97 protein-coding genes (1 of these 97 cut by a window edge) are annotated in these 114,069 nt (G+C 72.4%); 48 read left to right on the top strand and 49 right to left on the bottom strand.

Annotated features, from left to right (window positions below; genetic code table 11):
• Window positions 1-547 precede the first annotated feature (547 nt).
• The 6 genes from egtD to ABZ883_RS01995 all read right to left on the bottom strand — a co-directional run bounded on the left by egtD (window position 548) and on the right by ABZ883_RS01995 (window position 6,500).
• Window positions 548-1,510 carry an L-histidine N(alpha)-methyltransferase gene (gene egtD / locus ABZ883_RS01970; RefSeq protein WP_360899897.1) on the bottom strand — a complete coding sequence of 321 codons (963 nt, stop codon included), beginning with the start codon at window positions 1,508-1,510 and terminating at the stop codon, window positions 548-550.
• Window positions 1,507-2,262: an ergothioneine biosynthesis protein EgtC gene (gene egtC / locus ABZ883_RS01975; RefSeq protein ID WP_360899900.1), complete on the bottom strand. Its 756-nt coding sequence runs from the start codon at window positions 2,260-2,262 to the stop codon at window positions 1,507-1,509. Before egtC ends, egtD begins: the two co-directional genes overlap by 4 nt.
• Window positions 2,263-2,290: 28 nt before the next feature.
• Window positions 2,291-3,622 carry an ergothioneine biosynthesis protein EgtB gene (gene egtB, locus ABZ883_RS01980; RefSeq protein WP_360899903.1) on the bottom strand — a complete coding sequence of 444 codons (1,332 nt, stop codon included), beginning with the start codon at window positions 3,620-3,622 and terminating at the stop codon, window positions 2,291-2,293.
• Window positions 3,619-4,896, bottom strand: a complete 1,278-nt coding sequence (gene egtA / locus ABZ883_RS01985; protein WP_360899906.1) for an ergothioneine biosynthesis glutamate--cysteine ligase EgtA — start codon at window positions 4,894-4,896, stop codon at window positions 3,619-3,621. Before egtA ends, egtB begins: the two co-directional genes overlap by 4 nt.
• A gap of 552 nt (window positions 4,897-5,448) precedes the next feature.
• Window positions 5,449-5,823, bottom strand: a complete 375-nt coding sequence (trxA, locus tag ABZ883_RS01990; RefSeq protein ID WP_319658086.1) for a thioredoxin — start codon at window positions 5,821-5,823, stop codon at window positions 5,449-5,451.
• A gap of 221 nt (window positions 5,824-6,044) precedes the next feature.
• Window positions 6,045-6,500, bottom strand: coding sequence for a universal stress protein (locus tag ABZ883_RS01995; protein ID WP_360899910.1), 456 nt, complete (start codon window positions 6,498-6,500; stop codon window positions 6,045-6,047).
• A gap of 212 nt (window positions 6,501-6,712) precedes the next feature.
• On the opposite strand from ABZ883_RS01995, the gene valS reads away from it, so the two are divergent.
• The gene (valS, locus tag ABZ883_RS02000) at window positions 6,713-9,283 is read left to right on the top strand and encodes a valine--tRNA ligase (RefSeq protein ID WP_360899913.1); all 2,571 of its coding nucleotides are present in this window, start codon (window positions 6,713-6,715) and stop codon (window positions 9,281-9,283) included.
• Between the two features lie 39 nt (window positions 9,284-9,322).
• Here the strand turns inward: valS and ABZ883_RS02005 are convergent, their stop codons facing one another.
• Complete coding sequence (locus ABZ883_RS02005) at window positions 9,323-10,561, bottom strand: citrate synthase (protein WP_360899916.1); 1,239 nt, start codon at window positions 10,559-10,561, stop codon at window positions 9,323-9,325.
• 101 nt (window positions 10,562-10,662) lie between these two features.
• On the opposite strand from ABZ883_RS02005, the gene ABZ883_RS02010 reads away from it, so the two are divergent.
• Window positions 10,663-11,817, top strand: a complete 1,155-nt coding sequence (locus tag ABZ883_RS02010; protein WP_360900215.1) for a citrate synthase/methylcitrate synthase — start codon at window positions 10,663-10,665, stop codon at window positions 11,815-11,817.
• Between the two features lie 108 nt (window positions 11,818-11,925).
• Window positions 11,926-12,351: a TOBE domain-containing protein gene (locus ABZ883_RS02015; RefSeq protein ID WP_360899919.1), complete on the top strand. Its 426-nt coding sequence runs from the start codon at window positions 11,926-11,928 to the stop codon at window positions 12,349-12,351.
• 3 nt (window positions 12,352-12,354) lie between these two features.
• Here the strand turns inward: ABZ883_RS02015 and ABZ883_RS02020 are convergent, their stop codons facing one another.
• From ABZ883_RS02020 to paaK, 3 genes are all read right to left on the bottom strand, one after another.
• Window positions 12,355-13,458: a hypothetical protein gene (locus tag ABZ883_RS02020; RefSeq protein ID WP_360899922.1), complete on the bottom strand. Its 1,104-nt coding sequence runs from the start codon at window positions 13,456-13,458 to the stop codon at window positions 12,355-12,357.
• Window positions 13,459-13,480: 22 nt separating this feature from the next.
• Window positions 13,481-14,422, bottom strand: coding sequence for a lysylphosphatidylglycerol synthase domain-containing protein (locus ABZ883_RS02025; RefSeq protein ID WP_360899925.1), 942 nt, complete (start codon window positions 14,420-14,422; stop codon window positions 13,481-13,483).
• Window positions 14,423-14,584: 162 nt separating this feature from the next.
• Complete coding sequence (gene paaK / locus ABZ883_RS02030; RefSeq protein WP_360899927.1) at window positions 14,585-15,886, bottom strand: phenylacetate--CoA ligase PaaK; 1,302 nt, start codon at window positions 15,884-15,886, stop codon at window positions 14,585-14,587.
• Window positions 15,887-16,137: 251 nt separating this feature from the next.
• Here paaK and ABZ883_RS02035 point away from each other — a divergent pair, with 251 nt between their 5' ends.
• The 3 genes from ABZ883_RS02035 (at window position 16,138) to ABZ883_RS02045 (ending at window position 18,691) form a co-directional block, all read left to right on the top strand.
• Window positions 16,138-17,091, top strand: coding sequence for an NADPH:quinone oxidoreductase family protein (locus tag ABZ883_RS02035; protein WP_360899930.1), 954 nt, complete (start codon window positions 16,138-16,140; stop codon window positions 17,089-17,091).
• A gap of 110 nt (window positions 17,092-17,201) precedes the next feature.
• A complete protein-coding gene (gene htpX / locus ABZ883_RS02040) occupies window positions 17,202-18,104 on the top strand; it encodes a zinc metalloprotease HtpX (RefSeq protein WP_360899933.1) in 903 nt (300 codons plus the stop codon).
• Complete coding sequence (locus ABZ883_RS02045) at window positions 18,104-18,691, top strand: hypothetical protein (RefSeq protein ID WP_360899936.1); 588 nt, start codon at window positions 18,104-18,106, stop codon at window positions 18,689-18,691. Before htpX ends, ABZ883_RS02045 begins: the two co-directional genes overlap by 1 nt.
• A gap of 9 nt (window positions 18,692-18,700) precedes the next feature.
• On the opposite strand, the gene ABZ883_RS02050 is transcribed toward ABZ883_RS02045, so the two are convergent.
• Window positions 18,701-19,957: a phosphodiester glycosidase family protein gene (locus ABZ883_RS02050; protein ID WP_360899939.1), complete on the bottom strand. Its 1,257-nt coding sequence runs from the start codon at window positions 19,955-19,957 to the stop codon at window positions 18,701-18,703.
• Between the two features lie 161 nt (window positions 19,958-20,118).
• A complete protein-coding gene (locus ABZ883_RS02055) occupies window positions 20,119-20,532 on the bottom strand; it encodes a PaaI family thioesterase (protein ID WP_360899942.1) in 414 nt (137 codons plus the stop codon).
• Between the two features lie 153 nt (window positions 20,533-20,685).
• Between ABZ883_RS02055 and ABZ883_RS02060 the strand changes: the two genes are divergently transcribed.
• The 3 genes from ABZ883_RS02060 to ABZ883_RS02070 are packed head-to-tail and all read left to right on the top strand — an operon-like array spanning window position 20,686 to window position 23,421.
• On the top strand, window positions 20,686-21,012 hold the full coding sequence (locus ABZ883_RS02060) for a metalloregulator ArsR/SmtB family transcription factor (protein ID WP_360899945.1): 327 nt from the start codon (window positions 20,686-20,688) through the stop codon (window positions 21,010-21,012).
• The gene (locus ABZ883_RS02065; RefSeq protein WP_360899948.1) at window positions 21,009-21,890 is read left to right on the top strand and encodes an SRPBCC family protein; all 882 of its coding nucleotides are present in this window, start codon (window positions 21,009-21,011) and stop codon (window positions 21,888-21,890) included. Before ABZ883_RS02060 ends, ABZ883_RS02065 begins: the two co-directional genes overlap by 4 nt.
• Window positions 21,891-21,894: 4 nt before the next feature.
• Window positions 21,895-23,421 (top strand): acyl-CoA synthetase, encoded by a 1,527-nt coding sequence (locus ABZ883_RS02070; RefSeq protein WP_360899951.1) that lies wholly within the window; start codon window positions 21,895-21,897, stop codon window positions 23,419-23,421.
• A gap of 132 nt (window positions 23,422-23,553) precedes the next feature.
• Here ABZ883_RS02070 and ABZ883_RS02075 read toward each other — a convergent pair whose 3' ends face one another.
• Window positions 23,554-24,420 carry a helix-turn-helix transcriptional regulator gene (locus tag ABZ883_RS02075; RefSeq protein ID WP_360899954.1) on the bottom strand — a complete coding sequence of 289 codons (867 nt, stop codon included), beginning with the start codon at window positions 24,418-24,420 and terminating at the stop codon, window positions 23,554-23,556.
• Between the two features lie 134 nt (window positions 24,421-24,554).
• Between ABZ883_RS02075 and ABZ883_RS02080 the strand changes: the two genes are divergently transcribed.
• The 3 genes from ABZ883_RS02080 to ABZ883_RS02090 are packed head-to-tail and all read left to right on the top strand — an operon-like array spanning window position 24,555 to window position 27,148.
• Window positions 24,555-24,962 carry an ATP-binding protein gene (locus ABZ883_RS02080; protein WP_360899958.1) on the top strand — a complete coding sequence of 136 codons (408 nt, stop codon included), beginning with the start codon at window positions 24,555-24,557 and terminating at the stop codon, window positions 24,960-24,962.
• 9 nt (window positions 24,963-24,971) lie between these two features.
• Entirely contained in the window at window positions 24,972-26,255 is a 1,284-nt protein-coding gene (locus tag ABZ883_RS02085) for a VWA domain-containing protein (protein ID WP_360899961.1), read from the top strand.
• Complete coding sequence (locus tag ABZ883_RS02090) at window positions 26,255-27,148, top strand: hypothetical protein (protein ID WP_360899964.1); 894 nt, start codon at window positions 26,255-26,257, stop codon at window positions 27,146-27,148. Before ABZ883_RS02085 ends, ABZ883_RS02090 begins: the two co-directional genes overlap by 1 nt.
• 78 nt (window positions 27,149-27,226) lie before the next feature.
• Here ABZ883_RS02090 and ABZ883_RS02095 read toward each other — a convergent pair whose 3' ends face one another.
• Both ABZ883_RS02095 and ABZ883_RS02100 read right to left on the bottom strand, forming a co-directional pair.
• Window positions 27,227-27,640 (bottom strand): ankyrin repeat domain-containing protein, encoded by a 414-nt coding sequence (locus tag ABZ883_RS02095; protein ID WP_360899966.1) that lies wholly within the window; start codon window positions 27,638-27,640, stop codon window positions 27,227-27,229.
• A gap of 52 nt (window positions 27,641-27,692) precedes the next feature.
• Window positions 27,693-29,045 (bottom strand): hypothetical protein, encoded by a 1,353-nt coding sequence (locus tag ABZ883_RS02100; protein ID WP_360899969.1) that lies wholly within the window; start codon window positions 29,043-29,045, stop codon window positions 27,693-27,695.
• 287 nt (window positions 29,046-29,332) lie between these two features.
• Between ABZ883_RS02100 and ABZ883_RS02105 the strand changes: the two genes are divergently transcribed.
• The 3 genes from ABZ883_RS02105 to ABZ883_RS02115 all read left to right on the top strand — a co-directional run bounded on the left by ABZ883_RS02105 (window position 29,333) and on the right by ABZ883_RS02115 (window position 33,956).
• Window positions 29,333-30,286, top strand: a complete 954-nt coding sequence (locus tag ABZ883_RS02105) for a tetratricopeptide repeat protein (RefSeq protein ID WP_360899971.1) — start codon at window positions 29,333-29,335, stop codon at window positions 30,284-30,286.
• A gap of 53 nt (window positions 30,287-30,339) precedes the next feature.
• Window positions 30,340-31,893, top strand: a complete 1,554-nt coding sequence (locus ABZ883_RS02110; protein WP_360899974.1) for an APC family permease — start codon at window positions 30,340-30,342, stop codon at window positions 31,891-31,893.
• Between the two features lie 101 nt (window positions 31,894-31,994).
• Window positions 31,995-33,956, top strand: coding sequence for a primary-amine oxidase (locus tag ABZ883_RS02115; RefSeq protein WP_360899977.1), 1,962 nt, complete (start codon window positions 31,995-31,997; stop codon window positions 33,954-33,956).
• A 48-nt stretch (window positions 33,957-34,004) separates the two neighbouring features.
• Here ABZ883_RS02115 and ABZ883_RS02120 read toward each other — a convergent pair whose 3' ends face one another.
• Window positions 34,005-35,009: an aldo/keto reductase family protein gene (locus ABZ883_RS02120; RefSeq protein WP_360899980.1), complete on the bottom strand. Its 1,005-nt coding sequence runs from the start codon at window positions 35,007-35,009 to the stop codon at window positions 34,005-34,007.
• A gap of 145 nt (window positions 35,010-35,154) precedes the next feature.
• Window positions 35,155-36,018 carry a DUF6528 family protein gene (locus tag ABZ883_RS02125; RefSeq protein WP_360899983.1) on the bottom strand — a complete coding sequence of 288 codons (864 nt, stop codon included), beginning with the start codon at window positions 36,016-36,018 and terminating at the stop codon, window positions 35,155-35,157.
• Between the two features lie 67 nt (window positions 36,019-36,085).
• Between ABZ883_RS02125 and ABZ883_RS02130 the strand changes: the two genes are divergently transcribed.
• The gene (locus ABZ883_RS02130) at window positions 36,086-36,667 is read left to right on the top strand and encodes a GNAT family N-acetyltransferase (RefSeq protein ID WP_360899986.1); all 582 of its coding nucleotides are present in this window, start codon (window positions 36,086-36,088) and stop codon (window positions 36,665-36,667) included.
• A gap of 37 nt (window positions 36,668-36,704) precedes the next feature.
• A complete protein-coding gene (locus ABZ883_RS02135) occupies window positions 36,705-39,110 on the top strand; it encodes a Tex family protein (protein ID WP_360899989.1) in 2,406 nt (801 codons plus the stop codon).
• A 67-nt stretch (window positions 39,111-39,177) separates the two neighbouring features.
• On the opposite strand, the gene ABZ883_RS02140 is transcribed toward ABZ883_RS02135, so the two are convergent.
• Window positions 39,178-40,779, bottom strand: a complete 1,602-nt coding sequence (locus tag ABZ883_RS02140) for an alpha/beta hydrolase (protein ID WP_360899992.1) — start codon at window positions 40,777-40,779, stop codon at window positions 39,178-39,180.
• Window positions 40,780-41,217: 438 nt separating this feature from the next.
• Here ABZ883_RS02140 and ABZ883_RS02145 point away from each other — a divergent pair, with 438 nt between their 5' ends.
• Window positions 41,218-43,029, top strand: coding sequence for a Xaa-Pro dipeptidyl-peptidase (locus ABZ883_RS02145; RefSeq protein ID WP_360900218.1), 1,812 nt, complete (start codon window positions 41,218-41,220; stop codon window positions 43,027-43,029).
• Between the two features lie 58 nt (window positions 43,030-43,087).
• Window positions 43,088-44,419, top strand: coding sequence for an MFS transporter (locus ABZ883_RS02150; protein ID WP_360899995.1), 1,332 nt, complete (start codon window positions 43,088-43,090; stop codon window positions 44,417-44,419).
• 201 nt (window positions 44,420-44,620) lie between these two features.
• Here ABZ883_RS02150 and ABZ883_RS02155 read toward each other — a convergent pair whose 3' ends face one another.
• On the bottom strand, window positions 44,621-45,754 hold the full coding sequence (locus ABZ883_RS02155; protein ID WP_360899998.1) for a CaiB/BaiF CoA-transferase family protein: 1,134 nt from the start codon (window positions 45,752-45,754) through the stop codon (window positions 44,621-44,623).
• 125 nt (window positions 45,755-45,879) lie between these two features.
• Between ABZ883_RS02155 and ABZ883_RS02160 the strand changes: the two genes are divergently transcribed.
• From ABZ883_RS02160 to ABZ883_RS02170, 3 genes are all read left to right on the top strand, one after another.
• Complete coding sequence (locus ABZ883_RS02160) at window positions 45,880-46,263, top strand: hypothetical protein (RefSeq protein ID WP_360900001.1); 384 nt, start codon at window positions 45,880-45,882, stop codon at window positions 46,261-46,263.
• A gap of 93 nt (window positions 46,264-46,356) precedes the next feature.
• Window positions 46,357-46,524 (top strand): hypothetical protein, encoded by a 168-nt coding sequence (locus ABZ883_RS02165; RefSeq protein WP_360900003.1) that lies wholly within the window; start codon window positions 46,357-46,359, stop codon window positions 46,522-46,524.
• Window positions 46,525-46,668: 144 nt separating this feature from the next.
• Window positions 46,669-46,863 (top strand): hypothetical protein, encoded by a 195-nt coding sequence (locus ABZ883_RS02170; protein ID WP_360900006.1) that lies wholly within the window; start codon window positions 46,669-46,671, stop codon window positions 46,861-46,863.
• Between the two features lie 182 nt (window positions 46,864-47,045).
• On the opposite strand, the gene ABZ883_RS02175 is transcribed toward ABZ883_RS02170, so the two are convergent.
• Window positions 47,046-47,546 (bottom strand): VOC family protein, encoded by a 501-nt coding sequence (locus ABZ883_RS02175; RefSeq protein ID WP_360900009.1) that lies wholly within the window; start codon window positions 47,544-47,546, stop codon window positions 47,046-47,048.
• Between the two features lie 90 nt (window positions 47,547-47,636).
• Between ABZ883_RS02175 and ABZ883_RS02180 the strand changes: the two genes are divergently transcribed.
• On the top strand, window positions 47,637-48,191 hold the full coding sequence (locus tag ABZ883_RS02180) for an MOSC domain-containing protein (protein ID WP_360900012.1): 555 nt from the start codon (window positions 47,637-47,639) through the stop codon (window positions 48,189-48,191).
• Here ABZ883_RS02180 and ABZ883_RS02185 read toward each other — a convergent pair whose 3' ends face one another.
• Window positions 48,192-49,583: a tannase/feruloyl esterase family alpha/beta hydrolase gene (locus tag ABZ883_RS02185; RefSeq protein ID WP_360900015.1), complete on the bottom strand. Its 1,392-nt coding sequence runs from the start codon at window positions 49,581-49,583 to the stop codon at window positions 48,192-48,194.
• Between the two features lie 355 nt (window positions 49,584-49,938).
• On the opposite strand from ABZ883_RS02185, the gene ABZ883_RS02190 reads away from it, so the two are divergent.
• Together ABZ883_RS02190 and ABZ883_RS02195 are read left to right on the top strand one after the other, a co-directional pair.
• On the top strand, window positions 49,939-50,958 hold the full coding sequence (locus tag ABZ883_RS02190; protein WP_360900018.1) for a 2-oxoglutarate and iron-dependent oxygenase domain-containing protein: 1,020 nt from the start codon (window positions 49,939-49,941) through the stop codon (window positions 50,956-50,958).
• Window positions 50,959-50,995: 37 nt separating this feature from the next.
• Window positions 50,996-52,090, top strand: a complete 1,095-nt coding sequence (locus ABZ883_RS02195; protein WP_360900021.1) for a PP2C family protein-serine/threonine phosphatase — start codon at window positions 50,996-50,998, stop codon at window positions 52,088-52,090.
• A gap of 25 nt (window positions 52,091-52,115) precedes the next feature.
• Here ABZ883_RS02195 and ABZ883_RS02200 read toward each other — a convergent pair whose 3' ends face one another.
• On the bottom strand, window positions 52,116-52,946 hold the full coding sequence (locus ABZ883_RS02200; protein ID WP_360900024.1) for a peptidoglycan recognition protein: 831 nt from the start codon (window positions 52,944-52,946) through the stop codon (window positions 52,116-52,118).
• A 505-nt stretch (window positions 52,947-53,451) separates the two neighbouring features.
• Between ABZ883_RS02200 and ABZ883_RS02205 the strand changes: the two genes are divergently transcribed.
• The gene (locus ABZ883_RS02205) at window positions 53,452-56,793 is read left to right on the top strand and encodes a hypothetical protein (protein WP_360900027.1); all 3,342 of its coding nucleotides are present in this window, start codon (window positions 53,452-53,454) and stop codon (window positions 56,791-56,793) included.
• On the opposite strand, the gene ABZ883_RS02210 is transcribed toward ABZ883_RS02205, so the two are convergent.
• On the bottom strand, window positions 56,784-58,022 hold the full coding sequence (locus ABZ883_RS02210) for a DUF4032 domain-containing protein (RefSeq protein WP_360900030.1): 1,239 nt from the start codon (window positions 58,020-58,022) through the stop codon (window positions 56,784-56,786). The two genes, ABZ883_RS02205 and ABZ883_RS02210, sit on opposite strands and share 10 nt — an antisense overlap.
• A gap of 68 nt (window positions 58,023-58,090) precedes the next feature.
• On the opposite strand from ABZ883_RS02210, the gene ABZ883_RS02215 reads away from it, so the two are divergent.
• Window positions 58,091-59,482, top strand: coding sequence for an FAD-dependent oxidoreductase (locus ABZ883_RS02215; protein WP_360900033.1), 1,392 nt, complete (start codon window positions 58,091-58,093; stop codon window positions 59,480-59,482).
• A gap of 62 nt (window positions 59,483-59,544) precedes the next feature.
• Here ABZ883_RS02215 and ABZ883_RS02220 read toward each other — a convergent pair whose 3' ends face one another.
• The 3 genes from ABZ883_RS02220 to ABZ883_RS02230 form a co-directional block, all read right to left on the bottom strand.
• Entirely contained in the window at window positions 59,545-60,291 is a 747-nt protein-coding gene (locus ABZ883_RS02220) for an SDR family oxidoreductase (RefSeq protein ID WP_360900036.1), read from the bottom strand.
• 210 nt (window positions 60,292-60,501) lie between these two features.
• Window positions 60,502-61,278, bottom strand: coding sequence for a hypothetical protein (locus ABZ883_RS02225; protein WP_360900221.1), 777 nt, complete (start codon window positions 61,276-61,278; stop codon window positions 60,502-60,504).
• 283 nt (window positions 61,279-61,561) lie between these two features.
• Window positions 61,562-62,161, bottom strand: coding sequence for a class I SAM-dependent methyltransferase (locus ABZ883_RS02230; RefSeq protein ID WP_360900039.1), 600 nt, complete (start codon window positions 62,159-62,161; stop codon window positions 61,562-61,564).
• Between the two features lie 62 nt (window positions 62,162-62,223).
• Here ABZ883_RS02230 and ABZ883_RS02235 point away from each other — a divergent pair, with 62 nt between their 5' ends.
• The 7 genes from ABZ883_RS02235 (at window position 62,224) to ABZ883_RS02265 (ending at window position 68,255) form a co-directional block, all read left to right on the top strand.
• Window positions 62,224-62,559: a YnfA family protein gene (locus tag ABZ883_RS02235; protein ID WP_360900042.1), complete on the top strand. Its 336-nt coding sequence runs from the start codon at window positions 62,224-62,226 to the stop codon at window positions 62,557-62,559.
• A 134-nt stretch (window positions 62,560-62,693) separates the two neighbouring features.
• Window positions 62,694-63,464 carry an MHYT domain-containing protein gene (locus ABZ883_RS02240; protein ID WP_360900045.1) on the top strand — a complete coding sequence of 257 codons (771 nt, stop codon included), beginning with the start codon at window positions 62,694-62,696 and terminating at the stop codon, window positions 63,462-63,464.
• Window positions 63,461-66,040 (top strand): nitrate- and nitrite sensing domain-containing protein, encoded by a 2,580-nt coding sequence (locus ABZ883_RS02245; RefSeq protein WP_360900048.1) that lies wholly within the window; start codon window positions 63,461-63,463, stop codon window positions 66,038-66,040. The genes ABZ883_RS02240 and ABZ883_RS02245 overlap by 4 nt, the downstream gene beginning before the upstream one ends.
• Window positions 66,037-66,459, top strand: coding sequence for a roadblock/LC7 domain-containing protein (locus ABZ883_RS02250; RefSeq protein ID WP_360900051.1), 423 nt, complete (start codon window positions 66,037-66,039; stop codon window positions 66,457-66,459). Before ABZ883_RS02245 ends, ABZ883_RS02250 begins: the two co-directional genes overlap by 4 nt.
• A 15-nt stretch (window positions 66,460-66,474) precedes the next feature.
• Window positions 66,475-66,870, top strand: a complete 396-nt coding sequence (locus ABZ883_RS02255) for a DUF742 domain-containing protein (RefSeq protein ID WP_360900054.1) — start codon at window positions 66,475-66,477, stop codon at window positions 66,868-66,870.
• Window positions 66,851-67,441 (top strand): ATP/GTP-binding protein, encoded by a 591-nt coding sequence (locus ABZ883_RS02260; protein ID WP_360900057.1) that lies wholly within the window; start codon window positions 66,851-66,853, stop codon window positions 67,439-67,441. The genes ABZ883_RS02255 and ABZ883_RS02260 overlap by 20 nt, the downstream gene beginning before the upstream one ends.
• A 145-nt stretch (window positions 67,442-67,586) precedes the next feature.
• Complete coding sequence (locus tag ABZ883_RS02265) at window positions 67,587-68,255, top strand: hypothetical protein (RefSeq protein ID WP_360900060.1); 669 nt, start codon at window positions 67,587-67,589, stop codon at window positions 68,253-68,255.
• Between the two features lie 27 nt (window positions 68,256-68,282).
• Here ABZ883_RS02265 and ABZ883_RS02270 read toward each other — a convergent pair whose 3' ends face one another.
• A complete protein-coding gene (locus tag ABZ883_RS02270) occupies window positions 68,283-68,711 on the bottom strand; it encodes a PPOX class F420-dependent oxidoreductase (RefSeq protein ID WP_360900063.1) in 429 nt (142 codons plus the stop codon).
• Window positions 68,712-69,017: 306 nt separating this feature from the next.
• Between ABZ883_RS02270 and ABZ883_RS02275 the strand changes: the two genes are divergently transcribed.
• The 5 genes from ABZ883_RS02275 to ABZ883_RS02295 all read left to right on the top strand — a co-directional run bounded on the left by ABZ883_RS02275 (window position 69,018) and on the right by ABZ883_RS02295 (window position 73,646).
• Entirely contained in the window at window positions 69,018-71,285 is a 2,268-nt protein-coding gene (locus ABZ883_RS02275; RefSeq protein WP_360900066.1) for an ATP-binding protein, read from the top strand.
• Window positions 71,282-71,692, top strand: coding sequence for a roadblock/LC7 domain-containing protein (locus ABZ883_RS02280; protein WP_360900069.1), 411 nt, complete (start codon window positions 71,282-71,284; stop codon window positions 71,690-71,692). The genes ABZ883_RS02275 and ABZ883_RS02280 overlap by 4 nt, the downstream gene beginning before the upstream one ends.
• Window positions 71,693-71,698: 6 nt before the next feature.
• Window positions 71,699-72,115 (top strand): DUF742 domain-containing protein, encoded by a 417-nt coding sequence (locus tag ABZ883_RS02285; RefSeq protein ID WP_360900072.1) that lies wholly within the window; start codon window positions 71,699-71,701, stop codon window positions 72,113-72,115.
• Between the two features lie 48 nt (window positions 72,116-72,163).
• The gene (locus ABZ883_RS02290; protein ID WP_360900075.1) at window positions 72,164-72,643 is read left to right on the top strand and encodes a macro domain-containing protein; all 480 of its coding nucleotides are present in this window, start codon (window positions 72,164-72,166) and stop codon (window positions 72,641-72,643) included.
• A 94-nt stretch (window positions 72,644-72,737) separates the two neighbouring features.
• Window positions 72,738-73,646, top strand: a complete 909-nt coding sequence (locus tag ABZ883_RS02295) for a DUF6397 family protein (protein WP_360900078.1) — start codon at window positions 72,738-72,740, stop codon at window positions 73,644-73,646.
• Between the two features lie 29 nt (window positions 73,647-73,675).
• Here ABZ883_RS02295 and ABZ883_RS02300 read toward each other — a convergent pair whose 3' ends face one another.
• From ABZ883_RS02300 to ABZ883_RS02310, 3 genes are all read right to left on the bottom strand, one after another.
• Window positions 73,676-74,194: a DNA starvation/stationary phase protection protein gene (locus tag ABZ883_RS02300; protein WP_360900081.1), complete on the bottom strand. Its 519-nt coding sequence runs from the start codon at window positions 74,192-74,194 to the stop codon at window positions 73,676-73,678.
• Between the two features lie 314 nt (window positions 74,195-74,508).
• Window positions 74,509-75,375, bottom strand: a complete 867-nt coding sequence (locus ABZ883_RS02305; RefSeq protein WP_360900084.1) for an acyl-CoA thioesterase II — start codon at window positions 75,373-75,375, stop codon at window positions 74,509-74,511.
• Window positions 75,376-75,475: 100 nt separating this feature from the next.
• Window positions 75,476-77,989 carry a DUF3516 domain-containing protein gene (locus ABZ883_RS02310; protein WP_360900087.1) on the bottom strand — a complete coding sequence of 838 codons (2,514 nt, stop codon included), beginning with the start codon at window positions 77,987-77,989 and terminating at the stop codon, window positions 75,476-75,478.
• A gap of 132 nt (window positions 77,990-78,121) precedes the next feature.
• Here ABZ883_RS02310 and ABZ883_RS02315 point away from each other — a divergent pair, with 132 nt between their 5' ends.
• Window positions 78,122-78,916 (top strand): metal-dependent hydrolase, encoded by a 795-nt coding sequence (locus ABZ883_RS02315; RefSeq protein ID WP_360900089.1) that lies wholly within the window; start codon window positions 78,122-78,124, stop codon window positions 78,914-78,916.
• Window positions 78,917-78,958: 42 nt separating this feature from the next.
• On the opposite strand, the gene ABZ883_RS02320 is transcribed toward ABZ883_RS02315, so the two are convergent.
• Window positions 78,959-80,740 carry an ABC transporter ATP-binding protein gene (locus ABZ883_RS02320; protein WP_360900092.1) on the bottom strand — a complete coding sequence of 594 codons (1,782 nt, stop codon included), beginning with the start codon at window positions 80,738-80,740 and terminating at the stop codon, window positions 78,959-78,961.
• A complete protein-coding gene (locus ABZ883_RS02325; protein WP_360900095.1) occupies window positions 80,737-82,551 on the bottom strand; it encodes an ABC transporter ATP-binding protein in 1,815 nt (604 codons plus the stop codon). The genes ABZ883_RS02320 and ABZ883_RS02325 overlap by 4 nt, the downstream gene beginning before the upstream one ends.
• Window positions 82,552-82,943: 392 nt before the next feature.
• Between ABZ883_RS02325 and ABZ883_RS02330 the strand changes: the two genes are divergently transcribed.
• A complete protein-coding gene (locus ABZ883_RS02330; protein WP_360900098.1) occupies window positions 82,944-84,644 on the top strand; it encodes a carbohydrate-binding module family 20 domain-containing protein in 1,701 nt (566 codons plus the stop codon).
• Between the two features lie 61 nt (window positions 84,645-84,705).
• Here the strand turns inward: ABZ883_RS02330 and ABZ883_RS02335 are convergent, their stop codons facing one another.
• Window positions 84,706-85,161 (bottom strand): MarR family transcriptional regulator, encoded by a 456-nt coding sequence (locus tag ABZ883_RS02335; RefSeq protein WP_360900101.1) that lies wholly within the window; start codon window positions 85,159-85,161, stop codon window positions 84,706-84,708.
• Between the two features lie 211 nt (window positions 85,162-85,372).
• Here ABZ883_RS02335 and ABZ883_RS02340 point away from each other — a divergent pair, with 211 nt between their 5' ends.
• From ABZ883_RS02340 to ABZ883_RS02355, 4 genes are all read left to right on the top strand, one after another.
• Window positions 85,373-87,103, top strand: a complete 1,731-nt coding sequence (locus tag ABZ883_RS02340) for an ABC transporter ATP-binding protein (RefSeq protein WP_360900224.1) — start codon at window positions 85,373-85,375, stop codon at window positions 87,101-87,103.
• A gap of 9 nt (window positions 87,104-87,112) precedes the next feature.
• The gene (locus tag ABZ883_RS02345) at window positions 87,113-87,760 is read left to right on the top strand and encodes a hypothetical protein (protein ID WP_360900104.1); all 648 of its coding nucleotides are present in this window, start codon (window positions 87,113-87,115) and stop codon (window positions 87,758-87,760) included.
• A 68-nt stretch (window positions 87,761-87,828) separates the two neighbouring features.
• Window positions 87,829-88,230, top strand: coding sequence for a hypothetical protein (locus tag ABZ883_RS02350; RefSeq protein WP_360900107.1), 402 nt, complete (start codon window positions 87,829-87,831; stop codon window positions 88,228-88,230).
• 45 nt (window positions 88,231-88,275) lie between these two features.
• Window positions 88,276-89,928, top strand: a complete 1,653-nt coding sequence (locus ABZ883_RS02355; RefSeq protein WP_360900110.1) for a bifunctional 3'-5' exonuclease/DNA polymerase — start codon at window positions 88,276-88,278, stop codon at window positions 89,926-89,928.
• Between the two features lie 25 nt (window positions 89,929-89,953).
• Here ABZ883_RS02355 and ABZ883_RS02360 read toward each other — a convergent pair whose 3' ends face one another.
• The 3 genes from ABZ883_RS02360 to ABZ883_RS02370 are packed head-to-tail and all read right to left on the bottom strand — an operon-like array spanning window position 89,954 to window position 92,843.
• On the bottom strand, window positions 89,954-90,601 hold the full coding sequence (locus tag ABZ883_RS02360; RefSeq protein ID WP_360900113.1) for an LUD domain-containing protein: 648 nt from the start codon (window positions 90,599-90,601) through the stop codon (window positions 89,954-89,956).
• Complete coding sequence (locus tag ABZ883_RS02365) at window positions 90,598-92,082, bottom strand: LutB/LldF family L-lactate oxidation iron-sulfur protein (RefSeq protein ID WP_360900116.1); 1,485 nt, start codon at window positions 92,080-92,082, stop codon at window positions 90,598-90,600. The genes ABZ883_RS02360 and ABZ883_RS02365 overlap by 4 nt, the downstream gene beginning before the upstream one ends.
• Window positions 92,079-92,843, bottom strand: coding sequence for a (Fe-S)-binding protein (locus ABZ883_RS02370; RefSeq protein ID WP_360900119.1), 765 nt, complete (start codon window positions 92,841-92,843; stop codon window positions 92,079-92,081). Before ABZ883_RS02370 ends, ABZ883_RS02365 begins: the two co-directional genes overlap by 4 nt.
• Before the next feature lie 192 nt (window positions 92,844-93,035).
• Here ABZ883_RS02370 and ABZ883_RS02375 point away from each other — a divergent pair, with 192 nt between their 5' ends.
• Both ABZ883_RS02375 and ABZ883_RS02380 read left to right on the top strand, forming a co-directional pair.
• Complete coding sequence (locus ABZ883_RS02375) at window positions 93,036-93,356, top strand: L-rhamnose mutarotase (protein WP_360900122.1); 321 nt, start codon at window positions 93,036-93,038, stop codon at window positions 93,354-93,356.
• Between the two features lie 198 nt (window positions 93,357-93,554).
• Window positions 93,555-94,577 carry a LacI family DNA-binding transcriptional regulator gene (locus ABZ883_RS02380; protein ID WP_360900227.1) on the top strand — a complete coding sequence of 341 codons (1,023 nt, stop codon included), beginning with the start codon at window positions 93,555-93,557 and terminating at the stop codon, window positions 94,575-94,577.
• A gap of 11 nt (window positions 94,578-94,588) precedes the next feature.
• Here ABZ883_RS02380 and ABZ883_RS02385 read toward each other — a convergent pair whose 3' ends face one another.
• Both ABZ883_RS02385 and ABZ883_RS02390 read right to left on the bottom strand, forming a co-directional pair.
• On the bottom strand, window positions 94,589-95,719 hold the full coding sequence (locus ABZ883_RS02385) for an NAD(P)-binding domain-containing protein (RefSeq protein WP_360900125.1): 1,131 nt from the start codon (window positions 95,717-95,719) through the stop codon (window positions 94,589-94,591).
• Window positions 95,720-95,730: 11 nt separating this feature from the next.
• Window positions 95,731-96,198: a hypothetical protein gene (locus tag ABZ883_RS02390; RefSeq protein WP_360900128.1), complete on the bottom strand. Its 468-nt coding sequence runs from the start codon at window positions 96,196-96,198 to the stop codon at window positions 95,731-95,733.
• Window positions 96,199-96,435: 237 nt separating this feature from the next.
• On the opposite strand from ABZ883_RS02390, the gene ABZ883_RS02395 reads away from it, so the two are divergent.
• Window positions 96,436-96,861, top strand: a complete 426-nt coding sequence (locus tag ABZ883_RS02395; protein WP_360900131.1) for a YjbQ family protein — start codon at window positions 96,436-96,438, stop codon at window positions 96,859-96,861.
• Window positions 96,862-97,180: 319 nt separating this feature from the next.
• Here ABZ883_RS02395 and ABZ883_RS02400 read toward each other — a convergent pair whose 3' ends face one another.
• From ABZ883_RS02400 to ABZ883_RS02450, 11 genes are all read right to left on the bottom strand, one after another.
• Entirely contained in the window at window positions 97,181-101,974 is a 4,794-nt protein-coding gene (locus ABZ883_RS02400) for a hypothetical protein (RefSeq protein ID WP_360900134.1), read from the bottom strand.
• A gap of 43 nt (window positions 101,975-102,017) precedes the next feature.
• On the bottom strand, window positions 102,018-105,131 hold the full coding sequence (locus tag ABZ883_RS02405; protein ID WP_360900137.1) for an ATP-binding protein: 3,114 nt from the start codon (window positions 105,129-105,131) through the stop codon (window positions 102,018-102,020).
• Window positions 105,128-105,955: a hypothetical protein gene (locus ABZ883_RS02410; protein ID WP_360900140.1), complete on the bottom strand. Its 828-nt coding sequence runs from the start codon at window positions 105,953-105,955 to the stop codon at window positions 105,128-105,130. Before ABZ883_RS02410 ends, ABZ883_RS02405 begins: the two co-directional genes overlap by 4 nt.
• A 699-nt stretch (window positions 105,956-106,654) precedes the next feature.
• Entirely contained in the window at window positions 106,655-107,884 is a 1,230-nt protein-coding gene (locus ABZ883_RS02415) for a cytochrome P450 (protein ID WP_360900143.1), read from the bottom strand.
• Entirely contained in the window at window positions 107,881-109,308 is a 1,428-nt protein-coding gene (locus ABZ883_RS02420; protein ID WP_360900146.1) for an FAD-dependent oxidoreductase, read from the bottom strand. Before ABZ883_RS02420 ends, ABZ883_RS02415 begins: the two co-directional genes overlap by 4 nt.
• Window positions 109,301-109,525, bottom strand: a complete 225-nt coding sequence (locus ABZ883_RS02425; protein ID WP_360900149.1) for a ferredoxin — start codon at window positions 109,523-109,525, stop codon at window positions 109,301-109,303. The genes ABZ883_RS02420 and ABZ883_RS02425 overlap by 8 nt, the downstream gene beginning before the upstream one ends.
• A gap of 158 nt (window positions 109,526-109,683) precedes the next feature.
• Window positions 109,684-110,355 (bottom strand): HAD family phosphatase, encoded by a 672-nt coding sequence (locus ABZ883_RS02430; RefSeq protein ID WP_360900152.1) that lies wholly within the window; start codon window positions 110,353-110,355, stop codon window positions 109,684-109,686.
• 25 nt (window positions 110,356-110,380) lie between these two features.
• The gene (locus ABZ883_RS02435) at window positions 110,381-110,866 is read right to left on the bottom strand and encodes an Lrp/AsnC family transcriptional regulator (RefSeq protein WP_360900154.1); all 486 of its coding nucleotides are present in this window, start codon (window positions 110,864-110,866) and stop codon (window positions 110,381-110,383) included.
• An 8-nt stretch (window positions 110,867-110,874) separates the two neighbouring features.
• Window positions 110,875-113,082 carry a xanthine dehydrogenase family protein molybdopterin-binding subunit gene (locus tag ABZ883_RS02440; protein WP_360900157.1) on the bottom strand — a complete coding sequence of 736 codons (2,208 nt, stop codon included), beginning with the start codon at window positions 113,080-113,082 and terminating at the stop codon, window positions 110,875-110,877.
• Window positions 113,079-114,068, bottom strand: a complete 990-nt coding sequence (locus ABZ883_RS02445) for a xanthine dehydrogenase family protein subunit M (RefSeq protein WP_360900160.1) — start codon at window positions 114,066-114,068, stop codon at window positions 113,079-113,081. Before ABZ883_RS02445 ends, ABZ883_RS02440 begins: the two co-directional genes overlap by 4 nt.
• Window positions 114,055-114,069, bottom strand: the final stretch of a protein-coding gene (locus ABZ883_RS02450; RefSeq protein WP_360900163.1) for a (2Fe-2S)-binding protein. 516 nt of this gene lie beyond the right edge of the window; the window shows 15 of its 531 coding nt (coding positions 517-531); its start codon lies beyond the right edge, outside the window — the gene reads right to left on this strand; the stop codon is at window positions 114,055-114,057. The genes ABZ883_RS02445 and ABZ883_RS02450 overlap by 14 nt, the downstream gene beginning before the upstream one ends.

A 114,069-nucleotide genomic window follows, 5' to 3' on the forward strand; every position in this document is an offset into this window, starting at 1 on the left:
TGACCAGGTGGATGGCAGGCGCATGACATGCTCGTGCGTCGACCGTTGCTGTGATTGATACGATTCAACGACTCGTTAACGTAGAGGAAATGAACCTCCGGCGCTAGTGCTGTGACCGCACAGGTTCGCCGGCTCAGTAATCGGGTTGGCCGGACGGGAACGGGCCCGGCGGCAGGGGAGCTGCCGGGCCTGAGACCAGGTGACTACGTTGCCGTACTACCGCCACCCGACACCCGCCCACTTCCGAACCGGCTGCGGGAGTGCCGCCGCAGGGCCGAACCGGCGGACTGGCCGGCAGTTGGCCTCGGAGAGCGAGAACAACAACTCCACCCATGCGGAACGCAAGTGGTGCCGTTGGCCTTCGCGTTGGCGGCCCCACCGGCTTTGTGCCACCGCGCTCCAAGCTCCGGTGCCGACGCGTGGGCCAGGCGAGCACGCTTCCCCTTCGCCGCGTGGTTGTTGAGGGCCGCGCTTGCCCGGAGACCGGCACGCGCGAGGCGGCGGCCCGATGCTCGGGGCACCGGGCCGCCGCCTCGGGGCGGGGGGATCAGGCCGGGAAGGCCAGGGACAGGGCGAAGCGCGACTCGGGGTCGGTCCACCAGTGCTGGAGGGTGAGACCCGCGGCGGCGAGTTCGGCGCGGACGCCTTCCTCGCGGAACTTGGCGGAGACCTCGGTGCGCATCTCCTCGCCGCGCGCGAAGTCGACCGTGAGGTCGAGCGCCGGGATCTTCACGGTGACGTTCCCGCGGGCCCGCAACCGCATCTCGATCCACTCGTTCTCGCGGTCCCAGAGCGCCACGTGCTCGAAGTCGGCCACGTCGAAGTCGGCGCCGAGCTCCCGGTCGACGACCGACAGCACGTTCTTGTTGAACGCCGCCGTGACGCCCTGGGAGTCGTCGTAGGCGGCCACGAGGGTCGCCTCGTCCTTGACCAGGTCCGTGCCGAGCAGCAGCGCGTCGCCGCGCGAGAGCAGGGCGCGGACGGAGCCGAGGAAGCGGCCGCGCTCGTCGGGCAGGAGGTTGCCGATGGTGCCGCCGAGGAACGCCACCAGGCGTGGCCCGGGGGACTCCGGCAGCGCGAGGCCGTGCTGGAAGTCGGCGACCAGGGCGTGCACGCTCAGGCCGGGATGGTCGGCGAGCAGGGCCTCCCCGGCGCCGCGGAGCGCCGACTCGCTGACGTCGACGGGCACGTAGGTCAGGGGTGTGCCCAGGGCGCCGATGAGCAGGCGGGTCTTCTCCGACGAGCCGGACCCCAGCTCGACCAGGGTGCGGGCCCCGCTCGCCCGGGCGATCTCGGCCGCTCTGGCGGTCAGGATCTCCCGTTCGGCACGGGTCGGGTAGTACTCGGGCAGCCGGGTGATCTCCTCGAACAGCTCGCTGCCGTGGGCGTCGTAGAACCACTTGGGCGGGAGCTGCTTGGGGCTGCGGTTCAGTCCGTAGGCCACGTCGGAGCGCAGGGCTGCCGCCGTGGCGTCCGCGGGCAGGGTGCGAGTGAGAGTGAAGGGGCTCACAGGTGCGGCTCCTTGAGGGGGATCAGCAGGACCTCGGTGGGATCGCCGTACAGCAGATGGCGGTCGGGGACCTCGGTCCAGCGGGGACTGTCGTCGTACGGTTCTGAGGCCACGACGACGCTGCGGCCGGGTTCCGCCAGATACCAGAGGGTGTCGCCCCAGGCGGTGGCGGCGATGGAACGGCCGTCGCTGAGCAGGAAGTTGAGCCGGGAATCGGGGGTCAGGGCGGCGAGCCGGCCGACGGTGCCGGCCAGTGCCTCGTCGGGGGGCGCGCCGGCCTTCAACTCGTGCAGGGTGAGGGCCCAGGCCAGCGCCGAGTCGCAGCGCGCCTCCAGGGTCAGCAACTCCTCGGCCGGCAGCGACCGGGCGGCCTCGGCCACCGACTGCGGCCAGCCGCGCAGGGCGCCGTTGTGGCTGAACAGCCAGGGGCCCGCCGTGTAGGGGGCGGCGGCGGACTCGTCGGCGGCCGACCCCTCCGTGATGTCGCGGACCGCGCCGAGCAGCGCGCCGGAGCGCGTCACCCGGCACACGTCGGCGAAGGACGGGTCGTCCCAGATCGGCCCGGACCGCCGGTAGCGCGCCGGGACCGGGTCGTCCGGCGCGTACCAGCCGAGGCCGAAGCCGTCGGCGTTGACCGTGCCGTACTTCTGCCGGCGCGGCGCCCACGACTGCCGGTACAGCGAGTGCGGGGGGTCGATCACGATGTCCCGCAGCGCCACCGGCGGCCCGATGTAGGCGAGATGGCGGCACATCAGCGGGCCGCCCCTTCGGCGGGGGACGTCATGCCGTCTCCGGACGCGCGTCGCGGGCCGTGCGGAAGCCCGAGAAGATCTGCCGCCGGATCGGGTAGTCCCAGTTGCGGAACGTGCCCCGGACGGCGACCTTGTCGACGGCGAACGAACCGCCGCGCAGCACCTTGTGGTCGGGGCCGAAGAAGACCTCCGAGTACTCCTTGTACGGGAACGGCGCGAAGCCCGGGTACGGCGTGAAGTCGCTCGCCGTCCACTCCCACACGTCGCCGATCATCTGCCGCACGCCGAGCGGCGAGGCACCGGCCGGGTAGCTGCCCACGGGGGCGGGCTGGAGGTGGCGCTGGCCCAGGTTGGCGTGCTCCGGCGACGGATCCGCGTCGCCCCACGGGTAGCGGCGCGAGCGGCCGGTCGCGGGGTCGTGCCGGGCGGCCTTCTCCCACTCGGTCTCCGTCGGCAGCCGGCGCCCGGCCCAGCGGGCGTAGGCGTCCGCCTCGTACCAGCACACGTGCAGCACGGGCTCCGCGGCCGGCACCGGCTCGGTCACCCCGAAGCGGCGGCGCAGCCACACCCCGCCCTCGCGGCGCCAGAACAGCGGCGCGGACAGGCCGTGCTCGCGCACGTGCGCCCAGCCGGCCGGGGTCCACCAGCGCTCGTCGTCGTAGCCGCCGTCCTCGATGAAGGCGGTGTAGGCGCCGTTGCTCACCGGCACCGTGTCGATGAAGAACGGCGGCACGTCCCGGGTGTGCGCGGGGCGCTCGTTGTCCAGCGCCCACGGCTCGGCGGAGGTGCCCATCGTGAAGGGGCCGCCGGGGACGAGGACTTCCGCGGGCAGCAGCGCCGCGTCCGCGGGCGCCGGGGCCGGCGGGGGAGAGGTCAGCGCGACGGGCCCGCGCCGCAGCTGGTGGGTGATGAGCATCGTCTCGTCGTGCTGCTGCTCGTGCTGGGCGATCATGCCGAAGACGAACGCCGCGTCGGTCAGCCGGGTGCCGTGCAGCGGTGCGCGCTCCAGGATCTCCAGGACCCGGCCGCGTACGTCCGAGGCGTACGCGTGCGCCTCCGCGGGCGGCAGCAGCGGCAGGGTGGGCCGTTCGGAACGCGGGTGCTCGAAGGCGTCGTAGATGGGGTCGATGTCGGGCCGCAGCGCCTCACGGCCGCCGACGTTGCGCAGCAGCCACTGCTCCTCCTGGTTGCCGATGTGGGCCAGGTCCCACACCAGCGGCGACATCAGGGGGGAGTGCTGCGCCGTGAGCTCGTGCTCGTCGACGCAGTTGGTCAGCCCGCGGGTGCGCTCACGGGCGGTGACGAGCGCGTCGATCGCCCGGCGTCGCAGCGCCTCGGTGTCGAGAGCGGGTGCGGTCACGACTGGTACTCCTTGCGTCGGAAGGCGTCGAGCAGATCGTCGGCGGGACATCGGCCGCGCAGGACGAAACGCTCGGTGAAGTCGGCCACCACGGCCTGCACGGCGTCGCTCGCCCCGAGCCGGGGCAGGGCCTCGCGGGCCGCGGCGAAGCAGGTGACGGCGGTGGCGTGGAGTTCGGGGTCGGCCAGCGCGTGGCGGGCGGCGCGCTGCCACAGCGGGTTGCGCGGCGCGGGACCGGGACCGGCCGCGTCGGCGAGCGGCTTGACCGCGCGATAGGCGATCTCGGAGGCGGCGGCGTCGTCGAAGAGCGCCGTCGCGACGGCCAGCGGCACGATCCAGCCGTCCCGGCCGGACTGCGCGTCGATCATGCGCAGTTCCAGATAGCCGCGCGGCCGCACCGGCGGGAAGAGCGTGGAGAGGTGGTAATCGAGGTCCGCGGTCGTGGGCGGCCGGTACGCGCCGCTGCGGATCCACTGCCGGAAGGTGAGATCCTCCGGCACCGTCCACGGCCCCTCGTCGCCGCGGATGCACAGCACCGGCGCGTCGAGGGCGTACGCGGTCCACGCCGCCCGTGGGTCGGGTCCCGGCGCGGGCGCCAGGGTGCGGCCCGGGTCGATCGCGCCCCACACCGCCTGCCGCGTGGACTTCCACCCGGTGGGACGGCCGCCGCTGAGCGGCGAATTGGCGAAGGCGGCGACGAGGACGGCGCCCAGCAGATGCGTCAGCAGCCAGCGTCTGCCGAGCCCGAAGGGCCCGGGTTCCGCCGTGCCCGAGTCCAGGCAGACCTGCACCGAGGCGGTGGAGCACATCATGGACCGGCCGGCGGGCCCGGTGCGGTCGAAGTAGGCCTCCATGGCCGCGTACCGGGGCTCGTCGAGCAGCCGGCGCGGCCGCCGCCACGGGTCGTGGCCGTGACCGGCCAGGGCCAGGCCGTCCTGGCGGAGCCGGTGGCGTACGGAGTCGAGATCCGCGGCCGCGGCGTTCACGCACGCGGTCAGCGAGGTGGCGGGCAGCGAGCTGAGCTCCAGCTGTCCGCCTGGCTCGGTGGTGAGCCGGGAACGGAGGAAGAGGGTCCGCAGTCCGTCCACTGCGGCGGTGAGCCGAGCGGGGTCGACCGGTCGGGCCGGATCGAGGGGGTCGTGAAGGAACCATTCCAGTTCCACGCCTATGTGGCGGGGCGGGCCGGTCTTGAAACAGATGCCCTGGATGTGGTCCTCCGCCGTCGTCTCGGTGATCGGTTCGGAAGTCCCCAGGTGGTGACTGGTGGCGGGCATGGCCTGTACCTCCCGTCGAAGGTGGTGGTGTGTACCACGCGTCTACCGCGTGTCCGTACCACCTAAGCCGTTCGGCGCACACCGCTCAAGAGCGCCCCGTCGAACGTCCGAGATACGTAAGGTTCGCCCGCGCCAGTGGGCGTTCCCGTGTCCCGGTCATCAACAAGGGTGGACCGCACCCCCGGTCCGCGCATCCGGAGCAGGCATACGTGCAGGTCACAGCGGTGTGCCCGGGATCGTGGCGATAGCCCACCGGAAGCGGGCGCCCGCGGACCCGGTCACCGGGGCGGCCCGCGTGGTCACGCGCGGTCACTCTCGGTGATCAGTGCGGTGGGCCCCGCCTGACGGGGCCGATCCCGGTTTCCCGTGGCCGGAGGGCTCTTTCCCCGGCAAGGCGGGGGCGAGAACCGGCCACGTTCCTACGAGGTACGGACGATGCGGCAGCGTGGCCGGGCCGGCGGCCGCGGGTGCGGTCGCCGACCCAAGGGGTCACGGCTGCATGGCCATGGCGCGCCCGCTGACGGGCGACCATGGCTGATGTTCAGTCGGATGTCAGGACTTCGGGGCGGATTCACCCTCGGCGATGGACTTGCGGACCTCGTCCATGTCCAGCGCGCGGGCCTGCTTGATCAGGTCCTCGAGAGCCGGGGCGGGCAGCGCGCCCGGCTGGGCGAAGACCGCCACCTTGTCGCGGATGATCATCAGGGTCGGGATCGACTGGATCTGGAACGCGGCGGCCAGCTCCTGCTGGGCCTCCGTGTCGACCTTGCCGAAGACGAGGTCGGTGTTCTCCTTCGCCGCGGCCTCGTAGACCGGGGCGAACATCCGGCACGGGCCGCACCAGGACGCCCAGAAGTCGATCAGCACGAAGTCGTTGGCGGAGACGACCTCGTCGAAGTTGTCCTTGGTCAGCTCAACAGTGGCCATGCTTCCCTTACCTGCTTCCGGGGCACCGTCCGTCGGAACCCACTGACCCTAACCGAAGCGGTGAGGCCGCTATTCCGTACGACGCGCCCGCCCCGCGGCGCGCACGGGACCGGCAGGTGCAGCGGTCCGCGCCGGCGCGCGCCGGTGGCGGTGCGTACGACGTCCGTCACCACGGGCGAACCCATGGGGCATGCGGCGGACGCGAGCGGGAAGGGCGAAATTCAGGGAACGACCGTCACCGGCCAGCGGCCGGCCTTGACCAGGCGTACCGCCACCGACCCGATGATCCGGTGCCCCGCCTTCTCGGAGGCGCCGACCACGACGGCGTCGGCCTTGAGGTCGTCCGCCGCCTTCGACAGGCCGCTGAAGGCGTCCCCCTGGAAGGTGTGGAACTCCCACCGCACGGTGAAGACCCCGCGCAGCCTCTGCACGGCCTTCTCTATCTCCGCCTTGAGCTCCTCGGCGATCCCGGCGGTGGCCTCCGCGACCGGCGCGCCGAACGCCGCGCCCGTGGCCAGGACCGGCTGGACGTAGACGATCGCCAGCAGCGACCCCTGCCGCCGGGCCAGCCCGGCCGCGTACGCGGCCGCCCGCCACGACGACTCGCTCCCGTCCACCCCGGCCACGATCACCTTCGGGCCGTCGGTGCCCCGTTCGAAGGGCCCTTTGTCGCTCACGATCCGAGCCTACTGGCGCGGCCGCCGCGCACGGCGCACAGGGCGCGCGGAGTCCCTGGTCGTGGCCAAATGTCCCCCGGCCAGGCGCGGCGACGCGGCCCGACCCGCCCGGGCTCCTGTACGCCCTGAGCCCGCGTCAACGGGCGGGGCCCGCGCGCACGGTCCCATTAATCGTTCGGCACGGCGAAGGGACGTCCCTACGATGAGCGGGCATGACGCACTCGCCCCGTCGGCATCACGACGTCCCTGCCCGGCCCTCTCTCGAAGGGCTCGAAGCGACCTGGTCGCGGCGCTGGGACGAGACGGGCGTACACCGCTTCGACCGGTCGCGGCCCCGCGAGGAGATCTTCTCCATCGACACCCCGCCGCCCACGGCCAGCGGCACCCTGCACATCGGTCATGTCTTCTCGTACACCCACACCGACACCGTCGCGCGCTACCGGCGCATGCGCGGGCAGACCGTTTTCTACCCGATGGGCTGGGACGACAACGGCCTGCCGACCGAGCGCCGCGTCCAGAACGTCCACGGCGTCGCCTGCGACCCCTCGCTCCCCTACGACCCCGGCTTCACCCCGCCGGAACGGCCCGGCGCGGGCCGGATCCCGGTCTCCCGGCGGAACTTCATCGAACTGTGCGAACGCCTCACCGCCGAGGACGAGCAGACCTTCGAGGAACTGTGGCGCGGGCTCGGCCTGTCCGTCGACTGGACACTCAGCTACCGGACCGTCGGCGACCGCGCACGCGCCGCGTCCCAGCGCGCCTTCCTGCGCAACCTCGCGCGCGGCGAGGCCTACAGCGCCGAGGCGCCCACGCTCTGGGACACCACCTTCCGCACCGCGGTCGCCCAGGCGGAACTGGAGGACCGCGAACGGCCCGGCGCCTACCACCGGCTGGCCTTCCACCGGCCGGACGGCGGCCGGGTCGTCGTCGCCACCACCCGGCCGGAACTGCTGCCGGCCTGCGTCGCGCTCGTCACCCACCCCGACGACCCGCGCTACCGCGAGCTGATCGGCACGACCGTCCGCACCCCGGTCCTCGGCGTCGAGGTCCCCGTCCACGCCCACCGGCTCGCCGACCCGGACAAGGGCACCGGCATCGCCATGATCTGCACCTTCGGCGACACCACGGACGTCACCTGGTGGCGCGAACTGCGGCTGCCCACCCGCCCGGTCCTCGGCCGCAACGGGCGCTTCCTGCCGGACCCGCCGCCCGGCCTGGACTCGGACCGGGCCCGCACGGCGTACGCGCGGCTGGCCGGTGCCAGCGCCTTCGCCGCGCGGGAACGGCTGCTGGAACTGCTGCGGGAGAGCGGGGACCTGGAGGGCGAGCCCGAACCGGTCGTCCACGCCGTCAAGTTCTACGAGAAGGGCGACCGCCCGCTGGAGATCGTCACAACCCGCCAGTGGTACCTGCGCAACGGCGGCCGCGACGAGGCCCTGCGGGCCGCCCTGCTCGAGCGCGGCCGTGAACTGAGCTGGCACCCGGAGCACATGCGCGTCCGGTACGAGAGCTGGGTCGAGGGCCTCAACGGCGACTGGCTGATCAGCCGCCAGCGCTGGTTCGGCGTCCCGGTCCCCGTCTGGTACCCGCTGGACACGGCGGGCGAGCCGGTCCACGACAAGCCCCTCGTCCCCGACGAGTCGGCGCTGCCCGTCGACCCCGGAACCGACGTCCCCGCCGGCTACCGCGAGGAACAGCGCGGCATGCCCGGAGGCTTCGCCGGCGACCCCGATGTCATGGACACCTGGGCGACCTCCTCGCTCACCCCGCAGATCGCCGCCGGATGGGGGACGGACGACGAACTGTTCGCCAAGGTCTACCCGATGGACCTGCGCCCCCAGGCCCACGAGATCATCCGCACCTGGCTGTTCGCCACCGTCCTGCGCGCCCGCACCGAGCACGGCACCCTGCCGTGGCGGCACGCCGCGATCTCCGGATGGATCCTGGACCCGGACCGCAAGAAGATGTCCAAGTCCCGCGGCAAGGCGATCACCCCGGGCGACCTGCTGGAGCAGTACGGCTCCGACGCCGTCCGCTACTGGGCGGCGAGCGCCCGCCCCGGCACGGACACCGCCTTCGACACCGGGCAGATGAAGATCGGCCGCCGCCTGGCGATCAAGATCCTCAACGTCGGCCGGTTCGTGCTCACTTCGGGGACGGACGGCTCCGGTACCGCTGACAGCACCGGCGGCGGCACGGACGCCGTCACCGCGCCGCTGGACCGCGCCCTGCTGGCCGCGCTCGCCGACACCGTCCGCGCGGTGACGGACGCCATGGAGGAGTTCGACCACGCCCGGGCCCTGGAACGCGCCGAGAGCTTCTTCTGGGACTTCTGCGACGACTACGTCGAACTCGTCAAGGCCCGCGCCTACGCGGGTGACGCCTCGGCGCTCGCCGCCCTGGAACTGGCCCTGTCCGTCCAGCTGCGGCTCTTCGCGCCGTTCCTGCCCTTCGTCACCGAGGAGGTCTGGTCCTGGTGGCAGGAGGGCTCCGTCCACCGGGCCCCCTGGCCCGACGCGGACGCGCTCGACGCGGCGGCCGCGGGCGGCGACCCCCTCGTCCTGGACACCGCGCGTGCGGCCGTCACCGCCGTCCGCCGCGCCAAGTCCGAGGCCCGGCTGTCGATGCGCGCCGATGTCGCGGGGCTGGTCGTGACCGGACCGGCCGCCGCCCTCGCCCGCTTCGCGCTCGTCGCCGACGAGGTCCGCGCGGCCGGACGCGCGGGCTCGGTGGAGCTCGCCCCGCCCTCCGGCGACGCGCTGGGGGTGGAGGTGCGCTTCTAGGGACGCGCCCAGCCCTTCCCGCCATCGGGACGTCACCCGCTACGGCAACGGCCGCGGCGGCCGAGGGCCCACGTAGTGGCCGCTGGGGCGCATGCGCAGGGGGCGTTCCTCGTACTCCTCCAGGGCGTGGGCGATCCAGCCGGCCGTGCGGGCCACCGAGAACACGGTCTCGCCGGCGTCGGGGGGCATACGGCAGGAGAGGGAGAGCACGGCCAGCGCGAGGTCGACGTTGGCGTGCAGCGGCGTGTCGCGGGACGCGGTGGCGACGACCTCGCGGGCGGCGCCGAGAGCCGGGGCGGCGTGGGGAACCGCCTGGAGCAGGCGGAAGAGCATGACCGCACGCGGGTCCTCGCGCGGGTAGAGACGGTGGCCCAGCCCCGGGACGCCCCGCCCGGCGCGCAGGTGGTCGGCGACGACGGCGGCCGCGCTGCCCCGCTCCAGCACCTCCGCGAGCATGCGGTGCGCCAGTCCGCTCGCGGCGCCGTGCAGCGGGCCGTCGAGGGCGCCGAGGCCCGCGGAGACGACGGCGTACGGGTGCGCGCGGGCGGAGGCCGCGACGCGTGCGGCGAGGGTGGAGGCGGCCAGGTCGTGGTCGATCAGCAGGACGAGGGCCGCGTCCAGCACCCGGAGCGACGCCTCGTCGGCCGGTCGCGCGGTCAACCGGGACCACAGCCGCCAGGCCGCGCGTCCCTCGCCACGATGCTCCTGCCCGGCCGCGGGGAGCGCGTCGATCAGGACGGGGATCAGCGTGCGCCCCACGCCGACCACCGCCTCGGGGGCGAGGTCGAACCGCAGCGGGTCGGCGGCCGCCATGGCGATCGCGGCCACCCGCAGCCGGTCCCCTGTTCCGCTGTGCCCGGGCAGCGCGGCCACCGCCGCGCGGGCGGCGGCCAGGGCCTCCGGCGGCGCGGTGAAGCGCGTGCCCGGGGTCATCACCCCGGTCCACAGCCAGTCCGCCGTCTCCTCGAAGCGGTGCCGGTCGGCGAGCGCGGTCGCGTCGACGCCGCGGTAGTAGCAGCGGTCGCCGTCGATGAGCGTGATGCCGGTGCGCACCACGCCGATGCCGTTCCCGGCGTCGTCGCCCGACGGCTGCTGTGCGGGGCGCCGGGTGCGGCGGACCAGCGCGTCGACCTCCCGGGCGTCGAAGGTGCTGCCCCGTCCGTCCGGTGCGCGGCGGCTGCCGAGCAGGCCGCGGCTGACGTAGGCGTACACCGTCTCGGGCTTCACGCCGAGCCGTTCGGCGGCCTGCCGGGTGGTGAGCCGTTCCTCCGTCGTCATGACTCCATCCCATCACATATTGATTCGATCAATATTGACGTGCATTGAATCAATGATGGATGGTCGAGTCACGTTCGAAGGAGGACACCACCGTGACCGTCATGCCCGTCACCCCCGACCTGCCCCGCGTGCCCCGCGGACTCAAGGGCGTCGTCGTCACCGAGACCGCGCTCGGGGACGTCCGCGGCACCGAGGGCTTCTACCACTACCGGCAGTACTCGGCCGTCGAACTCGCCCGCGGCCGCACCTTTGAGGACGTCTGGCACCTGATGCTGCTGGGCACACTCCCCGACGCCGCCGGACGGGCCGGCTTCACCGCCCGCGTCGCGCCGCTGCGCCGGCTGCCGCGCGACATCCGGGACGCGCTGCCCGCCATCGCCCGCTCCGGCGCGCTCAGCGGACCCCTCGCCGGGCTGCGCACCGCGCTCTCGCTGCTGGGCGCCGCCGCGGGATTCCGCCCGGTGTACGACATCGACGGCGAACGGCGCCTGGCCGATGCCCTCACCGCGAGCGCCGCCGTGCCGACCCTGCTCACCGCCCTGTACCGGCTCGGGCAGGGCCTGGAACCGGTCGAGCCCCGCGACGACCTGCCCTTCGCGGCCAACTACCTCCACATGCTCACCGGGGAGGAGCCCGACCCGGTCCGCGCACGGGCGATCGAGCGGTACCTGATCTCCACCGTCGACCACGGGTTCAACGCGTCCACCTTCACCGGCCGTGTCATCGCCTCCACCGGGGCCGACCTCGCCGCGTGCCTCGTCGGCGCCGTGGGCGCGCTGTCCGGCCCGCTGCACGGCGGCGCGCCGAGCCGTGCCCTCGACACGCTCGACGCGATCGGCACGCCCGACCGCATCGACCCCTGGATCCGCGAACGCGTCCTGGCGGGCGACCGCATCATGGGCTTCGGCCACCCCGTCTACCGCACGGAGGACCCCCGCTCCCGCATGCTCAAGGAGATCGCCCGCGATTTCGGCGGCCCGCTGGTGGACTTCGCGCTCCAGGTCGAGGCCCGCGTCGAGGCGATTCTCGCCGAGCTCAAGCCGGGCCGCGAGCTCCACACCAACGTCGAGTTCTACGCGGGCGTCGTCATGGAACTGTGCGGGCTGCCGCGGGAGATGTTCACCCCGACCTTCGCCTGCGCCCGCGTTGTCGGCTGGTCGGCGAACATCCTGGAGCAGGCGGAGGACAGCAAGATCATCCGTCCGGCGGCGCGCTACGTCGGCCCGGTGCCGCCGCAACCCGTTCCCGCGGTGTAGCGCGACGGCGACTCCGGACCGGGCGCGTGTCCCGGGCACACCGCCGCCCGGGGCGTGCGCGCGGGTCGTTCCCCGCGGCGGGCGCCGGGCGGGCTTACGGTGCGGCACATGGCTCTGAGCATCCGCAACCAGATCGCCGGGAAGGCCGAGTCGGTGGTCACCGGCGAGGTCATGGCCGTGGTCACCGTCCACCTCGACGGCGGCGGCCCCGCCTTCACCGCCGCCGTGACCGCCGAGGCCGTCCGTGAACTCGGCATCATCCCCGGCGGCGGGGTGACCGTACTGATCAAGGCCACCGAGATCTCCCTCGCCACCCCGCCGCTCCCCGGCGGCCTGACGATCCGCAACCGCGTCCCCGGCACCGTGACCTCGGTGACGGAGGGTCAGGCGATGGCGACGGTGCGGCTGGCGTTCGCCGGGGGCCGCGAACTCACCGCCGTGATCACTCGCGAGGCCCTCGACGAACTCCGTCTCGCCGAGGGCTCCGAGGTCGTCGCCCTGGTGAAGTCGACCGATGTCGCCCTGTCCACGTAGTGGCTACGGGAGGGTCCCCGAAGGGCCGGCGGGCCTGCGGTCGACCGGAGTGATCGGCATCACCGTCTCCTCCAGGGTGCGGCGCGGACCGGACCAGGGCGCCGGGACCGCGTCGAGGAGATGCGCGAAGCGGTAGGCGAGGTCCTCGTAGTTCACCCGCCAGCCGCGGAAGTGCGGCCAGGCCTCCTCGGGGGTGCGCTCCAGCGGATAGCCGTTCGCGGCGGCGTGCGCGACGGCCGCCGCGAAGTCCTCGTACGTGAGCCGGATCGTCGCATCCGGGGAGGGGTCCTGTTCGTACGGGATCCGCCAGATGTCGGCGATGTCGCGCAGGCACACGAACCCCGCCCGCAGGGCCAGCCGTGCCTCGGCCTGCGGGCGGCCGGGGTTGAGGGCGAGCTGCATGGCGGCGGCGTCCATCACCGCGAGGAGGGCGACCAGCCAGTTGCGATTGGACTGCGGCGAGCGGAAGCGGCTCAGCACTATGTAACTGGTGTGGCTCTCGCTCACCTCGGCCGCCCACCGCTCCCAGTTGCGGAACATGTCGGCCAGGCTGTCGGTCACACCGATCTGGGCGTAGCGCGCCAGGATCTCCGGCCCCCACGGCGGGCTGCCCGCCCGGGCCTGCAGCAGGGTCACCTCGGCCTCGCGACGGGAGTACGCGGCGTACAGCGTCGGCAGGTAACCGATCTGCAGACCGATGGTGATCGGACCGGTCGCCGCGGCGCAGAAGTCGATGACGGTCAGGTCGACATGGCGGCTGCTGGCGAAGCCGAGCGTGAACAGCGAGGAGCCGGCCTCCCGCAGCGCGTCCAAGGCGCCGAGGTCGCTCACCGCCGCCTGCAGCAACGCGTACCCGAGCCAGAACGCGACCAGCCAGCTGATCAGGTTGAACAGGATGGACACCGCCGCCACCGGGGCGAGCACACGGTCCTTGTTCTCCGGCGTGCGGCAGCGGTCGGCGACGAACTGGAACGGGAAGTGCACCATGGCGTGCACGCTCCGGGTGAAGCCGGATCTGGTCGGCCGGGGGATGACCAGCGTGCGCAGGACGGAGGAGAACGTCCCCCCGACGATCAGCGCACCGAGCAGGCCGTACAGGACACGCACTGGTCTTCCTTCCGGGAACGGATCACAGCACCCGGCGGCGGACCAGGGCCGCGAGCACCAGAACACCGGGGAGCAACGGCAACCATACGGTGACGATCCGGTACGCGAGCACCGCGGAGGTCGCCGCCACTCCGGTCGCCCCGGCCGTGACCAGTGCCAGGGCCAGCGCGACGTCCAGCGAGCCGAGTCCGCCCGGCGTCGGCAGCAGCGCGGCGGCCGCGCTCCCCGCCAGGTACGCCAGGGCGACGTGCCCGGCCGGGACCGGCGCGTGCAGGGCCCGGACGACCGCGACGAGCACCGCCGCGTGCATGACGGGAAAGGCCAGGGAGCCGGTCCACAGTGCCGCCGCGCGCGAGGAACTGCCGTGCACGGCGCGGACGTCGGAGACGACCGTGCCGAGGAAGGAGGTGACCGGGCGCCGGATCGGGCGGAGCGACAGCAGGACCACGAGCGCCGCGAACAGTGCGGCCCCGGCCGCCAGGGCGAGCCCGCGGTGCGCCTGCGGCGGGACCACCCGGTGCAGGTCGAGCGCGTGCGGGAAGACCGCCAGCAACACCGCGAGCAACGCCACTCGCACCACGCAGGCCGCCAGCGCCCGTACCGCGAGCGCTGCCGCGCAGCGGCTGGGGGACAGGCCGCAGCGCAGCAGGAACCGCAGGTTGACCGCGTTGCCGCCGACACCGGCGGGCAGGATGTGGTTGACCGCCGAGGCCGCGAACTGCGTGGCCAGCAGCCGTCCCGCCGGGAGCTGTTCGAGCACCGCGCCCTGCTGTGCGGCGGCCGAGCAGACCCAGGCCAGCAGGGTCGCCGCACCGGCGGCGAGCAGCCACTCGCCGTCCGCGGAGCCCAACCGGTCGGTGCCGGCGTCGACGGTCGGCCACTGGTGCAGCACGACGACGGCGACCAGCAGCAGCGGTGCCACGGCGAGGATCTGACGCAGTGGGACGCGCCGCAGCATGGTCATCGCCCTTCCGGTTGGCGCGGTCGCCCGCGTCGCCGTGAGGCGCCCCCCTCGCCCTGCCCCGGCCGTACCTGTGCCCGACCATACGTGGCCGGGACCCGTACTGCTCAGCGGCCGTGCCGATGACATGCGGCGCGATGACCCACCCACGCGTCGTGCCCCGCGCTACCTCGGGCGCTCGTCCACGACGCGGCGTATCTTCCCGACGGACCGCTCCAGGGTCTCGGGATCGGTGATCTCCACGGCCACCGTGACGCCGACGGCCTCCTTCACGCCGCGTCCGATGGCCTCGGCCGCCGCCTCGCGTGCCTGTGCGCCGGCATCGGGGCGGGCCTCGGCGCGCACGGTGAGTTCGTCGAGGCGTCCGGTGCGCGTCAGACGCAACTGGAAGTGGGGCGCGACTCCTTCCGTGCGCAGCACGATCTCCTCGACCTGGGTGGGGAAGAGGTTGACGCCACGCAGGATGATCATGTCGTCGCAGCGCCCGGTGATCCTCTCCATCCGCCGGAAGGCGGGCCGGGCCGTACCCGGCAGCAGCCGGGTGAGGTCGCGGGTGCGGTAGCGGATGATCGGCATGGCCTCCTTGGTGAGCGAGGTGAAGACCAGTTCGCCGCTGTCGCCGGCGGGCATCACCTCGTCGGTGACCGGGTCCACGATCTCCGGGAGGAAGTGGTCCTCCCAGATGTGCAGACCGTCCTTGGTCTCCACGCACTCCTGCGCCACGCCGGGGCCGATCACCTCCGACAGGCCGTAGATGTCCACGGCGTCGATCCCGGTGCGCTCCTCGATCTCCTCGCGCATCGCCTCCGTCCACGGCTCGGCGCCGAAGACGCCGACCCGCAGCGAGGTGGAGCGCGGGTCGACGCCCTGGCGCTCGAACTCGTCGAGCAGGGTGAGCATGTAGGACGGCGTCACCATGATGACCTCGGGGCGCAGGTCCTGGATGAGCCGCACCTGCCGCGAGGTCATGCCGCCGGAGGCCGGGACGACGGTGCACCCGAGCCGCTCCGCCCCGTAGTGCGCCCCCAGGCCGCCGGTGAACAGGCCGTACCCGTAGGCGATGTGCACCTTGTCGCCCGGCCGGGCGCCGGCGGCCCGCAGGGACCGGGCCACCACGTCGGACCAGGTCTCCAGATCCCGCTCGGTGTACCCGACGACGGTCGGCAGCCCCGTCGTGCCGCTGGACGCGTGGATGCGGCGGATGCGCGACTCGGGCACCGCGAACATGCCGTACGGGTACTGGTCGCGCAGGTCGGCCTTCGTGGTGAAGGGGAAGCGCTCCAGGTCCGCCAGGGTCCGGCAGTCCTCGGGGCGGACGCCGGCCTTGTCGAACGACGACCGGTAGAACGCCACGTTGTCGTACGCGTGCCGCAGGGTGCCCTGCAGGCGCCGCAGCTGCACTGCCTCCAGTTCCTGCCGGGTCATCCGTTCGGCCGCGTCGCGGAACCCCTCGCCCACGGTGTCCATGGCCCCCACCCTTCCCAACCGATCGTTCGGTAGCCTCTGGCGGGACCAGTAATCCATCATCCGACCTGCGCGTCAAGACACCTGCCGGCCGCCTGTGGACAACCGTGCGGACAGCCTGCGGCGGCGCGGCTCCGGCACGGCCGCGCGGCGTGTCCCCGCGGCCCCGCCACCGGACATACCGACTGGTCGGTGTTCCGGGATATCGTGACCCCGGACGACACGACGTACGTACGCAAGCGGAGGGAGTCGCGGTGCGCGCGATCCAGATCACCGAGTTCGGCGGGCCGGAGGTGCTGCGGCAGGTGGAGCTGCCCGACCCCGTGCCCGGACCCGGACAGCTCCTGGTCGAGGTCGGCTCGGCGGGCGTCAACTACGCAGACACCCACATGGTCGAGAACTCCTACCTCTCCAAGGCCGCCCTCCCGCTGGTCCCCGGAGGCGAGGTCGCCGGCCGCACCCCCGACGGACGCCGCGTGGTCGCCCTGACCGACAACGGCGGCTACGCCGAGAAGGCCGTCGTCGAGGAGTACCTCGCCCACGACATCCCCGACGGCGTCACCGACACGCAGGCGCTCGCCCTGGTCGTCCAGGGGCTCACCGCCTGGCACCTGCTGCGCACCTCCGCCCGGCTCGCCGAGGGCGAGTCCGTCGTGGTGCACGCGGCCGCCGGCGGCACCGGCTCGCTCGCCGTCCAGCTCGCCAAGGAGTTCGGCGCGGGCCGGGTCATCGCCACCGCCTCGTCCAAGGAGAAGCGCGACCTGGCCCTCGAACTCGGCGCCGACGTCGCCCTGGACGGCAGCCCCGAGGGCCTCAAGGAGCGCCTGACCGAGGCGAACGGCGGCAAGAAGGTCGACATCGTCCTGGAGATGACCGGCGGCCCCGTCTTCGACGCCTCCCTCGCCGCGCTGGCGCCCTTCGGCCGCCTGGTCACCTACGGCCTCGCCTCCCGGGTCCCGCCCACGCCCGTGCAGGCCGCCCAGCTCATGGGCCGGTCGCGTGCGGTCGTCGGCTTCTGGCTGATGCACTGCGTGGGCCGCCCCGGCATGTACCGCGAGCCCATGGCGGAGCTGATGGCGATGACCGCCGAGGGCCGGCTGCGGCCGCAGGAAGGCGGCGTCTACCCGCTCTCCGAGGCCGCCCGGGCGCACGAGGACCTGCGGGCCCGGCGCACTTACGGCAAGCTGACGCTCGACGCGGCACGCTGATCCCGTACTCCGGCCGCGCCGTCGCGACCCCGCCGTTCGTGCCTCCTTGGAGGGACAATCGAAGCGGAGCACGACGCCGCGGCCGGCGGCCCGAGAACACGGGAGGGGCCATGGACAGGACCCGTTTCGCCCCCGACAAGGGGCTGACCACCCGCATGGTGGTCACCATGTTCATGATCGGGCTGCTGTACGTGGTCTTCGTCGGCGCGCTCCTGGCCCTGCTGCGCGGCGCCTGGCCGCTGATCCTGATCGTCGCCGGCGGCCTGTTCATCGCCCAGTTCTGGTTCAGCGACCGGATCGCCGCCTTCAGCATGGGCGCCCGTGAGGTGACCCCCGAGCAGGCACCCGAGCTGCACGGCGTCGTGGACCGCATCTGCGCCTTGGCCGACATGCCCAAACCGCGGGTCGCGATCGCCCAGAGCGACGTGCCCAACGCCTTCGCCACCGGCCGCAACGAGAAGGCCGCCCTGGTGTGCGCCACCACCGGCCTGCTGCGCCGCCTGGAGCCCGACGAGCTGGAGGGCGTCATCGCCCACGAGCTCTCCCATGTGGCCCACCGCGACGTCGCGGTGATGACCATCGCCTCGTTCCTGGGCGTACTCGCCGGCATGATCACCCGCATCGGGCTGTGGGGCGGTCTCGGCCGCAACAGCCGCGACCCGGGCACCACCATCGTCATCATCCTGATACCGCTGGTCAGCGCCATTGTGTACGCGGTCAGCTTCCTGCTCACCAGGATGCTGTCGCGCTACCGCGAGCTGTCCGCCGACCGCTCCGCCGCGATGCTCACCGGGCGCCCCTCCTCGCTCGCGTCCGCGCTCACCAAGGTCACCGGCCAGATGGCGCGGATCCCGACGGAGGACCTGCGCAAGGCCGAGCCGTTCAACGCCTTCTACTTCGCCCCCGCGTTCGCGGGCGGCCAGAGCCTGGCGCAGCTGCTGTCCACGCACCCCACCCTGGAACAGCGCCTGGCGCAGCTGGGCCGGATCTCTGCCGAACTCGGGCGGCGCTGATGGGGCTGTTCGACGCGCTCCTCGGCCGCAGCAAGCCCGTCAAGCCCGACCTGGACCAGCTCTTCGGGCTGCCCTCGGCCGCCGTGACCCTGGAGGCCGGCGCCGGGTTCCGGCCCACCGGGGTCGGCTCGGTGTGCTTCGCCGCCGTCGAGGGCGGCGCCTTCGCGGAGGTCCAGCAGGACGTCCGCGCACTGCTGGACCTCGACACCGGACAGGGCGGCGTCCCCGTGGAATCCACACGGGACGCGTACGGCTACACCTGGCTCGTGGCACGCCACCCGGCGGACGACATGCCGACCCTGGTGGGCGATCTGCACGCCGTCAACTCGGCCCTGGAAAGCCACGGCTTCGGGCCGCAGCTGCTCTGCTCCCTGGCGGGCTTCCGTGACGACTCCGGCCGCTCGCTGGCGCTGGTCTACCTCTACAAGCGCGGCACGTTCTACCCGCTGGCCGTCCGGCCCGGCGAGCAGAAGCGCGACAACGCGCTGGAGTTGCAGGTGGCGGGCCTCCTCAAGAACGACCTCCGCGTCGAGGAGGACCTCACCCGCTGGTTCCCCCTGTGGGGCGCACCCGGCATGGGGGACTGAGGCTCCGCTTCACTTGCTTTCCCGGCCGCCGTGGGCCTGGAACACGCCGATGCCGTTGGCGACCGCGCGTTCCACGCCACCCGTGGGGTGGTTGCGGACGGTGACGCGGGCGGCGCCGGGGGCGCGGGTGACCAGGGTGGAGGAGCCGCCGCCGTCGAGGTTGACGGCGGAGTCGCTGCCCAGCGCGTACATCAGGCCGGCCAGTTCACGTACCGTCAGCCCCGCGCCGCTCTCGGCGTTGCCGTCCAGGGCCATCAGGTACAGGGTCTGCCCGCCGTCGCCGTAGCCCGCGGCGGTGCGGGTCGCCGCGGTGCCGTTCTCCAGGCCCGCCAGCGGGGTGCGGTCGCGCAGGATCGGGTAGCCGCCGACGGCGAAGCGCAGGTCGCCGCGGTGGGAGACGGGCAGCAGGCGGCTCTGCACGACCACCGGACGGCCGGGCGCGAGCGTGCGCAGGAAGCGCGCGCCGCCCTCGCGGCCGAGCAGGACGACCGTCCCCGGGGGAATGCGGCCGCGGCCCGCGGAGCCGCTCGTCTTGACGACCCGGCCGTTGCGGACGGTCACTTCGTACGTGGGTCTTCCGCACGGATCGGCGCGGCGGAGGTCGCTGCCGCAGACCGCGCGGCGCCGGGAGGCGGAGCCCCAGTCGGCGGTGTACGCGCCCACGCCGTTCTGCGGCAGCGCGTACTGGTTGAAGCCGCGCAGCGCGACGGTGCTCCGGCCGGAGCGCACCGTGCCCGTCAGGCGGAGCTGGTCGAGGCGTGCCCTGCGGTCGGAGCCGATGCCGAGGACGTTCTCGGTGGAGGTGCCGGGGGGCAGCGAGGGGCCGAAGCGCTGACTCGACGGCACTGCCGCCTTGAGCTGCCGGCCGTGCGCGATCGCCGGGCCGACGGGGGCGCCCGTCGCCGGGACGCCTCGGTGCTGGGTCTCGCTCATGTGGAAGAAGTCCGCGTTGATCCCGCCCACGGCATGCGCCGTGTTGGCCAGCCGGGACACTGTGCCGCGGCCCGTGACGGTACCCGGGTAGAGCAGGTCGACGGAGAGGTCCCGGCGGCGCAGGTCCACCGTCAGCAGGTGCCCGTGGGCCGTGCCGTGGGAGCCCGCGTAGTCGAACCTCCGGTAGTCCACGCCCGGCGCGAGCGCCGTGCGTGCCGCGTAGCGCACGCCCTTGCCGGTCGTCGCGACCGCGCCGCCCGTGCCCGCCAGGAGCGTGCCCAGCGCCAGGACCACGGTGATCGCCGGGCGTACCCGGCCCCAACGTCGGCTCATCGTCACCCCAGCTGAACGCCGTTCATCGGATGTCTGATGGGAGGTCAATCGTTTCCCGCGCAGGGCACGGTGCCCGTGCACCACGCCGCGCGCGGGCGAAATCGCGGCTCCGCACGGCGAGGACGGGTGAAGAACCGCCCCGCGTCCGGACCGTCGGCGGGTCAGCCGGGGAAGGCGTACACGGTGGTCGCGTGGGCCGCGGGCTCCTCCGCGCCCTCCGCCGTCATCTCGACGTCGATGAAACCCAGGCGCCGGCCCAGCTTGGTGACGCGGGCGGTGACGAGGACGTCGGTGCCCATGACGGCGCGCTGAAAGGTCGTCGACTGCTGAACGGTCGTCATGGGGCCGAAGCCGCCTCGCGCGGAGGACACGGCGATCACGGTCGCGGTGTCGGCGGCCGCCATCAGGGCCTGGCCGGACAGGGCGCCGCCCTCGCGGGCCAGCCGGTCGGACCACGGCAGCCGCAAGGTCGCGTGGCGTTCACCGGTCTCCTCGACCGTCAGGCCCAGATCCCGTACCCAGGGAGCGAAGTTGTCGGCCAGTACCTTGTCCGCCTCGGCGGTGGTGATCGTCACGCGCGACATTGTTCCGTTCACATGAGGTCACCACCAGAGCGCGTGCGGTCGTCTTCGCGCGCTGTGCGCCCTCCCTTGTGCATCCGGGCGGAGGTTTACCTCCAAGACATACATGCCGTTGCGCGTATATAGCCAGAGGAGTATGTTCGAGAGGTGTCCATTCCCTTTGACGTGCTCGCGGAACCCACCCGGCGGCGGATCCTGGACCTGCTGCTGGAGCGCCCACGGCTGGTCGGCGAACTCACCGAGCGGCTGGGGCTGAGTCAGCCCGGCACCTCCAAGCACCTGAGGGTGCTGCGCGAGGCCGGCCTGGTGCGGGTGCGCGCCGAGGCCCAGCGCCGGTGGTACGAACTGCGTCCCGAGCCGCTGCGCGAGGTCGACGCCTGGCTCACCCCCTACCGCAGGCTCTGGGGAGACGGACTCGACGCACTGGAGCGGCACTTGGACGCCATGCCCGACGAGACGGAGGAACCCCGATGACCGGTGAGCCCACCGAGACCCTGACCACCGCTCCGGACGGCCGCACCGCCCTGCGCATGGTGCGCCGGCTCGCCCACCCGCCGGAGAAGGTCTGGCGGGCCCTGACCGAACCCGGGCACCTCGCACACTGGTTCCCCTCCGACGTCGAGCTGGAGCTGCGGCCCGGCGGCAAGGTGCGGTTCGTCTTCCGGCACGGCGAGATGCCCGCTCTTGACGGCGAGGTCACCGAGGTCGACCCGCCCCGCGTGCTGGCCTACACCTGGGGCGACGACCTGCTGCGCTGGGAGGTGGAACCCGCGGCCAGCGGGTCCGTGCTCACCCTGACCCACACCTTCGCCGACCGTCCTGGCGCGGCCAGCTTCGCCTCCGGCTGGGACACCTGCATCGCGGGCATCGACCCCGCGCTGGACGGCCGCCCCGCGCCCCCGCCCGGTGACATCAACGCCGCGCACGAGCGCTTTGTCGGCGAGTTCGGCCTGGACAAGGGAACCGCCTCCGGTGACGGGGAAGGCTGGCGGGTGCGCTTCGAACGGCAACTCACCCAGCCCGCCGCGACGGTCTGGCGGACCCTGCTCGGCAAGGTCGTCGCGCCCGAGGCCGGCGGCACCGTGCCGAGCGGCTTCGCGACCGGGGAGTTCCGCGCCGGCCCGGTGACCGAGGTGCGGGCTCCCGTCCTGCTGGCGTACGCCTGGGACCAGGACGGCCGGCATGGCGGCACAGTGCGCTGGGAGCTGACCGAGGGCACCGGCCACGGGGCACGGCTGATCCTCACCCACACCGGCTCGGCCGAGTCCGCCGACCGGCGCCCGGCCGCCCTCGACGCCTGGCACGACCATGTCGAGGATCTCGCCAGGAGGCTCGCGCGGATGCCACGCTGACGCCATGGTGGCGACGACGCACGGCAACACGGTCGACGGAGTCCTGCGGCGCAGCGCGCGCCGCGTGCCGGTGCGGACGGCGGTGCGCTTCGCCGACCGCGCCTGGACGTACCGCGAACTGGACGACGCGGTGTCCGCGGCCGCGACCGTGCTCCTCTCCGAGGGACTGCGGCCGGGCGACCGTGTCGCCGCCTACGGCCACAACTCGGACGCCTACCTCGTCGCCTTCCTCGGCTGCGCGCGGGCCGGGCTGGTGCACGTCCCCCTCAACCACCACCTCGAGGGCGAGGAACTGCGCTACCTCATCGAGCAGTCCGGCAGCGCCCTCGTCCTCGCCGACCCCGGGCTCGCCGGGCGGCTGCCGGCGGGCGTGCACACCCTGGCGCTGCGCGACACCAAGGAGAGCCTGCTCGCCCGGCTGGCCGCCGCGGAACCCGCGGACGACCTGACGCCGCCCGGCGGTGAGGACCTGGTCCAGCTGCTCTACACCTCGGGGACCACGGCCCTCCCCAAGGGCGCGATGATGACGCACCGCGCCCTTGTGCACGAATACGTCAGCGCCATAGTCGCGCTGGACCTGAAGGAGACCGACCGGCCGCTGCACTCGCTGCCGCTGTACCACTCGGCGCAGATGCACGTCTTCCTGCTGCCCTACCTGGCGGTCGGCGCGGAGAACACCATTGTCGCGGCCCCCGACCCCGTCACGGTCTTCGACGCGGTGGAGGCCGGCCGGGCGGACAGCCTCTTCGCGCCGCCCACGGTGTGGATCGCGCTCGCCAACCACCCGCAGTTCGCCACCCGCGACCTGGGCGCGCTGCGCAAGGCGTACTACGGAGCGTCGATCATGCCTGTCCCCGTGCTGGAGCGGCTGCGTGGACGGCTGCCGGGACTGGCCGTCTACAACTGCTTCGGGCAGAGCGAGATCGGGCCGCTGGCCACCGTCCTCGGACCGGACGAGCACGAGGGCCGCATGGACTCCTGCGGCCGGCCCGTGCTGTTCGTTGAGGCGAAGGTCGTGGACGAGTCGGGCAAGGAGGTCCCCGACGGGACCCCCGGCGAGGTCGTCTACCGTTCCCCGCAGTTGTGCGAGGGCTACTGGGACAAGCCCGAGGAGACCGCGGAGGCCTTCCGGGACGGCTGGTTCCACTCCGGTGACCTGGTGGTGCGTGACACGGAGGGCTTCTTCACCGTCGTGGACCGGGTGAAGGACGTCATCAACTCCGGTGGAGTGGTGGTCGCGTCACGGCAGGTGGAGGACGCGCTGTACGGCCACCCCGCGGTCGCCGAGGTGGCGGTCGTCGGGCTGCCGGACGAGCGGTGGATCGAGGCGATCACCGCTTTCGTCGTCGTGCGCGAGCAGGTGGTCGTCACCGAGCAGGAGCTGATCGCCTTCGCCCGGGAACGGCTGGCCGGCTTCAAGACCCCCAAGCGCGTGGTGCTCGTGGACGGGCTGCCGCGCAACGCCAGCGGCAAGATCCTCAAGCGGGAGCTGCGCGACCGTTACGCGTCCGAACCGGCCGCGGAGGCGTAGGGCGCCGCCGCCTTCTTGCGGGCCTCGACCCCGCGGCGCACTGCCGCGCCCGGTCACCACTCGGTCGGCTCCACGCCACGTCACCTGGGACCGCCCCGTGCGGAGACGGAGTCGCGGGCGGCGGCAGGAACGTCAGAACCGGTCGCGGACGTCCCGGAGGAAGTCACGGGTGGGCTCGGCCGGGAGAGCCTGGGCGCTCATGCGGTCCAGTGCCTCGCGGAACTGGGAGACGTCCTCGCGGTCGTCGAGGTAGACGGCACCGATCAGGCTCTCCACGTACGCGATGTCCGGCAGCTCCGGGAGCGGGAAGCGGAAGATGTGGAAGGGCCCGTACATCGCCGGGTGCGGGCCCGAGGCGAACGGCATCACCTGGAGCCGGACCTGGGGCATGGCGCAGGCCTCGATCAGCCGGTCGACCTGGTCGCGCATCACCTCGGGGCCGCCGATGGGGCGGCGCAGCACGGTCTCGTCGATCACGACCCACAGCAGCGGCGGCTGCTCGCGGGACAGCAGCGCCTGCCGCTCCATGCGCAGCGCCACCCCGCGCTCGATCTCCTCCTGGGAGGCGTGCGGGCGCCCGGCCCGCAGGACCGCCTCGGCGTACTGAGGGGTCTGCAGGAGCCCGGGCACATAGTGCGGTTCGTAGGCGCGGATGAGCTCGGCCTCGCCCTCCAGGCTGACGAAGGCGCTGAACCACTCGGGCAGCACGTCGCGGAAGCGGTGCCACCAGCCGGGCCGGTTGGCCTCCCGCGCCAGGTCCAGGAAGTTGGCGATCTCCGCCTGGTCGGTCACGCCGTACGTCTGCAGCAGCTTCTCCACGTACGGGATGCGCAGACCGACTTCCGCCTTCTCGATGCGGCGGATCGTGGCGTGGGTGACGTCCAGGGCGCCGGCGGCGTCCTCGTAGGAGACGCCGGCCTTCTCGCGGAGGTCCTGGAGGCGCTTGCCGAGTACGACGCGCAGCACAGTGGGTGCACTCGACGATCGCGCTTCGCTCACGAGAAATCCTCCAACCCCACTGATCCACGGGCAGTTTGGCACGGTGTCAGTACGTTGCAAAGCGTGTCGGCGCCGCTTTGCACATTGCAGGTTGCACCTTGCCATGCATTCGGGCAGGCGCGCATAGTAGCGGAGTGGCATCCTCCCATGACGCGTTCCTCTTGGCCGCGCAAGGCGCCGCGGTCGCCGAGGCGCGACGCCGCGTCAGGGCGCGGCTGCGCGACTGGGGGGTCGCCGAGGGGATCTGCGACGACGCGGTCCTGGTGGTCTCCGAACTCTTCACCAACGCTGTCCGTCATTCCGGTGGCGAGAAGGTGGCCTGCGCCGTCCGCGTCGAACGCGGCGTCGTGCGGGTGGAGGTGGCCGACCAGGGCATAGGGCTGACGGCTCCTCAGGTAAAGGTCGCTGACGTCGGCGAGGAGTGCGGACGCGGCCTGCTGCTGGTCGGAGCGGTGTCCCGGGCCTGGGGCGTGGTGACCGGCCCGGACGGCACGGGCCGCGTGGTCTGGGCCGAGTTGGGGGCCGCGACGGATCTTCCATAGGATCCGCCAATGATCATACGCAAACGGCTGGCGGCGGGAGTGTGCGCTCTCGCGGCCACGCTGGCCACCGCGCTCTTCCCGGCCGCGGCACCGGCCGCCGCGGACGACGGGCCGGAGACGCCGCGCGAGGCCCCCAAGGTCGAACTCGTCCTCGACGTGAGCGGTTCCATGCGCGCCACCGACATCGACGGCAGATCCCGCATGTCGGCCGCCAAGCAGGCCTTCAACGAGGTCATCGACGCGGTCCCGGAGGAAGTGCAGCTCGGCATACGCACCCTCGGCGCCAACTATCCCGGCAAGGACAAGAAGGTCGGCTGCAGGGACACCGCGGCCCTCTACCCGGTGGGCACGGTCGACCGCACGGAGGCCAAGACCGCGGTCGCCACCCTCGCCCCCACCGGCTGGACGCCGATCGGCCCCGCCCTGCAGGCCGCGGGCAAGGACCTCGCGGGCGGCGACGCCACCCGCCGGATCGTCCTCATCACCGACGGCGAGGACACCTGCCAGCCCCTCGACCCCTGCGAGGTGGCGCGCGAACTCGCCGCCGAGGGAACCCACCTGGTGGTCGACACGCTCGGCCTGGTCCCCACCACCAAGATCCGTGAACAGCTCAGCTGCATCGCCGAGGCCACCGGCGGCACCTACACCGCCGTGGACCACGCCGACCAGCTCACCGACCGCATCAAACAGCTCGTCGACCGCGCCGCGGACAACAACGTCGTCGTCACCCCGACGGCCACCGAGGGCGCCGGCACCTGCACCGACGCCCCGCTGCTCGGCGCCGGCATCTACACCGACCGCGAGGAGTTCGCAGAGCACCGCTGGTACCGGGTGAGCGTCACCGACGGCCAGGAACTGCGCACGTCCGTCAGCGTCGGCGCCGACCGCGCCGTCAACCGCGACTACGGTGTGCTGGTCCGCGCCGTCACCCCCGGCGGCCGCGAACTCGTCCGCGGCACCGACGCGGGCAGCGACCGCACCGACGTCATCTCCGCGGGTCTGCGCTACGCGTGGCCCGAGCGCGACGACGCGGACGCCGCCACGGCGCGCACCGTCTGCCTTGAGATCAGCAACTCCTTCTCCGCGCCGGACGGCGTCAAGCGAGCCCCGGGCCTGCCCGTCGAGCTGAGCATCGACCTCGTGTCCTCGCCCGACCAGCCCTCCGACGTCGCCTCCTACGGACTCGGCCGCGGCTGGTGGCTGCTGGCCGTGCTCGCCGTCACCGGCCTGGTCGCCGGCATCCTGTGGGGCTGGATCTCGCGCTGGCGCCTCGCCGTCTGGAGGACCAACTGATGCGTAGCACACGCACGATGCGTACGATCCGCACCGCCGCCGCCGGACTCCTGCTCGGCGGGGCACTGCTCGCGACCGGCGCGGGAACGGCCGTCGCCGACGACGCCACGCCCAGCCCGACCGGATCGGAGTCGTCGGGGACGACGGAGACCACCGCCCAGCCGGGAACGGGCTTCCGCACCGCGGGGCACATCGGTCAGGGCGTGACCTCCACCCCGGTCAGCGCTTCGACGGGCGACTACCTGTACTGGGTCACCCCCGCCAAGGCCGGCCAGATCCTCACGGTCTCCGCGACCGTGCAGCTCCCCGAGTCCGCCTCGCGGCACGGCGGACAGACCTGGCAGCTGGACGTCTACGACGGCATCCGCCGCCACCAGGCGTGCACCGCGGGCAAGCCGACCGTCACCGCGGCCGCGGACGCCGCCACGGTGGAGCTCAGCTGCCGGCTGCGCACGGTCCGCGCGTGGTCGGAGGCCTGGGCCAACGACCCGCTGCCGGGCGCCTACTACATTCGGCTGACCGTGGTCCGCCTCGCCGACCAGGACCTCGGCCTGCCGGTGCAGGTCCAGCTCGGCACCGCCACCAAGGACGCGGGCGGCTCTCAGGCCGTGGACGGCGAACTGGCCGCCCCGCTCACCCCGGTGGCCAAGGCGGGCGCCACGCTCGACCCCAACGCGCAGCCCTCACCGGCCGTGACCGAGGAAAGCCAGGAGGAGGCTGATCCCAGCGCCTCGCCCGTCGCGGCCGGGCTCACCGAGCCCGACGGCGGCTGGGGCGGCGGCTGGTGGTCCGACCGCTGGATCTGGACCGCCGTGGGCGGTGTGGTCGGCGCCCTCGCGGGTGTCGCCGGATACAGCATGACCCGTGGGCGGGGACGCCGCCCGGTCGCGTAACCCACGCCGACCGCCGACGCCGACGACGCGCCGGTCACGGGCCCGTGAAGGGGCTCGTGACCGGCGCGTCGTGCGTGCTCAGCGCGCGGCCGCGGCCGCCAGCAGCAGCGTCGTCAGCGGATGTCCGCCGCGCTCGGCCCAGTCGAGCGGCGAGCGTCCCGTGCCGTCGTCCTCGCGCAGGACGGGGTCGGCGCCGTGGGCGAGGAGCAGCCGCACCGTCTCGGTGTGGCCCCAGCAGGCGGCGGCGCACAGCGGTGTGCCCTCGTCGCCGTGGCCGCTCTCGGTGTCGGGCCGGGCTCCGGCCGCCAGCAGCAGCGCCGTGACGTCCGCCGCGCCCTGGACCGCCGCCGCGTACAGGGGCGTCGTGCCGTCCACGTCGGGGAGTTCGGGCGAGGCACCACGCCGCAGGAGCCGGGCGGCCGTCCCGGCGTCACCCAGCATCGCGGCCGTGACCAGGGCGCGGCTCAGCTTCTTGCGGCGTCTGCGGTTCACGGGCGCAGCGTACGAGCGTCCGTTCGTGCCGGGAAGTCATCCCCCGTCCGACTTAAGGCGCCGGGTCCCGGTCCGCGCCGTCCTCCGCGGTCAACAGGACGTCGCCGGCGGGGACTTCCCGGGCCAGGACGGACGCCGCCTCCAAGGCGCGTTCGGCGGTCTCCGTGGCGCGGGGGGAGAGGCACGCGCGGGCCAGGCGGGCGGCGCGGGCGGCGAGGGAGCGGGCGCCGTCGGGGTCGCCGGACAGGACCCGGGCGAGGGCGGCGTGGGCGGTGTGGAGGGCGAGGTCACGCCGGTGGGACGGGGGCAGGAGGGGCAGGGCCTTGTCCAGGGTCCGGGCGGCCTCGCCGGGGTGGCCGAGGTCGAGCAGCGCGAGGCCGCTGTGGGCGAGGAGTTGGGCCTCGGCGTCGTCCCGGGCCGGGTCCAGCAGGCCCGCGGCCTCCTCCAGGGCGCGGCGGGCGGCCCCTTCCTCGCCCAGCCCCGCGTGGGCGCGGGCGCGGCACATGGCGAGCGTCGCGCGGACGGCGGGCGGAAGGGCGGCGGGCGCGTCCCCGGCGGCCGTCACGCCCGCGAGCGCGTCGTCGTGGCGCCCGTTGAGCACTGCCTGAAGGCTCAGTTCGGCCCACAGGCGGGCCGCCTGGGTGCCGTCGCCCGACGCGTGCGCGAGCCGGAGCCCGGTGAGGAAGTACCGCTGGGCGGCGCCGTGCCGGCCCGTGTCGACGGCGGCGCGGCCGCCCAACCGGGTCAGCGCGGCGGCCGTCCCCAGCAGCCGGACGTCGTCGGCGGCCGCGAACGGGCCCCGCCGGATCAGTTCCAGGGCGATGCGCAGGTCGCCCTCGACGCGGTGCCGCACGGCTCCGCCGCCGAGCCGGTCGTCGAGCCGGCGCAGCCCGTGCAGTCCCCACTCCAGCCAGGCCGTGGTCTCCACGTCGAAGTCGTCGCCGGTCGCGGCCGGTCGGGACGCGTCGGGAACACCCACGGGTGCCGCACGGGACCACTCCGCGATCGCGACGCGGAACTCCGGCCCCTCCACGACCGGGTAGCCCCGCGGGTCGCGCCCCCCGCTGTCGAGCAGCACCTCCAGCGCGCCGAGGGCGCCCGCGCGGTCCCAGCCCAGTCCGTCCGGCAGACCCGCCAGCGCCGGCAGCCAGCCGGGCCACGGCCGCGCGTCCACGTCCCGCAGGGGCACACCGAGCGCGCGGGCGAGGGCGCGCTGGCTGTCCCGTTCGGGCACCACGCCCCAGTGCTCCCAGCGCCAGACCTTCTCCCGCCGCGCCGCCATGGGCACGCCGAGGGCGCGCGCGTTCTCCGCGACGACCCGGGCGAGGTCCTGGTAGCTCCAGCCATGGCTCCGCCTGACGTACGCCAGGGGATGCGACGGCGCGGGCGCGGTCTCGTCCGCCACCGAATGACTCCTTCGTTCCCGCTTCGTACGTTCGAATATCAGGCGTACGCCACCTTGCGCAGCCGTTCCGGCCGAACCTGTCCGTTCCGTGCCCTGATGCCCCGTTGGCTGTGGTGACAGGCGTTCGGCCGGGGGCGCGTGGGACTACATCGAGACAACGGGGCCGCTCTTGAAGCGGACCTGTCTGTACCGGTTGGCTGTGCGTGATCAGCTGATCACCGGACGCCGAAGGGGAAGTCCCGACCCGGGCCGGAACATGACGTGCGCGCCGTGGAGGCACCCCGAGGATGACTCCTCCACCCCCGTTCGGATTCCGCTCCCGCGACGAACTGCGCTTCGATCCCGCTCTGGACGACGAACCGCTGGCGGCCGCCCGTGCCGCCTTCGCCCAGGGCCGCTGGTCCGCGGCCCGCACCCTGCTCGCCGAGACCGGGGACGCCTGGGACCGGCGCGGACACCGTGTGGTCGTGCTCGGCGAGGGCCGCGCGAGCGCCACATGGGCCCGCGAGTGGCAGCTCGCCGAGCCGGACAGCCCCGACGCGGCCGCCCTGCTCGGCTGCGCCCTGGTCTTCCGCGCCGTCGCGGGCAAGGAGAGCCCCGAGAGCGCCCGCGAGGCCTGTCTGGCCGCCGCCGCGCTGGCCCCCGCCGATCCGACGCCCTGGCTGTGCCTGCTCGTCCTGGCCCGCCACACCGGCACCGACGACGACCGCATGCGCGCCTTCGACCAGGTGCGCGGCCGCCACCGGGACCACCACCACGGCCACCAGCTGATGGCCGCCTGCCTGGCCGAGCGCCCCCTGTCCCCGGGCGACGGCAGCCAGTTCCACGAGGTCTACGAGTTCGCCGAGTGGGCCGCGGGCGACGCGCCCGAAGGATCCCCGCTGGCCGTGCTGCCGGTCGTCGCCCACGCCGAGCTCTACCGCGTGCAGGCGGCCGCGGGCGCCGAGCCCGAGGACCTGGCGGCCTCCGAGCACTGGCGGGGCTGGCGCGCCCGGCAGGCCCTCAAGCGGGCCTTCGACTGGTGGCTGGAGTGGGACGACCGCGACCATCCGCGGCTCTACCTCGACCTCAACTTCCTTGCGCACGCCCAGTACCTGCAGGGCCGCAACGCCGAGGCGGCGGCCCTGTTCAACCGCATCGGCGGTTACGCCACCCGCATCCCGTGGGCGTACCCCGACCGCGACCCCAAGAAGGCCTTCCGCGCCGCGCGCGAGGCCGTGCTCGGCCCCGGATCCCCGTAGGGACCCCCATCGACGCACAGCACGTCCCGTCACCCACAAGGAAAGGACCCGCCATGTTGAGGGGCAATACCGGGATCAGCACATTCAAGGGCGAGGAGAGAGCCCTGCGGGCCGACCGGCTCGGCCTGCCCGGCCTGCTGCTGTCAGTGGTCGCCGCCAACGCCCCGCTGATGGTCGTCGCGGGCGTCATGCCCACCGCGTACGGCGTCATGGGCATCGTCGGGCAGCCGCTGCTGTTCGTGATCCTCGGTGTGGTGCTCGTCCTCTTCACCGTCGGGTACGCCGAGATGAGCCGCCACGTCCACAACGCGGGCGCCTTCTACGCCTACATCGCGCGCGGCCTCGGCGGCACCGCCGGCGCCGGTGCGTCGATCGTGGCGCTCGTGTCCTACAGCGCGCTCCAGTTCGGCGTCTACGGCCTGTTCGGCTTCGAGATCTCCGGACTGTTCGAGACCTACCTCGACACCACGATCGCCTGGTGGATCCCGGCGCTCCTCGGGGTCCTCGTCGTCGGCGCGCTCGGCTGGCTGAAGATCGACCTCAACGCCAAGGTCCTGGGCGTCCTCCTGCTCATCGAGATCACACTCGTCGTCGTCTTCGACGTCGCCGCCATCGGCCACCCCTCCGCCAAGGAGGGGCTGTCGCTGCACGCGTTCGACCCGGGCACCCTCAGCGGCGCGGGACTCGGCACTGCGCTGTGCCTGTGCATCGCCGCGTTCGTCGGCTTCGAGCAGCCCCCGGTGTACGCGGAGGAGACCAGCCGGCCGCAGGTGCTCGTCGCCCGCGTGACCTTCCTCGCCGTCAGCTTCGTCGCGGTCTTCTTCGCCATCAGCTCCTGGGCGCTGAGCGTGGCCGCCGGCCCGTCGCAGATCGTCGGCCAGTCGCAGAAGCAGGGCCCCGGGCTGCTGTTCGGGCTCAGCGAGTCGATCATCGGCGCCACCTTCACCGACGTCCTCCACGTCCTGTACGTGACCGGCATGTTCGCCTGCCTGCTCAGCTTCCACAACGTCGTCGCCCGCTACGCCTTCGCCATGGGCCGCGAAGGCCTGCTGCCCGCCGCCTTCGGCCGCACCAACCCCAAGAGCGGCGCGCCCGCCCACGGTTCGCTGCTCCAGACCGTCATCTCCGTCGTCGCCGTTGTCGCCTTCGCCGTCACCGACGGCAGCGCCGCCGCCGACCACGACCCGACCGCGCCCGTGCTCAAGCTCTTCACCTGGGGCGGCAACGTCGGCGCGCTGGGCATCATCGTGCTGCTGGCCACCACGGCCTTCGCCGTCATCGGCTACTTCGTCAGGCGCGACGCGCTGCGCACCCAGGCGCCGAGGATCGCCGCCTCCGCGCTGGCGGGTGTCGCACTGGTCGTCATCGCGGTGTACGCCGTCAAGGACTTCGACGTCCTGGTGGCCGGCGCGGGCTCCGCGGTCTCCTGGATCCTGCCCGGCATCATCGGCGTCACTGTCGTCGGCGGCCTGGTCTACGGACTGGTGCTGCGCTCGACGCGTCCCGAGCTGCACAGCCGCATCGGCCTCGGCAACGAGGCGTTCCGGATCGAGCAGGCCCGCGAGAACGCGGCTGACGCCGACCAGGCGGAGCCCGCCGCATCCTGATCCCGCCCGGCCCGCCGCACCCCGGCAGGGGAGCGGCGGGCCGGACGCATGTCCGCACCGTCCCGTAGCGCAACGACCCACGTACACCGGAGAGTTGTCCCATGTCCTCCTGCAGCCACACCGACGCCGGCACCTCTCCCGCCGCGCCGCACCCCCTCGATCCGCTGACCGCGGACGAGATCGCCGCCGCCCGCCGCATCCTCACCGAGGAGGGCCTGGTCGGCGACGCGACCCGCTTCCCCCTGGTGCTGCTCGACGAGCCCGACCGGCACACCGCGGACGCCCACCGCGACGGCGACCCCGTCGTCCGCCGTGTGCGCGTCACGCTGCTGGACTCCGCGACCGGCGCCGCCGCCGAGGCCCTGGTGGACGTCACCGCGGGAGCCGTCGTCGCCCACCGCGCGCTCGACACCGCGCAGGAGGGCCAGCCGCCGGTCACCTTCGAGGAGTACGAGATCGTCGAGCAGGTCGTCAAGGCCGACCCGGGCTGGCGCAAGGCCATGGCCGAGCGCGGCGTGACCGACCTGGACCTGGCCATCGCCGCGCCGCTCGGAGCCGGCCCGCTGCGCTTCGAGGACCGGCCCGGTGCCCGCCTCATGCGCTCGCTGACCTGGCTGCGCTGCGACGCCACCGACAGCCCCTGGGCGCACCCGGTGGCCGGGCTCGTCGCCGACGTGGACGTGATCGAGCGCAAGGTCGTCCGCCTCATCGACACCGGCGCCGTCCCCGTCCCGTCCGAATGCGGCCGCTACGAGGCCGAGTTCAACGGCCCCGCCCGCACGGACCTGCGGCCCCTGGAGATCACCCAGCCCGAGGGGCCGTCCTTCACCATCACCGGCCGACTGATGACCTGGCAGAAGTGGCGCTTCCGCATCGACTTCAACAGCCGCGAGGGCCTGGTCCTGCACCAGATCGGCTACGAGGACGCCGACCGCGTGCGCCCCGTGCTGCACCGCGCCTCGCTCGCCGAGATGGCCGTCGCCTACGCCGAGCCCGGCGACGACCGCAACTGGGTCGCCTTCCTCGACGCGGGCGAGTACCAGCTCGGCCGCAACGCCAACGCCCTGACACTGGGCTGCGACTGCCTCGGCGAGATCGCCTACCTCGACGCCGTGCTCTGCGACGACCTCGGCAACCCCGAGACGCTGCCGAACGCGATCTGCATCCACGAGGAGGACTACGGCCTGCTGTGGAAGCACACCGACATCTTCAACGGCATGGCCGCCGACAGCCGCCGCTCCCGTCGCCTCGTCGTCTCCTACATCGCCACGGTCGGCAACTACGACTACGGCTTCTACTGGTACTTCTACCAGGACGGCACGATCGGCTTCGAGGCGAAGTCCACCGGCATCGTGCAGACCTCCGCCGTCGTGCCCGGCAGTGCTGACGCGGTCGGCACGGAACTCGCCCCGGGCCTGCTGGCCCCGTTCCACCAGCACATGTTCTGCGTCCGGCTGGACGCGGCGGTCGACGGGCACGCCAACACCGTCGAGGAGGTGGACGTCGTCCCCGTCCCGCACGGACCGGACAACCCCAACGGCAATGTCTTCACGACCCGGGTGACCGCGCTCGCGGACAGTGCCGAGGGCGGCCGCCTCGCCGACCCGCTCGCCGGCCGGCGCTGGCGGATCACCAACCCCGGGTCGCTCAACCGCATGGGCAAGCCGGTCGCGTACACCCTCGTTCCGCAGCCCGGCCCGGTGCTGCTGGCCCAGCCGGACTCCGCCGTCGCCCGGCGCGCGGCCTACGGCACCAAGCACGTGTGGGTCACCCGCCACCGTCCCGAACGGCGCTTCCCCGCGGGCGACTACCCGAACCAGAACGCGGGCGGCGCCGGGCTGCCCCGGTGGACCGAGCCCGGCGAGTCACTGGAGAACACCGAACTGACCGTCTGGCACACCTTCGGCCCCACCCACGTGCCCCGGCTGGAGGAGTGGCCCGTCATGCCGGTCGACCACAGCGGCTTCACGCTCAAGCCCACCGGCTTCTTCGACCGCAACCCCTCGCTCGACCTCCCCAAGGAGACGCCGGGCGGCGAAGGGGCGCACTGCCACGCCGAGTAGACGGGGTGGTACGGCCCCGCGGTCCGCGCGGACCGCGGGGCCTGCCGGTCAGGGGCGGCGGACCGGGACGTTGTCGTGGACCCGCTTGGGGTCGGTGACGGCGACCGGCTCGAGGATCTCCTCGATCCGCGCCATCAGCTCCTTCTCCAGGACGACCCCCGACGCCTTGACGTTCTCCGCGACCTGCTCCGGGCGGGAGGCGCCGACGATGGCGGCGGAGACATTGGAGTTCTGGAGCACCCAGGCGACCGCCAACTGCGCCAGGGAGAGCCCGGCCTCGGCGGCCAGCGGCTGGAGCCGCTGGACGGCGTCCAGCACCTCGTCGCGCATCCACCGCGCGATCATGTTGGCGCCGCCCTTGTCGTCGGTGGCCCGCGAGCCCTCCGGCGGCTGCTGGCCGGGCGCGTACTTGCCGGTCAGCACACCCTGCGCGATCGGCGAGAAGACGACCTGCCCGATGCCCAGCTCGGCGCAGGTGGGAACGACCTCGCCCTCGATGACCCGCCACAGGGCGTTGTACTGCGGCTGGTTGGAGACGAGGGAGATTCGCAGCTCGCGCGCCAGCGCATGGGCGCGGCGGATCTGCTCCGCCGGCCACTCGGAGACGCCGATGTAGAGGGCCTTGCCGGAGTGGACGACGTCGGCGAACGCCTCCATCGTCTCCTCCAGCGGCGTCTCCACGTCGTAGCGGTGGGCCTGGTAGAGGTCGACGTAGTCGGTCTGCAGGCGGCGCAGCGAGCCGGCGATCGACTCCATGATGTGCTTGCGCGACAGGCCGCGGTCGTTGCGGCCGCTGCCGGTGGGCCAGTAGACCTTGGTGAGGATCTCGATGCCCTCGCGGCGCTCGCCCTTCAGCGCCTCGCCGAGCACCGACTCGGCCCGCGTCCCCGCGTAGACGTCGGCGGTGTCGAAGGTGGTGATGCCGGCGTCCAGGGCGGCCTGCACACACGCGGTGGCGGCGTCGGCCTCCACCTGGGAACCGTGGGTGAGCCAGTTCCCGTAGGCGATCTCGCTGATGAGCAGACCGCTGCGGCCGAGATGGCGGTATTCCATGGAGCGAAGCCTCCGTTGGCGGGTACGGGATGCGGAAAGTGTCAGTGCTCAGAATGCTCTCCGATCATTACATGTCCGCTCCCGCCGCCCGTGAGCGGTCCCGGAGATCGTGCCGTCACGGCCGTGCCCGGGCGCAGCACCGGCCTCAGCGGAAGTCCGGGGTCCACAGCCGCACCGCCGCGAACTCCGCGCCGGGACGCGTGCGGGAGTACGCCGTACTGCCGTCGGTCTCCAGGAACTCGACCGTCGGGCCGCCGGCGTCGCGCGGCCCGGACACCCGGCCGCGGGCGCGGATCCGGGTGCCGGAGGGCTGGCTGAGGTAGGCGCGGACGTCGCAGGCGCCGTCCACCTGCCGGTACTTGCGGGACTCGGTGTCGAGCCGGTAGGCGCCGTTGGTGTCGGCGAACCAGAGCGCGCCCGGTTCCCCGTACACCGGTTGCAGATCCACGCCCTGCCCCTCGAAGTGGATCACGCTGTGCTCGGTCAGCATCGTCGCCGGGCCCCTGCCGGACAGCGCGTAGCGCACCAGCCGCGCCTCGCCGATCGCCCACAACGCGGCGCGCTCCGGGTCGTAGAGCACGCCGTGCGCCCGGGGCAGCGGGAGCGTGAGGAAGGGGCCGGACTGCTCGGTGTCCGTGTACAGCCGCAGCCGCCCCGGCGCCGCGGACGCCACCGCGATCACCCCGCCCGGGATGCGCTCGATGGCGCGCGGGGTGTCGGCCGGTGTGATGGTCTGCCAGACGATCGCCCCCGTGTCCTCGCGGACCATCGCGGCCCGCCCGCCGAGTGCGGTGACGAGCACGACCCGCCCGTACGCCTGGGTTCTGCGCAGGCGTACGTCCGACAGGTGCTGCCAGCTGGTGCCCGTCCCGCCCGGAGCCTTCCAGCGCCAGGCGACCGAGGCGTCCTGCGACCAGTCGGCGGCGCCGGGGTCGAAGACGAGGACGTCGTTCCCGGTCTGCTCCGCGGTGGCGATGGGATGGCTTGTGCGCGCGGCGTACCGCGTCATGTCCTGCCCCCGTGTCGTTGAGACGCCAACGAATAACCGGAGGATAGTCACGTGGCGCACTGCCACGATGGGCCCCGTGACCGTACCGCGACAGAACATCCACGCTTCGCCCGTATGGGAGATATCGCCGCTCTCCGTTGACGATCCGGTGTCGAGGGACCTGCTGTGGCGCTACTACGACGACATCGTCAGCCGCTACTACGGCAGGCCGATGACCCGGAAGGAGATCGACGACCTCCTCGCCGAGGACACCAGCGACGACCTCGCCGGCCCCACCGGCGCGTTCTTCGTCGGGCGGTACGGCGGGACCCCTTCCGGCTGCGCGGGTGTGCGGCTGCTCGCCCCCGGCGTCGCCGAACTGCGCCGGGTCTGGGTCGTTCCCGCCGCCCGCCGCACCGGAGGCGCCGCGCTGCTGGTCGCGGCGGTGGAACGAGCGGCCGCGGAGCACCTGGGCGCCCGCGTCATCCGGCTCGACACCCGTCCCGACCTGGTGGAGGCCAGGGCGCTGTACGCCCGGCTCGGGTACCAGGAGATCGACGACTACAACGGCGACCGCTACGCCGGCCACTGGTTCGAGAAGGCACTGCCCCAGGACTCCGGCGCGGCTTCGCCCCCAGGCTCGCGGCACGGGGGCCGGGCTCCGCAATAATGCAGCGGTAGTCCAGCCAGAAAGCAGGTCGCACATCGTGACGACAACGGTCTCGGTCGAGCGCAGGATCGCCGAGGAGCTCGGCGTACGGGAAGGGCAGGTCCAGGCGGCCGTCGATCTCCTCGACGGCGGTGCGACCGTGCCGTTCGTGGCCCGGTACCGCAAGGAGGCGACGGGCGCCCTCGACGACGCCCAACTGCGCACGCTCGAGGAGCGGCTGCGCTACCTGCGGGAGCTCGACGAGCGGCGGGCCGCGATCCTGGAGTCCATCGAGTCCCAGGGCAAGCTCGACGACGCCCTCAAGGCGCAGATCCTCGCCGCCGACTCCAAGGCGCGCCTGGAGGACATCTACCTGCCCTTCAAGCCCAAGCGCCGCACCAAGGCGCAGATCGCCCGCGAGGCCGGTCTCGAACCGCTCGCCGACCGGCTGCTGGAGAACCCCGCGCTCGACCCGCAGGAGGAGGCGGCCGGCTTCGTCGACGCCGACAAGGGCGTGGCGGACACGGCGGCCGCCTTGGAGGGCGCCCGCGCGATCCTGACCGAGCGGTTCTCCGAGGACGCCGACCTCGTCGGCGAGCTGCGCACCCGCATGTGGGAGCGCGGCCGGCTGGTCTCCCATGTGCGCGAGGGCAAGGAGGAGGCCGGCGCGAAGTTCGCCGACTACTTCGACTTCGCCGAGCCGTTCGGGAAGCTTCCCTCGCACCGTGTGCTCGCGATGCTCCGCGGCGAGAAGGAGGAGGTCCTCGACCTCACCCTGGAGCCCGAGGAGCCGGTCGAGGACGGACCCTCCAGCTTCGAGCGCAAGATCGCCCACCACTTCGGTGTCACCGACCGCGGCCGCCCCGCCGACAAGTGGCTCGCCGACACGGTGCGCTGGGCCTGGCGCACCCGCTTCCTCGTCCGCCTCGGCCTCGACCTGCGCGTGCAACTGCGCCAGGACGCCGAGGACGAGGCGGTACGGGTCTTCGCCGCCAACCTGCGCGACCTGCTGCTCGCCGCCCCGGCCGGCACCCGCGCCACGATGGGCCTGGACCCCGGCTTCCGCACCGGTGTGAAGGTCGCGGTCGTCGACGCCACCGGCAAGGTCGTCGCCACCGACACGATCTTCCCGCACGTGCCCCGCAACCAGTGGGACGCCTCCATCGCCACGCTCGCCAGGCTCGCGGCGGCGCACAAGGTCGACCTCGTCGCGATCGGCAACGGCACCGCGTCCCGCGAGACCGACAAGCTCGCCGGCGACCTCATCAAGCGGCACCCGGACCTGAAGCTGACCAAGGCCGTTGTCTCCGAGGCCGGCGCCTCGGTCTACTCCGCCTCGGCCTACGCCTCCGCCGAACTGCCGGACATGGACGTCTCGCTGCGCGGCGCGGTCTCCATCGCCCGCCGCCTCCAGGACCCGCTGGCGGAGCTCGTGAAGATCGACCCCAAGTCGATCGGCGTCGGCCAGTACCAGCACGACCTGTCCGAGCTGAAGCTGTCGCGTTCGCTCGACGCCGTCGTCGAGGACTGCGTGAACGGCGTCGGCGTCGACGTCAACACCGCCTCGGTGCCGCTGCTGCGCCGCGTCTCCGGCATCACCGAGGGCCTGGCCGCCAACATCGTCGCGCACCGCGACGCCAACGGCCCCTTCCGCAAGCGCACGGCGCTGAAGGAAGTGGCCCGGCTCGGCCCCAAGGCGTACGAGCAGTGCGCGGGCTTCCTGCGCATCCCGGGCGGTGACGACCCGCTCGACGCCTCCAGTGTGCACCCCGAGTCGTACCCGGTGGTCCGCCGCATGAGCACCGCCGCCGGCACCGGCATCGAGGCGCTCATCGGCAACAGCGCCGTCCTGCGCGGACTCAGGGCCGACACGTTCGTGGACGACACCTTCGGTCTGCCGACGGTCACCGACATCCTCACCGAGCTGGAGAAGCCGGGCCGCGACCCCCGTCCGGCCTTCAAGACCGCCGAGTTCAAGGAGGGCGTGGAGGAACTCAAGCACCTTGAGCCCGGCATGCTCCTGGAGGGCGTCGTCACCAATGTGGCCGCTTTCGGCGCCTTCGTGGACGTCGGCGTCCACCAGGACGGTCTCGTCCACGTCTCCGCGATGTCGAAGACCTTCGTCAGCGACCCGCGCGACGTCGTGAAGCCCGGTGACATCGTCCGCGTCAAGGTGCTCGACGTCGACATCCCGCGCAAGCGCATCTCGCTGACGCTCCGGCTCGACGACGAGGCGGCCGCGGCGGCGGGCGGCGGTGCCGGTGCCGGCAGCGCCAAGGGCAACGGCGGCGGTGGACGCGGTGAACGCGGTCCCCGTCCCGAGCGGCGCGGGGGTGCGGGTGCGCCCCGTCAGTCGCGTGGCGGCGGCGACCGTCCCGCGCCCTCCGGGGCCATGGCGGACGCCCTGCGCCGCGCCGGCCTGGACAAGGGCCTGGGCGGGGGCGGGGGCGGCCGCCGCGGCTGACGCCCACGACGACCGGGAGGACGGGACCCGTCCCGTCCTCCCGGCACGCGGGCGTTCGGCGGACGGCTCAGCGGCAGACTGCGCCCGCGGGTGGCAGGGTGCCCCGCAGCAGGAAGCGGTCGACGGTCCTGTCGACGCAGGCGTTTCCCCGGTGGTAGCCGGTGTGGCCGTCGCCGACGCGCGTGAGCAGCCGCCCGGACTCCAACTGCCCCGCCAGTGCCACGGCCTGCGGGTACGGGGTGGCGGGGTCTCGGGTCGTGCCGATCACCAGGATCGGCGCGGCGCCCCGTGCGTGGATGGCGCGTGCGGGCTGGCTCGAAGGGACCGGCCAGTGCGTGCACATCACCAGGGTGTCGGCGAAGGCCCGGCCGAACTGGGGTGAGGCGCTGAGGAACCGGGGCAGCTCGGCCGTCGCCCGGACGGCACTGAGCCGCGGCCCGATCGTGGAGCTCAGGCAACTGACCGCGGTCTGCGCTTGGTCGCCCTCCTTGGTCGTCTCCTGGCCCGCGGCGATGATCTCCTGGAGGCCGTGGGTGTCGCCCGTCCGCAACCCGCGCAGGGCCTCCCGGAGCCGTCCCCACGCGGGAAAGCGGAGGCCGTCCACAACCGCCGCGGTCAGGTCGTCGCCGGTGACCTCGTCGTCCTTGCCCTGCCGGAGCGGTGCGCGATCGAGGTCGGCCCGCAGGGTGTCCAGCGCGCGGGCGGCCACCGGCAGACTGCGGCCGACCGGGCAGTCGGGGCGGCTCGCGCAGTCGGCGGCGAAGGCCTCCCAGGCGACCTGGTAGCCGCGCGCCTGGTGCAGCGTGGTGCTGAACGCGTCGAGGGCGGGGTCGAGGGCGCCGTCCAGCACAACGCGGCCTACCCGTGAGGGGAACAGCTCGGCATAGGTCGCGCCCAGGTAGGTGCCGTAGGAGAAGCCCGCATAGTGCAGCCGACGGTCGCCGAGGAGCGAGCGCAGCATGTCCATGTCCCGGGCGGCGTCGGGTGTCCCGACGTACGGGAGCAGCCCGCCGACGTGCCGCTCGCAGTCCCCGGCGGTCTTTCGGAACATGGTGTCCCACGCGTTGATCTCCGCCCGGTCGGGCGTGGGCGGCACGGGGGACTGCATGAAGGAGACCGGCCGGCCCCTGCCGCAGTCGACCAATGTGCTGTGGCCGACTCCTCTGGGGTCCATCGCGACGAGGTCGTAGGCGCCGCGCACCGAGGAGGAGTAGACCTTGGCGGCCTTCCACAGGTAGTCCATCGCGGACGCGCCGGGGCCGCCGGGATTGAGCTGGAGGGAGCCGAGCCGCCCGCCGCCGGTGGACCTCTTGCGGGTCGCCGACACCATGATGTCGCCGGCCTCGGGATGCGCGTAGTCCAAGGGCACGCGCATGGTGGTGCACTGGAACCCGTCGGCTTGGTCGCAGGACCGCCACGCCAGCCTCTGCCCGTAGTAGGGACGCAACCGCGGTGCCACAGCGGTCGTGTCGTCCGTCACCAGGGCGCTGCCGGTCGGCGCGGGGCGCGGTGCGGAGGAGGTGCGGGCAGGGGCGGCACAAGCGGTCAGCAGCACAGTGCAGGCGCCCAGCACCGCGAGCAGGCGCCGCGGCGTGCGGCGGGAGGTGGAGCCGGAAGGAAGGCCGGCGCAGGGGCCGGACCGGGGTCCGGTGGTGCGGGCAGCGGTCATTGCCGGCGTTCCTTTCGCGCCCCGGCGGTCCCCGGGTCCCATCGGGATTCGGCTGCGGTCCCCGGGGCCTGTGCCACCCGTCGAGCCGTGGTCCGGGTCCGCTGGGAGGGATGGTTTCGCGGTCCGCCCGTCGACCCGGCTGCGTGACCAGCTCATCACGTGGCGTGTGCGCCGGACAGTTCGGCTAGGCCGAAGGTGTGAACCGGGCGAGGTGCCGCGGCTGTCCCGCGGGGGTTCCACCGGCCGGCCCGGGCGCGACCGACGGCTGCCAAGATCCTTGGCGCGGGCGGGAGTTGGCCGGGAACCTGCTGTTGGCATGCTACGGCCAAACGTTAGCGTCCGCGGGTGCCCTCGCTGCCGCGCATCCTCCGCCCCCGCGCCCGCGCGCTGTCCGTCGTCGCGACGGTCGTCGCCGCCCTCGCCGCCGTCCTCCTCCTCGTGACGACCGCGCACGCCACCTCCGGCGGCACCGTGCGGGACGGCCTCAGCCGGCCCGACTACTCCTACGCCCATGCCATCCGCGAGGCGGTGTGGGTCGACACGGGACGCGACAGCGACGGCGACGGCCGTACCGACCGGGTCGCCGCCGACATCGTGCGGCCCCGGGAGGCCGCCGCCGCAGGCCGCAAAGTGCCGGTGATCATGGACGCGAGCCCGTACTACTCCTGCTGCGGGCGCGGCAACGAGAGCCAGACCAAGACCTACGACGCCCAAGGGCGCATGGTCCAGGCGCCGTTGTTCTACGACAACTACTTCGTGCCGCGCGGCTACGCGGTCGTCCTGGTCGACCTCGTAGGAACGAACCGCTCCGACGGCTGCGTGGACGTCGGCGGCCCCTCGGACATCGGCTCCGCCAAGGCCGTCGTCGACTGGCTCGGCGGCCGCGCCACCGCGTACACCTCGCGCACCGGCACCGGCACCGCAGCCGCGCGCTGGTCGACCGGCGACGTCGGCATGATCGGCAAGAGCTGGGACGGCACCATCGCCAACGGCGTCGCCGCGACCGGGGTGAAGGGGCTGCGGACCATCGTCCCGATCAGCGCCATCAGCTCCTGGTACGACTACTACTTCCAGCAGGGCGCCGCCCTGTACGACTCCGGCCCCGACTGGCTGTCGGACTACGTCGAGAGCCCCGGCGCCCGCGCCCGCTGCGCCACCGTGCAGCAGCGGATCGTGGACGGCGCGCCCCGCACCGGCGACTGGACCGGCTTCTGGAGCGAACGCGACTACACCCGGCACGCCGGCAAGGTCCGCGCCAGCGTCCTGGCCGTCCACGGCATGCAGGACCTCAACGTCCGCACCAAGCACTTCGGTCAGTGGTGGCAGGCCCTGGCCGCCCACGGGGTGGAGCGCAAGGTGTGGCTGTCGCAGACCGGCCACGTGGACCCGTTCGACTACCGCCGCGACGCCTGGGTCGCGACGCTGCACCGCTGGTTCGACCACTACCTGCTGGGCGTCCGCAACGGCATCGACCAAGAGCCCGCCGCCGACATCGAACGCGCCCCCGGCCACTGGACGACCGACCGCGCCTGGCCGCCGGCCGGTACCGCGCGGACCCGGCTGAGCCTGCGCCCCGGATCCACGCCCGGGCTCGGGGTACTCGGCCGCACGCCGGCCGCGCCGGGCAGCACCGAGGCTTTCACCGACGCGCCGGGCCGCGGCGAGGAGGACTGGGCCGCCGCCGCGGACACTGCGGGCCCCGACAAGACGGTCTTCCGCACCGGCACCCTCGCCGCGCCACTGCGCCTCTCCGGCAGCGGCACCGTCACCGTGACCGCGTCGGCCTCCACTACGAGCGCGCACCTGTCGGCGGTCGTGGTGGACCTCGGCCCCGCCGGCATCAGGGACTTCCTCGGCCCCAAGGAGGGCATCACCGACCTCACCACCCGCTCCTGCTGGGGCGCGAGCGCGCCCGGCGACAGCGCCTGCTTCCTCGACACCGCGGCGGACACCGCGGACGTCACGCACACCGTCGTCAGCCGCGGCTGGGCCGACCTCGGGCACGCGGCGTCCGCCCGGCACGGCAGCCCCCTCGTCCCTGGACGCGCGTACACCGCGACCATCACCCTCGCCGCCATCGACCACGTCGTCCCGGCCGGGCACCGGCTCGCGCTGATCGTCGCCGGCACCGACGCCGGCCTCCTGGAGCCGCCCGGCAGCACCCCGGCGGTGACGATCGACCTCGCCCGCTCGTCCGCCTTCCTGCCGCTGGCCGGAACCCTGCCGGGGGCAGCGCATTCCGGGCGGTGACCGGGGCGGGTAGGGTCGGCGGGTCAGCGATAGTTGTACGAGGAAACAAAAGGCCCCCGTGGACAGCACCAAGAACACCGCCGGCACCCCTATAGAAGATGCGGCCCGCGCCGCCGACGACGAGCCCTGCGAACCCGGGCGCCGCACCGGTATGCGGCGCTGGCTGATGGACACCCGCCCCCTGCGGCACCCCGCCTACCGCCGCCTGTGGACGTCGACCACCGTGACCGCCGTGGGCAGCCAGCTCACCGCGGTCGCCGTGCCCAAGCAGATCTACGACATCACGGGCTCGTCCGCGTGGGTCGGCTACTCCAGCATCGCCGGACTCGTCCCCCTGGTCGTCTTCGCCCTGTGGGGCGGTGCCGTGGCCGACAGCATGGACCGCCGCAAGCTGATGCTGGTGACCAACATCGGCGTCGCCGTCACCTCTCTGCTGTTCTGGGTGCAGGCATTCCTCGGCGCCGGCTCGGTGTGGCTGCTCATGCTGCTGCTCGCCGCACAGCAGGCCTGCGCCGGCATGAACGCGCCCGCGCGCAGCGCCGCCGTCGCCCGACTCGTGCCCCCGCAGGAACTTCCTGCCGCGGTCGCGCTCGGCTCGACCGTCATGCAGACCGGTCTCGTCGTGGGCCCGCTCCTCGCCGGCGCCCTCATCCCCGTCCTCGGGCTCTCCACTCTCTACCTCCTCGACGCCGTCGCGCTCACCGCGACCGTCTGGGCGGTCTTCCGGCTGCCCGCCCTGCCCCCGATGGACGGAAACGGTGCCGCGGTCGCCCGGCGCGGCGGATGGCGCGAGGTCGGGGCCGGCTTCCGCTACATCACCGCCCAGCGCATCCTGCTGCTGTCGTTCGTCGCCGACATCATCGCGATGGTCTTCGGCATGCCGCGCGCCTTGTTCCCGCAGCTCGCCGCCACCACGTACGCGCCCTGGGGCGAAGGGCTGTCCCTCGGCCTGCTCTTCGCGGCGATCCCCATCGGCGCGGTCGCCGGCGGTCTGTTCTCGGGCACCTTCTCGCGGGCCAAACGGCACGGCCTGATGGTCGTCTTCGCCGTCGCCGGCTGGGGCGTGGCGATCGCGGGCCTCGGGCTCAGCAGCAGCCTGTGGTGGGCGACGGCGTTCCTGACGCTCGCCGGATTCGCCGACATGGTGTCGATGGTGTTCCGCAGCGCGATCCTGCAGTCGGTGGCGACCGACGACATGCGCGGCCGCATGCAGGGCGTCTTCACCGTCGTCGTCGCGGGCGGCCCGCGCGTCGCGGACCTGCTGCACGGGACGGCCGGCTCGGCGCTCGGGACGCGGACGGCGGTCACCGCGGGCGGTGTGCTGGTGGTCGTGGCGATGCTGGGCCTCGCGGCGGCGTTCCCGGTGTTCGCCCGCTACCGGGGGGCGTGAGACCCGGAGTTGCCGAGTGCCCCGGTCCCGCTGTGGCGGACCCCGGCGGCGACCCGGCCGCCCGCCCCGTCCGGGTCAGGACCACGGGGGCGGTGCACCACTGCGAGCGTGATCGGCAGCGTGCCGGTCCCGAGGCTACCGGGTGGCCCTGCGCGATCCGGCGGCGGGACCGGCACAGCACCCGGATGGCGGCGGGATCCGTCAACCGGAGAACTCCCCGCGTACGGCTTCCGTATGAGCCCCGAGGGCCGGCACCTCCCGCATCGGGGCCTCCCGGCCCGCGACGCCCACCGGCGGCAGCAGCCCGCGCAGCGGTCCCACGGGGGAGCCGAACTCCCGCCAGCGCGCGCGTGCCGCGAGCTGCGGATGGCCGGCGAACTCCGGGACCGTGCGCAGCCGGGCATTGGCGATCCCGGCACGGTCCAGCAGCGCCATGGCGCCGTCCGCCGTGTGCCCGGCCAGGCACTTCTCCAGCTCCGCGGTGAGCTCCTCGTCGTGCGCGCTGCGCAGCGGGTTGTCGGCGAAGCGCGGGTCACGGGTCAGCTCCGGGCGGCGCAGGACCTGTTCGCACAGGGCCACCCACTCCCGGTCGTTCTGCACACTGAGGAAGACCACCGCGCCGTCGCCGCAGCGATAGGGCCCGTACGGCGAGATCGACGGATGCCGGGCGCCGCTGCGGGCGACCGGCTCGCCGCCGTAGGCCTGCGCGTAGAACGGGTGGCCCATCCACTCGGCGAGCGCGTCGAGCAGGGACACCTCCAGGGCCGTGCCCGCGCCGGTCCGCTCCCGCTCGTACAGGGCGGACAGGATCCCCGCGTAGGCGTACATGCCACCGGCGATGTCGGCGACGGAGATGCCCGGCCGCGCGGGGGCCTCCGGGCCGCCGGTGATCGACACCAGCCCCGCCTCGCACTGGACCAGCAGGTCGTACGCCTTCTTGTCGCGGTATGGACCGTCCGGCCCGTAGCCGGATATGTCGCACGTGATGAGCCGGGGGTCGCGGGCCCGCAGCGCCTCCGCGGAGAGCCCGAGACGCCCGGCCGCGCCCGGCGCGAGGTTCTGCACGAAGACGTCGGCGCGGGCGACGATCCGGTCCAGCAGCGCACGGTCCTCGGGCCGCTTGAGGTCGAGCACGACGCTCTCCTTGCCCCGGTTGCACCACACGAAGTACGCCGACAGCCCCCGGACCGTGCGGTCGTAGTGGCGCGCGAAGTCACCGCCGGGCCGCTCCACCTTGATGACGCGGGCCCCGAGATCGGCCAGGTGCCGGGTCGCGTACGGCGCGGCGACGGCCTGCTCCAGGGCCACCACCGTGATGCCCTCCAGAGGCTGCATGCGCGGTTCCTTCCGCGGGCGTTGGGTCGGCAGGGTGAACGCGTGCGTCGATCAGCCTAGTGAGCAGCGGGGTTGCGCGCCCGGCCCGGTAAGGAGGGAGGAGTACCCATCCGGAGGAGCAGCGCATGCCGCACAACACGGGGCGACCTCCGGGCCGGTTCCGGCCCGCGGGCCGGCCGGTGCTGCTCGTGGCCCTTGCATGCCTGTTGCACGCGCTGTGCGTCCTGTGGGGACCGGTTGCCGAACCGCTGCCCGAGCGGACGGCGGCCGTGGCCGCCGTCACCGAGGGCGCGGGCGCGGAGACGCACCACCATCCGGCGCACGTCGCCCGGCGCGCCGCCCCGCACGCCGGCCCCCAGCACCGCGGCGCCGCTCCCCAGAACCACGCCTCGGACGCCGCCCACGACGCGGCCGCCGCGGACCCCGTGGCCGCCGCCGTGTCCGGCCCGGCCCGGCACACGTCCCCCGCCGGGCCCCCCGGTCACCTGCACGCCGTCCTGCGCTGCTGACAGCGCCCGGCCGCCCATCGCATCGCCCAGGCAGTGCGCCGTGCGGCCCGCCGTCATGCCCCGCACCAGGACGAACACCGCAGGAGAAGCACCATGCCCGTGGACATCTACGCCGCCCTGAGCGCGCTCGTGCGCGCCGAGGCCACCCGCGCCCTCGAACGGCGGGCCGCCGCCGACCGCGAGGACGCGCCGGAAGGCCCCCGGACGGCCGACGCGGGAGCGCAGCAGCCCCGTGAGGACTCCGCCGTGAAGGACAACTGATCCCGTCCCGGACCCCGTTCGCCCACCGCACCCGATAGCCGGGCCCGCAGCCCTGCCCGGCCCGGCGCCGGCCGGGAACCGCCACGGCGCGTGCCGCGTTTACCCATGTGAGCGCGGCGCGTGCCGCGGACGGAGGCAGGGAAGATGTCCAATCGCGCGAAGTACGTCATCGGCGGCCTGGCGGTCGGCCTCGTGGCGTTCTGGGTCCTTGCGGCGTTCCTCCCCAACTGGATCGCCCTGCTGATCGTCCTCGGCGTCCCCACGGCGGCCTACCTCACCCTCGACCCCTCCCAGCGCCGCCGCCTGCGCCGCGCGGGCCGCAAGCAGATCGGCCGCTAGACCACGCATCACGGTCGGGCATACGCCCGGCGAAGGGACGGCATGCGGGCGGCACGACGCCGCCGTCGCCCAGGAGGCGCTGGCGGACGTCGTGTCCGGCGGAGGGCTCGGCTACTTCGAGGAGATCGTGCGGCTCCTGCACAAGCGCGGGGTGACCGTCGTCCTCGACTGACGCGCCGGCGTCAGGTCACCGAGCCCGCCGCGGCGCCCGTCGCGAGGTCGGGGCCCCAGCGGTCGAGGGCGGCCTGGAGGTCCAGGGGGCGGGGGCCGATGGCCTCCTGGGTGGTGGGCCAGTCCTCGCGGGGGACGCGCCACATGACCTCGAACTCGTTGCCGTCGGGGTCCTTGGCGTACAGGGACTTGGACACCACGTGGTCGCTGGTGCCGACGAGCGCGCCCCGTTCGGTGAGCGCGCGGGCGGTGTCGGTGAGTTCGCCGAGCGTGCCCACTTCCCAGGCGAGGTGGTACAGGCCGACCCGGCCCTGCTCGGGGCCCGGCGCGTCCGGGCCGAGGGCGAACAGCCCCAGGTCGTGGTCGTTGAGGGTGTCCTGGGCGCTCAGGAAGGCGGCGCGTCCGGGGATCTCCACGTCGACCGTGAAGCCGAACACCTCGCGGTAGAACTCGACGGACCGGGCGACGTCGCGGATGTAGAGCACGGCGTGATTGAGGCGGCGTACAGGCATGGGTCCAGCGTAGGGAAAACTTCTTGAAGTCTCAACAATTGATTCGGCTAGGCTGACCATCGTGCAGCCTGGACGAGGGGAGCGCGCTCCATGACCGTCGCCGCGACCGGCACCGTCGTCTCCGTCAGCCGCGACGAGGGCCACCACTTCAGCAAGCCGGCGCACCCGTGCATCCGTCTGCTCGCCGGCCTCGGCGTCGAGGGGGACGCGCATCTCGGGGTGACGGTGCAGCACCGATCGCGAGTGGCACAGGACCCGACGCAGCCGAACCTGCGTCAGGTCCACCTGATCCACGGCGAACTGCTCGACGAACTGCTCGCGGCGGGATACGAGGTCGCCCCGGGCGAGCTCGGCGAGAACGTCACCACCCGCGGCGTGGACCTGCTCGGCCTGCCCGTCGGCACCCGGCTGCGGCTGGGGGCCGAGGCGATTGTCGAGGTGACCGGGCTGCGCAATCCCTGCCTGCAGATCGACGCGTTCCGCAGCGGGCTGCTCAAGCAGGTCGTCGGCCGCGACGAGCACGGCGCGGTCGTCCGCAAGGGCGGCATCATGGGCGTCGTGCTGACCGGCGGCGAGGTGCGGCCCGGGGACGGTGTGGGTGTCGAACTGCCCCAGGAGCCGCACCGCCGGCTGGAACGGGTCTGATCAGCCGAGCGCGCAGGAGTTGACCACGTCGCCCTCCACCGGCCGCGGGACCGTGCGGTCGCCGGGTGGCGTACGCCCGTGCTCCACCCAGGCCGTCAGCGCGCCCAGCGCCTCCCGGTAGCAGGGCAGGACCGGGCGCAGGCGGTCCGGGTAGGTGTCGTAGAGGCCGTCCACGTGGTTGCCGCCCGCCACGCGATAGTAACGGTGCAGTCGGCCGCGCCCCGCGCCGTCGACCATGCGGTCGTACACGTCGGAGTCGGCCGCGATCGGCAGGAGCGAGTCCAGGGTGCCGTGCAGGGTGATCATCGGTTTGCCGATCCGGCCGGTGAGCGCGACCCGGGCGACGGCGCGGTGCACCGCTGCGGGCCGCGCGGCGTAGTCGTAGTCCGCATCCGAGGCGCAGGGGGCCAGGATCTCGGGGACGGTCGTCCCGGCGCTCGCCCCGGGGCAGGCCGGGTCGTAGGCGGGGTCGAAGAGCGCCCGGTAGGTCTTCTGCGTAATGCCCCAGTAGGCCTGCTGGTGGTACGGCCACAGGAATTCCGAGCCCGGCGCGAACCCGGCCGCGAGCAGGTCCGCGTCGGTCGCCCGGCCCTGGGCGCGGGCCACCGTGACGGGGAGCGAGGTCAGCAGATTGGGGCCGTCCGCCGTCCAGAGGGTGCCCTCCCAGTCCACCCCGCCGTCGTAGAGCGCCGGGCGGTTCTCCAGCTGCCAGCGGGTGAGGTAGCCGCCGTTGGAGATGCCCGTCATGTAGGTGCGCCGCGGCGCGTGGCCGTAGCGTCCGGCGACGGCGGCCTTCGCGGCGACGGTGAGCTGGGTCGTCCGCCGGTTCCACTCGGCGATCGCGTCCCCGGGGCGGCTGCCGTCGGTCCAGAAGTCCGGGCCGTTGTTGCCCTTGTCGGTTGCGGCGAAGGCGTAGCCCTGCGCGACGGCCCAGTCGGAGATGAGCACGTCGAGCGAGTACTGCTTGCGGGTGCCCGGGGCGCCGGTGACGATCAGGCCGCCGTTCCAGCGGTCCGGCAGGCGAAGCACGAACTGCGCGTCGTGGTTCCAGCCGTGCGTGGTGTTGAAGCCGGAGCTGTCCGGGAAGTAGCCGTCGACCTGGACACCGGGCACGCCCGAGGGGCGCACCGTGCCCGCGGCGGACAGCCCCGCCTGGTCGGCCGCGTCGGTGTACGGGGTGCCGGCCAGGCCGGTGGTCGTCAGGTCCGGCAGGCACGTGCGCTGTGCGAGGGCGGCGCCGGGCACCACCACCCGGTCCAGCCGGGCGCAGTGGCCCGCGGTCGCGGTCCGCGCCTCCGCGGGCACCGTGGCGGCGCCCAGCACGAGGGCCGCGGCGGCGAGCAGGGGGACGCTTTTCGGGACACCTCTGGTGAGGCCTCTCCAGGGGCGCATGGTGCCTCCAGGGCACGTCGGGGTCGGTTGCCGCCACATCGTGTCCGCCGCCGCGCGCCCGGACCATGGCGCCGCCCCACGTGCGCGGGCCCCGCTTCATGGGCCGCGGTGACATGGGTCACGGAGCGTCGCCGTCCACGGCAGTACCCTTGGCCCATGCTTCTGCTCGTGCGCCGCCGACACGTGGACTTCGTCCGCGTCACGAGCATGTCCTGTCGCCGCAGCGGCTGACCCCCGGCACCTCGCCTTCTTCCTCCCCTCCCTTCACCCGGCCCGCGCCGCCGCCCCAACAGGGCCCCGCGCGGCTCGTCCGGCCATCGCCGCCGCTGCCGGGACACACCCTGCGGAAAGACACATGACGCTCCAGCTCCCCGTGATCGACCTGTCGGCCGCCGACCGCGGCCCCGAGGCCCGCGCCCGGCTCCACCACGACCTGCACGCCGCCGCCCACGACGTCGGCTTCTTCCAGCTGACCGGCCACGGCGTCACCGCCGAGGAGACCGCCGGCCTGATGCGCGTGATCCGCGCGTTCTTCGCTCTGCCCGAGGCGGAACGGCTCGCCCTCGGCAACCTCAACTCCCCGCACTTCCGCGGCTACACACGCATCGGCGACGAGCGCACCGGCGGCAGCCAGGACTGGCGCGACCAGCTCGACATCGGCGCCGAGCGGCCCCGGCACGTCCCCGCCGCGGGCGAACCCCCGTACTGGTGGCTCGAAGGCCCCAACCAGTGGCCCGCCGGCCTCCCCGAACTGCGCGAGCGCTCGCTGCGCTGGATCGACCGGCTCAGCGGCGTCGCGCACCGCCTGCTGCACGAACTGCTGGCCTCCATCGGCGCCCCCGAGGACTTCTACGACGGCGCCTTCGCCGACGAACCGCATCTGCACCTGAAACTGGTTCGCTACCCCGGCACCGCCCCCACAGGGGACGGCCAGGGCGTCGGCGCGCACAAGGACTACGGTTTTCTGACCCTGCTGCTCCAGGACGAGGTCGGCGGCCTCCAGGTGGAGCGCTCCGACGGCCGCTTCCACGACGTCCCCCCGCTGCCCGGCGCCTTTGTCGTCAACCTCGGCGAGCTTTTGGAGGTCGCCACCGACGGTTGGCTCAAGGCCACCAACCACCGCGTCGTCAGCCCGCCCGGGGCGCGCGAGCGCTTCTCCGTCCCCTTTTTCTACAACCCGCGGCTCGACGCACGGATCGCCCCGCTGCCCTTCGCGCACGCGCACCACGCCCCGGGCGCCACCAAGGACCCCGCCAACCCCTTGTTCGCCGAGTACGGACGCAATGAGCTCAAGGGGTGGCTGCGCGCCCATCCCGAGGTCGCCCGGCGTCATCACCCGGATCTCGTCACGGCCGCGGGGGCGGCCGCCCGCTGACCCGGCGGCACCGGCCGACCGCGGTTACCGTGCCTCTATGGGGACGGTTCCCGCCGAGGACGGCACACTGCAGATCTCCCCGCTGCCCGGGTGGCTGCGCCTGCTGCCGGTCGCCCTCCTGGCCGCCCTGATCGTCGCGCAGGGCGTCACACCCGGTGACGTCGAACTGGGCGCGTACTATGCGGCGGTCTCACCGCTGGCCGCCCTCACCTACGGGGTGCTGGGCACGGCGGTCATCGCGGTCGCCGTGGTCGTTGTGATGATGCTCCCCGTTGTCGGCTCGGGCAGCCTCGCCGGCGAAGAAGTGGGCGCCGTTGTGCTGATCGGTGTCCTCAGCGTGGTGATCGCCGCGGTGGGCCAGCGGTCCCGGGGCCGTCTGGTGGAGGCCGGTTCGGTGGCCGAGGCCGCCCAACACGCGGTACTGGCGCCCGTGCCGCCCCGGGTGGGCGCGGTCCGGTGCGGTGCGCTGTACCGCGCGGCGCAGCGCGGCACCCTGGTGGGCGGCGACCTGTTCGACGTACGGGACGGACCCCACGGCGTGCGGGCGCTGATCGCCGATGTGCAGGGCCACGGTCTCGCCGCGGTGTCGACCGTCGCGTCCCTTCTCGGCGCCTTCCGTGAGGCGGCGCTCGACCAGCCGGACCTGAGAAGCGTCGCCGGACGCCTGGAGCGGCGCCTGCTGCTGGACGCCGACGCCAATGGTGAGCTGTTCGCGACGGCGCTGCTGCTGGAGTTCCCCCGGGGCGGCTCGCTGGTGCGGGTGGCCTGTCACGGGCACCCGCCGGCCCTGCTGCTGCGTGACGGCGCGGTGCTGGAGCTGGCGGCCGACCCCGCGCCGCCGCTGGGCACCGGACTGCCGGGCCTGCCGCTGCCCGTGATCGCGGAAGTGGAGCTGCGGCGGGGCGACATGATCCTCGCCTACACCGACGGAGTGACGGAGGCCAGGAACGCCTCCGGGGTCTTCTACCCGCTCGCCGGCCGGCTGGCCGTGCTGCTGGCCCGGGTCGCGAACCCCTCGCCGCGCGAGGTGGTCGACGCGGTCTGGGAGGACCTGAGCCGGTACGCGGGCGCGGTCGGCGACGACGTCGCGCTGCTGGCGCTGACGTCCGCACGGCTCCGGCCGGAGCGGTGACGCCGGGTCCGGCCGTTCTCGCCCGTCAGCCCTTGCGTGCCTGCGGCCGCCCCTGCAGCCGGGCGGCCTCGGCGCGGATGGCCGGCAGGGCGGCGTACAGGGCGTTGCCCGGACAGTCGGTCATGAAGGCGTCCCGGTGGCCCGCGATCACGTGGAAGACCGCGTGCTGCCCCTTGTGGAAGCGGCTCTTGTCGTTGCTGGACACGAGGCTGACCTTGGAGCGGGGGTCGATGCCGGAGATCCCGAGTTTCCAGGCCGCGAGCCGGGCGATGCCCTCCTTCAGCGCTTGCGTCACGCTGCCGGGGGCGTCGAAGGTGCCGACCGCCGCGACGCCGATGGTGTCCTGGTTGAAGCCGACCGCGTGCGCGCCGGTCACCGGCTTGGCCAGGCCGCCGGCACGTCCCTCGTAGATCGTGCCGCACTTGTCGACGAAGAAGTTGTAGGCCACGTCGTCCCAGTGCTTGCCGCGCACATGGCCGGTGTAGATGTTGCGGATGATGCGCGGCACGTCCTTGCAGGCGTAGCCGTTGCCGCTGTCCGTGTGGTGCAGGAAGACGGCCTCCACCACGTGACCGTAGTGGGGCGCCTCATGGCGCAGCGATTCGTCCGCCCCCCACGAGGCGCGGGTGACGATCCGAGGCTCCGCGGCCGGATAGGCCGGGACCCGGTGCATCGTGACGCGGTCGGCGAGGTTGGGGAACGGCTGTTCCTGCGGGGTCGGAGCCGGGCGGGCGTACAGGACGGGCGAGGGGGAGCGGACGACGGCACTGTGCACGCCCCACGCCGTCAGGGCGACGAATCCCACGGCTCCTGTGCCGACGACCAGGACGGTCAGCGTGCGGCGTGACCGCCGCACGGCCCGGTGCGCCCCCTTGGGGTGGCGGTGCGGCCCGTCCGACCCCTGGCGCGAGCCGCGGGGTCCGTGGTGCGAGCCCGTGGCCGCATGCCTTGACTGCATAAAGGAACATCAGCTCATATGCCTTAACGGGCAGGAGAGGACACGCCGCGTACCGCCGGTGCCTCACCCGGATGCGCCGCCCGCTGAGCCGGCGGCGTCTCGGCCGCCCACGGGCTGTCACGAGCAGCGGCGTATCAACTCCCCGGCCCATGCCGGTTCCACGACCTCGCCCCGCGGGCCGAACCCCGTCGTCCACGGCTTGATGTCGAGCACCGGACGCCGTCCACCGCGTCGAGGCCCCGCACGTGGACGTCCCGCCCCTCGACGCGCAGCGTGAGACGCCCGGGCTGGTGGGCCGTCCCCTGCCGCGCTCCGCGAAGACGCACGAGCGGCCACGCGCTGCTGTCGCGAAACGACCACCCCTCCGCCCTGCGCCGCAATGCACTTGCGGCACAGGGCGCCAGTGGCGGACGATCGCTACCGCGCCGCCCCAGGCGCCCACGCCACCGGCCGCCGCCGGGGCCAGGCACACTCCCGAAGAGAAGTCCGCACTCTGTACCCGCACTTCGAGCACTTCGATCACCTTCCCTTCCCGGCCCGGATGCGGGCCGTCGCCGAGCGCGGCCGTTCCCTCGACGAGGACGGCTATCGAGCCGCTCACGCGGCCCTCGCCAAGGGGAGCCCGGACGAGCGGCACCTCGCGCTCTTCCTCGCCGTCGTCCGCCGCGACATCGACGCCGTGGCCGCCGCTCTCGAGGACCCGCGGTTGCGCCGCCGTGCCCTGGCGGCCTCCGTCCGCCTGCCCGTTCCCGACACGGCCCTGGCACGGCTGGCGCTGAGCGGCACTCGCGGCGTACGACGCGACGCCTACCGTGTCCTGCGGCTGTCCCGGCGCCGTGAACTCGCCGCACGGCTGCTGCCGGAGGTCCACGAGCGGTACGGGGACGCCGAGGCGGCACATCTGCTGCCGGCCTGCCCGCCCTCAACGGTGGAGGAGTGGCTCCCACGGCTCGACCTGCCCTCCGGTGTGGCGGCGTCGCTCGCCCGCACGGCACCACAGGCGCTCGCCGGACACCTTGTCCGCGGCGCGGCGCGGGCCGAGGGCACCGGCGCGTGGTGGCGGTTCGTCCGCCGTTACGCGGACCTGGCGGGGAGCCTGGCCCGGAGGGACCCCGGAGCCGCGCTGCTCCTCGCCGAGAAGGCGCCACGTCTCCTGTCCGGCGAGGCCGCGGTCGCCGCCTTGCGCCGCCCGCGGGACCTGCTTGCCGCCGTCCGCCGCGCGGGCGTCACGGAACTGCCGCTGGCCGACGGACCGCTGCCCAGGAGCGTCCGTCGTGCCCTGCGCGAACTGGCCCCCGGGGAACTGGCCGCCCTGGCCGCGGTGTGCCGCCCCCAGGACGACGAGCACCGGGACCCGGCCGAGCCCGTCACCGAGGATCCCCTCCTGGCGCTCCTTCCGCCCGCCGAGCGCGTCCGCCTGGTGCGCGAACGCGTGCCACGCGGAAACCGGCACAAGGTGCCGGTCAGCGCGGTCGCCGCTCTGGAGCCGGAGGACCGCGCCGAGTTCGTCCGGGACCTGCCGGCCGGGCAGGGGCGCGACGTCCTGCTGCGTTTCGGCGTGCTCCTTCCGCCGGCGGAGGCCGAACCCCTCTACCGCGGCCTGGCCGACGACTTCACCGTCCACCGGCGACGCTCCGCCTGGCCGGGACTCCTCGCCGCCGCGGCCCGGCACGGCGACCCCGCCGAGTACGCCCGCATCTTCGTCACGTGTGAACGCGCCTGGCACGACCAGTACGCGGTACGTCAGGCAGCCCTGGAGCAGGCGGCCACCGCCCCGGCCCGGCTGCTCGCCGCCGTCCCGTACGCGGCGTTGCGGGACGCGGCCCTGACCACCGTCCAGTCCCACGACTCGACCGCACACACCCTGCGGGCCGCCGAACGGCTCCTGCGCCGGGTGACCGTGGCGGCCGCCACGCGCGGTGACCACGAACGCGCGGCGACTGTCGTGCCGTTGCTCGCCCAGGTCGTGGCCGATGCCCGGTTCCCGGGCCGCGCGCGGCCACTGGACGTCGATCGGTCGGCGGCCAGGGCGATCTGGGCCGCGGGCAGCGGGGACCCAAGTGCACGGAACGCGCTCGGCCTGGCCGCACTCCTGGAGCGTCACGCCGCCGTCCTGCCGGGCTGCGACGACCTGCTCGCCCGGACCGCCCTGGAGGGCGACGACCCCCACGTCGCCGCACACGCGGCAGGGGTCTGGCTGGCCGACCCGGCGACACGGGAGGCGCGGGCCGGGCAACTCCTCGCGTCCGGGCGGTCGTTCGCCGTGGTGCCACGCCTGGAGGAGACGGTGACGCGGCGCCGCACCGACCTGCTGGAGCGCCTGCCGGCGGCCGCCGTGTCCCCGTGGGTGCCGCGGCTGCCCGGGACCGCCGAGGGGCGCTGGCTGCCGGCGCAGCGGGCGCTGATCGCCCGGCACTTGGCGGGCATCGCCGCCGACGAAAACCTGCCGCTGAGGCAACGCACCAAGGCCGCTGCCCAGTTGCGCGACGCATCGGCCCTGCGGCGGCTCGCCGGGGGAGAGGTCCCGCAGCCCGTCGTGGCCGCCGCCCTGGCCTCGCTCGGCCGGATGGCCGACCCCGCCGCGTTCGGCCCGCTGCTGGAGCACGCGGCCACCGGAGGTGTGCGCGGCCGGGCTGCGATGGCGGCACTGCGCCGCCTCCTCGACGCTATCCCCGACAAGGAAGCGGTCGAACGGCTCGGCGCGATCGCAGCCGACCCGCGGACGCCCGTCGGCTCGCGGAAGGAGGCGGCCCGGGCCCTGGGCGAACGCTCCGGCGAGCAGGCGTTCCGCGCCCTGCTGGCCGCCTGGGACGTGCCGGGCCAGCACCACGACGTGCTCGCCGTGCTGGCCGTTCCGCTGACCGCCGCCCTGGACCGGCCTGGCATCGCCGCCCGCCTGCGGGCCCGGATGGGACAGCCGGCGGTGCGCAAGACCGTCATCGACAGCCGCCGCGACGCCGCTCCGGCCGCCGTGGAGGCCCACACGCACTTCCTGGCGTCCCTGGTGCGCGAGGGAGGCGACACGGACGTTGTGACGGCCGCCTGTGGTGCGTTGGGCGCGGTCGTTCGCGATCACGGCGCGGACGAGGTGGTGGCCGGAGCGCTGGCCGCCGCACTGTCCGACCCGGCCCGCCCGCAGGACGAGCGGTACACCGCCGGGCACGCGCTCGCCAGTGCTGCTTCGCGTTCCGAGGCGGCCGCCACCGCTCTGGACGGCGCGCTCCGCGCCCTGCAGCCGGGCCGGGACGGGCTGCGCCTGCTCGACCGTCTCGCCACGAGCCACTACCAGCGTGCCGCCGCGGCGCTGGGCGCGTACGCGCAGGCCCTGGAACGCGCGGGGCTGGGACGCGCCGCCGCCCGCGCGGCCTTCGGCGCCGCGGTCGCGGCGCTGCGCGAGGGCGACACCTGCGAGGAGCGGTGGGAGTACTGCCTCCGGCTCGTCGAACGGCACCCGTACGTCTTGTCCCTGGACGACCGACGCTCCGTGGTCGGCGGTGCCCGCGACGGCCGCACGCTCCCGGCTCTCCTGGACGTGGCCCGCGCCCTGAGCAGGCGCCCCGGCACACCGGCCGGTCTGCTCGCGCTGCTCCTCGTCCGCGCGGGCGGGGAGGCCACGGGGTGGACGGCCCCCTGGGCGGCCGAACTGGACTCCCTCACGGCACACGCCGACCCCGACGTGGCGGAGGCCGCCCTCGTCGCCGACCTGAGACGCCCGCTCGCCCCGAGCGCCGGGAGTCAGTCCTGAGTCAGGGGTACCGCCGGTGCCTGTGGGGCCTGGAGCAGCACATTGTGCACGTAGTCCTCGACCGTGGCGTCCAGGCCGACATCGTGCTGCGCCTGCTCCGACATGAACCAGCGGTGCTCCAGCAGCTCGTGGTAGACCTGCGCCGTGTCCATGCCGCGGCGCAGCTCGCGCGGGACGGCGCGGACGGTCGGGCGGAAGACGTCGCGGACCCAGCGGTGGGCCAGTACCTCGGGGCGGGCGCCGAGGGGGTCGCCGGGGGCGTAGTCGTCCTGGGTGGCCATCCAGGTCTCCAGGTCGTTGAGGAGGCTGCGGGCCTGGTTCTCCTCGGCGTCGAGGCCGGTGAGCCGGAGCAACTGGCGCTGGTGGTGGCCGGCGTCGACGACCTTGGGCAAGAACGTGACCTGGTCGCCGTCCGGCGACTTCTGGATCTGCATCTCGGCCACGTCGAAGCCGAGTTCGTTGAGCCGGCGGATGCGCCGGTCGATGTAGTGCCGCTTGGCGACAGGGTAGACCGACTCGCGGGTGAGCTCGTGCCACAGTTCGTCGTAGCGGTCGGCGATGGCCTGGCCGAAGGTGATCGGGTCCACGGACGGGTGCAGGGAACCGCCCGCCTCCAGGTCCATCAGCTCGCCCGCGATGTTGACCCGGGCCACCTCGATGTCGTACTCGCGCTGGCCGCGCGAGAGGTTGGCCTGGATCTGGCCGGTCTCGGCGTCCACCAGGTAGGCCGCGTACGCACCCGCGTCGCGCCGGAACAAGGTGTTGGACAGCGAGCAGTCACCCCAGGCGAAGCCCGCAAGGTGCAGCCGGACCAGGAGCACGGCCAGTGCGTCGAGCAGGCGGTTGACGGTGCCCGGCCGCATCGTCGTCTCGAACATCGAGCGGTAGGGCTGCGAGCCGCCCAGGTGCCGGGTGATCAGCACGGGCTCGAGCGGCGCGCCGCGGTCGTCCTTGCGGCCGGTGACCACGGCCAGCGGGTCCACCGCGGGGATGCCGATCCGGTCCAGGTCCCGCAGCAGCCCGTACTCGCGGACGGCGGCCCACTCGCCGACCTCCTTGACCGCCACCACCTCGTCCCCGGCGAGCGCGAAGCGCACCACGTGCCGCGAGATACCGCGGGGCAGGGCCACCAGGTACTCCTCGGGCCACTCCTCCAGCGGCACGTTCCACGGCAGGTCGAGGAGGGCGGCCGGATGCTCCGGGGAGGTCGCGGTGATCTGGAGGTCCATGACGCACAAGTGTGCGGCACAAGGGTGGCCGCGCACGATACCGGGGGGCGGGCGCATACGCTGCGTCCATGACGGAACGGCTGGTGGTCATCGGGGGCGACGCGGCGGGCATGTCGGCCGCGTCCCAGGCACGCCGACGCAGGGGCCCGGAGGATCTGGAGATCATCGCCTTCGAACGCGGCCGCCGGACGTCCTACTCGGCGTGCGGCATCCCCTACTGGATCGCCGGGGACGCCGAGGGCCCCGACGAGCTGATCGCCCGCTCGCCCGAGGAGCACCGGGCTCGCCACATCGATGTGCGGCTCGGCACCGAGGTGGTCGGCATCGACACGGACGCGCGCCGGGTGCGCACCCGCGACTCTTCCGGCGCCGAGGACTGGACCGGGTTCGACCAGCTCGTGATCGCCACCGGAGCCGTCCCCAAGCGGCCCGGCATCCCGGGGATCGACGCCGCCGGGGTGCACGGGGTGCAGATCCTCGACGACGGGGAGGACATCCTCGATGCGCTCGACGGCACCCCGGCGCGGAACGCGGTCGTGGTCGGCGGCGGGTACATCGGCGTCGAGATGGCCGAGGCCATGCTGCGGCACGGACTGCACGTCACGCTGATCGAACGGGCCGAGGAGCCCATGTCCACCCTTGACCCGGACATGGGACACCTGGTGCGCAAGGCCATGGAGGGGCTCGGGGTCACGGTCGTCACCGGTTCCGCCGTGCGCGAGGTGCTGACCGGCGCCGACGGCCGGGTCCGCGCGGTGGCCACCGACGAGGGGGAGTACCCGGCCGACGTCGTCGTGCTCGGCCTCGGCGTGGCGCCCAACACGGGGCTGGCACGGGAGGCCGGGCTGCCGCTCGGCGAGCACGGCGGGCTGCTCACCGACCGTGCCATGCGAGTGCGGGGCGCCGACGGCATCTGGGCGGCGGGGGACTGCGTGGAGGTCCTCAACCTGGTGTCCGGCGGGATGCAGCACATCCCGCTGGGCACCCACGCGAACAAGCAGGGCCGGGTTGTCGGCACGAACATCGGCGGTGGCTATGCCACCTTCCCCGGGGTTGTCGGCACCGCGGTCAGCAAGGTCTGCGACCTGGAGATCGCCCGTACCGGCCTCAAGGCCTCGCAGGCCGACGCGGCCGGCCTGCAGTACGTGACCGCTGTCGTGGAGTCCACCAGCCGGGCCCGCTACTACCCGGGCTCGGCCCCCATGACGGTCAAGGCCATCGCCGAACGCGGCACCGGGCGGCTGCTCGGACTGCAGATCGTCGGACGCGAGGGCGCGGCCAAGCGGGTCGACATCGGCGCGGTGGCCCTGACCGCGGGCATGACAGCCGAGCAGGTGACCGCCCTCGACCTCGGCTACGCCCCGCCGTTCTCGCCGGTGTGGGACCCGGTGCTGGTGGCGGCCCGCAAGGTCGCCGAAAAGGTGCACCAGGACCCGCGCGAGGACCCTCGGGCGGGCTGAGCCGGGAGCACCGGCAGGGTCCTGCCGGTGCGCTGCCGTGCGACAACTGCCGACGCCGGCTGTCAGATGGCTCCGCCGTTGATGAAGAGGGTCTGGCCGTTGATCCAGCGGCCGGGGCCCGCGAGGAAGGCGACCGTCCCCGAGACGTCGTCCGGCTCGCCGAGTCGCCCGAGCGGCGGCTCCGCGGAGATACGGTCGATCACCTCCTGGCTCTTCCCCTCGAAGAACAGCGGCGTGGCGATGGGGCCGGGGGCTACGACGTTGACGGTGATGTCCCGCCCCCGCAGTTCGCGCGCGAGGATCAGGGCCATGGCCTGGATCGCGCCCTTGGTCGCCGCGTACGCGGTGTAGCCGGGCCGGCTGAACTTGGTGATGGAGCTGGAGAAGTTGATGATGGCGCCGCCGGAGCGGAGCCGTTTCGCGGCCTGCTGGTTCACCACGTAGGTGCCGCGGACGTTGACGCGCAGCAGTCGGTCGAGCTGGTCGAGGTCGAAGTCGACCATCGGGCCGACCGGCATGATCCCCGCCGCGTGGACCAGGACGTCGACCCCGCCGAACTCGGTCTCCACCTCGTCGAACATGGCGGCGACCGCGACCTCGTCCGCCACGTCCGCGCGTTTTGCCACGACCGCCCCGCCACTGGCGGCAATCTCCTTGACGGTGTCGTTCGCCTGCGCCTCGTTCCCCGAGTAGTTCACCACGACCTGGTAGCCGAGCCGGGCGAGATAGCCCGCTGTCTCCCGGCCCATGCCGCGTGTACCGCCGGTAACAACAACCACGCGACCCGCGCCTTGCTCTGCCTCGCTCATGATCTGCCTCCCTCTCGTCCCTCTGTGAGGCCGCCGACGGCCCCGTTGGGCCAGGCACAGCGGCGCACTGGTGGGGAGCACCACTGCGTGCACTGCCGAAACCCCATCCGCTGTCTACTCATCCTGATGGCAGATGCACGGCGGCGCTTGTTCACCGACGGTGGGCCGTCCGGGGGCGACAGGGCCGGACGGGGACCCCGGCGGGCGGGCTCAGCTGGGCCGGGCGGCCAGTTTGTCCAGGGCTTCCAGCAGCCCCGGCAGTTCGGGTCCGCGGCCGACTGGGAGCACCTCGCCCGGCTCCTCGTCGAGCAGCACAAAGGCGACGTCGTCGGTGCGGGCCACCAGGCTCCAGTCCGTCCCGTCCACGCGCAGCGTACGGACGCCCTCCCCGGCCGCCGTCGACCGTATGCGGCCGGGTGGCGGAGGGGTGGTGACGTACTCCTGGGCGGCGGTGAGCGCGCGGCGCACGCCGGGGTGGAGCCCGCCCTCCGCGCGCGTGTCCGGCTCTGCCTCCCCGTCCTCGCCGGACTGCGTCCCCCCGGCCCCGCCGGACCCGGTCGGTTCGCCCAGCTGTTCGCGCCAGGTGCGCCACTGAAGGGCTATCTCGTCGGCGCCCATGCGCCGCTGAGCCGGCCCCCACTGCTCGCTGTCCGGCGGCGAGAGCGGGCGCCCCGCGTCCTTCTCGTCGGGGTCGTGGGGTGCGGCGACTCCCGGGGCGGCGACGGCCACCGGCAGCGGCCAGCCGGGCAGGGCGGCGATCACCGAGTGCTCTTCGGGGGACAGGTCGTACTCCAGCCCGCAGTCCCAGGCGGCCAGGGCGCAGGCCACGAGGGCGGTGTCGTTGACCGCCACGGTCCACCGGGCGCCCGCCCCGTCCTGCCCGAAGATCAGGCCGTAGCCGTCGGTGACCGCTTCGAGGCCGAGCTCGGCGCAGGCCGCCGGGTAGTCGTCGGCGAGGACGCTGGGGAACTGCGCGGGCGTCAGCATCGCCGCCGTGAGCACGAACAGCGCGTCGTCGTCCGTCGCGGACACGGGCACCCCCTTCCGAATGGTTCTCCGTGGTGGGCGCACCCTAACCAGCCGGTGAGACCCGCGTCGAGAGCGGAGTGACGCCTGTGGAAAACCCTTCACCGGCCCGGAAGCACGCCCGCGAACCGCCGCGGCGGTCAACGTCCGCACCCTGCATGGCGGCTGCCTGCGCGAATGCGGTACCGGTGCCTCCGTTTCGCGTCCGTGCGGGTGCGGTGAACGGCGTCGCGGTCGACGAGGCCTATGCCTTGGTCGAGGCCGTCGCCAGGAACCGGTCGTCGGTGTCCGTGTAGCCGTTCATCGTCCAGCCCGCCTCGTCGAGCAGAGGGCGCAGGTTCGGCTCGGCGCGCAGGTCGTCGGGTGTGAGCCGGCGGCCCTGCCGGGCGGCGAGTGCCGCCCGGCCGATGGGGTGGAAGAGGGCCAGCAGTCCGCCGGGCCGGGTCACCCGGGCCAGTTCGCGCAGGCACGCACCGGGGTCCGGCAGATGGCCGATGAGCCCGGCGGCGAAGACGGCGTCCACGACGTCGTCACACAGCGGCAGGCGTGCGCAGTCGGCCAGCACCAGGGCGCCGTCCGCCCCGCGGCCCGCCCGGACCGCCGCGGCCAGCATCTCGGGCGTCAGGTCGGCGCCCACGACCGCGCCCGACGGGCCCACCGCGTGCCGGAGGAACGGCAGCGCGCGACCGGTGCCGCAGCCGGCGTCGAGCACGGTCTGTCCGGGACGCAGACCGATTTCGGCCACGGCCGCCCGGTAGGCGGGACCGTCGTGGGGGAAGCGGTCGTCCCAGTCGGCGGCCCGGGCGGCGAAGAACTCACGCACATGAGCGGGGTCGGAATGCATGTCGGACACCTCTGGTGGGAGCCGCGGCCGGGGCAGCGGGGGGCGCGGGGCATCATGGTCGCATGTTCACGCTCCGTTCGATCGCCCTCTTCGTGCTTGCCGCGCTCCTCGAGATCGGCGGCGCCTGGCTGGTGTGGCAGGGCCTGCGCGAACACCGCGGCTGGGCCTGGATCGGCACCGGTGTGATTGCGCTGGGCCTGTACGGATGTGTGGCCTCCTTGCAGCCGGACGCCCAATTCGGCCGCATTCTGGCCGCCTATGGCGGCGTGTTCATCGTGGGCTCGCTCGCCTGGGGGGTGGTCGCGGACGGTTACCGGCCGGACCGATTCGACGTCATCGGGGCACTGGTGTGCCTCGTGGGCGTCGGGGTCATCATGTATGCGCCTCGTGGCTCCTGAAACACCGCTGCCCTGTGCAGGTTCGGGCTCTGCGCGATCGTTCGGCAGCGCGCGGGGAAAGCACCCTGTCAATTAACGCAGGGTTCCGTCATGGCCGAAGCCGGGTGCCGCCCCCGCACTAGCGTCCGGTGGCCATGGGACACATGGACCACGCCGCCTTCGGCTGGCTGACGCCGCTGCTCTCGTACGCCATGGCGTGCGTCGGAGCGGCCCTCGGACTGCGCTGCACCGGCCGCGCGCTCGCCGCCACCGGCCGCTCCCGCCGCAACTGGCTGCTGACGGCCACGAGCGCGCTCGCCACCGGCATCTGGACGATGCACTTCGTCGCGATGCTCGGTTTCCGCGTCAGCGGCACCGAGATCCGCTACAACGTGCCGCTCACCGTGCTGAGCCTGCTGGTCGCCCTCGTCGTCGTCGGTCTCGGCGTCTTCGCCGTCGGCTACGGCAAGGGGCGTTTCCTGGCACTGGCGGCCGGCGGGCTCACCACCGGCCTGGGCGTCGCGAGCATGCACTATCTCGGGATGGCGGCGATGCGCCTGCACGGCGAAGTCTCCTACGACCCGTGGGAGGTGGCCCTGTCCGTGTCCGTCGCGGTGGCCGCGGCGACCGTCGCCCTGTGGGCAGTGCTCACCGTGCACCGGCCCGTCGTCGTCGCGGGGGCGTCGCTCCTCATGGGCGTCGCGGTCAGCAGCATGCACTACACGGGGATGCTCGCCGTACGGGTGGACGTGCGGCCCTCGGCCGCCGAGCTGGGCGGGGCCGGGGCGACCGCCTTCCTCTTCCCGCTCATCGTCGGCCTCGGTTCGTACCTCTTCCTCACCTCTGCCTTCGTCGCGCTGTCCCCGACAGCGAGGGAACGCGGGGCCTCGGCGGCCGCCACGCGGCTCGGGGAGGGTGCCGCGTGACGCCGCAGCGCGGCCGCCGGGCGCACGCCGGTCTGCCCGCCGACGAGCGGCCGCAGCGGACGTCCCTGCCGGGCCTGCGGCCCAGAACCGTCCGCGCGAAGATCGTCTGCCTGCTGATGGTGCCCGTCGTCTCCCTGATGGCGCTGTGGGCCTTCGCGGCCGTCACCACCGCGCAGGACATATCCGGTCAGATTCGGGCGCAGCGCATTGCAGAAACGATCCGCGAACCGGTCGTCACCACCATCACCGCCCTGGAGGCCGAACGCCGCGCCGCGGGGCACGCCATGGCGGAGCCGACGTCCACGTCCGCTGCCGCCGAGTTGCGGCGCCGGGCCGCGGCGACCGGCCGCGCCGTCGCCGAACTCCGCCTCGGCAAGAAGCACACCGTGGCCGACGGAACCGGACTGCCCAGTGAAGTCGCCGACCGCGTACGCGCCTTTGTCGGTGCCGTGGACGGCCTCGACGCACTGCGCCCCGGCGACAGCGGCAGGCCCGCCGAGTGGGGCCGGGTCTACCAGGCCTACACGGACGCGATCACGGACGCCTTCGCCATTGCCGACGCCATCGCGGAATCGCCCCAGTCCCGCGTCGCCCTGGACATTGGACGCGCGGCGGAACAACTGGCCTGCGAGGACGCCCTGCTTTCCACCGCCGCCCTGCAGCACGACCTGCCCACCGCGCGCTACGGGGACGTGAGCGGGGCCGTCCGCGCCCGCCGGCTCCTCCTTGCCGCCGCCGAGCCAGGGCTGACCGGCGACAACCGCCGTGCCTGGGAGCGGCTCAGCGGGTCCGAGGAGTACGCGGACCTCGCGGTGGTGGAGGACGCCGTGCTGGCCGCGGGCCCCGGCAAGGCCGCGGCCGACGCGGCTCCGGCCGCCGCCTGGGAACCGGCCGCCGGCCGCGTGTCGAGCGGCCTGGCGGCGATCGCGGTGGGCACGGCCCCCGCCCAGCAGCCCGTTCTGCACAGCCTCCTCAGCCGCTCGGGGACGGCCGTGCTCCTCGGACTGGTCGCCGTCGTCGCCTCGCTGCTCATCTCCGTGCGCATCGGGCGTGGCCTGGTCGTCGAACTCGTCGAACTGCGCAACACCGCCTTCGACCTCGCCCGCCGCAAACTGCCGCGCGCCATGCGGCGCCTGCGCGCGGGGGAGTCGCTCGACCTGGAGGCCGAGGCCCCGATCGGGCGCCACGGAAGCGACGAGATCGGGCAGGTCGCCGAGGCGCTGGCCACCGTGCAGCGCTCCGCCCTGCGGGCCGCCGCGGAACGCGCGGAACTCCTGAGCGGCGTCTCCGGGGTCTTCGTCAACCTCGCCCGCCGCAGCCAGGTGCTGGTGCACCGTCAGCTCGCCCTGCTCGACTCCATGGAGCGGCGCACGGAGGACCCCGAGGAACTGGAGGACCTGTTCCGGCTCGACCACCTCAGCACCAGGATGCGTCGCCACGCGGAGGGCCTGATCATCCTCTCCGGGGCGGCACCAGGCCGCGCCTGGCGCAAGCCCGTACCGCTCGCCAATGTGGTGCGCGCCGCGGTCGCCGAGGTTGAGGACTACGCGCGCGTCGAGGTCCGGCGGCTGCCCAGGACGGCGGTGGTCGGCGCCGCGGTCGCCGACCTCACGCACCTGGTGGCCGAACTGGTCGAGAACGCGACCCAGTTCTCACCGCCGCACACCAAGGTGCGCGTGTACGGCGAGCAGGTCGGCAACGGCTTCGTCCTCGAAGTGGAGGACCGCGGGCTCGGCATGGGCGCGGAAGCCATGGCGGAGGCCAACCGCCGTATCGGCCAGTCCCAGGCACTCGACCTGTTCGACAGCGACCGGCTCGGCCTGTTCGTCGTGAGCAGGCTCGCCGCCCGGCACGACGTCAAGGTCGCGCTGCGCCCCTCGCCCTACGGGGGCACGACCGCTGTCGTCCTGCTGCCCAGCGCTCTGTTGCAGACCGGCGTCCAAGAGACCGACGCCGCCAAGGCACCCGTGACCGGCGGCGTGGCGCCCACGGTCCACGGGAGCGGCACCCTGGCCGAGGAGCCGGTGCACGCGGTGGCGGGGGCCCCGCGCCGGCCCGGTGGCGGACCGCGGAGCGCGGCACCCGGCCCGGTGCCGGAACGCGAACCGGCCCCCACGCCGATGCCCCCGACCGGGCCCGCCCCGGTGCCGGCCCCTGTGCCCGTCGCCCCGGCGCCTGCCTCCGCCGAGCGTGAAGCGGCGGCCGCGGAGGACGGACCGCTCCCGCGCCGGGTACGGCGGGCCAGCCTCGCCCCGCAACTGCTCGAACGGCCCGCCGCCGACGGCACGTCGCCCACCGGGCCGGAGCGGGAGGCGCCGGAGCGCTCCCCCGAGCAGGCACGCGCGACCCTGGCGGCCTACCGCAGTGGCTGGATCCGTGGTGGGGGCGCCCTGCCGCGCGAAGGCGACGGCGACACGGACAGTGCAGCCCGCCGTCCGCTGCGGGCCGCTCCGCCGCCCGAGCACGGCCACAACGGTGCCCGCGGCCTCGGCGGCCCGCTTACGGCCCCGGAGAACGGCGACACCGACACCGGCCGTACCCCCGGCAGGGCATCCCGCGAAGGAGAGCACGGATGATCGACGCATCGAACCGGTCCGGTGAGCTGGACTGGCTCCTGGACGACCTCACCGACCGGGTCGCCCAGGTCCGCCACGCCGTGGTGCTGTCCGGCGACGGGCTCGCGGTGGGCGCCTCGCGCGGACTCAGCCGGGAGGACGCCGAGCACCTGGCGGCCGTCGCCTCGGGATTCCACAGCCTCGCGAAAGGCGCCGGCCGGCACTTCGACGCCGGTGCGGTCCGGCAGACCATGGTCGAACTCGACCACGGCTTCCTGTTCGTGGCCGCCGCGGGAGAGGGCTCCTGCCTCGCGGTGTTCACCACGGCGGGCGCCGATGTCGGCCTCATCGCCTACGAGATGGCCAGACTCGTCAAGCGCGTCGGCGAACATCTGCACACACCGCCGCGCCTCGGGGCCGCCGGCCCCGTCGCCGGCTGACCGGGCCGAGGGGTGATGAACGGCGGGCACTCGCGCCGTACGGGCGACCACTGGTACGACGACGAAGCCGGGCCCATGGTGCGGCCGTACGCCCTGACGGGTGGCCGGACCCGGCCCGGCACGGCCGGTGCCGTACTGGACCTGATCGCCCTGGTGATCGCCGAGCCCGGTGCGGCCGACGACCCGTCGCTCACCCATGAGCACGCCGCCCTGCTCGCGCTGTGCCGGCGCACCGCCCAGTCGGTCGCGGAACTCGCGGCTGAGTCCGACCTGCCGGTGGGCGTCGTACGCGTCCTGCTCGGCGACCTGCTGGCGCTCGGCTGCGTACGGGTCCGCGGCCCGGTGCCACCGGCGCAACTCCCCGACGTGAGCATTCTGCGAGAGGTGATCAATGGACTCCGGGCACTCTGACACACCGCCCATGGCGCTGAAGATCCTTATCGCCGGCGGCTTCGGGGTGGGCAAGACCACCCTGGTGGGAGCGGTGAGCGAGATCCGGCCGCTGCGCACCGAGGAACAGCTCACCGAGGCCGGGCGGGGGGTCGACGACACAGGTGGCGTGGAGCGCAAGACGACCACCACCGTGGCGATGGACTTCGGCCGCATCACCATCAGGGCGGACCTGTCGCTGTACCTGTTCGGCACACCCGGGCAGGACCGCTTCTGGTTCCTCTGGGACGAGCTGGCGCAAGGTGCGCTCGGCGCCGTGGTGCTGGCGGACACCCGCCGCCTGGAGGACTGCTTCCCCGCGGTGGACTTCTTCGAGCACCGGCGCATCCCCTTCGCGGTGGCCGTCAACCGTTTCCCCGGTGCGCGCGACCACGGTCCCAAGGACATCGCCAGGGCGCTCGACCTGGACGACGGCACCCCTGTGCTGACATGCGACGCGCGGGAGCGGGCGTCGAGCAGGGACGTGCTGATCGCTCTGGTGGAGCACGCGGGGCGGATGCACGCCGCCCGCCTGCTGGACTCCGTGAGCTGACGGTCCGTCGGCGGGCGGGCACCCTAGCAGAACGGCGCGGCTGAAAATGAATAACAGCGTGCATTGAGGGGCTTCCGAGCCGGGTGCGTACAGGTGGGCAGGCGGGGCGTACGGCCCCCGAGCCTCTATCGCGCTAGGAGTTCAGATGCACAAGCGGATCGGTGCCGCAGTCGCCGGAACGGCCGCTGCCCTCCTCCTCGTCACCGCCTGCGGCAGCGGGGCGTCGTCCGGTTACGACCAGGCGAGCAACGTGGCCCCCGCGGCCCAGCAGCAGAACGCGGCCCAGTCGGCCCAGCCCGGCGCCGACTCCTCCGGCGCCTACGGCTACGACGACCCGTCGACGGCGAGTCCTTCCGCGAGTTCCGACGACGGTTACGGCTACGGCGACGACAGCAACGGCTCCGGGGACACCGCGGAAGATGTCTCGGACAAGAAGTGGCCGATCCTGTCGGTCGTCAACGACGCCAAACTCGGCGACATCCTGGTCGACTTCAAGGGACGCACGCTCTACCGGTTCGACAAGGACACCGACTGGCCGATGGTGTCGAACTGCACGGGCGACTGCCTGAAGAAGTGGCCGCCGGCCAAGCCCGTCTCCAAGGCGGAGGCCGAGGCCGCGGGCCTCAACCCCAAGCTCGTCAGCACCTACACGCGGTCGGACGGCACCAAGCAGCTGTCGTACAACTGCTGGCCGGTCTACTGGTACACCGGCGACACCAAGGCCGGCGACACCAACGGTCACGGTGTCGGCGGCACCTGGTGGGCGGTCGCCGCGAACGGCAAGAAGGCCAACGGCGGCAAGCCGGTCAACTGAACCGGCGTGGCCGGCCGGCCCCTGGCGTCAGCCGGCCACGTCGGCCTCGGCGAGCACCTTGTCGATCCGCACCCGCACCAGCAGCTCGCCGGGCACACCATTGCGCTTCCCGTACTCCACCGCCCGCTCTTCCCCCATGTAGCGGGCCGCGATCCTGGTGGCCCACTCCAGCAGCGGGCCGGGATCATCGCTCACCTCGGCACGACCCTCCATGACCACGAACGAGAACGGCGGCCGGTCGTCGTCCACACACAGGGCGACCCGGCCGTCGCGTGCGATGTTGCGCCCCTTGGCGGTTCCCGCGCCGGTGTTGAAGACCAGATCGTCCCCGTCCAGCAAGAACCAGACGGGCGCGAGGTGCGGCCGCCCGTCCGCGCGGACCGTCGCCAGCTTGCCCGTCCGCGTCCCGGCGGACACAAAGGCCCGCCACTCTTCCTCGGTCATCCTGTGTCCCATAGCTCCATCCTGCCCCGGGAGGGCGCCGAAGGGGTGTCCGGGGGCCGCTGGACGGGTGCGATGCACGGCGCACCACAGGAATTCCCGTGCTCTCGTTCCCGCCGTCGAGCGTGCGACGCGGGCGTTTCCGCGACGCCGCCGGATCGTTGGCGTGGTGTGAAAGCGCATCCGGCCGATTCGACGGGATTCGACGGCCGGCGGCCGCCCCGGGCTGTGACTTGTCACAGTCGCCGCTTGTCAGGGGGCCTTCTTCGGTCAGACTGTGCCCTTCCGTATCGAACCCATGGTCGACCGAGGACCTGACGCATGCGCCTGCGCCCCCGCACCATCCGCACGCAACTCGTGGCACTGATCCTGGTGCCGCTCCTGTCGCTGGCGGGTCTGTGGACGTACAGCACCTACACCTCGGTACGCGGAGCCTTCGCCCTCATCGGGATCGCCGAGACCTACCGCTACTACGGCACCCCGGCCGACGATCTGGCCCGCGCGCTGCAGGTGGAACGACGCCTCGCCGTCACCTATGTCGCCTCCGAGGGCGCACAGGGCGGCACCGAACTCGCCCGGAGCGAGAAGGACACCGACCGCCTGCTGGCGGTCCTGCGCGACCACGCGCGCGACCAGGCCCGCGGCGCACCGCTCGACCTGGTGCAGAACCAGCGGCTGACCGAGATCCTCACCGCTGCCGAGGATCTGCGGCCGCTGCGCGCCGAGTTGCGGCGGCCCGACTTCGGCTGGTCCATGGCGCTGCACCGCTACTCGTCTGTGATCGACCCCACCTTCCGCCTGCGCGGCGCACTCGCCTCCCTGCAGAGCGGCGAGGTGGCCCACCAGGGCGGTCTGGTCATCGAGCTCGTCCGCGCACGGGAACTGCTGTCCCGCGAGGACGCGATGATCAGCGCCGTGCTGGCAGGGCAGCCCATGTCCGTCAGCCAGTACCGCGAGTTCGTCAGCACCGTGGACGGCCGGAAGCTGCTGCACTCGATCGTCGACCCGGAACTGAGCAAGTCGGCCAAGGAACGTCTCGACCAGTTCGGCGGCGGCAGCGTCGCCTGGTCGCTGGACTCCATGGAGTCCGCCGTGCGCTCCGCCGGCGCGGCGGACGTCGGCAGCGTCGTCTCGCACGACTGGCGGCTCAACGCCGACCGCGCCCTCGCACAGCTCAGCACCATCAACCTGGAGGCCGCCCGCGAAATCGGCGACCAGGCGCGCGAGGACGGCATGGGCGTCCTCCTGCGGACCGGTGCGGTCAGCCTCGCCGGCCTGCTCGCGGTCGTCCTGACCGTCGTGGTCTCCCTCCTGATCGGCCGCAGCATCGCCCGTCGGCTCACCCTGCTGCGCAACGAGGCGCTGGAGCTGTCGGGCACCCGGCTTCCCGAGGTGCTGCACCGGCTGCGGTCCGGTGAGGAGCTCGACGACGACGCCGTGGCCCGCGCCGCCCCCGAACTGCACCTGGGCGTGGACGAGATCGGGCAGGTGGGCAGGGCCTTCAACACCGCGCAGCGCGCCGCGGTGCGGGCGGCCGTCGACCAGGAGCGGATGCGCCGCGGAGTGTCGGCGGTCTTCACCACCCTCGCCCGCCGCAGCCAGGTGCTGCTGCACCGTCAGCTCACCCTCCTCGACGGCATGGAGCGCCGCTCGCAGGACCCGGCCGAGCTCGACGACCTCTTCCGCGTCGACCACATCGCCGTCCGCATGCGGCGCCATGCCGAAGGCCTGCTGATCCTCTCCGGCAACGCCCCTGGCCGTGCCTGGAGACGCCCGGTGCGGCTCGCGGAGGTGGTCAGGGCGGCGGTCGGCGAGGTGGAGGACTACCAGCGCGTGGTCGTACGGCGCATGCCCAGGGTGGCGCTCGTCGGCTCCGCGGTGGCCGACGTGCTCCACCTGCTCGCCGAACTCATCGACAACGCCACCGCGTTCTCCCCGCCCGAGAGCAGGGTCGAAGTGCGCGGTGAGGTGGTCGGCGGCGGCTACGTCGTGGAGATCGAGGACCGCGGGCTCGGCATGAGCGCCGAACGCCTCGCCGAGGCGAACAGCGAGATGGGCGAGGCCGCCGCGGGCACCGACCTGCCGGAGACCGACCGCCTCGGACTGTTCACCGTCGGGCGGCTCGCGGCCCGCCAAGGCGTACGGGTCGCACTGCGCCGCGGCCGGTACGACGGCACGGTGGCCGTGGTGATGATCCCGCAGGCCGTGCTGGTGGACGGGTCGTCGGACGACGCCGAGACCGGGGAGCACGTGCTGCGGCCCCGGTCGGTGGCGGAGCCGCCCGGTGGTGACCGCGCCGACAAGGCCCCGCGCACGCCGCGGACCCGCCGCGGACCCTCGCGGCCCAAGGAGGACGGGCGCACCGGGGCGGGCTTGCCCAAGCGGGTGCGGCAGGCCAGTCTCGTAGCCCAGCTCAGGGAGGACACCGTGCACGACAGCCCGGCCGAGCCGCCGGCCGGCGGACAGGAAAGGGAACGATCTCCGGAAGAGGCTCGTTCCACCATGACGGCGTTCACGCGCGGCCTCGCCCGCGGACGGGACGCGGCAACACCGCACGGGACTGCGGAGAACGGGGGCAACGGGGGATGACCGTGAGCAACGGACTCACCTGGCTGATGGACGACCTGACGGAACGGGTGCCGCACGTCCGGCACGCGCTCGTGCTGTCCGGCGACGGTCTGGTGACCGGCGCGAGCACCAGTCTGGACCGCGCGACGGCGGAGCACCTGGCCGCTGTCTCGTCCGGGTTCCACAGTCTCGCCAAGGGCGCCGGACGGCACTTCGAGGCAGGCGGCGTACGGCAGACGATGGTCGAGTTCGACGACGGCTTCCTGTTCGTCACGGCCGCCGGCGAGGGCAGTTGCCTGTCGGTGCTGAGCGGGGTCCAGGCGGACGTCGGCCAGATCGCCTACGAGATGACCCTCATGGTTCACCGGGTCGGTGAGCACCTCGGTGTCGCACCGCGCCGGCACGACGCGGCGGCCCCCGGGGAGTGATGCAGCATGACGCCGAGCCCGCCGGAGGACGAGGGCGCGCTCTGGTATGACGACGAGGCCGGTCCGATGGTGCGCGCCTACACCATCACCGGTGGCCGGACCCGGCCGGACTCGGACGGCGATGTCGACCTGATAGCCGTCATGATCGCTGCCAACACCGCCCGCTCCTCAGCCAGTGCTGTCGCCGTGTCCGAGGACGGCCTCGACGACGAGCACCTCACCCTGCTCGACCTGTGCCGCGACGGGCCGCTGTCGGTCGCCGACCTCGCGTCGGAGGCGGACCTCGCCCTGGGCGTGGTCCGGGTGCTCCTCGGTGACCTGCTGCGCGAGGGCCACCTGAGGGCGATCCGCCCCGTGCCCCCGGCCGAACTGCCGGACGTCGGGGTGCTGCAGGACGTCATCAACGGGCTGCGGGCCTTGTGAGGCGGTCGTCCGCGGCCTGATGTCGGTGCCCGGACATACCGTGATGCCATGACCGGGATCACGTATGTCCGGGGCGACGCCACCGCCCCACTGGGCGGGGGCGTGAAGCTGATCGCCCATGTGTGCAACGACCTCGGCGGGTGGGGCAAGGGCTTCGTGCTCGCGGTGTCCGCCCGCTGGGCGGCGCCCGAGACGGCCTACCGGCGCTGGCACCGCGAACGCGCGACGAACGACTTCGGGCTGGGCGCGGTCCAGTTCGTCGAGGTCGGGCCGGCGCTCTGGGTGGCCAACATGATCGGCCAGCACGGGATCCGGCGGGGCAGCAAGGGCGTGCCGGTCCGGTACGAGGCGATCGACGCGGGATTGGCCGCCGTGGCGGACCGGGCCGCCGGGCTCGGGGCGTCGGTGCACATGCCGCGCATCGGCTGCGGTCTGGCGGGCGGGAGTTGGCAGCGCGTGGAGCCGATGATCGAGGAGCGGCTGGTGCGCCGGGGGACGGCCGTGACCGTCTACGACCACGGCGGGTGACGGAGTTATCCACAGGTCCGGACGGGGTGTCGGTCCCGTGTTCTACATTCGTGACTGTCAGTGATGAACGGTCACGGAACGACGGGGGATCGACATGGGTGTGCAGGAGCTTGTCGTCGCGGAAGCGCTCGGTGTGCTGCGGGCGCGTGAGGAACTGGGTCTGGAGGCGGACGAGTTCGAAGTCGCGCTGCGGACGGGAGAGATCCGCACCACACCCGCGGCCGGAGGGCGGCGGCGCGTGGTGCGCAAGGACGTGGAACGGCTGCGGGCCGAAGAGGGCTTCCCCGAAACCCTCAGGGAGCGGCTGAGGCTGGTGGGGAGCGTCGAGGGCGGTGAGCTCATCGGCATCACCCGCGACCGGTTCACCAGACTCGCCAAGGGGGGTCTCATCCGCCCCGTGCGGTGGTACGTGAACCGCTACCGGACGGTCGTCTGGCTCTATCTGGCCGTTGATGTGCGGCAACTGGCCGTGGACCACCCGGCCTTGCTCGCGGGCCGCCTTCCGGCCGCACTGCGCGACGCCCTGGACGAGGGGGAGGACCAGCGCCCCCGTGGCTGGCGGGCCCGGCGTGTGGAGGAGATGGTGCGGGATGCCGCTGACGCCTGGGGCGAGGCGGCCGCCTGGGCCGCGCTGTTGGGCCCGGAAGCGGCGGCGGAGGCCGTGCCGGATCCGCATGAGCGGGCCTATCTGCGCCGCCTCCGACCGGGACTGCCGCCCGGGAACACCGGTTCGTACGCCGCGCGCGAGGTGATCGACGCCCATGTCGTGGCCGACCACCCCGACGAAGTCGCCTTCGCCCACGTATCGCTGGCGGACGCGATGCTGCGGGCGCGCGCCGTCCGGCCGGCGCCCGGGTCGGGTGTCGAACGGCAGCCGGGGCCCGCCGATCTCGCGCCGCCGAAGGAGCTCGCAGCTTCGCCGAGTGCCGCCCGGTCACCTCAACCGCCCGGACGGACCGCGGGGGGCCGCTGGCGGCGGCTCCTGGGCCTCGGAGCGGGGTGAGGGGCTTCAGGGGGCGGGGACCGGTGGCGTCACACGCGACCCACCTGGCGGTTCTCGGCGCTCACCATCCAGGCGTGCTCTTCGAGCGTGTCGATGACGGAGTGGAGGATGTCCGCGGTGGACGGGTCCTCCGCGTCCACACCGTCGTGCAGACGCCGCATGGTCGCCGTCGCCGCGTGCAGGCGCGTCGTGATGAGGTCCACCACGTCCGCGACGCTCTGCTCCCCCTCGGGGAACTTGGGCAGGGTCGTGGTGGCCGTGACGGTGTCGGAACGCCCGTCCGGGACGGCGTGGAGGCTCCTCATGCGCTCGGCGATCGTGTCGCTGGCCTCACGAGCGTCGTCGACGATGTGGTCCAGCTGCTTGTGCAGGTCACGGAAGTTGTGGCCGACCAGGTTCCAGTGGGCCTGCTTGCCCTGGAGGTGCAGTTCGACCAGCTCGACGAGAATCGCCTGAAGGGCCTCGGACAACTGCCGGGAAGCCGTGAACCCCACGGCCGCCTCGTGCTCGGAGAGACGCGCAGTCGAGGGGACTGTGTGCGACGTCATGTCTCTGCTCCTTGGATAGAGAGGTCTTTCCGGGACGCGGGGTCTCGCGGTCGATGCGCAGTGAGCGGCCGCCCGACTGCGCATCCGCTCATGCGCCGACGGCCTCGTGCGCTGCGCCTCAGCGGTGGATGGTCCGTCGTCCTCGCCGCCACCGGACAGCCCCCACGGGCCGTCCTTGTGACACGCGTCCCTGCGAGGAGGCGCAACACGACATCGCCCTCGCACGACCATCATGTGCACGGCACACGGAGATACGCCATTCGAGGGAGTGGCGCCTGCGCCGCGGACCGCTGCGCGGGGCAGCGGGACGGCTGTCAGTCCTCGTGCTTCCGGAACAGCCCCTCTTGGACCACCGAGACCAGCAGCCTCCCCTCGCGGTCGTAGATGCGTCCACGGGCCAGCCCGCGGGCGCCGGTGGCGACCGGGGACTCCTGGTCGTAGAGGAACCACTCGTCGGTCCGGAACGGCCGGTGGAACCACATTGCGTGGTCCAGCGAGGCCATGTCGAAGCCGCGCGGCCCCCACAACGGCTCGATCGGCACGCGAACGGCGTCCAGCAGCATCATGTCGCTGGCGTACGTGAGCGCGCAGGTGTGCACGAGCGGGTCGTCGCCGAGCGGGCCCACGGCGCGCATCCAGACCGCGCTGCGCGGCTCCGCGCCCGCGACCTCCTCCGGGGTCCAGCGCAGCCGCTCCACATAGCGGATGTCGAACGGCTGCCGGCGCGCCATGCGCTCCAACTGCTCCGGCAGGCCGCCCAGATGCTCGCGGATCTCGTCCCCGAGGCTCGGCAGGCTCTCCGGGTCCGGGACCTCCCGCATCGGCAGCTGGTGCTCGAAGCCGGGTTCCGGCAGATGGAAGGAGGCAGTCAACGTGAAGATCGTCCTGCCCTGCTGCACCGCGACCACACGGCGTGTGGTGAACGCCTTCCCGTCGCGTACGCGCTCCACCTCGTACACGATGGGCACGCCCGGACGGCCCGGCCGCAGGAAGTACGCGTGCAGGGAGTGCACCGGCCGGGTCCCGTCCGTGGTGCGGCCGGCGGCGACCAGCGCCTGGCCCGCGACCTGCCCGCCGAAGACCCGCTGGATCCGCTCGTCGGGGCTCTGCCCCCGGAAGATGTTCTCCTCGATCTTCTCGAGGTTCAGCAGGTCCACCAGCCGCTCGGCGGGGTTGGTCATCGGGCGTGCCCCTTCCGTTCCTGCTCCGCTTCGGTGTCCTGCCGTGCCTCGGTGGCGAGGGCGCGGGCGCCCGCGGCCGTGCGTATCTCGGGTGCGGCGGTCACAGCGTGCCCACCGCCGTCACCTTGACCACCGCGCGTCCCTCCTCGTCGGAGGCGGTCAGGTCGATGTCGGCCGAGATGCCCCAGTCGTGGTCGCCGGCCGGGTCCGCGAAGGTCTGCCGCACCTTCCACAGGGCGTCCTCGGGGCGCTCCTCGATCTGCAGCAGCTTGGGGCCACGGGCGTCGGGCCCGGTCCCCAGGTCCTCGTACTCGTCCCAGTAGGCGTCCATGGCGTCCGCCCACGCGTCCGCGTCCCAGCCGGACTCGGCGTCGAGTTCGGCCAGTTCGGAGTAGTGCTCCAGGGCGGCCAGCTCCACCCGGCGGAACATCGCGTTGCGCACCAGCACCCGGAAGGCCCGGGCGTTGGCCGTGACGGGCTTGACCTGGTCGGCGCGCTCCTGCGCCTCCTCGGCGGTCATCTCGGCGGGGTTCGCCAATTGCTCCCACTCGTCGAGCAGGCTGGAGTCGACCTGGCGGACCAGCTCGCCCAGCCAGGCGATGAGGTCCTGGAGGTCCTCGGACTTCAGGTCGTCGGGGACGGTGTGCTCCAGCGCCTTGTAGGCGCTCGCCAGGTAGCGCAGCACGATGCCCTCGGTCCTGGCCAGCTCGTAGTGCGACACGAACTCGCTGAAGGTCATGGCGCGTTCGTACATGTCGCGCACCACGGACTTCGGCGAGAGCGGGTGGTCGCCGACCCAGGGGTGGCTCTTGCGGTAGACGCCGTAGGCGTGGGAGAGCACCTCCTCCAGCGGCTTGTCGTAGGAGATCTCCTGCAGCCGCTCCATCCGCTCCTCGTACTCGATCCCGTCGGCCTTCATGGCGGCGACCGCCGCGCCGCGCGCCTTGTTCTCCTGGGCGGCCAGGATCTGGCGCGGGTCGTCGAGGGTCGACTCGACGACCGACACCATGTCGAGCGCGTAGGAGGGCGATTCGGGCTCCAGCAGCTCGAAGGCGGCGAGCGCGAAGGTGGACAGCGGCTGGTTGAGCGCGAAGTGCTGCTGGAGATCCACGGTCAGCCGGACGATGCGGCCCTCCTCGTCCGGCTCGTCCAGGCGCTCCACCACTCCGCCCGCCAGCAGCGAGCGGTAGATCGCGATGGCCCGCCGGATGTGGCGCAGTTGCGACCGGCGGTCCTCGTGGTTGTCCTCCAGCAGCCTGCGCATGGCCTCGAAGGCGTTGCCGGGGCGCGCGATCACCGACAGCAGCATCGCGTGGGTCACCCGGAAGCGGGAAGTCAGCGGCTCGGGGTCGGAGGCGATCAGCTTCTCGAAGGTGGTATCGGACCAGCCGACGAAGCCCTCGGGCGCCTTCTTGCGGACGACCTTGCGGCGCTTCTTCGGGTCGTCCCCGGCCTTGGCCAGCGACTTCTCGTTCTCGATCACGTGCTCGGGCGCCTGGGCGACGACCAGCCCCGCGGTGTCGAACCCCGCGCGGCCGGCCCGCCCGGCGATCTGGTGGAACTCCCGGGAGCGCAGCACCCGCACACGGTTGCCGTCGTACTTGGTCAGCGCGGTGAACAGCACCGTGCGGATCGGCACGTTCACCCCGACACCGAGGGTGTCGGTGCCGCAGATGACCTTCAGCAGGCCCGCTTGGGCGAGCTTCTCCACCAGGCGCCGGTACTTGGGCAGCATGCCCGCGTGGTGCACGCCGATTCCGTGCCGGACGTAACGGGAAAGATTGCGTCCGAACTTGGTGGTGAAGCGGAAGTTCCCGATGAGCTCGGCGATGGCGTCCTTCTCGGCCCGCGTGCACATGTTGATGCTCATGAGCGCCTGCGCCCGCTCCACGGCGGCCGCCTGCGTGAAGTGCACGATGTACACCGGAGCCTGCCGGGTCTCCAGCAGCTCCGTCAGCGTCTCGGTGAGCGGCGTCAGCTTGTACTCGTACGACAGCGGCACCGGACGCGTCGCCGAGCGCACGACCGACGTGGGCCGGCCGGTACGGCGGGTCAGGTCCTTCTCGAACCGGCTGACGTCACCAAGGGTCGCCGACATCAGCAGGAACTGTGCCTGGGGCAGCTCCAGCAGCGGGATCTGCCACGCCCAGCCGCGGTCCGCCTCGGCATAGAAGTGGAACTCGTCCATGACGACCTGGCCGATGTCCGCGTCCTTGCCGTCGCGCAGCGCTATCGACGCGAGCACCTCCGCCGTGCAGCAGATGACGGGCGCGTCCGGGTTGACCGAGGCGTCACCGGTGAGCATGCCGACGTTCTCGGTGCCGAAGAGCTTGCACAGGTCGAAGAACTTCTCCGACACCAGCGCCTTGATCGGCGCGGTGTAGAAGGTGACCTCGTCACGCGCCAGGGCGGCGAAGTGCGCACCGGCCGCGACCAGGCTCTTTCCCGAGCCGGTGGGCGTCGACAGGATGACGTTCGCCCCCGAGACCACCTCGATCAGCGCCTCCTCCTGGGCGGGATAGAGCGAGATGCCCCGGCCCTCCGCCCAGGTGGCGAAAGCTTCGAAAAGGGCGTCGGGGTCGGCCTCGGCAGGGAGCTGATCGATAAGGGTCACACCCCCATCTTGCCTGCCGCGGGGTCCGGGGGATGAACCGGCGGTACGAGCGAAGATCGGCCGACGGTATGGTGTGCCGTCGATTGGACGTCAACTCCGCTTCAGGGCGGGTCGAAAGGGGCGGGACACGCCATGATGGGACCGGCACATTCTGTCTCCGGAGCGGCAGCTTGGCTGGCAGTGGGTGCGGTCGCCGCGGGGCTCAATCATCCGATGCCCTGGCCGACCCTCGTGGTCGGTGCGCTGATCTGTGCCGGTGCGGCTCTCGCTCCTGATCTGGATCACAAGGCGGCCACGATTTCCCGGGCATTCGGCCCGATTTCCCGATGGCTGTGCGAGGTCATCGACAAGCTGTCCTTCGCCGCCTACCGAAAGACCCGCAAGCCCGGTGACCCGATACGCCAGGGCGGGCACCGCACTCTGACCCACACGTGGCTCTGGGCGGTCATGATGGGCGCCGCCGCCTCCGGCCTGGCATGGGTCGGCGGCCGGTGGGCCGTGGTCTTCATCCTCTTCGTGCACGCCGTGCTGGCGGTCGAAGGGCTGTTGTGGCGGCAGGCCCGGATGTCCAGCGACATCCTGGTCTGGCTGCTCGGTGCGACCAGCGCCTGGGTGCTCGCCGACACCCTGGACAGCACGCAGAGCGGCAAGGGCTGGCTGCTGACCGAGCCCGGTCAGCAGTACCTGTGGATCGGCATCCCGATCGTGCTCGGCTCCATCGTGCACTGCCTCGGCGACGCGCTGACCGTCTCGGGCTGCCCGGTGCTGTGGCCCATTCCCATCGGGCGCCGGCGCTGGTACCCGCTGGGCACCCCCAAGCCCATGCGGTTCCGTGCGGGCAGCAAGGTCGAGATCAAGGTGCTGACCCCGATCTTCTTCGTGATCGGCGGCGTGGGTGCGGTGGGGGCGCTGGTCTTCGGCGCCTGAGCACCCCCACCGCGGCTCGGCGCGCGGCGCCGTGGCGGCCGGCTATCCGTGCCAGGACCGCCACAGCGCCGCGTAGGCGCCGTCCGCGTCCACCAGCTGGTGGTGGCTGCCCAGCTCGCTGATCCGGCCGCCCTCGACGACCGCGATCAGGTCCGCGTCGTGCGCCGTGTGCAGCCGGTGCGCGATGGCCACCACCGTCCGGCCGTCCAGGACACGGGCCAGCGACCGCTCCAGGTGCCGTGCGGCCCGCGGGTCGAGCAGCGAGGTGGCCTCGTCCAGCACCAGGGTGTGGGGGTCGGCCAGCACCAGGCGGGCGAGCGCCACTTGCTGCGCCTGGGCCGGCGTGAGGGCGGCCCCACCCGAACCCACCTCGGTGTCCAGGCCCGACTCCAGCGCCCGCGCCCAGCCCTCGGCGTCCACCGCGGTCAGGGCCGCCCACAGCTCGGTGTCGTCCGCTTCGGCGCGGGCGAGCAGCAGATTGTCGCGCAGGGTCCCGACGAAGACGTGGTGCTCCTGGTTGACCAGGGCCACGTGCTCGCGGACCCGCTCCGCGGGCATCCGGGCCAGCTGGGCGCCGCCGAGGGTGATCTCACCCGTACGGGGTGCGTAGATCCCCGCCAGCAGCCGGCCCAGGGTCGACTTCCCGGCGCCGGAGGGCCCGACGAGGGCGACCCGGGTGCCGGGGCGCACCCGCAGCGTGACGCCGTGCAGCACGTCGCTGCCGGCGCGGTAGCCGAAGCGCACCTCGTCGGCGTGGACGTCGCGGCCGTCCGGCGCCACCTCGGTGTCGCCGGCGCCCGGCTCGATCTCCCGTACGCCCACCAGACGGGCCAGGGAGACCTGGGCGACCTGGAGTTCGTCGTACCAGCGCAGGATGAGATTGATCGGGTCGACCAGCATCTGCGCGTACAGCGCGCCGGTGGTGAGTTCACCGACCGTGACCCAGCCGTGCAGGACCAGCGTCCCGCCGATGAGCAGCACCGCTGCCAGGATCAGGGTGTACGTCGCGTTGATCACCGGGAAGAGCACGCTGCGCAGCCACATCGTGTAGCGCTCCCAGGCCACCCACTGCCGGATGCGCAGGCGGGAGAGCTCCTCGCGCCGTTCCTCCAGCCGGTGGGCCTCGATGGTGCGCCCGGCGTCCACCGACTCGGCCAGGACCGCCGAGACGGCCGCGTAGCCGGCCGCCTCGGAGCGGTAGCCGGCCGGCGCCCGGCGGAAGTACCAGCGGCAGCCCAGCAGGAGGACCGGCAGCGCCACCAGCACGGCGAGTGCCAGTGGGGGCGAGGTGACGGTGAGGGCGCCGAGCAGCAGCCCGCCCCAGACCACGGCGATCGCCAGCTGGGGCACCGCCTCGCGCATCGCGTTGGCCAGCCGGTCGATGTCCGTGGTGATCCGGGACAGCAGGTCTCCGGTGCCCGCCCGTTCGAGGACGCCCGGAGGCAGCGCGACCGACCGTACGAGGAAGTCCTCGCGGAGGTCGGCGAGCATCCGTTCGCCCAGGACGGCCCCGCGCAGCCGTACCTCGCGCACGAAGAACGTCTGCACGGCGAGGGCGGCGGCGAAGAACGCCATCGTGCGCCCGAGGTGCAGGTCCCTGTCGCCCGCCGACAGGCGCTCGACCAGGTGTCCCAGCAGGTAGGGGCCGACCATCGAGGCGAGGACGGCCACCGCGTTCAGCGCGATGAGGGCGACGAAGGCGCGCCGGTGGCGGCCGACGAGTTCCCTGACGTAACCGCGCACCGTGGTGGGCGATCCCACCGGCAGGGTGCTGGCCTGCTGCGGCGCGGCCGGGTCGTAGTCCGGCGGTGGCACGCCGATCATGCGGGTTCCTCGGCTTTCCGTAGTGACTCGAAGGGGTGGAGTTCGGTTTCGGTCTCCCGGGTGACCACGGCGCGGTAGCCGGGGTCGGCGAGGAGCAGTTCGCGGTGCGTCCCCGCGCCCCGCACCGAGCCCTCCTCGACGAAGACGACCCGGTCCGCCAGGTCCAGCAGCAGCGGGCTGGAGGTGAGGACCACCGTGGTCCGCTCGGCGCGTAGCGCCCGCAGGCCGTGCGCGATCCTGGCCTCGGTGTGCGTGTCGACAGCGCTGGTCGGTTCGTCGAGCACCAGGACCTCCGGGTCGACCATCAGCGAGCGGGCCAGTGCCAGGCGCTGCCGCTGCCCTCCGGAGAGCGACCGTCCCCGCTCGGTGATCCGGGTGCGCATCGGGTCGCCCGACGCGTCCACGGAGGCCTGGGCCAGCGCCTCCAGCACGTCGTCGCACTGTGCCGCGGCCAGAGCGTCCGCAGGCGCGACGGCGCCCGACCGCGGCACGTCCAGCAACTCGGCCAGCGTCCCCGACAGCAGCACGGGGTCCTTGTCCTGCACGAGCACCAGGGCCCGTGCGGCGGCCAGCGGGAGCCCGTCCAGCGCCGTGTCGCCCAGCAGTACCGATGGGTCCTCCGCGGTGCGTTCCGGGCTGTGGCCGCCGAGCCGGTCGGCCAGCGCACCCGCCGCGTCCGGATCGCCGCACACGACGGCGGTCAGCTTTCCGGCGGGCGCCAGCAGGCCTGTGGCGGGGTCGTACAGGTCTCCCGGCGCCGTCGGCGCTTTAGGCGGAGAGGCGTCGGTGGCGACGGCGTCAGCCCGCCCCACGGTGTCCCGCCGCAGTGACAGGACCCGCGCCGCGCGCTTGGCGGAGGGCTTGGAGAAGGAGTACGCCATCGCGATCTCCTCGAAGCCCCGCAGCGGGAAGAGCAGGAAGACCACGGCGCCGTAGACGGTGACCAGTTCGCCGACCGAGATCCGGCCGTCCAGCGCGAGGCGCGCTCCGTACCAGGTCACCGCCAGCAGCAGCAGTCCGGGCAGCGCCACCTGGAGCGCGCTGATCAGGGACCACATCCGGGCGCTGCGCACGGCGGCCTGCCGGACCTCCTGGGACGCGCGCCGGTAGCGGGTGAGGAACTGCTCCTCGCCGCCGATGCCGCGCAGCACCCGCAGTCCGGCCACCGTGTCCGAGGCGAGTGCGGTGGCCTTGCCGGCCTTGGTGCGCTGCTCGTCCGCCCGCCGGGTCGCGTGCGGCAGGAGCGGGAGTACCGCGAGCGCCAGGACGGGGACGCAGGCCGCGACGATCAGACCGAGTTCGGGGCGGTAGACGACGAGGGCGACCGTCACGCCGACGGTCGCCAGGAGACTGGACGCGAAGCGGGCCAGCGCCTCCACGAACCAGCCGATCTTCTCGACGTCCCCCGTGCTGACGGCGACGACCTCACCGGCCGCGACCCGGCGGGTGAGCACCGAGCCCAGTTCGGCCGTCTTGCGGGCCAGCAGCTGCTGCACCCGGGCGGCGGCGGTGATCCAGTTGGTGACGGCGGTTCGGTGCAGCATGACGTCGCCCACCGCCGAGACCACTCCCAGAGCGAGGATGAGGCCGCCCGCGAGCGCGAGCCTGCCGCCCGAACGGTCCACGGCCGCTTGGACGGCCAGGCCGACCGCCGCGGGCACGCCCGCGAACGCCGCCATGTTGAGGGTGCCCCAGAACGTGGCCGTCGCCTGGGCGCGGATCTGGCGTTTCTCGAGCCAGAGCAGAAGTCGGAAGCCGGACCGGGTGTCGGGGACACCCGGATCGGCATGGGGGAGAGAACGTAGCGACATGGCGTCCCGGCATCGGAGATGGGGGTGAGTGAGGACGTGCCAGGGTCGCTCGCCGACGGGGTGAATTCAACCGGTTTTTTCCTCGGTACGGGGAAGGCTCCATGTTCGTGATCCCTCACGACTGACGGCCGCGGCAGTGGCGGGCGACACAGCCGACTGACGGCGACTCAGAGTGCGCTCACGCCCCCAGAGTTGTCCTTCCCGGAAACGTCACGCAGGTTGTTTCTGCAAGAGGTTGAAAGTTTTTCCACGCGACGTATTGACGGTGTCCGCCCGCGGGGCCAGTCTCCTGTCCGGAGTTCCCACGGGCGGGAACTCCGCCCCCCACTCGATGGCCTGGCGCGTGGCTGTCTTCGGGGCACCTTTGTGCCCGAAAACGAAGGAGCCGCACCATGAGATCGCGTTTCGTGCGCGCGGGACTGGCGGCGCTGCTCGCCACGGCCGGCCTCGCCGTCGTGTCGCAGGAGCCGGCCCAGGCCGCACCCCCCGGGAACAAGGACGTCACCGCGACGCTCTTCGAATGGAAATTCGCCTCCGTCGCCAAGGAGTGCACCAGCACCCTCGGGCCGGCGGGCTACGGCTACGTGGAGGTCTCGCCGCCTCAGGAGCACATCCAGGGCTCGCAGTGGTGGACCTCGTACCAGCCCGTCAGCTACCGCATCGCCGGCCGGCTCGGGGACAGCACGGCCTTCAAGAACATGGTCGACACCTGCCACGCGGCGGGCGTCAAGGTGATCGCGGACGCGGTCGTCAACCACATGAGCGCGGGTTCGGGAACGGGCACCGGCGGGACGTCGTACACGAAGTACAACTACCCCGGGTACTACCAGGACCAGGACTTCCACTCCTGCCGGTCCAGCATCGTCGACTACGCCAACCGCGACAATGTGCAGAACTGCGAACTCGTCGGTCTCGCGGACCTGAACACCGGCAGCGACTACGTCCGTTCCACCATCGCCGCTTACCTGAACGGCCTGATCTCCCTCGGTGTCGACGGATTCCGGATCGACGCGGCAAAGCACATCGCCTCCGGCGATCTCGCCGCCATCAAGGCAAAGCTCAGCAAGCCCTCGGTCTTCTGGGCGCAGGAGGTCATCTACGGTTCCGGCGAGGCGGTCCAGCCCGGTGAGTACACCGGGACCGGCGACGTCGACGCCTTTCAGGGCGCCTACGACCTCAAGCGGATCTTCCGCAACGAGAAACTGGCCTACCTGAGCAACTGGGGCGCCTCCTGGGGCGCCGGGTACCTGCCGAGCGGGCAGGCGCGCACCTTTGTGGACAACTGGGACACCGAGCGCAACGGCTCGACCCTCAACTACAAGGCCGGGGCGACCTACACGCTGGCCAACGTCTACATGCTCGCGTGGCCCTACGGCTCGCCCAATGTGTACTCGGGCTACGAGTTCTCCGACAACGACTCCGGCCCGCCCAACGGCGGCACCGTCAACGCCTGCTACAGCGACGGCTGGAAGTGCCAGCACGCCTGGCCGCAGATCGCGGGCATGGTCGGCTTCCGCAACGCCGTCGCCGGGACGGCCGTGACCAACTGGTGGTCCAACGGCAACAACGCCATCGCCTTCGGGCGCGGCAGCAAGGGCTTTGTGGCGATCAACCACGAGAGCGGCCCGATCAGCCAGACCTTCACCACCTCGCTGCCCGCCGGCACCTACTGCGACGTCCAGCACAGCGGAGCCAGCTACACCGTCGCGTCGAACGGCACCTTCACCGCCACCGTCGGCGCCAACGACGCGGTCGCGCTCTACACGGGTGCTCCCTGCGGCGGCGGTGGCACGGCCCCGGCGAGCGGCGCGTCCTTCTCGGTGAACGCCACCACTGTGTGGGGCCAGAACGTCTACGTGGTGGGCGGCAACGCCGCGCTCGGCAACTGGAACACCGCTGGGGCGCTGCTGCTGTCCTCGTCGGCCTACCCGGTGTGGAAGCTGGACGTCGCCATGGGTGCGGGTACGTCCTTCGAGTACAAGTACATCAAGAAGGACGCGAACGGGAACGTCACGTGGGAGTCCGGCGCCAACCGCACGGCGACCGTCCCCGCCAGTGGCAAGGTGACGCTCGGCGACATCTGGCGCACCTGACCCCGCGTCCCGGGGGCCCGCGCCGAAGGCGGCGCGGCAGGCCCCGGGGGGACCGGACGGTTCAGCAGTGGCCCGGCGCGGTGTCCAGGACGGCGAGCAGCGCCGTCAGGGCATCGCGCTGGGCCGCGTCCAGTGGTGCCAGCATCTCCTCCGCGGCCGCCCGCCGGGCCTGCCGCAATCGCCGCAGCGCACCCTCGCCCTCCGCCGTCATCTCGATGCGCACCACGCGGCGGTTGGCCGGGTCCGGCACGCGGCGCACGAAGCCCCGCTCCTCCAGGGCGTCGGTGAGCGTGGTCACCGCCCGCGGCACGACCTCCAGGCGCTGGGCGAGATCGGCCATCCGGGGCGGCTCCTCGCTGTGCGCGACGCTGCGCAGCATGCGCGACTGGGCCGGTGTGATGCCGAGCGGCTCCAGGTGACGTCGCTGGACGCGGTGCAGCCGGCGGGTCAGCCGCAGCAGTTGTTCGGCGAGGCTGCTCGACCCGTCGGCGTCCGCGGCGGAGATACGCGATTCCATGGCTCAAGATTATCAGGATGCGGTTCATTGTGAGTATAGGTAACAATGAACTACACTCGCATCGTCCTGCTGTACCGCTGTCCGGCTGAACGTGCGTGTCCTGCCGCAGTTCCATCCCCCCGCCCTCGGAGGCCCTTTGCATCCCGGTGAATCCCCGCAGTGGACCCCACCGCCCAAGAATCCCGCCCGGACCACCGACGTACGACGTGTCCTGGGCCTGTTCACTCCCTACCGCGGCCGCCTCGCCCTCGTCGGGCTGCTGGTCGGCGCCGCCTCCCTCGTCTCGGTCGCCTCGCCCTTCCTGCTGCGCGCGATCCTCGACACCGCGATCCCGCAGGGCCGCACCGGGCTGCTGAGCCTGCTGGCCCTCGGCATGATCGCCACCGCCGTCCTCAACAGCGTCTTCGGCGTCCTGCAGACGCTCATATCCACCACGGTCGGCCAACGCGTCATGCACGACCTGCGCACCGCCGTCTACGAGCGGCTGCAGCGCATGTCGCTCGCCTTCTTCACCCGGACCCGCACCGGCGAGGTGCAGTCCCGCATCGCCAACGACATCGGCGGCATGCAGGCCACCGTCACGTCCACCGCGACCTCGCTGGTCTCCAACGCCACCAGCGTCGTCGCCGGCGTCGTCGCCATGCTCGCCCTGGACTGGCGCCTCACGCTCGTCTCCCTGGTGCTGCTCCCGGTCTTCGTGTGGATCAGCCGCCGCGTCGGCACGGAACGAAAGAAGATCACCACCCAGCGACAGCGGCAGATGGCCGCGATGTCCGCCATCGTGACCGAGTCCCTGTCGGTCAGCGGCATCCTGCTCGGCCGCACCATGGGGCGCTCCGCATCTCTGACCCGCTCCTTCGCCGACGAGTCCGAGCGACTGGTCGACCTCGAAGTGCGCTCCAACATGGCCGGGCGGTGGCGGATGTCCACCATCGGCATCGTGATGGCCGCCATGCCCGCACTGATCTACTGGGCGGCCGGTGTCGTCGTCCAGGGCTCGGGCACCCTGGTGTCCATCGGCACCCTGGTCGCGTTTGTCTCGCTGCAACAGGGGCTGTTCCGGCCCACGGTGAGCCTGCTGGCCACCGGTGTGCAGGTGCAGACCTCGCTGGCACTGTTCCAGCGCATCTTCGAATACCTCGACCTGCCGGTCGACATCACCGAGCGGCCCGAGCCCGTACGGCTCGAACGCGCCCGGGGCGACGTGCGCTTCGAAGGCGTCGGCTTCTCCTACGACTCCGCCTCGCCCGAGCGGACCCTGGACGGCATCGACCTGGAGGTGCCGGCCGGCACGAGTCTCGCGGTCGTCGGCGCCACCGGCTCCGGCAAGAGCACGCTCAGCTACCTCGTGCCCCGCCTGTACGACGTCACCGAGGGCCGTGTCACGCTCGACGGCACCGATGTGCGGGACCTCGCCTTCGACACTCTTGCCGCGTCCGTGGGCGTCGTCTCGCAGGAGACGTACCTCTTCCACGCCTCCGTCGCGGAGAACCTGCGCTTCGCCAAGCCGGACGCCACTGACGAGGAGATCGCCGCCGCGGCGCGCGCCGCCCAGATCCACGACCACATCGCCGGCCTGCCGGACGGCTATAACACCGTCGTCGGCGAACGCGGCTACCGCTTCTCCGGCGGCGAGAAGCAGCGCCTGGCCATAGCCCGCACCATTCTGCGCGATCCACCGGTCCTCATCCTCGACGAGGCCACCAGCGCCCTGGACACCCGCACTGAGCACGCCGTCCAGGAGGCCATCGACGCCCTCTCGGCGGGCCGGACCACCATCACCATCGCGCACCGCCTGTCCACGGTCCGCGACGCCGACCAGATCGTCGTGCTGGACCACGGACGGATCACCGAGCGCGGCACGCACGACCAACTGCTCGCCCTCGAAGGCCGGTACGCGGCCCTGGTGCGCCGTGACACCGAACTCGCCCCTACGGCATGATCGTTGACCATGGGACCACTCGACGGTGCGGACCTGCCGGGCTACCGGCAGGTCGCCGAGCACACCTGGGCCGATGACCACGGCGATGTGATCAGCCTGCACTTCTTCGACCTGCCGCCGGACATACCGGCGCCCCTGGAGGAGCCGGACCGGCTGCGGCAGGCACTCGCCCGCTTCACGGCCGACGCGGGCGGCGGCCTCATCGAGGCTGACGTCGTGCGGGTCGCCGGACTGCCGGCGGTGCGGCAGGTGCTCAAAGTGCCTCTGCCGGACCGGCCGAGGGGCCAGGCGTTCCTGGGTACGTACACCCTGCCGCGGGCGGCCTGCAGTGCGGTGGCCAAGGTGCAGGCCTTTGAAGACGGCGTCACAGGGATGCGCGAGGCCATGGTGCTCGCCGAACTCGGGCCCGAACAGTACTTCCTGGAGCATCCCTACGCCCCCGGGCTGCGCGGCGGGCTGCCCTTCCACCGCGCCGACGCCGAGGAGTACGACGCGCGCTTCCCCGGCCACCCGCTCACCCGGGTGCGGACGGCGCTCGCGCGGCTCGCCGGGACCCTCGGCGCCGAACCCGGCTTCGCCGGGCTCCCGCCCTTCACCGGGCCCGCCCGCCGCGGCTTCTTGGGACGGGTGAGCAAGCGCACACGCCGGGACCGGTGATCCGCCGCGCGGTGCCGGGGGCCGCCGCTAACGTGAGCCGCGGCGCCGACATCCGCAGGAGGTCCCCGATGGCAGAGCCAGGCCGCTCCGTTCGCTCCGGCCGATCCGACCTTTCCGCCACGCTGCTGGCCCGGCTGCTCGCCACCTCGGGCACCGCGCACTTCGTGGTGCCCGGGCCCTTCGACGCGATCGTCCCGAAGGTCCTGCCCGGCGACGCACGCACCTGGACCTATGCCAGCGGCGCGGTGGAACTCGCCCTCGCCGCCGGTATCGCGCTGCCGCGCACCCGCCGTGCCGGGGCGCTGCTGGCGGCCGCCTTCTTCGCCGGGGTGTTCCCGGCGAACGTGAAGATGGCCCGCGACTGGCGCGACCGCCCCGCGCCACTGCGCAAGGCCGCCTACGCGCGGTTGCCGCTTCAGCTGCCGCTCGTGCTGTGGGCGCTGAAGGTGAGCCGCGACGCCGACGGCTGACGGCCGTCCCGGGGCGTTGTCGGTGCCCCGTCCTACGCTCGGTGTGTGACCTCGCCGAGGAGCCTGTCCGTCGCCGTCGTCGCCGATCCCCTGGGGACCGGCGGGCGGCTCCGCGCGCTGCGCGAGGACGGCACCCCGGCAGGCCCGCCGGAGAGTGTCCCCGATCTCGCCGCGGCCGTCGCCGACCGCGAGAGGCACCAGGCGCCCCGCTGGGTCTGGGCCGCCACGGACGAGATCTACCCGCCCCTGCTGGAACGGCTGCCGGTCCGCCCCGCGCGCTGCCACGACCTCAAGCTCGTCGAGGCCCTGCTCCTCGGCTCGGAGGAGCGCTTCGGCCTGCCCCGCTCCCTGGGCGCCGCCTGGGCACGCCTGCACGGGCTGCCGGTGCCCGCGGACGCGCCCGAGGGCGGGGCCGACGACCAGCCGGTGCTCTTCGCCGCCGACCGCCATCACCTTCCGCCCGGCACCGATCCCCTGGACGCCGTGATCGCCGTCCACGCCGAACAGCAGCGCCGGATCGCCCTGTCGGAACACCCCGACCGGATGCGCCTGCTGTGCGCCGCCGAGTCGGCCGGTGCGCTCGCCGCGGCGGAGATGTCCCATGACGGCCTGCCCTGGAGTGCCACCGCCCACGACGAGGTGCTGATCGGGCTGCTCGGCCCGCGCCCGCCCGGGAGCACCCGGCCCAAGGTGCTCAGCGAACTGTCCACCGCCATCCAGGAAGCGCTGGGCCGCCCGGTCAACCCCGACTCTCCCGCCCAGTTGCTGCCCGCCTTCGAGCGGGTGGGCGTGCACATCACCTCGACCCGCTCCCATGTCCTGCGGAAGGTGGAGCACCCCGCCGCCGGCCTTCTGCTGCGCTACAAGGAGCTCTCCCGCATCCACAGCGCCCACGGCTGGGCGTGGCGTGAACACTGGGCGCCCGCCGGGCGGTTCCGCCCCGAGTACGTCGTCGGCGGTGTCGTCTCCGGCCGTTGGGCCACCCGCGGGGGCGGTGCGCTGCAGATCCCTCGGCAGCTGCGGGCGGCCGTGGTCGCCGACCCCGGGCACCGCCTGGTCGTGGCCGACGCGGGGCAGCTGGAGCCGCGGGTGCTCGCCGCCCTCTCCGGTGATCCCGGGCTCGCGGCCGCCGCAGCCGAGGGCGACCTCTATGCGGCCCTGGCCCGTACGGCCTTCGGCGGCGACCGCGCCCGGGCCAAACTCGGCCTGCTGGGCGCCATGTACGGGCAGACCACCGGCGAGGTGGGACCCCTGCTGGAGGTGCTGCGGCGCCGCTTCCCGGACGCCATGGGGCTGGTGGAGTCCGCCGCGCGAACCGGCGAGGGCGGGGGAGTGGTCCGCTCCCACCTCGGCCGTACGTCGCCGCCGCCCGCCACCGACCGCCAGGACCTCAGCGACGCGCAGGCACGGGCCTGGGGCCGCTTCACGCGCAACTTCGTCATCCAGGCCACCGCGGCGGAGTGGGCGCTCGCGGTGCTGGCCTCGCTGCGCCGGCGCCTGGCCGCGCTCGACGGCCCCCGGCTGGTGTTCTTCCTGCACGACGAGGTCATCGTGCACGCCCCCGAGGAACTCGCCCCCGAGGCGGGGACCGCGGTCGCGGAGGCCGCGGACGAGGCCCGCCGTCTGCTGTTCGGGCCGACGCCGGTGTCCTTCCCGCTGGAGACGCACGTGGTGCGGTCCTACGCGGAGGCGAAGTGAGCCCCCGCGCAGGACCGCGGGACGGTCACGGCGTGACGAGCACGACCTCCAGGGTGCGCGGGCCGTGCACGCCCTCCACCCGGTCCAGCTCGATGTCGCTCGTCGCCGAGGGCCCGGAGATCCACGTCAGCGGACGCAGCGGGTCCAGCCGCTCCAGCGCCTGCGGCACCGAGTCGACGACCTGCTCCGGCGCCCGTACCACCACCACATGGTGGTCCGGCACCAGCGTGATCCTGCGCCGCCCCTGGTCCGGCCCGGCGTCCAGCACGATGGTGCCCGTCTCGGCGATCGCCACGGCGCAGCCCGTGACGACACTGTCCACGGCATCGAGCGCGAAGGCGGTCAACTCCGCCGTGTCCGTGACCTGTTCGACGTCCTTCGCCTCGGCGAGCCAGCCGCCGGGCAGCCCGGCGGGCACCACCACGCTGCGTGCCCCGCGGGCGGCCAGCAGGGCCGCGAGCCGCAGGGGCAACTCGGCCGCGGTCGTACGGTGGACAACGGCGCGGTAGTCGGTGAGGTTCTCGGCGAGCAGATCGGCGCTCTGACCGGGGTCCCGCTCACCGTGCACGCGCAGATAGCCGGGTCCGCCCGGCCCCCGGCCCGGCGCCTCGTCGCGCGGGACGTCGGCCAGGGCGCGGCGGATGCGGCCCATGATCTGTTCGCGGGTGCTCATGTGCGGTCCTCCGAGCCCTCGGTGCCCCGGGTGCGCCGCCACCAGTCGCGGAAGGACTCCGCCGGTACGGCCGGGATGTCTCGTGTGTCCGTCCAGGCACGGCCCGCTCCGGGCAGCCTGCGCGGGTGCAGGCCGCGTGTGCGGGACGCCAGCCGCTGCCCGGCGCGGAGCGCCGCGGGATGGTCCAGCGCCCAGCGCGCGGCGCGCATGGCGGCGCGCTCGGCGGCGTGCCCCTTGGCGGGCTTCAGGACGACCTTGTTGCCGCCGCGCGTCACCTCGCCGCCCTGGACGACCCGCTCACGTAGATGGACCAGCACCTCGGGGATGTCGATGGCGACCGGGCAGACCTCGTAGCAGGCCCCGCACAGGGACGAGGCGTACGGGAGCGAGGCGTCCAGCGCGGTGTCCGTGCCGCGCAGTTGCGGGGTGAGGATGGCCCCGATCGGGCCGGGATAGGCCGAACCATAGGCATGGCCGCCGGCCCGTTCGTACACCGGGCAGGCGTTGAGGCACGCCGAGCAGCGGATGCAGCGCAGCGCCTGGCGGCCCACCTCGTCGGCCAGGGTGTCGCTGCGGCCGTTGTCGACCAGCACCAGGTGGAAGACCCGGGGACCGTCCTCGTCGGTCGTGCCCGTCCAGGTGCTGGTGTACGGGTTCATGCGCTCGGCCGTCGAGGAGCGCGGCAGCAACTGGAGGAAGACCTCGAGGTCCTGCCAGGCCGGCAGCACCTTCTCGATGCCGACCACCGAGATCAGCGTCTCGGGCAGCGTCAGGCACATCCGGCCGTTGCCCTCGGACTCCACCACGACCAGTGTCCCGGTCTCGGCGATCATGAAGTTGGCACCCGAGATGCCCACCTTGGCGCGCAGGAACTTCTCCCTGAGGTGCAGCCGCGCCGCCTCGGCCAGTTCGGCCGGGGTGTCGGTCAGGTCCTCGGGCGCCGGGCGGCCCCAGCGCGCCATCGCGTCGTTGAAGATGTCGCGGATCTCGCTGCGGTTGCGGTGGATGGCCGGCACCAGGATGTGGCTGGGCCGGTCGTCGCCGAGCTGCACGATGAGTTCGGCCAGGTCCGTCTCGTAGGCGGCGATCCCTGCTTCGGCGAGGGCCTCGTTGAGCCCGATCTCCTGCGTGGCCATGGACTTGACCTTGACGACCTCGGTCTCGCCGGTCGCCTTGACCAGTTCCGTCACGATCCGGTTGGCCTCGTCGGCGTCGGCGGCCCAGTGCACGATGCCCCCGGCCGCGGTGACCGCCTGTTCCAGGCGCTCCAGATAGTGGTCGAGGTGGCGCAGGACGTCGTCCTTGATGCGCTTGCCCGCCGTGCGCAGCTGCTGCCAGTCGGAGAGTTCGGCCACCGCCTTGGCACGCTTGTCGCGGATCGTGTGCGTGGCGTGCCGCAGATTGCCGCGCAGGGTCTCGTTCTGCACGGCCTCCCCGGCGGCCACTGGGAAAGCGGGCATGCCCAGATAGGTGCCGCTCATCGGATGCCTCCGTAGGGACGGTCCTCGGTGGAGGCCAGGATCTCGGCGAGGTGCACGGGACGCACCGTGGAGCCGAGCCGCGCCAGTGTGCCGCCTATGTGCATCAGGCACGAATTGTCGACCGTGCACACGGCCGACGCACCGGTGCCGGTGATGTGGCGGGCCTTGTCGGCGCCCATGGCGGCGGAGACGGCCGCGTTCTTCACCGCGAAGGTGCCGCCGAAGCCGCAGCACTCCTCGGCGCCCGGCAGCTCTGCCAGCTCCAGGCCCTTCACGTGGCTCAGCAGCTCCAGGGGGCGGCGGCCCAGTCCGAGCATGCGCAGGCCGTGACAGGTCGGATGATAGGTGACCTTGTGCGGGAAGTATGCCCCCACATCAGTCACCTTGAGAACATCGGTGAGGAATTCGGTGAGTTCGTACGTGCGCGGCACGACCGACTCGGCCAGCGCGGCGAGTTCGCCGCCGCGTCCCTCGGCGCGCGCCCGGTCGCCCATGCGCGGGTAGTTGTCCCGCACCATGGCGGCGCAGGAACCGGAGGGGGTGACGATGTGGTCGTACCCCTCGAAGGCGCTCGCGTAGCGCCTCATCAGCGGTTCGGTCTCGTGCCGGTAGCCGGTGTTGAACTGCGGCTGGCCGCAGCAGGTCTGTGCGGCGGGGAAGTCCACGGTCACCCCCAGCCGCTCCAGCAGTGTGACGACCGCCTTGCCCGTCCCCGGGTACAGCGTGTCGTTCACACAGGTCACGAAGAGCGCTACGCGCATCTGGCCTCCTCCCGGTGCATGCGGCCGCCCGCAGGCCCCTCATACTGCCGCAGCTGTCGATCGCTGTGAAGCAGAGATCGGATGTCTGCGCATGCCGACGCAGCGCATTGACGTGCCATGCCGGAGTGTCCTAACGTCCCCGGCATCTCATTGAAACCTTTCATATCAGATTCGGGAAGGCCGGGACCGGGCATGGAGCGCGTCTGTTTTCTCTTGAAGGTCCGGGCGGACCGGCTGGACGAGTACAAGGAGCGGCACGCCTCCGTCTGGCCCGAGATGCGCGAGGCGCTGTCCGCCACCGGCTGGCACAACTACTCCCTTTTCCTCCGGGAGGACGGGCTGCTCGTGGGCTACCTGGAGACGGAGGACTTCGCGGCCGCGCAGGCGGCCATGGCGGAGACCGACGTCAACGCGCGCTGGCAGGCGGAGATGGGGGAGTTCTTCGAGGCGCTGGACGGTGCCCGGCCTGACGAGGCGATGCGCCCCCTGACGGAGGTCTTCCACCTGGCGTGACAGGGCGCAGGGGTGCGCTCCCGCCCGGTGCGCCGCCGCCACCTTGGGGCGGCTTCCGGACACGGAGGAGAAGGCGGCGCGTAACCCGGACGACAGGTGTATGACGACGGCGGGCGCCGATGTCGTCACCAGTGCGTAGCATGAACCCGCGGCCTGCGGCGGGTCGCGGAAGGCGGTGGGGCGGAACCCGTGACACGCATGGTGGGGATCAAGGATGTCGCCCGACAGGCGGGCGTCTCGGTCGGCACGGTGTCGAACGTCATCAACCGGCCCGGCATGGTCTCCGAGGACACGCGCGCGCGGGTGCTGTCGGTCATCGAGCAACTCGGCTACGTCCGCAGTGAGTCCGCCCGTCAGCTGCGCGCCGGGCACAGCCGCATCATCGCCTTGCTCGTCCTGGACATGGCCAACCCCTTCTTCGTTGACGTCGCCTCCGGCGCGGAGCGCGCCGCGCGGGAGACCGGGCTCGGGGTGATGCTCTGCAACAGCGCGGAGAGCCCGGCGGAGGAGTCCGAGTACCTGGGGCTGTTCGCGGAGCAGCGGGTCCGCGGGGTGCTCGTGACGCCCGCGGACACCAGCGGCCGGAACATCGAGTCGTTCCGGCGGCACGGCATCCCCTTCGTGTTCGTGGACCGCGTCGTGCCGAGCGCGGAGGCGTGCTCGGTGTCCGTCGACGACATCGAGGGCGGCCGGCTGGCCGTCGACCACCTCATCGAGCGCGGCCACGAGCGCATCGTCTACGTGAGCGGCCCGATGCACCTGGCCCAGTGCCAGGACCGGCGCACGGGCGCGCTTGCGGCGCTCGGCGCGGCGGGGCTGCCGGCCGACGCGCTCGCGCACATCGAGGCCGACCGGCTCGACGTCGCCTCGGGCCGGGACGCGGGCGCGCGGCTGCTGGGCATGGCCAAGCGGCCCACGGCGGTCTTCTGCGCGAACGACCTGCTGGCGCTCGGGGTCCTCCAGTCGCTGTACGCGGCGGGGATCGCGGTGCCCGAGGAGATCGCGCTCGTCGGGTACGACGACATCGAGTTCGCCGCCGCGGCCGCGGTGCCGCTGACCTCCGTGCGGCAGCCCGCGTACCGGATGGGCCGGGCGGCCGCCGACCTGCTCATAGAGGAGACCGGCGACCTCGCGGAGGAGCACGAGCACCGGCGCATCGTCTTCCAGCCGGAGCTGGTCGTGCGTGGCTCCACGCTGGGCAAGGGGCGCGCGGGGCGCTGACCCGGGAGGGGTCAGCCCGCGACAGCCACCTCAGTCGCTTCGGCCGCCTCGGCTGGGCCGGCGCGCAGATAGGCGCGGATCTCGCGGACGGCGCTGCGGCCCGCACGGTTGGCGCCGATGGTGCTCGCGGAGGGGCCGTAACCGATGAGGTGCACCCGCGGGTCGAGAGCCGCCTGGGTGAGCCCCTGGAGGCGGATGCCGCCGCCCGGCTCGCGCAGGTGCAGCGGGGCGAGGTGGTCCAGCGCCGCCCGGAAGCCGGTGGCCCACAAAATCGCGTCCGCCCGCACATGGTGTCCGTCGGCCCAGGTGACGCCGTCCGGGGTGACCTGGTCGAACATGGGGTGCCGGACGAGGATGCCGCGCTCCTGGGCGCGTTGCATCGCCTCCGTCATGGGCAGCCCGGTCACGCTGACGACGCTCTGCGGCGGCAGGCCCTGCTTGACGCGCTCCTCGACGAGCGCGACGGCCTCCCGGCCCTGGTCCTCGCCGAAAGGGCCGGAACGGAAGACCGGCGGCCGCCGGGTCACCCAGGTCGTGTCGGCCGCGCCGCCCGGCTCCCGCAGCTCCATCAGGAGCTGCACCGCGGAGGTCCCGCCGCCGACGACGATCACGTGCCGGCCGGCGAACTCCTCGCGGCCGCGGTAGTTCGCGGTGTGCAGCTGGCGTCCGCGGAAGGTCTCCTGGCCCGGGTAGCGGGGGACGAAGGGCCGGTCCCAGGTGCCGGTGGCGTTGATCAGGGCACGGGTGGACCAGGTGCCCGCGTCGGTCTCGACCAGAAGCCGGCCGTCGCCGGCGTCCCGCACCGTCGAGACGTCGACCGGGCGGTGCACGCGGAGGTCGAAGGTGCGCTCGTAGCGGTCGAAGTACTCCGCGACGACCTCGGAGGAGGGCCGCGCGGGATCGGCGCCCTCGAGCTCCATCCCGGGCAGGGAGTGCACGCCGTGCGCCCTGCCGTACGTGAGGGTGGGCCAGCGGAACTGCCAGGCGCCGCCGGGCCCGGGGGAGTGGTCCAGGACCACGAAGTCCTCGTCCGGGAGCATGCCGGAGCGGCGCAGGAAGTACGCCCCCGACAGTCCGGCCTGACCGGCTCCGATGACGGCTGCTTCGACGTGCCTGACGCCCTTGGCGTCCGTGTGGTTCACGTTTCCACCAACTACGGCGATGCCGGGAAGCTTCCCGGTGCCTCTGGTGCCGTCTCGCGGCGCAGTCGCGCGACCCGTGCCGCCGCCTCCTCCAGCCGGGACAGGGGCAGGTCGCCGTCGGCGACGGCGCGTGCCGCGGCGGTGCGGATGGCCTCCTGGACGCCCGCGTCGCAGCCGGGGCCGAGCTGGAGCAGGTCCACTCCGGAGAGCCAGGCCAGTACGGCGGCGCCCGGCACGCCCCAGCCCTCGACGACCTCGGCGGTGTCCAGCGGCTCGCTGATCACGACGGCGCCCTGCCCGGCCTCGTCCCGCAGGAGTTCCGTCGCGACGGGGCCGCCGCTGAGCGCCGCGGGGACGGCGATGGTGACGGCGCCCGCCAGCTCGAGGCCGCGGCGGAGCCACTCCGGCGGCCGCCGGGTGCGTGGGACGGGCAGCAGGCAGGCGTCGACCAGGGCGGCGACGCGGCGCGATGCGTACACGTGGGTTCCCTTTCGGCGCGCGGACGGGCAACGGGACACTATCCCGGTTCGGGGAAGTGGTCCAGACCAATAGGGTACGGCCGCCGAACGGGCGGCCGTCACCAGCGTCCCGTACGCGGCGAGTTCAGGCCGAAATACCCCTTGCGGCGAACGCGCCGGGCGCACGCTCGCGGGACGGCAGCGGAGGCGCCCCGCCCCTGGAACGCGTGTCGGTGCCGCCTGCGCCACCATGGACGCATGGCCGACGCTTTCACCACCCGCCTCGTCAATGTGACCACCGGCGGTACCGAGACCGTCCACGATCTGACCGCCGCGTGCGCCCACTTCCTGCGCGAGGTGGCGCGCGGCCGGGACGGACTGCTCAACGTCTTCGTCCCGCACGCCACCGCCGGTGTCGCGGTCATCGAGACCCGTTCCGGCAGCGACGACGACCTGCTCGCCGTGCTCCACGACCTCCTGCCGGCGGACGACCGCTGGCGGCACCGCCACGGCAGCCCCGGCCACGGCCGCGACCATGTGCTGCCCGCGCTCGTCGCACCGCACGCGACGCTCCCGGTGGTCGGCGGCTCGCTGGAACTCGGCACCTGGCAGTCCGTGGTGCTGGTGGACACGAACAAGGACAACCCCGATCGCCAGGTGCGGTTGAGCTTCTTCGGCGGGTGAGTCGCTCTCGAAGTTCTACGGGTGGACGACTCCCTTGGCGAGGGCAGCCAACCGGTGTCCTCGTCGGGTACACGCAGCCAATCCGTGCCGACGCAGCCGATCTGCGGGAGCCGGGCGCCTTCCCTGTCCGCGGTGGCAATGAGCCGGTCCTCGCCGAAAAGGTCGACGAGTTCGCCTCGAGGGGGTGGAAGAGTAGTTGCCTGAATTTCGAACCAAGTAGCGGCACGGGTGCCGTGGGGCCGCGTCATTGGACCGGTTGGCATAGAAACCCCGGCCACTGTACCTAAGGGTCGGCCGCTGCTGATCGTCCAGGCGCGGCCTAGGTTTCTGACAGGGGCGGATGCATGGTCTCGTCGATTGGCTGGGAATGGAGGAAACTTCGGGTATTGAGGATCAACTGCAGTCGACTGGCGTCCCAGTCAGACCGGCTGATGTCCTCATTTATGCGCTCGCGAATCGTGGACTCGCAGGTGGAGAGCACCTGTGCTACGTAGGGATCCGTGGCCTCCTCCGCATACAAGGCCCGCAACAGCCAGAAGGGAGCTCTCCCGACGTTCCAGCCGGTTTGGTCACTCCTCAACTTGGATGCCCAGCCCTTGCCGGTCGCCGAAAGGAGGCACGCTCGATCCGTAACGTTCGGCACCGAGTGCAGAGAGGTGAGGCGCGACGCCGCCCGGCCGAGGGCATCGGCCCTCCAGCCAAGTTGGCCCAGTCCAGTTGCCGCCCAAGCGACTACCGCCGCATACGCCATGTTGGGTGCCGTCGGTGGTTCACCGACGAACGACGGGGGTGCCCCAACTTGATTCAGGATTCGGCTGGCCCGTCCCACCTGGAGCCAGTGTGCACGTTCGTCGCTGACGATCATGTGATTTACGAGGGCTTGGAGCGCCGTGGCGAGTGTCCTTGAAATGCGTGGCACTGCCTCGGGCAGTATTTCGCTGAGCACATCCACCAGCGAGCAGAGTGAGGTGACCTGGAGGCGGTTGCCGAGCCGCGTGATGTCGAGATCTAGGAGAACCTCAAGAAGTTGTTGGGCGCCGGCAGTGTTTTCCAAGGCCGCCATTGTACGGACCAGTTCGATGGCATCGGCCACATCGTCGATCGCGGCGAAAGCCAGTCTGTTCTTGATGCGTGTGATGTTGACGCCTTGCGCCGCAGCCGATCCCCACCCGGAGTCCCAGGCCGACATCATCCGCAAAAGTGCCGTTACCGCCCGAGGATTGCTGAAGCGGTGCAGCCCCTGGATCCGAGCCTTGTACACCGGCTCGATCCAAGCACGTCCGGACTCGCGCGTGACACCGACTTTTACCAGGTCGCGTGCAGCGGTCGACTGCGCGACCGGATTCTGAATCTGCTGGATCTCCCCACGGAACACGAAGTTGGCGTGCCGGTCTGCTGATACGTCGTCCAGCAGATCCTTGGCCAGTTGTGGGCGCACGTTGTGGATGGCCCGCAGCATGGCCGGTGCACGGGTCGGCTCGCCCAGGAGTGCACGGCGCAACCGCGCCAGCAGGGCGTCTGCGGGGCGGCCGTTGATCGTGACGTGGCTGGTCGCCTTCCGCAATCCGTCGAGCGTCTCTCCGGCTGTGGCAGGGTCGAGCGCCGTGAGGTGGCGGACAGCCTGAACGAACGACTCTTCATTGCGTACGGTGCGCAAGCGGGGAGTCCACCGACTCGCGCCGCCGGTCGCGCCGGCGATCTGCCGACCTGCATCAGAAATATCGGCATCCATCAGGGTGTGCGCAACCTCGGCGCAGACCTCCAGTGCGGCTGTGGGGCTCGTCGTTGCGAGACCCTCGACGAATGGCATGAGCTCCCACTGGTGCAGGTAAAGGGCTGGGACGTCCGGGTGCACCACTCGGCCCAGCCGGTGGAACACCGCGCGGGCATGCGCGGTGGTCGCCCGGGTCATCCCGGACAGCATTTGTTGGTTGCGAACCTGGTTCTGGATCTCCGAGAGCGCGATCGAGCCGAACTCTGGGTCGTTCACGAGCCACAGGGCGATCTCGGGACCCCAGTGTTTTCGTCCTTGGCGGATGGCGTCGACAACGACGGACAGCGCGACGTCCAGTACTTCGCTCCGGTAGCTCGCCTGGGAGTCCCACACACCCTTGATGACGTGGTACCGGACCGAGATACGAGGGTCATGCTTGAGTAGATCGATGATTCGGTCGGCACCGAACGCCTCGGCCAGGTCTGTGGAAAAGGTGTTGCTGCCTTCCGTGAAGAGGTCTTCGATCGACCGTGTGACGGAGAGGAGTTGTCCGATTCCTTTGGCATCCCGCGCTTCCGAGGCCCGTCGGGCCATCATGCGGGCCAACTGACCGGAGGCGCCTTCGTTCAGGATTTTGAAGGCTGTGAACACGTTCGCTCTGGCCACGGCGTTGAGCAGTGCGGCGGCATCCGTGGCGCCCGCGCTGCGCCTGAACAGCTCCGCGACACGCTCCGGGAAGCCTTTCCACTCCTTGAGTAGCCATGTGCCGAATTGAGGGATGGGGGAGCGGATCCCTTGAAGGCCCAGCGCGAGCTCGGCCGCCGTGGCTGTCCGGAATGCCTGGTTCAGCGCAGTCTCGTACGCCGGGAACGTGATCTCCCAGTCATGGTCGACGAGACTGAGGCGTAGATTCATGGCCTCAAGCAGCACGCCGATGCCGTCGTCGGGGTCCGGCTTGCGCTTGAGTAACTGCTGGACGGGATCTTCCTGGTCGATCGGGAAGTAGGGTGCTTCGTAGCCTGTCTTGCGGGACGCCCGGCGATAGAGCTGGTCAACTCTCCGTACCAGCCGATAGTCCTCCACGGAGACGGTGAGACCGGCAAGTGTGTCGAAGGATCGGTCGGCCACCAGGCCGGCGGCGTCGTCCCGGTTCAGGCGGTCCAGCGCCAGGAGCATGGCGAAACGCTCGTCGGGGCGCCCGTCAACTGCGGCGAATACCGCGTCGATCTCATCAATGAGCCAGACCACGAGTTCGTCGATGAGGTCACCTGTCAGCAGGTGTTCGACCTGCTGGTAGGCGTGGATCAGAGCCAAGAGCTGGCTGGCAGACAGCCGGACTCCTCCACGACATGCCCTGTGAACCATCTGCGTGACCACATCCTGCGCCACACCGTCGGGCATGAGATCGCAGAGGCCGGCGATCCGTGTGACGCTGAGAAGGGGCGCGGTTGCCGCCCAGTCCTTCAGAGCGTTGCTGTGGCCCGCTGCCCTCAGCAAGGATTGGCACGTTTCCTGGTGAAAGAGCCGGACACCGTGCAGTAGCTCGATTGCCCGTGGACTGGCATCCCGCAGTAAATCGTCCAACTCAGGGCCGAGTTGCGCGGCGACCGCGGAGTTCAGCGTTTTCCACCGCGGTTCTCCTTGCGCCTGAATTCCGTTCTCGGCTGCCTGCAGTTCGAACACCGCGAGACAGTCGTCCACACTGGCGATCCGCACAGTCCCCGGGGTCCGCCCCAGATCCATGCCGAAGAGCCGACGGTTTTCATCCTCCAGCCCGTCGACCCGTTCCGCGGCGACGTCGCCGGCCGCCAGACTGACCGCCGCTGTGAAGACCAGTGCCGAGCGCTCCCATCTCTGCAGCTCTCGGAAACGGACGGAGCGCCGGGAGGCAAGGCCGGGATCACCACTCATCTTTCTGGTGAGTGTACGGAGGTCGGCCGATTCGCCGGAGTCCAGAAGGGCAAGCGCTGGACCGGGATTGAGTGTGCTGTCGGCATGCGCCAGGTCCTCGACGAACCGCTTCCGTGCCTCGGTTCCGACGACGGCCGTGGCCACGTACGTGTTGTCGGTGTCCCAGTCCACGGGCGAGTTCGCGGCGTATTCCACTACCCCCAAGACAGTGATCCTGAGTTGTTCTGCTACGAATCGCAGGGCTTCGGAGGCATTGCCGTCACCGGTCGGTTGCAGATCTTCGAAGATGAGTAGCCGCCGGTCGGAGTCGTCCGTGGGGCGGGCCACGGCGGCCATGGCATGGGTTGCCACCGCCAGTGCGACGTGACGGTCAGGGAGTTCGCGGGTGGATCCGCAGATTACCTGGACGAGCCAAGGGCGTCTGCGATAGGCCAGGTTGGCCGCGAGCTGACGCACGATGGCGCTCCGGCCGCTGTGCCTGGTGCCGCCGAGCACGGCGACCGATCCGGGGCTGCTCTTGTCGAGGAAATGACGTTCCAGCTGGCCTACCTGGCTGATCCTAAGGTCCGGAATGGGCTGGTCCTCGGGTGCCCTGTGCCAATCGACGGGGTGCCACCCCAACAGCTCAAGTTCCCGCCGGTGCGCCTGGCGTTTCGCCTGCGCCCACCTGTCGCCCCACAGCGAGGACGCGACATGGTCGAGCGTTCGTGGTCCACGAATGTCCTTGTGCGGCGATCCGTCGGCCGGGTGGTGCTGCCAGCCTGTGGCCACGGGAACCAACAGGTCTCTGCGTGCCGTTCGAGCCGCGGCGACACACGACCCTAGTTGCGACTGGGGGAGCGGCTGGAACTCTGCACCGTCGAACCGGCCCACGCTGAGCGCCGAAGCGGCAGGCAGTTCGAAGATCTCGCCCAGTAACCAGAGAGCCAGCGGCAGATCGGTGCCGGACGGCGACAGGGCCACCGTGGCCGGCCAGTGGAGGTGAGGTCGGAACGGCCAGGAGGCCGCTGCCGGATCTCTGCTTTGGTATGCCGAGAGGACGGTGCCGACTGCGGCCGCCGCTGCGGTACGTTCCGTTTCACCGATGGCTGAGTGCTGAGGTGATTTGTCATGCTCGCCGACCGCGAGCACGACGCACTCGCCCCCGACGATGCCGATCAGTACATCTACTCGGGAAGGGCGCGGCAGGTCTCCCTTGGGGTCGGTTCCGGCGATCAGATCGGCCAGTTCCAAGAGGCACTCGACGTGGTCGTCGGGCATGGCTCCGGCATCCAGAGCGGCCTCGGCCAGCTGCGTCAGTACGGCGGCACCATCCCACGCACTTGCCCAGCGAAGGAGTTGGTCACGCTCGGCGTCCGGCATGTCGGGGGTGTTGAGCAGCGGCAGGACGACGGTGGTGTGGAAGTCGGCCAGATGCCGCCAGGTCGTCTCCCCTGCTGGTTGCGGACCGGCGAGTACGGTCCGGGCGAGGACCAAGCCCGCTGTCATCTGGTCCCGGTCGGGTGGCCCGGAGGGTGGGGACTGGGTTGCCTCAGCCATATCGTCCTGCCAGTTTCAGGGAGAGCAGTCCGCAGGTCCGCGCCACGAGAAGTCGATTCCCTTCGTACAGGGCGACATCGACCGGGGCCTCGTCGAGCGGAAGAAGCCGGGCGGGAGTCGCGGGGGAGGAGAGATCGAAGACCTCCAGCCAGTTGGAGCGGCCTGTCGATCCACCGATGACCATCGTCGAGTCACCGAGCGAGGCGGTCCTGATCCCCGAACGATGGGTCTTTGTCCGCATGGCGCTTTGCCGGCCCGTGCCACGTAGGTGCAGATTGCCGGAAGCGTCGAGGACCAGAACCTGGTCGCCGGTCTCGGACACGGCGAGGGCCAGCGGCCGGTACGGGACGGGGAACGGGGACACGGTCCTGGTGGGTGCACCGCGAAGGGGGAGACAACGGACGTGGCCGGACGCCGACGAGAACCACACGACTGGTGCGGTGACCGGTCCAGCCGTGCGGACGGAAAGAATCTCCGAGTCCATCGTCGCCAACATGCGTAGCGGTTGTCCGGTGTCCAGTCCACCAGCCCAAGCGGTCGGCCCCGTCGAGACGACAAGTTGACCGCTTGCATGCAGTGACAGAAGCAACGGAACCGATGGCGATCTGCCGCCGCTCTCACCGGGGTGAGGGTCGCAGGGCGGAACGAGTCCTCGCAGTGCCATGGGTGGATCGTTCTCATGACATGGGATCAGCCAGATCTCGCGTTGCCAGGTTGACACCAGTGCGACAGCCCTGCCCTGGACGACGGCGACCGTGACGTCGCGCGGGGTTCCCTGCACAGAGATCGTCGGACGGAGGCTTCTGCCGTCCGATGGGTCCCAGAAGGACAGTGAGTCGTCGTCCTGGATGGTGACGACCGCTGAAAGCCTGCCCGCAGACGTGACCGCCATATGTGTCATGCGGGACGAACGCGGGTTGTCCGGCTGAACCCAGTCGATCTCCGCGTATGACTGAGGCGGATTCCCGACGTTCGTACGGCCCGACGTCCGGAACGCGGTCACGAGTGGTGTGACCCCGAAGCGTTCCGCTCCGATGCGCAGCATCAGGGCTCGATCGGCGGCTGGGGCGTTGTGAGGAACGAGTGACCACATGCGTGACCGGGCGGTTCGGTAGTCAGGGGCGTGCCGTTGCTGCTGCAGCGCACGGGAGACCACCGATGGCGGGGCCTCCACCAGAAACTCTGGATCGTCGAGCAGACTGCCGGGCAGTAGGCCCAGCGCGGCCGCCCGTGACGTCAACGCTTGCACGCTGGAGTCGACCGCCTGCCAGTCAGTGGTCCGCCAGTCGGTGATCTGGGGTAAGCGCTGCAGGAACGTCTCAGGCTTTGGATGTCCACCGCCGTCCGGATGGCCGAAGCGAGCACGCCAGCGAGCCGATCCGTCCGGGGCGGGACGGTTTTCCACCAGTGAGCGCATCAGACCTGCGGCGGTGGTGACGTCGTGGACGAGGACGCGTGGCCCTCCTGGCTGCGATGCCGCTGCAGCCCACTCCACGGCCGGCAGGGCAATCGTGTCTCCATATGTGCAGAGGGCCGAGAGTGCGTACACGATGCCCTTCGCCTTCTCACCGAGCAGGGATCCGACACGCTCCCGGCAAACCCGATGTGCGGCCGCGTCCAGGGCTTTGACCGTTTGTTCCAGAAAGCCGCCGATGGACTTGTCGCCCGCCGGGGTACGTGACAGGGACCCGACCGCGACAGCGACTGCCCACTCCGTACCCACCCGTGGAGCGAGCGCATCCACCGCTCGGCGGATCTGTTGCTCTCCGGCGCCTGGAACAGCGAGTCGGACCTGGCGTCGGAGATACTCCCGTATGTCCTGGGCGCATTCCTCCTCGAGATCATCGAGGTCGTGGACTCGGAACGAATCCCCGACGGGAATTTTTGATGAAGCGGCAAGGCCGACTGCCATGCGGACGTCCGGGATCGACCGCAGTATGCCGAAGAACTCCGACCACGCCTCGGGTTCGGTGGATTCGTCCAGATCGTCGAGAATCAGCGCCAGGGGCTTTGGGGCCGACCGCAAGACGTTGACTAGGTCCTGTTCGCCGTGCGGACCGAGCTCCCGGAGCAGCATGGCTGTCACCTCGGTCGGAGTTCCCCTGGCCGCGGCCAAGGACGCCGGCAGTTCGGGCCGTACGAGCGTCATCTCACCAGGTGTCGACCGGCGCCCATCCTTGTGGGCCGTCATCGCAAGGTGTCCGAGTAACGCGCTCCTTCCTGCCCCGGGGCTACCCGTGACCACGACGACCGGATCGTCGCCCTGAGCTGTCAGGTGTTTGCGCAGCTCGTGTACGAGCGTGGTACGGCCCACGAAGAAGAAGCCAGGCAGGTCGGCGGTTGCGACCCCCCGTGCCCTGGCCGCCCAATCAGCCGGAAGGGGAAGGCCTCTCGGAGGCGAGAGGCTCTGATGATGGGGATTGGGCAGCGCTCGGCACTGGTGGGCGGGGTGCCCGTCGGCGAGCCAGACAGATTGCTCGGGCCCCAATGCCCGGTCGACCTCGCGCGCGATGGGGCCGGGATCGAGGTAGCGCTTCGACCAGGAGGGCTGGGCGGACCGGTTAACGGCCTTGGCGAAGGCGGCTGCGAACAATCCTTGCCCAGCCTCCTCAAGGCGACGGCTCGCGCCGATCCCCCAGAACCCTAGCTTCGCCCTCTGGGAGTACGCCGTCCGGGCCTTGAACAGTGCCGCGTCCAGGCCGGGTTCGGAGTGACAGGCATCGATGATGAACACAACCTGCTGAAGGTTCCTCCAGCCTGCAGCTGCGAGCGGCGCGATTATGGAAGCGGGATCGTACAGAACCCCGTCCGGCAGCAGCAGTGAGAATTCAGAACCTTCGAGTACCCCGTGTCCGGTGCAGTAGATGACGAGTGTCTCGGCGTCTGGTGGGGCGTCGACGATGCGCAGGTCGCGCGCGAGTTCGTCATGCCTGCGCTCCTCGGATGTGAAGGAAAGGTGTTCCTCGAGCCCGAGCGAGGCGAGAGACTGCCGCATGGTTCTGAGCTCCATGGGCACGCCGGCGAGATCGGTTACGCCCATCTTCGAGCGGATACGCTCGTCGTGGGTGCCGACTCCCGAAAGGCAGAAGAAGCCTCGTGGTCTCATGCCAACTCCACCTCGAGGACCCGTGCCGTGCGGACGTTCTCCAGGTAGGTAAGCGCCGAGTGTGACGACTTGCGTGGATTGTCGCAGGGCAGGTCGCGGATTTCCCCCGAATACAAGGGGCCCAGCTCCTTGACCATGGCAACCGCATCGTGACCTGCGGCAATGTTGGTCCATGAACGGACCCGGCCCGGCAGGCCCAGAGGCCCGTAACTCGGGTCCAAGCGTCGTCGGACCGGTTCCAGACCCAGGGGCGATCCCAGAGTGATCAGTGCGGGCGGGTTCGCCGGCTTGTTCTCCCGCAACCACTCGTAGGCAATGACACTGCCGAGTGAGTGGCCGATGACCACACGTGGCGCATGCTCCATCGCGGCCGACACCTCGAGGTGAACGAGCTTACGGAAATCGCGGTCAGTCAGATATCGGTTGACCTGTTTCACGAAAGCAATGGCTCGGCTGTCCCGCCCGTCGAAAAGATCGCTGCGCTGAATCGCCACCAACGCGCGCTGCACCGCCCCTGGAAGGTAGAACTTGGTGTCCTGCTGCCGGCTGCCGCCGGAGTTCTGCTCGAGGGCGATGCCGAAGTGGATCAGCAACTCCTCCTCGAGGCCGGGTTCGAGGTCGATCGCGGCGTATTCCGGCTCGCCACCGGCCTTGCCGTCGTTGTATTCGTGGCCGTAGAAGGCACATTCGAGGGACAGGGTTGCAGCAAGTGGACTTCGAATGTTAGCCAGGCCTTTCACTGTCGCTGCGAGCCAGCTCTCCTGCATCACTGCACGTTGTGAGCGGTGCATGTTGATGCCGTGGATCGCAACGATGTCGACCATAGTCTCCCCGATTCGCCAAGTGTGCGTTGAGACGGACCAATTGGCCTGGGCTTCAGGATGCCACAGCCGGATCGGTCGGAGCAGGCCTATCGTCTGTCTTTCGTCCGACGATGAGTTGCGACGAGGGGCAGGTTGGCATGGGCACTTGTTCGACGGTGTGGCCGTGACCTGTGAAATCTGGACGCGTTACGAGTCGGTGAGATCGAACGAGGGCTCACCGCTTTCGTGGAGGCGAAGATGCTTGAGCTGACGATGAGTGGGGTCTCTGGGCGGCGGGCCTCGCTATTTTGATCATGTGATGCCAAGCGCAGGTCCCTGTACCCGCGCGGCCCCTACGCGCGGTGGGAGATGGGCGCCCTTGCTCGGCTTGTGAGAGCCGCTTACGCCGATGAACGGCGGCACCGTCGGCTGTCAGAGCTGCCAGACCGGCACGTCGCTCATTCGTTCTGCCGTGTCCGGCCTCGTCGCGCGCTGGCGTGGGTGGCTGCCAGTGGCGGCCACCTGAGCTCGTTGACGATGCATCTGCCACCTAGGGCAGTGCGCGGCGCAGAGCACTCTCTCGGGTGTGGGCTGCGGCGGTACCGGCGGGGGAGTCAAGGACTTCGCCGGTTTCGGACAATCTGAGCGGCGGTGATGTTGTGGTTGTCGCCGTGGTCGATGACGAGCACGGGCGGTTCCCGTCACCGTCCACCGTTCCGCTCAGGCGCGCACCCCGTCGCACTCGATCCGCAGGTGGCGTGGCCCGCGCAGCACCGGGCTGGGCCGGTACGGCGGCGGGTCCTCGGCGAGGCGCGGGTTGTCCAGGCGGCGGATCATCGCGGTGAGGGCGATCTGCGTCTCCAGGCGGGCCAGTGGCGCGCCGAAGCAGCTGTGGATGCCGCTACCGAAGCCGAAGTGCTGGTTGTCGGTGCGGGCCGGGTCGAAGTGGTCGGGGTCGGCGAAGCGGCCGGGGTCCCGGTTGCCCGCGGCGAGGACGAGGATCAGCGGCGAGCCCTTGGGCACTGTGACGCCGGCGATCTCGATGTCGGTCAGCGGTGTGCGTTGCGGCAGCATGTGCACGGGCGGCTCGAAGCGCAGCAGCTCCTCCACCGCCGAGGGCATCAACTCCGGTTCTTGCCGCAGCCGTTCCATCGCCTCCGGGTAGCGCAGCAGCGTGAGCATCCCATTGGTGATGAGGTTGACGGTGGTCTCGTGGCCCGCGATGAACAGCAGCACCATGCTGCCGATGAGCTCCATTGGCGCCATCCGCCCGTCCGGGCCGTCGTCGTGGACCAGGCCGGACATCAGGTCCTCGGTGGGGCTGTCGCGGCGTTCCTCCAGCAGCCCCGCCATGTAGACGCCCATCTCCGTGATCGCCTCTTTGCGGGCCTGTTCGTCGTCCTCGCTGAAGGTGCTGCCGCGGGTGCGCACACCGGTGGAGGACACGATGCGGTCCGCCCAGGCGCGGAAGCGGTGCTCGTCCTCGCGCGGTACGCCCAGCAGGCGGCAGATGACGCTGACCGGCAGCGGGTAGGCGAAGTCCTCGACGACGTCGATGCGGTTCTGCCCTTCGAGGGAGTTGAGCAGCCCCTCGGTCACCTGCGCGATCTCGTCGTGCAGACCCGCGATGCGGTCCGGGGTGTGCGGCGGCCCGAACGGGCGCATGGCCTGCCGGCGCACCCGGTCGTGGTCCGGCGGGTCCATCCGGATGAAGGACGGCGGCTGCCCCTCGGCCTGCGCCGCCTGCGGGTCGCCGGGCAGACGGTGGCTCAGGTCGGAACTGATGCGCGGGTCGTGCAGCAGCGCCTTGATCTCGCGGTATGTGCTGACCAGGTACGCGCCGTCGTCCTGGCGCACCACGGGGGTCCGGCGCAGCTCGGCGTAGAGCGGGTACGGGTCGCCGCGGTGGGCGAAGTCGTTGATCCGCTTCAGCATCGTCTCGTTGGTCATGCGCGGGCCTCCTGGACGGTCGGGGGGACGCGGACCACGCGGCGCTCGTCGGGCAGGTGCCCGGTGACCGCGACCGTGGGGCCGTGCGAGAGCTGGGACGGGTCGGGCACGTCGGCGGCCTGCACCACGACGTCCTCCGGCCGGTCGAAGGTGCCGGGGTCGGGCGGGAAGGGCGCGGCGGCCTCGATCAGCGTGCAGTAGTAGTCCAGCCAGCGGCTCTGGTTGAAGGAGACCGCGGCGGTGAGGCGGCCCCGGTAGCCGTAGACGGCGACGAAGGAACGTTTTTCCACCGCCCCCTGCACGATCGCGACCTCGTCGGAGAACGACGGCACCCCGACCGACTTGATGTTCACCCCGAACTGGCTGGACCAGAACGCGGGGACGGCCAGGTGCGGGCGGCGCCTGGGCCCGCAGCTGACCATGTTGTGCGCCGCCACCTCGGCCTGCGCCACCGCGTTGCCCCAGTGCTCCAGGGCCAGCAGCTGGTACTCGTACAGCGGGTGCGGGGTGCGCGCCACGTCTCCGGCCACGAACACGTCGTCGGTCACGACCCCGTTGATGTCGAACGCCCGGCAGCCCGCGTCGCTCGCCAGCCCCCGCGGCCCGGCGCCGAGGCCCGAGTCGTGCAGCCACTCGGTGTTGCGGACCGCGCCCAGCGCCACGACCGCCACGTCGCAGTCGAGGGTGGAGCCGTCCGACAGGCGCGCCGAGCGCAGCCGGCCGTCCTCGTCGCCCACCAGCTCGGTGACGGTGATCCCGCACCGCAGGTCGACGCCGTGCTCGCGCTGCAGGTCGGCGGCGACGGCGGCGATCACGCCGCCCAGCGCGCCGACCAGGGGCGCGGGACCGCGTTCCGCCACCGTCACCTGGAGGCCGCGTTCGCGGCACACCGAGGCGATCTCCGATCCGGTGAAGCCGGCGCCGATCACCAGCACCCGGCGCGGCCCGGCGTCCAGGCGGGCGACGAGCTGCCGGGCGTCCTCCATGGTGCGCAGCGTGAACACCCCCTCCAGGGAGGCCTGCGCGGCGTCCGGCCAGGGCCTGGCGCGGACGCCCGTCGCGATCAGCACGCGGTCGTACTCCACATGGCTGCCGTCGCGCAGCAGTACCCGTCGTGCGGCCAGGTCCAGGCCGGTGGCCGGCACCCCGAGGCGCCAGTGCGCGTCCACCTCGCGCCGGGCGGGCAGCGCGGCGTGCTCGGGGGGCATCCGGCCGAGCAGCACCGCCTTGGACATCGGCGGGCGGTCGTAGGGCCGTTCGGTCTCCTCGCCGATGATGGTCAGCGACCCGGTGAAGCCCTCGTCGCGCAGCACCTCGGCCGCCCGCAGCCCGGCGAGCGAGGCGCCGACGATCACAATGCGCTCGGGCGCCGTGAGCCAGTCCCCCCGCTGGTCCGCCCGCCCTTCCGTGCGCTGGTCAGTCATGGGAACCCACCCCCGCGGCCACCCCGGCCGGACCTTCGACGAGGATCGCCTGAACGGGGCAGGCGGACGCGGCGCGGGACACCCGGTCGTACTCCTCGTCCGAGGCGCCGGCGTCGTAGAGCAGCGCCTCCTCGCCGTGGAGCTCGAACACGCCGGGCGCGAGGAACGCGCACTGCGCGTACCCCTGGCACCGGTTGAGGTCGACGACAATCTTCACCGTTCCGCCTCCTCCTGCTGCGGGCCGTGGCGGGCGGGGACGCCGACGAGCGGGGTCCCCACACCACCATTAAGGCCGGGGGACCACGCGCGCCATTCGAGCGGCGCCGCCGAAGTCCCCTCAGCCCCGGGCCCCGGGCACCCTCCCCGGCAGTGGGCTCAGGAGGTCAGCCAGGCGTGCACGGCGCGCGCGTCGAAGGAGTGCTGTCCGCCGCGGACCAGCAGCCCCGCCGTCGCGAAGGCGGGGTCGTCCGCCTGGGACGGCAGGTAGGGGACCGCGACGCACCGCATGCCCGCGCGGTGCGCCGCCTCCGCGCCGGGCGGGGCGTCCTCGACGACGACGCAGTCGGCCGGGTCGACCCCGAGGCGCGCCGCCGCCTCCAGGAAGACGTCGGGCTGCGGCTTGCCGCGCGGGACCTCCTCCGCCGAGACGACGGTGGTCAGCACCGCGCCCAGCCCGGTGCCGGCCAGCACCGCGGCGATCGCCTCCCGCGAGGACCCCGAGGCGACCGCCATCGGGTGCCCCTCGGCGTGCAGGAGGTCGACGAACGCGCGCATCCCGGGGAAGACATGGGTGGCCTCGCGCGCCAGCCGCAGGTAGAGCCGGTTCTTCGCGTCCAGCAGTTCCTGGACGGAGGCGCTGAGCCCGTACTCGGCGTGCAGGGTCTCCAGCGTCTCGCGGGTGCCGATGCCGATGAAGCGCGCGTGCTGCTCCCAGGTGAAGTCGTCGATGCCGTGGCCGGCCAGCAGCCGGCGGCCGGCTTCGAAGTAGTTGGGCTCGCTGTCGACCAGCGTGCCGTCCAGGTCGAAGATCACCGCGGGGAGAGTCATGCCGTCCAGCATGCCAAGCCCGCGATCAGGGCGTACGGGTGGCCGCCGCTCTGCCGATCTCCTCCACCAGGGGGAGCATGCGCTGCGGCACCCGCTCCCGCAGCGCCACTTCGGTGCGGGTGCGCACGACGCCCGGCAACTGGATCAGCCGCTGGATGACGTCCTCCAGGTGCGCGGCGTCGCGTGCCACGACGCGCGTCAGCAGGTCGCCGCCCCCGGTGATGGAAAAGGCCTCGATGATCTCGGGCACGGCGGCCAGCGCCTTTCCCGTGTCGTCCAGATGCCCCTGGGTCACCTCCAGGTGCACGAAAGCGAGCACGCGGTAGCCCAGGGCCTCGGGCGACAGGTGCGGCCGGTAGTCCGTGATCACCCCGTCCCGTTCCATCCGGTCCAGCCGGGCCTGCAGCGTCCCGCGCGCGATCCCCAGGATCCGCGCGCACTCGCGCACACTGGTGCGCGGCCGTTCCAGCAGCAGCACCAGGATGCGGGCGTCCAACTCGTCGGCGGGCACGGGCCGGCTCAGAGCAGGGCGTCGAGCGTGATCGGGAGTCGGTTGAGGCGCTTTCCGGTGGCATGGTGCACGGCGTTGGCGATCGCGGCCGCGATGCCGACCAGGCCGACCTCGCCCACACCCTTGGTGCCGGTCGGGGTGCCGCGGTCCGGCTCGCCCACGAAGACCACGTCCAGGTCAGGGATGTCGGCGTTCACGGCCACCAGGTAGTCCGCGAAGGTGCCGTTGGCGATGCGCCCGGTGCGCGGGTCGGTGACGGTGTCCTCGAACAGCGCCATGCCGATACCGCCGACCGTGCCGCCGATGATCTGGCTCCTGGCCGTCTTCGCGTTCAGGATGCGGCCGCCGTCGATCGCGGACACCACCCGTGCGACCCGGACGAGGCCGAGGTCGGCGTCGACCCGGACCTCCGCGAACTTCGCGCCGTAGGCGCCGGCCGGGGACATGCCCAGTTCCTCGGCGACGGGCGGGGTACTGCCCCCGGTCGCCGTGAGCTGGGGCAGGCCGTGACGGGCGAGGATGTCGACGTAGGACTCCCCGCGGTCCGGCCGCCCGGCAGGGAAGACCCGGCCGTCGCCGCACTCCACGTCGTCGGGGTTCACGCCCTTCAGGGGCGACTCGTCGTCCTCGCGCGCGAGTTCCGCGAACGAGCGCAGCAGCCGCCGGCAGGCGTCGTGCACCGCGTTGCCGAGCGCGCCGGTCAGCCCGGACCCACCCGCCATCATCGAGTCGGGCATGTCGGAGTCGCCGAGGTCGAACCGGACCTTCTCCAGGGGCAGTCCCAGTTCCTCGGCGGACAGCTGGGCCATCACGGTGTACGTGCCGGTGCCGATGTCCGTTGCCGCGCTGCGCACAAAGGCGCTGCCGTCGCGGTGGACGGTCGCCTCGGCCATGCACGGCGTCGCGAAGTACGGGAACATCGCGCTGGCCATGCCGTAGCCGATGAGCCAGTTCCCCTCGCGCATGGAGCGCGGCTCGGGATTCCGCTCGGACCAGCCGAAGCGGCGCGCGCCCTCCTCGTAGCACTCCAGGATCGCCTTGCCGGTCCAGGGCAGCCCGTTGCGCGGGTCGACGTCGGTGTGGTTGCGCACCCGCAGTTCCACCGGGTCCATGCCCAAGGTGTACGCCAGTTCGTCGAGGGCGCATTCCAGGGCGAAGTTGCCCTGCGCCTCGGCAGGGGCGCGCATGGACGTCGGCACGGAGACGTTCATCCTGGCCTGCCGGTCCTGGGTGATCACATTGGGGCACCGGTAGGCGAAGGAAGTTCCGTGGGTGAAGGGCTCAAAGTCGTTGTCCTCCATGCTCAAGGAGGTGAGGCTGCGGTGGTCGAGGGCGGTCAGCACGCCGTCCCGCGTGGCGCCGAGGCTGAGCCACTGCACGCCGTGGGGGCGGTGCCCGACGGAGGTGAACATCTGCGGCCGCGTCAGGACCAGTTTGACCGGGCGCTTGAGCACCCGGGCGGCCATCGCGGTGAGGACGACATGCGGCCACGCGCGCAGCCCGGCGCCGAAGCCGCCGCCGACGTAGGGCACCAGGACCCGTACCGAGCTCTCGGGAATGCCGAAGACCATGGCGAGCGTGGTGCGCACCATGGAGGGCCACTGGCTGGTGTCGTGCACGGTGAGCGTGTCGCCCTCCCACGCGGCCAGCGTCGCGAACAGCCCGAGCGGGTTGTTGGTGTTGTCCGGGGTGGTGTACGTGGCGCGCACGGTCACCTCGGCGCTCTCCAGGGCCGCGGCGGCGTCGCCGCGCGAGGTGTCCATCCCCCAGGGGTCGGTCACGTGCTCGGCACGCGGGTCCTGGAGGTCGAGCAGCGGCTCGGCCGTCTCGTAGTCGGCCCGCACCAGGCGCGCCGCCGCGGTGGCCTGCTCCGGGGTCTCGGCCACCACGAAGCCGATGTGCTGGCCCTGGTGGATGATCCGGTCGTTGCGCAGCGGCGCGGCCGGGGAGGGGCCGAGCACCGTCACCGGTCCCGTCCCGACCTCGGGGGCGTTCTCGTGCGTGAGCACGCTGATCACGCCGGGGGCGGTCTCGGCCGCCTCGGTGTGCATGCGGACGATCCGCCCCGCGGCGATCGTGCTCTGCACCAGGGCGCCGTAGACCTGCCCCGGGACGCTGAAGTCCATCGGGTACGGAGCGGTGCCGGTGACCTTGCGCGGACCGTCGACCCGGTTGATGCCCGTACCGACCAGGGGCCTGCTTTCGACGGTGCTCATGCCGCCACTCCTGACACTGTCTGCAGTTCGCGCACGAGGGTGCGCCGGGCGAGCGGCACCTTGAACGCCGTGCCCGGGAGGGTCCACGCGTCGCCCATCGTCGCCTGGGCCGCGTCCATGAACGCGGCCGTCGTGGCGGGCGCGCCGGTCAGCACGTGCTCGGCCTCGTAGGCCCGCCAGGGCTTCGACCCCACCCCGCCGAGCCCGACGCGGGCCTGGCGGATCGTTCCGCCGTCGAGGACGAGCAGCACCGCGGCCGAGGTGAGGGCGAACTCGTACGACATCCGGTCGCGCACCTTGAGGTAGCCCGACAGGGCGGCCGGTGGCGGCAGCGGGATCTCGATCTCGGTGATCAGTTCGGCGTGCTCCAGCACGTTCTCGCGCTCGGGGCTCTCGTCGGCGGTGAAGTAGAACTCCGTCAACGGCACGCTGCGGCGGCCCGACGGTCCCTGGATGTGCACGACGGCGTCGAGCGCCACCAAGGCGACGGCCAGATCCGAGGCGTGCAGCGCGACGCACCGCTCGCTCACCCCGAGCACGGCGTGCATACGTGCCGCGCCCAGCACCGCCGCGCAACCCGAGCCCGGAGCGCGCTTGTTGCACTCGACGACACCGGGATCGCGGAAGTAGCGGCACCTTGTGCGCTGCAACAGGTTGCCGCCGATGGTGGCCATGTTCCGCAACTGGACGGACGCGCCGAGCAGCAGGGCCTCGCGCACCACGGGCAGCCGCTCGGCCACCGTGGCGTCGGCGGCCAGCTCCTCCATGGTGGCCAGCGCACCCACGTGCAGGGTCTCGCCGCGGCGCTCGATGCCGTGCAGCGGGAGCCGCGTGATGTCGATCAGCCGCGGCGGCTCCAGCACCCCGTCCTTCATCAGGTCGAGCTGTGTCGTGCCGCCCGCCAGGCAGGACGCCTGCGGGTCGTCCGCCAGCATCCGCACCGCTTCCTGGGTGGCCGTGGCCCGCACGTACTCAAAGGTGCGCATC

Source organism: Streptomyces sp. NPDC046977, from assembly GCF_040644455.1.
In the GTDB taxonomy this organism is placed as follows: domain Bacteria; phylum Actinomycetota; class Actinomycetes; order Streptomycetales; family Streptomycetaceae; genus Actinacidiphila.

Bases quoted from the DNA above. Each gene is read 5' to 3' on its own strand.
- egtC (WP_360899900.1), bottom strand. From the start codon at position 2,262: ATGTGCCGCCATCTCGCCTACATCGGGCCGCCGGTGGCGCTGCGGGAC.
- egtA (WP_360899906.1), bottom strand. From the start codon at position 4,896: ATGCCCGCCACCAGTCACCACCTGGGGACTTCCGAACCGATCACCGAG.
- trxA (WP_319658086.1), bottom strand. From the start codon at position 5,823: ATGGCCACTGTTGAGCTGACCAAGGACAACTTCGACGAGGTCGTCTCC.
- valS (WP_360899913.1), top strand. From the start codon at position 6,713: ATGACGCACTCGCCCCGTCGGCATCACGACGTCCCTGCCCGGCCCTCT.
- ABZ883_RS02005 (WP_360899916.1), bottom strand. From the start codon at position 10,561: ATGACGACGGAGGAACGGCTCACCACCCGGCAGGCCGCCGAACGGCTC.
- ABZ883_RS02010 (WP_360900215.1), top strand. From the start codon at position 10,663: ATGCCCGTCACCCCCGACCTGCCCCGCGTGCCCCGCGGACTCAAGGGC.
- ABZ883_RS02015 (WP_360899919.1), top strand. From the start codon at position 11,926: ATGGCTCTGAGCATCCGCAACCAGATCGCCGGGAAGGCCGAGTCGGTG.
- ABZ883_RS02025 (WP_360899925.1), bottom strand. From the start codon at position 14,422: ATGACCATGCTGCGGCGCGTCCCACTGCGTCAGATCCTCGCCGTGGCA.
- paaK (WP_360899927.1), bottom strand. From the start codon at position 15,886: ATGGACACCGTGGGCGAGGGGTTCCGCGACGCGGCCGAACGGATGACC.
- htpX (WP_360899933.1), top strand. From the start codon at position 17,202: ATGGACAGGACCCGTTTCGCCCCCGACAAGGGGCTGACCACCCGCATG.
- ABZ883_RS02045 (WP_360899936.1), top strand. From the start codon at position 18,104: ATGGGGCTGTTCGACGCGCTCCTCGGCCGCAGCAAGCCCGTCAAGCCC.
- ABZ883_RS02050 (WP_360899939.1), bottom strand. From the start codon at position 19,957: ATGAGCCGACGTTGGGGCCGGGTACGCCCGGCGATCACCGTGGTCCTG.
- ABZ883_RS02065 (WP_360899948.1), top strand. From the start codon at position 21,009: ATGACCGGTGAGCCCACCGAGACCCTGACCACCGCTCCGGACGGCCGC.
- ABZ883_RS02070 (WP_360899951.1), top strand. From the start codon at position 21,895: ATGGTGGCGACGACGCACGGCAACACGGTCGACGGAGTCCTGCGGCGC.
- ABZ883_RS02085 (WP_360899961.1), top strand. From the start codon at position 24,972: ATGATCATACGCAAACGGCTGGCGGCGGGAGTGTGCGCTCTCGCGGCC.
- ABZ883_RS02090 (WP_360899964.1), top strand. From the start codon at position 26,255: ATGCGTAGCACACGCACGATGCGTACGATCCGCACCGCCGCCGCCGGA.
- ABZ883_RS02105 (WP_360899971.1), top strand. From the start codon at position 29,333: ATGACTCCTCCACCCCCGTTCGGATTCCGCTCCCGCGACGAACTGCGC.
- ABZ883_RS02110 (WP_360899974.1), top strand. From the start codon at position 30,340: ATGTTGAGGGGCAATACCGGGATCAGCACATTCAAGGGCGAGGAGAGA.
- ABZ883_RS02115 (WP_360899977.1), top strand. From the start codon at position 31,995: ATGTCCTCCTGCAGCCACACCGACGCCGGCACCTCTCCCGCCGCGCCG.
- ABZ883_RS02120 (WP_360899980.1), bottom strand. From the start codon at position 35,009: ATGGAATACCGCCATCTCGGCCGCAGCGGTCTGCTCATCAGCGAGATC.
- ABZ883_RS02125 (WP_360899983.1), bottom strand. From the start codon at position 36,018: ATGACGCGGTACGCCGCGCGCACAAGCCATCCCATCGCCACCGCGGAG.
- ABZ883_RS02130 (WP_360899986.1), top strand. From the start codon at position 36,086: ATGGGCCCCGTGACCGTACCGCGACAGAACATCCACGCTTCGCCCGTA.
- ABZ883_RS02140 (WP_360899992.1), bottom strand. From the start codon at position 40,779: ATGACCGCTGCCCGCACCACCGGACCCCGGTCCGGCCCCTGCGCCGGC.
- ABZ883_RS02155 (WP_360899998.1), bottom strand. From the start codon at position 45,754: ATGCAGCCTCTGGAGGGCATCACGGTGGTGGCCCTGGAGCAGGCCGTC.
- ABZ883_RS02160 (WP_360900001.1), top strand. From the start codon at position 45,880: ATGCCGCACAACACGGGGCGACCTCCGGGCCGGTTCCGGCCCGCGGGC.
- ABZ883_RS02165 (WP_360900003.1), top strand. From the start codon at position 46,357: ATGCCCGTGGACATCTACGCCGCCCTGAGCGCGCTCGTGCGCGCCGAG.
- ABZ883_RS02170 (WP_360900006.1), top strand. From the start codon at position 46,669: ATGTCCAATCGCGCGAAGTACGTCATCGGCGGCCTGGCGGTCGGCCTC.
- ABZ883_RS02175 (WP_360900009.1), bottom strand. From the start codon at position 47,546: ATGCCTGTACGCCGCCTCAATCACGCCGTGCTCTACATCCGCGACGTC.
- ABZ883_RS02180 (WP_360900012.1), top strand. From the start codon at position 47,637: ATGACCGTCGCCGCGACCGGCACCGTCGTCTCCGTCAGCCGCGACGAG.
- ABZ883_RS02185 (WP_360900015.1), bottom strand. From the start codon at position 49,583: ATGCGCCCCTGGAGAGGCCTCACCAGAGGTGTCCCGAAAAGCGTCCCC.
- ABZ883_RS02190 (WP_360900018.1), top strand. From the start codon at position 49,939: ATGACGCTCCAGCTCCCCGTGATCGACCTGTCGGCCGCCGACCGCGGC.
- ABZ883_RS02195 (WP_360900021.1), top strand. From the start codon at position 50,996: ATGGGGACGGTTCCCGCCGAGGACGGCACACTGCAGATCTCCCCGCTG.
- ABZ883_RS02210 (WP_360900030.1), bottom strand. From the start codon at position 58,022: ATGGACCTCCAGATCACCGCGACCTCCCCGGAGCATCCGGCCGCCCTC.
- ABZ883_RS02215 (WP_360900033.1), top strand. From the start codon at position 58,091: ATGACGGAACGGCTGGTGGTCATCGGGGGCGACGCGGCGGGCATGTCG.
- ABZ883_RS02220 (WP_360900036.1), bottom strand. From the start codon at position 60,291: ATGAGCGAGGCAGAGCAAGGCGCGGGTCGCGTGGTTGTTGTTACCGGC.
- ABZ883_RS02225 (WP_360900221.1), bottom strand. From the start codon at position 61,278: ATGCTGACGCCCGCGCAGTTCCCCAGCGTCCTCGCCGACGACTACCCG.
- ABZ883_RS02230 (WP_360900039.1), bottom strand. From the start codon at position 62,161: ATGCATTCCGACCCCGCTCATGTGCGTGAGTTCTTCGCCGCCCGGGCC.
- ABZ883_RS02235 (WP_360900042.1), top strand. From the start codon at position 62,224: ATGTTCACGCTCCGTTCGATCGCCCTCTTCGTGCTTGCCGCGCTCCTC.
- ABZ883_RS02240 (WP_360900045.1), top strand. From the start codon at position 62,694: ATGGGACACATGGACCACGCCGCCTTCGGCTGGCTGACGCCGCTGCTC.
- ABZ883_RS02250 (WP_360900051.1), top strand. From the start codon at position 66,037: ATGATCGACGCATCGAACCGGTCCGGTGAGCTGGACTGGCTCCTGGAC.
- ABZ883_RS02255 (WP_360900054.1), top strand. From the start codon at position 66,475: ATGAACGGCGGGCACTCGCGCCGTACGGGCGACCACTGGTACGACGAC.
- ABZ883_RS02260 (WP_360900057.1), top strand. From the start codon at position 66,851: ATGGACTCCGGGCACTCTGACACACCGCCCATGGCGCTGAAGATCCTT.
- ABZ883_RS02265 (WP_360900060.1), top strand. From the start codon at position 67,587: ATGCACAAGCGGATCGGTGCCGCAGTCGCCGGAACGGCCGCTGCCCTC.
- ABZ883_RS02270 (WP_360900063.1), bottom strand. From the start codon at position 68,711: ATGGGACACAGGATGACCGAGGAAGAGTGGCGGGCCTTTGTGTCCGCC.
- ABZ883_RS02275 (WP_360900066.1), top strand. From the start codon at position 69,018: ATGCGCCTGCGCCCCCGCACCATCCGCACGCAACTCGTGGCACTGATC.
- ABZ883_RS02280 (WP_360900069.1), top strand. From the start codon at position 71,282: ATGACCGTGAGCAACGGACTCACCTGGCTGATGGACGACCTGACGGAA.
- ABZ883_RS02285 (WP_360900072.1), top strand. From the start codon at position 71,699: ATGACGCCGAGCCCGCCGGAGGACGAGGGCGCGCTCTGGTATGACGAC.
- ABZ883_RS02290 (WP_360900075.1), top strand. From the start codon at position 72,164: ATGACCGGGATCACGTATGTCCGGGGCGACGCCACCGCCCCACTGGGC.
- ABZ883_RS02295 (WP_360900078.1), top strand. From the start codon at position 72,738: ATGGGTGTGCAGGAGCTTGTCGTCGCGGAAGCGCTCGGTGTGCTGCGG.
- ABZ883_RS02300 (WP_360900081.1), bottom strand. From the start codon at position 74,194: ATGACGTCGCACACAGTCCCCTCGACTGCGCGTCTCTCCGAGCACGAG.
- ABZ883_RS02305 (WP_360900084.1), bottom strand. From the start codon at position 75,375: ATGACCAACCCCGCCGAGCGGCTGGTGGACCTGCTGAACCTCGAGAAG.
- ABZ883_RS02315 (WP_360900089.1), top strand. From the start codon at position 78,122: ATGATGGGACCGGCACATTCTGTCTCCGGAGCGGCAGCTTGGCTGGCA.
- ABZ883_RS02320 (WP_360900092.1), bottom strand. From the start codon at position 80,740: ATGATCGGCGTGCCACCGCCGGACTACGACCCGGCCGCGCCGCAGCAG.
- ABZ883_RS02325 (WP_360900095.1), bottom strand. From the start codon at position 82,551: ATGTCGCTACGTTCTCTCCCCCATGCCGATCCGGGTGTCCCCGACACC.
- ABZ883_RS02330 (WP_360900098.1), top strand. From the start codon at position 82,944: ATGAGATCGCGTTTCGTGCGCGCGGGACTGGCGGCGCTGCTCGCCACG.
- ABZ883_RS02335 (WP_360900101.1), bottom strand. From the start codon at position 85,161: ATGGAATCGCGTATCTCCGCCGCGGACGCCGACGGGTCGAGCAGCCTC.
- ABZ883_RS02345 (WP_360900104.1), top strand. From the start codon at position 87,113: ATGGGACCACTCGACGGTGCGGACCTGCCGGGCTACCGGCAGGTCGCC.
- ABZ883_RS02350 (WP_360900107.1), top strand. From the start codon at position 87,829: ATGGCAGAGCCAGGCCGCTCCGTTCGCTCCGGCCGATCCGACCTTTCC.
- ABZ883_RS02360 (WP_360900113.1), bottom strand. From the start codon at position 90,601: ATGAGCACCCGCGAACAGATCATGGGCCGCATCCGCCGCGCCCTGGCC.
- ABZ883_RS02365 (WP_360900116.1), bottom strand. From the start codon at position 92,082: ATGAGCGGCACCTATCTGGGCATGCCCGCTTTCCCAGTGGCCGCCGGG.
- ABZ883_RS02370 (WP_360900119.1), bottom strand. From the start codon at position 92,843: ATGCGCGTAGCGCTCTTCGTGACCTGTGTGAACGACACGCTGTACCCG.
- ABZ883_RS02375 (WP_360900122.1), top strand. From the start codon at position 93,036: ATGGAGCGCGTCTGTTTTCTCTTGAAGGTCCGGGCGGACCGGCTGGAC.
- ABZ883_RS02380 (WP_360900227.1), top strand. From the start codon at position 93,555: ATGGTGGGGATCAAGGATGTCGCCCGACAGGCGGGCGTCTCGGTCGGC.
- ABZ883_RS02395 (WP_360900131.1), top strand. From the start codon at position 96,436: ATGGCCGACGCTTTCACCACCCGCCTCGTCAATGTGACCACCGGCGGT.
- ABZ883_RS02400 (WP_360900134.1), bottom strand. From the start codon at position 101,974: ATGACAGCGGGCTTGGTCCTCGCCCGGACCGTACTCGCCGGTCCGCAA.
- ABZ883_RS02405 (WP_360900137.1), bottom strand. From the start codon at position 105,131: ATGAGACCACGAGGCTTCTTCTGCCTTTCGGGAGTCGGCACCCACGAC.
- ABZ883_RS02410 (WP_360900140.1), bottom strand. From the start codon at position 105,955: ATGGTCGACATCGTTGCGATCCACGGCATCAACATGCACCGCTCACAA.
- ABZ883_RS02415 (WP_360900143.1), bottom strand. From the start codon at position 107,884: ATGACCAACGAGACGATGCTGAAGCGGATCAACGACTTCGCCCACCGC.
- ABZ883_RS02420 (WP_360900146.1), bottom strand. From the start codon at position 109,308: ATGACTGACCAGCGCACGGAAGGGCGGGCGGACCAGCGGGGGGACTGG.
- ABZ883_RS02430 (WP_360900152.1), bottom strand. From the start codon at position 110,355: ATGACTCTCCCCGCGGTGATCTTCGACCTGGACGGCACGCTGGTCGAC.
- ABZ883_RS02440 (WP_360900157.1), bottom strand. From the start codon at position 113,082: ATGAGCACCGTCGAAAGCAGGCCCCTGGTCGGTACGGGCATCAACCGG.
- ABZ883_RS02445 (WP_360900160.1), bottom strand. From the start codon at position 114,068: ATGCGCACCTTTGAGTACGTGCGGGCCACGGCCACCCAGGAAGCGGTG.